The organism is Salmonella sp. 3C, from assembly GCF_025426275.1.
Classification (GTDB): Bacteria; Pseudomonadota; Gammaproteobacteria; order Enterobacterales; family Enterobacteriaceae; genus Salmonella; species Salmonella enterica.
In genome coordinates, this window is record NZ_CP104858.1 from 345650 (window position 1) to 460992 (window position 115343).

Below are 115343 nucleotides of genomic sequence, written 5' to 3' on the forward strand. Positions count from 1 at the left end.
GCCAGGTATAGGTCACTTTGATATCAAACTGCGCGAGAAACTGACCGTAGAAACCGTTCACTGAGAACAGCGAGGCCAGCGTTAACCCCGCTACCGCTGTCGGCAGCGCAAATGGCAGATCCATCAGCGCATCCAGCAACGTGCGCCCAGGAAAACGGTAGCGGGTTAAAATCCACGCCATCAGCAGGCCAAACACGCCGTTAAAAATCGACGCCACAAATGCCGCCAGCAGCGTCACTTTATAAGCAGCCACCACCTGAGGGTTGGTCACGACATCCCAGTATTGCGACCAGCTCATCTGTGAGAGCTGCATCACCAGCGCGCTCAACGGCAACAGCAGGATCAGGCAGACAAACAGCAAACTGGTGCCGAGGCTTAACGTAAAGCCGGGCAGCACGCGTCGGGAAGAAACGGCAAGCATTACTTACGCCCCGCCGCCAACAGTTTGTCCAGCTCGCCGCCACTGGCAAAGTGCGTTTTCATCACTTCCGGCCAGGAACCAAACTTGTCTTCCACGCGGAACAGTTCGGTCTGCGGGAATTTATCTGCTTGCTTGCCCATGATTTCCGGGTTATTCACGCGGTAGTAGTAATGGGTAATGATGGTCTGCGCCTGCGGGCTATACAGCCAGTTCAGGTAAGCTTTGGCGGCTTTTTCTGTGCCGTTGGCCTGCACGTTTTTATCTACCCAGGCAACCGGGAATTCAGCAAGAATGTTCGTTTTCGGGATCACCACTTCAAATCCCTGGGCTTCATATTGTTTGCGGATGTTGTTCACTTCCGATTCAAAACTAATCAGCACATCGCCCAGACCACGCTCGGCAAAGGTAGTCGTAGCGCCGCGGCCGCCGGTATCAAACACTTCGACGTTTTTCAGGAACTGGGTCATAAACTGTTCGGTTTTGGCTTTATCGCTGCCGTCCGCGTTATCCGCCGCGCCCCATGCCGCCAGATACGTGTAACGGGCGTTGCCGGAGGTTTTCGGGTTAGGGAAAATCAGCTTCACGTCGGAACGTACAAGATCGCTCCAGTCGTGAATATTTTTGGGGTTCCCCTTGCGCACCAGGAAGCCCATCGTGGAATAGAATGGCGAACTGTTGTTCGGCAGACGGCTTTGCCAGTCGGCAGGGATCAGTTTGCCTTTATCATGGAGAATCTGTACGTCGGTCACCTGATTGTAGGTCACGACGTCTGCCTTCAGTCCCTGCAAAATCGCCAGCGCCTGTTTTGATGACCCGGCATGAGACTGCTTAATCGTCAGCTTATCGCCGCCGTTATCCTTCGCCCATTGTTGCTCAAACGGCGGGTTAAGGGCGGCAAACAGCTCGCGGGAGACATCGTATGAGCTGTTCAGCAGCTCCGTTGCCTGCGCCTGCCCTGCCAGTAATAGCATTGCTGCCAGCGTCAGGGGTCTCTTTTTCAGTAAGTTAACGGCCATTGCGCACCCTTATAAATTTAATGACTTTCTTATGGTCATCATATTTATAACCAGCGCTAAAGGAGTAACGGTTTTATATACCGTTTGATGATTTGAAAGTTGAAAAGGGAATAAGAGAATCCCTCCCCACGCGGCGTGAGGAGGAGACCGGCATCAATCAGACGCCTACGCTTACGCTTTCAGGCAGGGTACTGCCGCCATCAATGACGTTTTGCGTTCCGGTAAGATAGCTGGACTCATCGGAAGCCAGAAATGCCGCCAGTTCCCCTACTTCCAGTGGATCGGCAAGGCGGCGTAGCGGAATGGCTTTTGCCATTTCCGTTAATACCGACTCCGGATCGTCAGGATTAGACTGACGGGCAATGCTTTCCGCCATCGGCGTTCTTACATAACCGGGGCAAATGGCATTCACGCGAATACCGGACTGCGCATACTCTACCGCCAGCGATTTGGTTAAACCGACAATGGCGGCTTTTGACAGCGCATAGGCCGTTTCACCCGGGTCCGCCACCATATCTCCCGTGACGGAAGACATCATCACAATGCGGCCATCTTTACGTTTAATCATCTCCGGCAGGACGGCTTTGGTGACGTTCCAGACACCTTTAATATTAATATCAATGTGGAAATCGCGATCTTCTTCACTCATATCGAGGAAGTTGCCCAGACGGCACACGCCAGCGTTATTCACCAAAATATCAATTCTACCTTCAGTCTCTTTGGCGCGCGCAACCGCCGCCTGCACCGAAGCAAAATCTCTGACGTCAGCCTTAACGGCAGTACAGCGATGCCCGCGCCCGCCCAGCTCATCCGCCAGTTTTTCAATCTCATCGGAGATATCCAGCAAGATTAAGTTCGCGCCGTGGCGTGCGAATACGCGAGCGATCCCTTCGCCAATGCCCTGCGATGCGCCCGTAATCAATGCTGTCTTGCCCGTGAGTTTACCCATTTTCAATGTCTCCTTTTGAATATGGAGTCTTACACTCCATTAACACTGAAAATACAGTAATAACAAATAAGTGCTGAGGAATAGCTCACTAATTCAGGTAAATATTAGGTAAAAAAATCCCCGCGGAGGCGGGGATGGGCATTTTTATGCTGTTCTGCCTGATGACGCTGCGCTTATCAGGCCTACCAATCGTAGGTCGAATAAAGCGTTTGCGCTGCCATCCGACAGGGTTTTACCTTATAGCGCTAACAGGCGATCCAGCGACGGCGCAAAATAGTAGCCGCCAGTCACCGGTTTGGTGAAGCGCAGCATTGCGTCGCGTTTACCGTCGGTATCGCCGAACATACTCAGAAGCTGCTGTTCGATATTGTGCAGGCGTGCGCAGTAAGCGCAGAAATAGAGACCATGAGTACCGCTGGCGGTGCCGTATGGCAGGCTCTGACGCACAATCTTCAGCCCTTTGCCATCTTCTTTCAGATCGACGCGGCTCAGGTGAGATGTTGCCGGACGCGCATCGCCGTCAATCTCTTCATTGGCTTCTTTGGTACGCCCGATCATCATCTCCTGATCGTGAATACTCATCCGGTTAAGTTGCTTGAGATTGTGTTCCCAACGCTGCACGAACACATAACTGCCGCCGGCATCCACGCCATCTTTGATCACCGCCACTTCACGACGCGTCTCTTCGCCTGCCGGGTTCTCTGTCCCGTCGACAAAGCCGCTCAGATCGCGTTCTTCCACCCAACGGAAGCCGTGAACTTCTTCTTTCACGTCGATACAGTCGCCGAAGGCTTCCATCGCCGCCTGAGCAACAGAAAAATTCACATCGTGGCGCAGGGAAAGGATATGGATCAGCACGTCATACTGCGTGGCCGGCGCCAGCCCTTTACCATAAGGAATAAAATCTTTCAGTTCTTCCGCCCCGACGCCGCCACTCAGGGCACGCCAGGTATTGTTGCCAAACGCCACAACGGCCCCAAGATGGGCGTCCGGAAATTTGACTTCGAAGGTCGCCAGTTTATCGGCAAATGTTCTGCTGGCCGCGCGCAGGGCGTCCAGGTCGCCTTTTACATTGGCTTCAATCCAAATTGCCGCACGGCAATGTTCCGGCAAAATGCCACTTTGAACCTGAGACATGATTCCTCCTGAAAATGAGAATGCCACGCAGTCGTGGCATTAATGGAGGCTATTTTACCTTGTTTTTAAGCGAAGCGGTTTGTTCAGGCGCAAATTAACGACGCCAGATAATTTTGCGCACGTCCCAGTTTTTTAAGACGTCATCAGGAGGCATTAAGCCTTCCGGTCCGCTCCACTCGCCGGAGAAAACATAGCTAATATGCTGACTTCCCTCGGCTTTACATTCGACGCTGGTATGGCTATCGCTGGAAACCGGCTCGCAGTGACCAAAAGCTTTGCTGTAAAGGTCGCTAAACGGCGTACCGATTTTGCCCCCCGCGGCGGTTGGGATATCGCTGTCCAGCACATCAATACGGCTCACGGTTCCCTGCTCGCCGTTGATCACCATCGCGACATTGTCGCCCTTCATCGCTTCGAAAAAGCGCACCACGTTGCCGTTATCGGTTTTCATACCGCTACGCAGGCGATAATCGCCATCTAATGCCTCTGCAATAGCCGGCTCTTCCAGCGGCGTGGCGGCGGTCAGCGCTCCCACGCCTTGCTCAGTGACTTCTGTCGAGGAACCAAACCAGTTCCATGGATTTGCGGCAGACCAGTTGACCGAGGAGAGCGTCGAGCAGCCGGTCAGCGCCAGCGGCAGTGCGAGTAAAGTCAAACGCAGCGATTTCATCTCACTTCCTTTCTTTTATTAATTAACGTTGATTGGAGTGCGGGTTCGCCAAAAAGTGCCGTTATTCTTTCTCAAGGGAAAAACAGGCACGCAAACGTTGATTGGTTAACAGCCAGATCAGCGCGACGATGTCCGCCAGCAGCAGCGCCAGCCCGACGCCGTTGACCGGGTCGCCACCCAGCCACATCACCGGCAGCCAGCACAACGACACCAGTTGAGCAAGGATCAGGAGTCCGCGCAGCCAGCGCCACACACCAGGAAACGCTTCACGCCGCCCGCTGAGTAAAAACGCCACTACCGCCGGAACGCCGGGCAACAGCCCCAGCCAAAAATTATCATGGTCGGGATAAAAAAAGTTTAACAAAGTATTACCCTGTCCACGGGATGAACCGGCAATGACAAAGAGTACCCAGGCGCGCGCCTGAAGTAGCAGTACGCACCAGAACAGAAACGGCAGGCGTAAACGTCCGTGTACATCATAATCGGCTGGATGAAACTCAGTACTCTTCATCTTCAATCAGGCGTTTACCCAAACTTAGGGCGTCAGAATGCTCATACCCCAGACGTTCATACATGCCCAGCACAACGTCGTTATCATCGCGCACCATAATTTGGATTTTCGGACACCCGCGGGCGATGAGTTTTTTTTCCAGCCGGTTAAGCAGCGCATTCGCAATGCCGCGCCCGCGGAACTCCGGGTGAACGCCCAGGTAATACGCCGAGCCGCGATGCCCGTCATAACCGCCCATTACCGTACCGACGACTTCGCCGCTAACTTCCGCAACGAGGAACAAGCTGACATCGTGATTCACCTTGCGTTCAATATCCATTTCAGGATCGTTCCATGGACGCAGCAGGTCGCAACGCTCCCAGAGGGTAATCACCTCTTCGAAATCTTCCTGGCGAAAAACGCGTATTTCCATGGTATTCGTTGCCTTTTCGGGTGGAAAAAACAAGATTATGGCGCAAACATCTGATTCAGCCAATATCTGACGCGATGTAGCGGAAAAAATGGCATAATGGCGATGTGTCACGTATTGAAATGAAAAGTAAAACAATTCTCATCACCAACCGTCGTAACGGATTACGCGATACGATATAACATCTTGAACTTAATTTTCACAACTCAGGCCGTATGAGCACTTTTAAACTCCTAAAAACTCTCACATCGCGCCGCCAGGTACTCAAAACAGGTCTGGCGGCCCTGACGCTGTCAGGTATGTCGCACGCAGTAGCCAAAGAAGAAACGCTAAAAACCAGTAATGGTCACAGCAAACCCAAAACCAAAAAAACCGGCAGTAAACGGTTGGTGATGCTCGACCCCGGACACGGCGGCATCGATACCGGCGCGATTGGCCGCAACGGTTCTCAGGAAAAACACGTCGTGCTGGCAATTGCCAAAAACGTACGCGCTATTTTGCGAAATCACGGAATCGATGCGCGTTTAACCCGGACAGGGGATACCTTTATTCCGCTGTACGATCGGGTGGAAATCGCCCATAAGCACGGCGCGGATCTGTTTATGTCTATTCATGCCGATGGTTTTACCAACCCGAAAGCAGCGGGCGCTTCCGTTTTTGCGCTTTCCAACCGCGGGGCCAGTAGCGCCATGGCGAAGTATCTCTCCGAGCGTGAAAACCGCGCGGACGAAGTGGCGGGTAAAAAAGCCACTGACCGGGATCATCTATTACAACAAGTTTTGTTTGATCTGGTGCAAACCGATACGATTAAAAACAGTCTGACGCTGGGTTCGCATATTCTCAAGAAAATCAAACCTATACATAAATTACACAGCCGCACTACCGAACAAGCGGCTTTCGTGGTGCTAAAATCACCGTCAATTCCGTCGGTACTGGTCGAAACCTCGTTTATTACCAATCCGGAAGAAGAACGCCTGCTGGGCACGACGGCGTTTCGCCAGAAAATCGCTACGGCGATCGCCAACGGCATCATCAGTTATTTTCACTGGTTTGATAATCAGAAAGCACACACGAAGAAACGGTAATCATGAAACCCGATGCACATCACGTAAAACAGTTTCTGCTACGCCTGCAGGATGATATTTGCCAAAAGTTATCCGCTGTGGATGGCGCAAACTTTGTCGAAGATAGCTGGCGACGCGAAGCGGGCGGCGGCGGACGCAGCCGGGTATTACGCAACGGCGGGATTTTCGAACAGGCGGGCGTTAATTTCTCTCACGTTCACGGCGATGCAATGCCCGCATCCGCCACCGCGCATCGGCCAGAACTGGCCGGGCGTAGCTTTGAAGCGATGGGCGTATCGCTGGTGGTGCATCCGCACAATCCGTATATTCCCACCAGCCATGCTAACGTGCGCTTTTTTATTGCCGAAAAACCGGGCGCCGATCCGGTGTGGTGGTTTGGCGGCGGGTTCGATTTAACGCCCTACTACGGCTTTGAAGAGGATGCCGTTCACTGGCACCGCACCGCCCGCGACCTGTGCCAGCCGTTTGGCGACGATGTGTATCCGCGCTATAAAAAGTGGTGCGATGACTACTTTTTCCTCAAGCATCGTAACGAGCAGCGCGGTATCGGCGGCCTGTTTTTTGACGATTTGAATACGCCGGATTTCGACCACTGTTTTGCTTTTATGCAGGCGGTCGGTAACGGCTACACCGAGGCGTATTTACCGATTGTCGAACGACGCAAAGCGATGGTCTGGGGAGAGCGGGAGCGTAATTTTCAACTTTATCGCCGCGGGCGCTACGTGGAGTTCAATCTGGTGTGGGACAGAGGCACCCTGTTTGGTCTGCAAACCGGCGGGCGCACTGAATCTATCCTGATGTCGATGCCGCCGCTGGTGCGCTGGGAGTACGACTGGCAGCCAGAAGCGGGTAGCCCGGAAGCGGCGCTGAGCGAGTTTATTCAGGTACGCGACTGGATTTAACTTATTTATAAAGTAAAACAATGCAAACAAATACACGGAAAGTAGTAACCAGTGACGCCAAATGGCATCCCCATCTGGGTATAAGTTTTATTGGCTGCCTGCTTGCTATTACGCTAGAAATATATTTTGAAGAAAGAATATTCATCCCTCATAGCGGAGGGGTGAGCTTCGGTCTGATCGTGCTTCTGGTTATCAATATGGTGACCATCCCTGTGGTCATGGCCCTGATAGCATTACTCTGCTTTATTATTCATATTCCGCGTAAAAGCGTTAACTGTATCTTGCTATGCATACTGGCATGTATTCTGACGATAGCCGGTTTGTTTATCGCCTATCCGGTTGGTCGTTGAGTAAAAGCAGGCTCGTAGAAATAAACGAGTTCATTGTAGATAAAGAATTCGGATAACCGCCCGCTGCCGTTATCATTAGTAAAACAGTACAGTAAGCACTCGTAGAATTTGCAGTGGAGCACTACCGCATGGACGAGCGTATTCCTTGTAAAAACCCGCAATGCTCACATTTCATCCTGCCAGCAACGGCTGCCCGCACGGAGGGCTATTGTATGCCCTGCGTCCAGGCGCGCTATCGGCAAAAGCAGGAAGAATATATCCGGAAAAACAGAAAAACGATCGACGCGTTCAGTGGCATTACCAACCCTGTTGAAATGCTTAAGCTCGTTCATGAACCCCGGGAACACGATCCGTTAATCGAGTGGATTCCCTGCCCCATTCCGACCGATGAGCTTTACAAAAAGCTCTCCGATGATGAAAGCCGCGATATGGTCGATTATGCAGAAAAATTATTTGATTCCGGATGGCAGGAGGAAGCTCAGGAAATTGCGCTGTGCCTGGCGGCATTTACCCGGGCCAATCTGGATAATTTCCTGCGCCAGGTAATAAATGAAGAAGAACTGGAGCTCTCTTCACCCCTACCTTTTCACCGTGCGCCGCCTGACGTACGCGACGCGCTTTTGCAGAAGGTGGAAACCGATGACGAAAACCGTGACGCATTCTTTGTGCCCTGGCCTGGATTGGCGATGAGGTTGTCGTTGAGCATTTTAACCGCTGGCGCCAGGAACCACCTGCGTGGAGTGCTTCACTTCATATCCTCCCTCATCGCTATGCTCACCAGGCGGGATGGGAACTCACTGAAAATGGCCGCAGGCGCGATCTTTACTTTACGCAATGTACCCATCTGGTAAAACAGGCACCTGAACAGCCGGCCGTTTTTCGCGCCGTCGCAGAATATGGTGAAAACTGCCCACACTGTTCCCTGCCGCTAATCAATCTGTTTGAGGTTGCGCCGAGCGCCGTCGGCCTAAGCACGCAGGGTTGGCCCGGTCAAATTCGTATTCTGACCTGTCAGTGTTGTACGGCATATAACACCGTTTTCGCCACCGTCGATCCGCAAGGCCAGCCGCGATGGTACGAAAAAAATGCGCTCTCGACGCTGGCGGTGGAGAATTCCTCTGACTGGATAACGCTACCGCTTGATGTTCTGCACCCCGGGGAATCCCGTTTGCCGCTATTCGCTGCTGAAATATTTTTACCCACCACCTTCTCACAGCTCGGCGGCCATCCCGCATGGGTTCAGGATACAGACTATCCCACGTGCCCAACGTGCGCGCAAACGATGATGTTTCTTGCGCAGCTAAGCTATGAAGATATCGAGGAAGAGGAATATGCGGAAGGAATGCTTTACGGGTTTATCTGCCCCTCCTGCCAAACAACGGCAACGTCTTATCAGCAAACATAAACGCTCATCCTCATGACCTGATGACAAAACTGTTTTGCACGTTGTGCGCGCGCTTCCCCGGAGGCGGCGCTGGCGCGCCTTGTCCGGGCTACCAACCACAGACGGCAGCGAATCCGTAGACCCGGTAAGGCGCCAGCCGCCACCGGGCAATTCCCGACACGCGCACGTTATCAGCAACCGGAGAGCCTACCCATCATTATCAAGCCCATTGCCGCATCCGTTGATGCAACGTCAACGACGGTTTTTCGGCAAATAATTGCTGATAATCGGTGGCAAATTGCCCCAGATGCCAGAATCCCCACTGCATCGCGGCATCTTTGACCGTGGCGCTCTGCGACCACGGGCTAATCAGTTCCCGGCGTACTGCGTTTAAGCGAATACGTTTCAGCCACGCATTGGGGCCAATGCCCAAAATGACGTGAAACGCATTTTGCAGCGTGCGACGGCTTACGTGTAGCTGGTTACATAAGTCGAGCACCGTCAGCGGCTCCGACATATTTTCCAGCACATATTCCCGCGCCCGCGACAGTAGCCTACGATATCCCTGATGGCTGATGCTTTCGGCGCTATGAATCGGCTTCGCCTCTTCCAGCATCGTGCCCATCGCCAGCAACAAATTATCACTCAAGACCTTACGCACCGCAGGTTGATGCAGGGTTTCAGGACTCTCGCTGAAGGTGGCCAGCGCCTGCTGCACAAAGCCCCACAGCGCCGCTTTATGCTGCTCTTTTACCTCCAGCGCTAACTGGTTACGCAGCATATGCAGCACCCTTTCCGGGTTATGCAAAAAAGTGGCCTGACGGGAAATAACATCTTCCGAGATAACGACACCCAGAATGGTGTAATCATCCGGCGTGCTCAGTTCAAACTCGGTGCCTCCCGGTCGGGTGGCAATCTCGGCGCTGCCGAGCCCCTGCGCGCCGATAAATCCCTGTTCGCCGCGCGTCGCCGGAATACCAAACCAGAAAGAGTTTGGCCAAACCAGACACGACTGACGCAGCGCCAGGCCGGTGTATTCACGGAACACCTGAATCTCATCAAGCAGGATTTCCGTGAACTCGCCATGAAATTTACCCGGGTGTAACTGATCGTAGATCTGCTGCCAGGCGGTGATAGTCAGAGCATGTTCATAGACATCCGTCGTCCGTCGCTGATGAACATTGTCCACCTCGACTCTGGGCGTAAGTTTAACGTCTTCGGGTAACGCTTCATGATAAAGATGGTGCAAATTCGCTGTACGGGTCTTTTTCATGATCTTCTATGCCGGACGCCCGCCAGGACGCCCGGCCCTCCGACAGATTAATTTTTGATGCGATAGCGACTACTGCGTTTACGCAACGCTCCGTCAGAAAAGAGTTGTTCCAGCACGTTTCTGGCCTGCTCCAGCGGCCAGCCAAAATGCGCGGCAACCTCTCCCGCCGTCATTCCCTGGCGTACTGATGCCAGCAGCGCCAATAACGCCTCAGCGAACTCAGGCGTTGCGGGTACCTGGGGCGCTTTCTCAGTCGGCGTTGTCGCACGCGCAAACCCGCCAATCAGCCACTGGGTGTCCTCTTCCGGACGACCAATTTCTTTGCGACTAATCACACGGCCTGTGCGCTGCGCGGCAGCGCTTCCGGCATCCAGCGCCGCACGACACGCCGCCAGATCGCCCTCCACCACCAGCGTGAGCCTGCCAGGGTCGAGCACTTGATGACTGAGCAAACGCACGTTGGCCGCTTTCAGCATGGCATCCGCCGCATCGACGGCGGCGACCATTCCGTCCACTTCCAGTAATCCCAGGGCATTGATCATTGGCAACCTCCGTTACGCACGCTGGACAGGGTTACGAGCAATATCCAGCACGGCGTCGGTAAAGGCGTTGCAGGCGGCTTTACACGCGGCCTGGCTTCCCGTTAAGAACGCAGCCGAATAGTTGGTTTCCGACGGCGGCGGCACGTAAGTCACCAGTTGAACGTCAGCGGATTTCATCGCCGCGTCAATGCCGAATGTCGCTTCCAGCGGCGGCGCCACCAGGTAGGCCATTGGATCGCCCAGCGCGATACCTGCGGTAGACGAGAGGTACGAGCCGGTACGCGAAACCACATGCGCCAGGAACGCGGTATTTTCCGCATCGTTCGCCCACTGGAACGCCGCGCCGTTTTCAATGCTGGCGACCATTGCATCCAGACCGGCGCGCACTTCCGCCGGGTTCGGTCCGCCCAGCATAATCAACACCTCACCGGCGGTAGGCGACGGCCCGTGAGCCGCCCCGGCATAGAGGGAGCGGCCATAGACCACTTCCACCATCGCCTGTTTTGTCGCTTCATCAGCGGCAATATAGGTCACATCATCAGAATCTGCCGTGATGAGTCCGAGACTACGTATATGTGGCGGTAATTTAAGTTCCCGCGCAAAGCCGTCATTCACGGAGGCAATCACGCGCATGGCAGTCACTGAAGGTCGAATTAAATCTAATGCAGGCATGATGTCTCCTTAACGGGTCATGTTGATGCCGGACGCTTTCTGCTCCAGCATCCGTTTGGCCAAATCCACAATCACGGCGGCGGCTTCTACTGGCGGCGTCCCCCCCTGATGAATGTTTGAAATACAGGTTCTGTCGGCCTCGACGGTGGTCGCCACGCGCGGGGAATAGACCGCGTAGCAGGAAAGGCTTTCCGACTGCCCCAGCCCCGGACGTTCGCCCACCAGCAGGATGACGACCTTCGCGCCGAGAATTTCGCCAATCTGATCTTCAATCTTCACGCGGCCATAGCGCACAAAGAACGGCGTGCCGACGTTCAGCCCGGCCTGCTTCAGACCGGCAAGCAGCGGCGGCAGGATCTCTTCATAGTTGGCGGTGATCGCATCCGTAGAGAGGCCATCGGAGACCACTACCTGCACATCCGGGTTCATCACGCACTGTGACTTCAGCGCGTCAATGGCTTCCGGGCTCAGGCGACGCCCCATATCCGGGCGCGTCAGGTACAGGTTTTTGTCGCTGATCTCCGAACGCACTTCCAGCAGCCCTTGCGCTTTTACCCACTCTTCCGGCACCTCTTTGAGCACGGTATCTTTCGAACGGGAGTGATCCGCCAGGAAGCGCAACAGCGCCTGGGTGCGCGGACGCGGCCCGGCACGACCCGTACAGACGCGTGCCGCAGTACTGCGACGCAGTTCGGTCAGCACGTCCGCACGATGCGGATTCTCGACGCCAATCCAGGCTTTTGCCTCTGCGGAACCTAAATCCAGCGCGCAGCTTTCGGTCACCGTCGGCGCGGCGCACTGCGGCTTTGCGCCTTCCTGCGTTGACGGCGCGACGGGCTGCGGTACGTCCTGTCCCATTGACGCCATCACGCTACGTACAATTTCTTCAATCTGTTTTTGATCCATGGTGTTATCCCCGCGTCATCAGAAGAACAGTGACGGATCGCCCGCCCGTTTGGTCAGACGACCGTTTGCCATAATGCCCATCGTTTCCAGCCAGCGTTCAAACTCCGGCGATGGCCGTAAATTCAGCAACTGACGGACGGTGGCGGTATCGTGGAAAGCGGTGGTCTGGTAGTTGAGCATGATGTCGTCGCCGAGCGGCATCCCCATGATGTAGTTACAGCCGGCAGTGGCGAGCAGAATCATCAGGTTTTCGTTAAGGTTCTGGTCGGCGTCGGCATGGTTGGTATAGCAGCAGTCGCAGCCCATCGAGATGCCGCTCAGCTTGCCCATAAAGTGATCTTCGAGACCGGCGCGGATAATCTGCCTGTCGTTGTAGAGATACTCCGGCCCGATAAAGCCCACCACGGTGTTCACCAGGAACGGATCGTAGTGGCGCGCCAGCCCGTAGTTACGCGCTTCCATCGTCACCTGGTCGGCACCAAAGTTCGCGCCTGCGGAGAGCGCAGACCCTTGCCCGGTTTCAAAGTACAGGCAGTTTTCCCCGGCGATGCGGTTGAACTCCGCCCCCACAGCCCGCGCTTCGTCGAGCATGGCCAGCTCGACGCCGAACTCTTTTAAGCCCTTCTCGCTGCCGCAAATGCTCTGGAAAATCAGTCCGCCCGGCGCGCCGCGACGAATCGCTTCGATCTGGGTGGTGACGTGCGCCAGCACGCAGCCCTGGGTCGGAATATTGAATTTATCGATAACGCCGTAAACGGTGTCGAGCACGCGGGTCAGGTTCTCCACGTCATCGGTCACCGGGTTAACGCCGATCACCGCATCGCCTGCGCCGAAAGAAAGCCCTTCGTAGATTTGCGCGGCGATACTCTGTACATCGTCACGGGTATCGTTCGGCTGCAAACGGCAGCTAAAGGTGCCCGGAATACCGATAGTGGTATTGGCTTTTTTGATCACCGGCATTTTCTTGCCGCCGTAGATCAGGTCAGCGTTGGAGCAGATTTTCGCTACTGCCGCCACCACTTCGGAGGTCAGCCCTTTGCGGATAAACGCGATGTCGTCCACGGAGGTTTCATCGCTCAGTACGTATTCGCGCAGTTCGCTGATGCTCCAGTTTTTAATCCGGTTATAGGCCGTTTCGTTGACGTCGTCCTGAATCAGGCGCGTCACGCAGTCCTCTTCATAGGCAATCACCGGATTGTTGCGGATATCCGCCACCGTCATTTCCGACAGTACCTGTTTTGCCGCTACGCGCTCCTGCGAACTTGCCGCGGCAACCCCGGCCAGCACGTCCCCCGAACGCAGTTCGTTGGCTTTAGCCAGTACCTCTTTTACATCCTTAAACTGATAAACATTGCCGAACAATGTGGTCTTTAGTTTCATAAGTCGTTCCCTCAGGAAGGAAATGCGAGTGATTTCACCGTCACCGGCACAACCGATCCGCCAAAAAGAGGCGTACCAATGTCGATATAGTCTCCCGCCCGCACGACCACCTCATCGATGACCGCCAGCGGAAGTTGCGGTAACTGTGGGCGCAATAACATGCCCAGCGCTTTACCAAAATCCTGCTCGGCCACCACCAGCAGGGGATGTGGATTGGGATAACGCGCGACAAAAGCCGTCAGCGCGTTGATGACCGTGAGTAATGCGGCGTAACGCACCGGGAGCGTGGCGGGAAGCGCCAGCACGTAAGCGTCGGTTTGCGGGTCGAGATCAAGCTGGAGAAGCGCCTGCCGCCAGGCGTTCACCAGATCGGCATCATCCTGCGGGATCGCCACCGGCAGGTTGCGCAGCGGCAGTTGGACGTCTTCCAGCCAGATAGTACTGCCGGAAAGCGAGAGCGTATGGGCCCCCGCGCCAATCACCGTGGCACGCACGGTTTGCGCCGGGAACTGCACGTTCATCTCGCGCAGGCGCGGATGTTCATGCAACGCCGTGGCGAGCAGCGGTCCAATGTCGGAAAAACAGAACGGATCGGCAGGTTGGTTGCGGTAGCATTCACCTACCCCACCGGAAAGGGTGATCACCTCTGGCGTAATATCGGCGGGCAGCAGCCCGGTTTGCATCAGCGATTGCGCCAGCGGCGAGAGCGCGCCGGTGATAACCTCGACGATGAGATCCGCCATCCGCCGCGCCACCTGCCCCAACTGTGCGGCAGCTAAGGCGCGAGCATCAGTACCCGAACCGAACACCTCATCGATAATCATCTGCCCCGGCTGATGGGCATAAACCACGCGCCCCTGAGCGTCGGTTTCCAGCAGGCGACCACCGACGTTAAGGCAGGCGGTGCCGCTGACTTTTCCCGCGTCAAACAGCGCGTAGTTAGACGTGCCGCCGCCGATATCAATATTCAGCACCCGGCACATCCGCTGCTCAGACAAGCTTTGCGCTCCGGCGCCGTGACCGGCAATGACTGATTCCAGATGCGGCCCGGCGCTGGCGACCACAAAGTCGCCCAGCGACTGCGAGAGCGCCATGACCGCCGGACGGGCGTTACGGGTTTTGGCGCTTTCGCCGGTGATAATGATAGCCCCTGAGTCCACCGATTCAGGCGCGATGCCTGCGGCCTGATACTGAGCCAGAATCAGCGCTTTAAGTTCGGCCTCTTTCAGACCGCCCTGCTTATCCACGGGCGTAAAGAAGACCGGGCTTTGCCAGCTAATGTCGCGTTTGATGAATTCGTAGCGCGGCACCTGCGACACCGCCGCACGGTTAACCAACTCCAGGCGCGAGAAGATCACCTGCGTGGTGGTGGTGCCGATATCGATACCGACGCTCAGTAGCTGGCGAGTGTTCACGATTGCGCCTCCGCTTCGGTTTTCACCTGGGCGGCGTCATCTTTCGGCACCAGCATCATCGCCACGCCAATCGCCGTCACGCCGCCGATCAGCTTGCCGACAATCATCGGGAAGATCATGGCGTTCATGTTGGCGGCGGCGAAGCCTAAATGGTCGCCCAGCGCGAACGCCGCAGAGACGGCAAATGCGCAGTTAATCACTTTGCCGCGGGTATCCATCTGCTTCATCATGCCGAACATGGGGATATTGTTCGCCAGGGTCGCTACCATGCCTGCCGCCGCAATATTATTTACGTTCAGCAGTTTACCGACATTCATCAACGGTTTTTCAAACCAGCGGGTCAGTAACAGCACCATCGGATACGCGCCAAGCAGCACGCAGGAGATAGAGCCGATCACTTCAATGGCGCGCATCACTTCGCCGGGTTTGTCGCCTGGCGCCATAAAGATCGGGTCGAGTCCCGGAATCAACTCCCAACCCAACAGGAATTTAACCACCGCAGCCGCCAGACCGATGGTGATCAGCGCCACCAGAAATTTGGCGAAAATCTGGAAACCGTTGATCATTTTTTCCGGGATGAACTTCAGCCCCAGCGCTACCAGCACCGCGACGATCAATACCGGGATCATGTTCATCAGGATCAGCGCGAAGGTAAACTCCACTGGCTGACCATTGATCTGCACGCCTGAGTACATGGCGATCAGTCCCCCCGCAATGCAGCCAATGGGAATGGTGACGATACCCGCCAGTACGCCAAGCGCCAGGTAGCGGCGGTCAGACGGTTCGATAATGCCGAGCGCCACCGGAATGGAGAACACAATGGTCGGCCCCATCATCGACCCAAGTATTAACCCTGAGTATAGCCACGCCGCGACATCACCGCCGGCCAACTCTTTGGCGAGGAAGAATCCGCCCATATCACAGGCCAGTAGCGTACCCGCGAACATGGATGGGTTCGCGCCCAGAATTTCGTATACCGGGATAATAACCGGCCCCAGTACATGCGCCAGCACCGGCGCCAGCGCGGTCATACCGACCATCGCCAGTCCCAGCGCGCCCATCGCCATAAAGCCCTCTTCAAACTGGCCGCCAGACCCCTCGATACTCTTGCCGAATTTACCGAGGAAGCGCGCCGACCCGCCGAACTGCGACAGGATTCTGTCCACGGCGGCAATCAGCATAAAGAACATCATGATGTACATGATGATTTCGTTAATTCCCATAGCCCTTACTCCCTGCCATTTATGATTTGTAGGCCGGATAAGACGTTTACGTCGCCTCCGGCATTAACGCCGTGTTATTGCCGGATGGCGGTGCGAGCACCTTATCCGGCCTACAGGCATTACCCGGCAGCCGCGTACAGGTCGATAATCTGTGCCTGTGTGGCGGTGCGTGGGTTACTGCGCAGACAAATATCCTCCAGCGCGGCTTGCGCCCATGCGCTGTAGTGTTCGGGTTTAGCGCCAGCGTCAGCCAGCCGTTTGCTCTGCCCCACTTCGGCAATCAGCTCGCTCACCGCCGCAATCGCATCGCGATCGTCCGATTTCTTATTGGTTAACGCCCGACCGATTTGACTGAAGCGCTCGCGGCAAACCATCCGGTTAAAGCCCATGACTGTTGGCAGCAGCATGGCGTTGGCCTGGCCGTGCGGAATATGCAGCGCCGCTCCTGGCTGGTGCGCCATCGCATGACACAGCCCCAAACCGGCGCTGGAAAAGGCCATTCCCGCCATACAGGAGGCCAGCAACATATTTTCACGCGCCGCCAGATCGTGGCCGTACCCCACGGCTTTCGGCAGCGATTTGCCAATCATCGCTATCGCGCCAATCGCCAGGCTGTCGGTAAACGGCGTGGCGTTGAGCGCGCTGTAGGCCTCAATCGCATGCGTCAACGCATCGATACCGGTCATCGCCGTCACGTTTGGCGGAACGCCTTCGGTCACGGCAGCATCAAGAATCGCCACGTCCGGCATTAGTGACGCGTGTGCCAGTACCTGCTTGCGCCCGCTGACCGCGTCGATAATCACCGTCACGTTGGTGGTTTCAGAACCGGTTCCGGCGGTGGTCGGCACCGCAATCAGCGGCAGACGCGGGCGTAATGTACTGTGCTCGGTCATGGCGCTCAGCGTCTGGTCAGGGTTAGTCACCAGCAGGGCGACCGCTTTCGCCGCGTCCAGCACCGAACCGCCGCCAAAGGCCACTACGCCGTCGCACGCCGCCTCACGCAGTTGCGCCACCGCCGCGCAGACATCGGTAATGCACGGCTCGCCTGGCGGACACGGCCAGACCGTCATCGCCACACCTTTCATCGCCAGGCTGCGTGCCAGCGGCGCGGTCATTCCCGCCTGATGCAGGAAGCTGTCGACCATCACAAACAGATGGCTTACGCCCCGCGCTTGCGCTTCCTGGCCGCAGGCGCCGAGCGCCCCAAGCCCGCACAGCGTGACCGGCGGTACGCTGAACGTTTTCACCCGTTGCAGATTCAGGGTGTCGAATGCCTGAAACAGCGCCGTCTGTAGTTCAGCTTGCATAGAGTCCCTCCGCTTTTGCTCTCCCGCTGTTAGCTATCGCCAGCGGGGTCATAAACAGGCTGTGCTGTGGTAAATGCACCTGTAACTCCGGGAAACGCTGGCGAAATAACGCCTCCACGCCCGGCTGCATACAGGAACCGCCCGCCAGCCATAAATCAGCAATTCCTTGCCCTTCAATGTGGCGAGCAACGATCTCCGCCATCTTTTCGTACACCGGCTTCACTACCGGCCAAATCTCCTGCGCATTGCTGCGCTTGTACTGTTCCGCCTCTTCCAGGGGAATACGGCGGTTGCCCGCCAGCGTCAGGGAGATATGGTGCCCGCCAGTGGCTTCATCGGCGGAGTAAGTCACCTTGCCCTGTTTGACGATGGCAATGCCGGTAGTGCCGCCGCCAATATCCACCACGCCTGCATTATCAAGCGCCAGCAGATCCGCCACCGCCGTCGGTTCATCCAGTACGTGGCTGACTTCTAACCCGGCAGACTCCAGCACGTTGATCGAAATACGCGGGTCGGTGCCCGGCGGGAACGAGGTCGCCGCGTGGGTAAAGCGGCAGCCGAGCTGCTGTTCAAGGGTGTCGAGATGGCGGCGCACGAGGGTGACGGCGCCGAAGAAATCCCAGACGATGCCGTCACGCACAACGTCGGCCCAGTCAAGGCATACCGCCACCGGCTGGGCGTTGCCGTCGACCACCATCGACACCACGTCGCAGGTGCCCAAATCGACGCCCAGCCACAGCGGTGTATCGCTGGCGGCGGGCGTCTGGTTACACAGGACCGCCGCTTTTTGCAGTCTTGGGGTGAGCCAGAGTTGTTCGTCGTGCGCCATGAGTCATCCCTTATACAATGCGAAACGCATCCACCAGCACGCATCGACGCAGCCGCACAAAGGTACGCGCGCTGGTCACCCCTTCGCCGGTTGGCGTGGTGATGGTCATGGTGGTCCAGCCTTCTCCGCCCAATCCAAGCCCGGCAATGCACGGCCCGTTTTTGACGAAAATGCTGGTGTCGATGGCGTTCGCCATCTGGTTCATGTTGTCGATATTGCGCGAGTGCATCGCCGCCGTATGGTGGCAACCGCCTTCAAGCTGAACCGCCAGGGCGATGGCTTCTTCGACGTTGGCGACCCGTACCACCGGCAGTACCGGCATCATCATTTCAGTGACGGCAAACGGATGGTTAGCGGGCGTTTCCACAAACAGCAGGCGCGTTTGATCCGGGACGTTCAGGCCAATGGCTGCGGCAATCTTGCCCGCGTCACGACCGACCCAGTCACGGCTGACGGTGCCTTTGCCGCGCTCATCAATATTCTTCAGCAGCACCGGCTGGAGCTGTTCGGCCTGAGCGGCGGTCAGTTTCACCGCGTGCTGGCCTTCCATCAGACGCATCAGCTCGTCGGCGACGCTATCCACCACAATCAGCACTTTTTCGTCGGCACAGATGATGTTGTTATCAAAAGACGCGCCTTTGACGATGGATTGTGCAGCGCGCGGCAGGTCGGCGGTCTCATCCACCACCACCGGGGGATTGCCGGCACCGGCGGCAATCAGGCGTTTATTAGTATGTTTGCGCGCCGCGTCCACCACCGCTTCGCCGCCGGTCACCACCAGCAGACCAATACCGGGGTACTTGAACAACCGCTGGGCGGTTTCGATATCCGGGTTCGCCACGGTGACCAGCAGATTTTCCGGGCCGCCGGCGGCGACCACCGCCTGATTGAGGAGGGTGATTGCCCGCTGAGAGACCTTTTTCGCCGCCGGATGCGGGGCAAACACGACGCTGTTGCCTGCGGCAATCAGGCTGATGGCGTTATTAATCACCGTCGCCGCCGGATTGGTGGACGGCGTGACCGAGGCCACCACGCCCCACGGCGCATTTTCAATCAGCGTCAGGCCGTTATCGCCGGTCAGCACCTGCGGAGATAAACACTCGACGCCCGGCGTGCCGCGCGCCTGCGCCACGTTTTTGGCAAATTTATCGTCAACGCGTCCCATGCCGGTTTCGCTGACGGCAAGTTCCGCTAATTCTCGGGCGTGTTTTTCGCCCGCTTCGCGAATGGCATGAATGGCAAGCTGGCGCATCGCCACGCTCTTCAGCCCCTGCTGGGCCCGTTTTGCTGCCGCCACTGCGTCATCCAGGGAGGCAAAAACGCCCATCTCATGAACAGTGCTGGCCGGCTGGCTGCTGTCTTTCATTTTCAGCAGTACCGCTTTCACCACCTGTTCAATATCCTGTTGATTCATGATGTTCAGTCCTATTTATGGAAAACCACTTTCCCGCCAGCCACCACTTCATCGACGATGCCAATGACGCACAGATCGACCGGTGATAATTCGCTGCGATGCGCCTGGCGCGCGGAACTGCCGCTGACCAGCAGTACCCACTCTCCGGTTCCCGCCCCGATACTGTCGATAGCGACGGCACACTGCCCGTCGGGGTTGCCCTGGGCATCGATCATTTCCACCATCAGCAATTTGTCATGCGCCAGTCCCTGATGGCGGACGGTACATACGATTTGTCCTGTGACGACTGCCAGTTTCATATCCGCCTCCATGGATTGCCCGTTGGGTCGTAGGCCTTGAATCTGCGCACCATCAGGCAATGGCGCGCATTCATGCCGGATGGCGACGCTGCGCGTCTTATCCGGCCTACCATCAAATGTTGCTGTCGCCTTTGAAGCTGATCGGGAACACTTCTTCCAGATCGCCGTGCGGGCGTGGAATCACGTGTACGGAGACCAGCTCGCCAATGCGCTGCGCCGCAGCGGCGCCAGCATCGGTTGCGGCTTTGCACGCCGCCACGTCGCCACGCACCATGGCCGTACACAGGCCACCGCCAATCTGCTTCACGCCGACCAGCTTCACGCGCGCGGCTTTTACCATCGCATCGGAGGCCTCAATCAGCGCAACCAGGCCCCGGGTTTCAATCATTCCTAATGCTTCCATCGTGTTTTCCTCTCATTAAAGGGGTCCAGAACGGGACCGTTCATTCAACCAGTGTGTGTAAGCTGCGTTCGCGGCTCACGTCAGCCTGGCGCGGCACGGCTGCCACCAACGCCAGTTCGATAATTTCCTGCACGCTACAGCCTCGGGAGAGGTCGTGAAGCGGCGCGGCAAGCCCCTGAATTAGCGGCCCAACAGCGCGATAGCCTCCCAGACGCTGAGCGATTTTGTAGCCAATATTGCCCGCCTCCAGCGACGGGAAAATCATCACGTTGGCGCGGCCTTGCAGCGGGCTGTCAGGCGCTTTTTGCGCGGCGACCTCCGGGACGAAAGCGGCGTCAAACTGCAATTCACCGTCCACAAGCAGTTGCGGCGCACGTTCGCGAACGAGCTCTGTCGCCTGCTGCACGTTGGCGACATTGGGGTGACGGGCGCTGCCGTTGCTTGAAAATGACAGCATCGCCACGCGCGGCTCTTCGCCGGTAATGGCCCGCCAGGTGTCGGCGCTGGCGATAGCGATATCCGCCAGCTGCGCCGCCGTCGGCTGCGGTACTACGCTGCAATCGGCGAACCCTAATGCCGGACCGGCATACTGCGGCAGCATCAGGAAAATAGACGACAATGTTTTGCACCCAGGTTGCAGGCCAATCACCCGCAGCCCTACGCGCAGCACATTCGCCGTTGACGACAGGTTGCCTGCGATACACACATCAGCCTCACCGGCGCTCACCATGGCGGCAGCGAACATCAGCGGGTCGCTAAGCTTTTCCACTGCGTCCGGCGGCATTTTTTCTCCGGCGCGGGCAAGCCAGCGTTGCGCAAAACGCTGGCGCATACTCAGGTTGCTGTGTGGGTCGATGACCTGAATGCCATCCATCGGCATACGATGACTCAGGGCAAACTGACGCAGCGCAAACGGGCTGGCGACCAGAACGGGGCGAGCCAGACCGTACTGTTGCAGGTAATGCGCCGCTTTCAGCACGCGTTCGTCCAGCGCATCAGGAAAGACGACTCTGGCGGGGGCGCGTACCGCCAGTTCGCGGGCGCGTTCAATGATCATGGCTTCTCTCCCAACCGTTGTTGAATTTGGGCGACCGTCAGCGGATGTTTCGCCACGCTCAAAATCATCATCACGTAAACCGTGCTGGAGAGACGGTTCAGCGCCTGTAAAATGTCCGGGCGCAAGACCTCAAAACTACGGGTAATAAACACTTGTGCGGCGAGGGTTTCCGTTTCGCGGACTTTGGTTCGCAGCAGATTAAGCAGCGCCGCATCGCGACCGTGGCTGGCCTCCGGCACCAGGTGATCGTGGTCGAGGTAGCGCAGCGGCTGGTGGGAAAGCCGATGCAGCTCATCCTCGTTGAGCCCGACGATCGCCTGCGCCGCCAGCGGTTCATCTATAGCGTCGGCGCGCATAATGTTGCCCAGCCGCGAGCGGATATCGAAAAGCCACGGCTGCCAGGGTTCCGCCAGTTCGATTTGTAGCCACACGGTCAGCGCGATGGCGCTGTCGAGCGCGGCGCGAAAGCCGAGGCGCGGGTCGCTTTTGGCGACCATTTTGTCCGCCGTCAGATGGGTCAGCGTATCGGGCTTTTTCACCACCGGCTGGCGGCACAGTTCACAGCAGGCCTGTGGGTGCGTATCGCTACTGGTTAAGCCATGTACCGGCTGCGGCTGCTGTTCGTCATCATCGACAAACAGCCTGCCTTGCGGATCCAGAAACTTAATGCGCAGGCGGCGACTTTCCAGCAGTTCCCGGGCCGAGGGCGTCAGTCGTGCATCAGCGGGCAGATGGATCTCCGATCCTTCGCTGAGCGTATGATTCGCTCTGAGCCACGTTTCGGTGATGAAATCGTTCATACGGATTGCCAGTTCGCAGGCCAGGCGACGTACAGAAAGCGCACGGACGTTGGCGTGCCAAATTCAATGCTGGAGCCTTTAGGGATGAACATGACATCTCCGGCTTTGGCAATCATGGTTTCGCCTTCATGGCGTACGTGCAGTTCGCCCTCCAGCACCATGTCGATTTCGTCGTAGTTCAGCGTCCACGGAAAAAAGGCGTTGTCCCACTGCATAAACCCGGCGGCCATGCTGCTGCCGTCCTGCTCTGTAACCAGATCGGTTAAGCCGACGCAGTGCGGTTCGGCGCCGTCGAAGCGGCCAAATTTCACGCTGCTGCCGTCAATGACTTTCACGCCGCCTTTACCCGTGACGGAGGTAAAGCTCGGCTGCATCGTCCCCAGTTCCAACGACTGCTTTTCCTTCAGCACTTTTTCCATCAACTGCGCCACCAGGCTTTCAGTAAACTGCCCTTCCGGGAGCTGCGCGATGATGGCTTCCCGAATGCGCTGGCTTTCGTTTTTACACGCCTGCGCCGATGTGGATGCCGGAACGGACTCGTCGCATTCGGTAATCGTGAAGCCCAGTAGTTCCGCCACTTCGCGAGCCTCCGGGGTAATAATGCTGGCGCGCAGCACTACCGACATCGCCTGTTCGCCGCGGGCGTGGGCCGCACGAATATCGTTAGCTGTGATAAGTTTTTTCACCTGCCTCTTCCTCCTGTTCACTGAGAGCCGCCAGATAATCCACCAACTGCCGCACGCTTTGCGGGTCGTGGCCGTTGAGCTCGAAAATCGGCTCCCGGAATCCAATCTCGCAAAGCAACTGCCGCGTAGCGGCGACGTCGGCATCCGGCATGTCCGTTTTGCTGATAACGGCGATATGTCGTTTACGGGTTCCAACATCCAATAACCCGGCAGGTAAGCGACTTTCTTTATCGTTTGCCGCGTGGACATAAATCAGCGTGTCCACATCCTGCAACGTGGTAATTAAGGCGTGATACCAACGGGGATGGCTAAAATATTCACCCGGCGTATCGATATCGCCATGATCATTAAATTCCACGGCCTGCGTTTTTCTGGCGAGGGAATAATTTCCCCGTAACGCGTTAAAAAGCGTTGTTTTTCCGGCACCGACCGCGCCGACAAAAGCAATACGTTTCATTACCGCCACCAATTAACTTTTTGTTAACTCACACAGGGTAAAGTTTAATAATCGCCCCAGCCCGCTGACCGTCTGTAATAGCGCTTCTTCTACTGCGCCGACGGTGCCATAAATCACCAGCGCGCCGCTAAATCTGTCGAGAAAACCGATGTGTACATCCGCAGCCTTCATCGCTAAATCGCCAGCGATCATCGCCGTTTCCCCCGGCGTTAAGGTCATAATGCCAATCGCGCCAGCATCGGGAACGCCGATCTTTTTCGCCAGTTCTTCACCAGGGTGCGCAATGAGATGCGCCAGAGTGACCTGTTTGCCCGGCACAAATTCCTGAATAATGCGTTCTTTATTCATTGCTCACCGTCTCCACTGAAACTGCCGTCATCGTGGCAATTTTTTGTCGGAGTAAATAACAAAATTCGGCAAGGTGATGTAAAAGGTGAGGTAGATCACTAAGAGAAAGAAAATAAAAGGGACTTCTGTCGAAGGTGTTAACGATAAATATCGTGGTGCATCACATTTTCAGGCGTCATTCTGAATTTAAGCCTGTTCCGCAATAAATACCCACCGACTATTCTTTATATTACTATTATTGATAAAAATAATGCGTATCACTCGATTTGTGCATAGTACAGATTCAGTGAAATAAGTAGGGGTAACGCAATAGGTTCCAGAATATCCCCACTCGAGCCTTTCATGCCATGGCGAAGCCCAGCGGCGCATAAAAAAAGCGCAGGAGAACCTGCGCCAGAAGAGAGAGTAATACGTTATTAAAGCGGCGTGGTTTGCGCTTCAACTACCGCTAACGCCACCATATTCACGATACGGCGTACAGAGGCGATCGGCGTTAATACATGTACCGGTTTAGACACGCCCATCAGGACCGGGCCGACCGTGACGCCTTCGGAACTGGAGACGCGTAGTAAGTTGTAACTAATGCGGGCGGCTTCCATATTCGGCATCACCAGAATATTGGCGGCTCCCTTCAGCGGGCTATCCGGCATCCGGTCATTACGAATACTTTCCACCAACGCCGCATCACCGTGCATCTCACCGTCAATCATCAGATCGGGCGCTCGTTCGCGTACCCGCTCAAGGGTTTCGCGCATTTTGCTGGCGGACAGCGAATTTGAGGAACCAAAGTTAGAGTGCGACAACAGCGCGACTTTCGGCTCAATACCAAAGCGGCGAACGGTTTCCGCCGCCATTACGGCGATCTCCGCCAACTGTTCCGGCGTGGGATCTTCGTTAACATAAGTATCGGCGATAAAAGTGTTGCCGCTTGGCAGCAGTAAGGCGTTCATCGCCCCTGCCGTATGCACGCCGTCACGGTAGCCAAAGACGGCTTTCACGACGCTGAAATGCTCATGGTAGTCGCCGATGGTGCCGCAGATCATCGCATCCGCTTCCCCACGCTGCACCATGATCGCGCCAATGGCCGTATGGTTGCCGATCATCGCACGCTGCGCCTGTTCCTGAGTTACCCCGCGACGCTTCATGATCTGGTAATACTCGCTCCAGTACTCTTTGAAGCGCGGATCGGATTCATTATTCACGATCTCGAAATCAACGCCCGCTTTGATCTGTAGCCCCAGTTTCTGGATACGCATTTCGATCACGCTCGGACGTCCGATCAGGATGGGCTTCGCCAGTCCCAGGGTTATCAACTCCTGGGTTGCGTGCAGCACGCGCGCCTCTTCCCCTTCCGGCAGCACTACGCGCTTCGGATCTTTGCGTGCCTGCGAGAAGATCGGCTTCATGAACAGGTTGGTTTTGTAGACAAACTCGGTCAGTTTATCGATATAGGCATCAAAGTCAGCAATCGGGCGCGTCGCCACGCCGGAATCCATTGCCGCTTTCGCGACCGCCGGAGCGATTTTGACAATCAGACGCGGGTCAAACGGTTTCGGAATAATGTATTCCGGCCCAAAGCTCAGGTCCTGATCGCCATAGGCCGAGGCCACCACTTCGCTCTGTTCGGCGTGCGCCAGCTCGGCAATCGCACGGACCGCCGCCAGTTTCATCTCTTCGTTGATCGCCGTCGCGCCGACGTCCAGTGCGCCGCGGAAGATAAACGGGAAGCACAATACGTTGTTCACCTGGTTCGGATAGTCGGAACGACCGGTACAGATGATGGCGTCCGGACGCACTTCTTTCGCCAGCGGCGGCAGAATTTCCGGTTCCGGGTTAGCCAGCGCCAGAATCATTGGCGCGCGGGCCATTTTCTTCACCATCTCCTGAGTCAGCACTTTCGGGCCTGAACAGCCGAGGAAAATATCCGCGCCGTCAATGACCTCATCCAGCGTGCGCTTGCCGCTATCGTCTACCGCATAGGCCGCTTTGGTCTCCGCCATATTCGGCTCACGGCCTTTGTAAATAACGCCCTTAGAGTCGCACACCACGATGTTGTGCTTTTGCATCCCCAACGCGACCAGCAGGTTCATACAAGCAATTGCCGCCGCCCCTGCGCCGGAGACGACCATCCGTACGTCGGAAATATTTTTCTCTACGACTCGCAGACCATTAAGAATGGCGGCCGTACTGATGATCGCCGTTCCGTGCTGATCGTCATGGAAAACCGGGATGTTCATGCGCTCGCGCAGTTTCTGTTCAATATAGAAACATTCCGGCGCTTTAATGTCTTCGAGGTTAATGCCGCCAAAGGTCGGCTCCAGCGCTGCGACCACATTGATAAATTTGTCCGGATCAAGCTCATCGACTTCAATGTCAAACACATCGATGCCGGCGAATTTTTTAAACAGAACGCCTTTGCCTTCCATGACCGGCTTGCCGGCCAGCGCGCCAATGTTGCCTAACCCCAGCACCGCTGTACCGTTGGAAATGACCGCGACAAGGTTGCCGCGCGCGGTGTATTTGTAGGCTGCCAGCGGATCTTTTTCGATTTCCAGGCAAGGCGCCGCCACGCCTGGCGAGTAAGCCAACGCCAGATCGCGTTGGGTGGCAAGGGGCTTAGTCGGAGAAACCTGAATTTTACCGGGTACCGGAAATTCGTGGAAATCAAGGGCGCTTTGTTTTAACTGCTCATCCATCTTGTTGTTCCTTTCACGTATCGTTCAAAAAGTGACGCGGCCTGGTGCGCCGCACATTATCACCGTACTGCGCAACACAAACTTTGAAGGTCTGCAAACTATCACGACACGGCGCAAGAGTTTGTTATCAACTTATAACGGCCATGTTACCTGCTTATACCAGCAATACCATGCCTGTCTGCTATGCTTTTTGGTTATGTAGTGTATCAATCTTTCAGAAGTGTGAATCAACACACTCATCTAACACTTTACTTTTCAAGGAGTATTTCCTATGAACCAGCTAGACGGCATCAAACAATTCACTACCGTCGTCGCCGATAGCGGCGACATCGAGTCCATCCGCCACTACCAGCCGCAGGATGCCACGACAAATCCCTCTTTACTGTTAAAAGCCGCCGGGCTTGAGCAGTATGGTCATTTGATTGAGGATGCGATTGCCTGGGGGAAAAAACACGGCGGTACGCAGGAACAGCAGGTTGCGGCAGCCAGCGATAAACTGGCGGTCAATTTTGGCGCGGAAATACTGAAAAGTATTCCCGGTCGCGTCTCCACTGAAGTCGACGCGCGGTTATCGTTCGATAAAGAAAAAAGTATCGAGAAAGCGCGCCATCTGGTGGATCTCTACCAGCAGCAGGGTGTTGATAAATCACGCATTCTGATCAAGCTCGCCGCGACCTGGGAAGGTATCCGCGCCGCCGGGCAGCTCGAAAAAGAGGGTATTAATTGCAACCTGACGTTGTTGTTCTCTTTTGCCCAGGCGCGCGCCTGCGCCGAAGCGGGCGTCTATTTGATCTCTCCGTTCGTGGGCCGAATTTACGACTGGTATCAGGCGCGTAGTCCGCTGGAGCCGTATGTCGTGGAGGAAGATCCCGGCGTGAAATCGGTACGCAATATCTACGATTACTTTAAACAGCATCGCTATGAAACCATCGTGATGGGGGCAAGTTTCCGCCGTACTGAGCAAATCCTCGCGCTAACCGGCTGCGATCGACTGACTATCTCCCCTAACCTGCTTAAAGAGCTGAAAGAAAAAGAAGAACCGGTGATCCGTAAACTGGTGCCTTCCTCGCAGATGTTCCACCGTCCTACGCCAATGACGGAAGCGGAGTTCCGCTGGGAACATAATCAGGACGCGATGGCCGTAGAGAAGCTGTCGGAAGGTATCCGTCTTTTTGCCGTTGACCAGCGCAAACTGGAAGACCTGCTTGCCGCCAAACTATAAACCTTGCATGGAGTGATTTATGTCCCGTAAAGACCTTGCCAATGCGATTCGTGCGCTGAGCATGGATGCCGTTCAAAAAGCCAATTCCGGGCACCCCGGCGCGCCGATGGGGATGGCGGATATCGCTGAAGTGCTATGGAACGATTTTCTTAAACATAACCCCACCGATCCGACCTGGTATGACCGTGATCGTTTTATCCTTTCCAACGGTCACGCCTCCATGCTGCTCTATAGTCTGCTGCATTTAACCGGTTATGACCTGCCGCTGGAGGAGTTAAAAAACTTCCGTCAACTGCACTCTAAAACGCCAGGTCACCCGGAGATTGGCTATACGCCCGGCGTTGAAACCACCACCGGACCGCTGGGCCAGGGGCTGGCGAATGCCGTCGGGCTGGCGATTGCCGAGCGTACGTTAGGCGCACAGTTCAACCGGCCGGACCATGAGATTGTCGACCACTACACCTATGTCTTTATGGGCGACGGCTGTCTGATGGAGGGGATCTCGCATGAGGTGTGTTCGCTGGCTGGTACGCTGGGACTGGGCAAACTGATCGGCTTTTACGATCACAACGGCATCTCCATTGATGGCGAAACCGAAGGCTGGTTTACCGACGATACCGCCAAACGTTTTGAAGCCTACCACTGGCATGTCGTGCATGACATTGACGGGCACGATCCGGAAGCGGTGAAAAAAGCCATTCTCGAAGCCCAGAGCGTAAAAGATAAACCTTCGCTAATTATCTGTCGGACGGTGATAGGTTTTGGCTCGCCGAATAAAGCCGGGAAGGAGGAGTCGCACGGCGCGGCGCTGGGCGAAGAAGAGGTGGCGCTGACCCGCCAGAAGCTGGGATGGCATCATCCGGCGTTTGAGATCCCAAAAGAGATTTACCGCGCGTGGGATGGCCGTGAAAAAGGCGAGAAAGCGCAGCAGCAGTGGCAGGAAAAGTTTGCTGCTTATGAGAAGGCTTATCCTGAGCTGGCCGCGGAGTTTACCCGCCGGATGAGCGGCGGACTGCCGGAGGCATGGGAATCCGCCACGCAAAAATTTATTAACGACTTGCAGGCTAATCCGGCCAAAATCGCCACCCGTAAAGCATCGCAAAATACGCTCAATGCCTACGGTCCCCTGTTGCCGGAACTGTTGGGCGGATCGGCGGATCTGGCGCCGAGCAACCTGACTATCTGGAAAGGTTCGACCTCGTTGAAAGAGGATCCGGCAGGTAATTATATCCACTATGGCGTGCGCGAATTCGGCATGACCGCCATTGCCAACGGCATCGCCCACCACGGCGGCTTTGTACCGTATACCGCCACGTTTCTGATGTTTGTCGAATATGCGCGTAACGCGGCGCGTATGGCGGCCTTAATGAAAGCCCGGCAGATTATGGTCTATACCCACGACTCCATCGGTTTAGGCGAAGATGGCCCGACGCACCAGGCCGTGGAACAACTGGCGAGCCTGCGCTTAACGCCAAACTTCAGCACCTGGCGTCCCTGCGATCAGGTTGAGGCGGCGGTCGGCTGGAAGCTGGCCATTGAACGTCAGCACGGGCCGACGGCGTTGATTCTCTCGCGGCAAAATCTGGCGCAGGTGGAACGCACGCCGGAACAGGTGAAAGCGATTGCCCGCGGCGGTTATATTCTGAAAGATAGCGGCGGCAAGCCGGATATCATTCTGATCGCTACCGGATCGGAAATGGAAATTACCCTCCAGGCGGCGGAAAAATTGACTGGCGAGGGGCATAACGTTCGCGTGGTGTCGTTGCCTTCAACGGATATTTTCGATGCGCAGGACGAGGCATATCGCGAATCTGTGCTACCGGCGCACGTGACCGCCCGCGTCGCGGTGGAAGCCGGTATAGCCGACTACTGGTATAAATATGTTGGCCTAAAAGGCGCAATTATCGGCATGACGGGATACGGTGAATCCGCCCCGGCTGACAAACTGTTCCCGTATTTTGGCTTTACCGTGGAAAATATTGTAGAAAAAGCCCGCCGGGTGCTGAACATCAAAGGCTAAGGCGAGCGTTAGCAACACAGACTTTGCACAGTCTGCAGACCTGTTCTGTAGGCTGTGCAAAATTACTTCGTAGACTCAGGCGCATCTGACTGCCCGATGACGACCTCATCAATGGATTTATGGCACATCAGGCAAAAGGCCTTTTTTTTATGCGCCTGCAATGTTGAATCCCACGCCGCTGATCCGCCTTCTTTATTCACTTTTTCTCTTATCGCCGCCAGCCGATCTATTTCATAATAAGCGCTCAGGCAGCCACAATGGGGGCATAATACGGGGCCATTATTTATTTTCATACTATTTCCTGCTGTGGTGAGGCTATCGGGTAAAGTAACAATCCTACCGTAACGTAGCAATCTCTATACCATAAATGAAACCTCAATAGGTGTATCCCTATTCTGAAAAGGGGATAACAACCAGGATTCAACGCGTGATCCACAGCGTAGGCCAGGCATCCGGCCCGTGCCAGCTATCGCAGCTCGGTTCTTCGGCATAACGCACCAGACGAAAACGATCGCCATCATAACGCCAGCGCGTCTGGATACCGCAGTCGGTTAACCCCCGCCCTTTCGCCAACGTCACCAGTTCACGCGTTTTCTCGTCAAAGAAGGCGTTCATCAACTCCATGTCATTACTTTCGACGCCGCGATTAAACGGCAGCCGCAAACGTACGGCGCGCGAGACGAGCGTTTTTTTGCGTGAAACTACCCAGGCGAGATCAATAGTGTTATAGGCGCCGGCTTCGCAGTTAACAATCAATAACGCTTTATCATCCGTCAACGCGCTGACCTGCGTCTCGCGACGCAGCGGGTCAAGCGAACAACGAATGCCGTTTACCCGCCATGCTGCGTAGTCCAGCAGATCGTCGCGTTCTTCCTCACTCAGCGGTACGGGCGTTGGATTAATCACGGCGATCCCCTTTAATGCCGGCGCCGGGGGCACGCTGAGCGGCGGTTCGTTTCCTTTTTCAATCCAGGCGGTTTCGCTGCCCACACGTTTTTGTTGCGCGTCGATAAACAGTAATGCCGCTTTTAATCCCGCCAGCGAAAGCGTCTGAACGCCGTTTTTTAAGGTGATGGCCTGCGCATCCTGAATCGTCTGTAAAAATGTGGTGATGGTGGCAGGATCGCCGGTCATGAGATGCCAGGGCGACACGCGCCAGTGTGGACTGTTGAACGAAAGCGGTTTGCCATCCAGCAATAAGCGAGGCGCAATTGCGGCTTCTTTAGCGTCGGGCGGCGCCAAACCGCCGCGATCGATGCGCAGTACCGCATCGGTACGCGCCCCGGCGCTGCGGCTTAATGTCATCACCAGCCCATGATGTTCGCCAGTATTGCGCGCTACGCAAAAATTTTGGTTATTGCAGGTGACCTGCCAGTCGGAAAAAGTCCGTTGCGCTGGCGCAGCCCACAGTAGCTGGACCGGCAACAGGCCAAACAGACAAAAAAGAATAACGCGGTAGCGCATGAACGGAACAACCCCAGATTCAGAACAACACAGCTAAGACGGTATCTTCCTTGCGCGCCTCAGGGTTCTCAATCAGATTTATCGGATTGGTCTTTTTTGTGTAAAGAAATATATTTCTTTTTTTTCAGTCCATTAGATGAGACGTCTGTAAATAGTTAAGCAATAACACGGTCTTACCGTCCCGAATCTCGCCTGAGCGCACCATTTCCAGCGCCCGGGAAAACGGCAGTTCAAGCACCTCAATCTCTTCGTCCTCCACGCCGCCGCCGATGCTGGCACGCTCGCTATCATGATATTCGGCAATGAAGAAATGAATCAGCTCCGTGACGCCGCCTGGCGACATATACAGCTCAAATATCTTGCGTACCTCACCAACGTCATACCCTGTCTCTTCAATGGCCTCTTTACGGATACAGACCTCCGGCTCGTCGTTATCAAGCAGGCCAGCGCAGGTTTCAATTAACATACCGTCTTGATTACCATTGACCCATGTCGCCACGCGAAACTGGCGAACCAGAACCACGGTTTTTTTAGTTGAGTTGTAAAGCAGAATGGTTGCGCCATTCCCGCGATCGTAAACCTCACGCTTGTGACGGATAACCTCGCCATTACGACGGGTCAGGTCATAGGTAATGTTGCGCAGAGTAAAATAATTATCAGAAAGAATTTTATCCTTAATAAGCGTAATGGTTTGCGACATGCTGGCTCCAGGGTGTAAAAAGAGCATTAATATTACGCCGTGAGGTCGGTTTTGTCTGCTGAAGGGTTAATCCTTAATGCCGACTGAACGGATGTACAGCCATATTTTTCTGTCACTGCCATGACCATATTCTGCTTCTCCGGGCCGCAGAGTCCATGCTCGCGATATGATTTGACGGCCGGAGTGAGACTGAGGGAATCATCATGAAATTTACTCTCGTTGCGACGGTTCTACTGACGTTTTCCCTTTCAGCTTTTGCCGTTGAGTATCCGGTATTGACCACCGCGAGCCCTGATCAGGTGGGGTTTGATAGCCAAAAACTTCACCGACTTGATGGCTGGATTCAAAATCAAATTGATGCCGGATATCCCAGCATCAATCTTCTGGTGATAAAAGATAATCATATTGTTCTACAAAAAGCCTGGGGCTATGCCAAAAAATATGACGGTTCCACGCTGTTAGCCCATCCCATTCGGGCGACCACTAACACGATGTATGACCTGGCTTCAAACACAAAAATGTATGCCACTAATTTCGCATTGCAAAAACTAGTGTATGAAGGAAAAATAGATGTCAATGATTTGGTATCAAAATATATCCCCGGCTTTAAGGATATGCCTGGGGATAAAATAAAAGGCAAAGATAAACTCCGCATTATTGATATTCTTCATCACGTCGCGGGCTTTCCTGCCGACCCACAATATCCTAATAAAAACGTCGCCGGTAAATTATTCTCACAGAGTAAAAGCACTACTCTGGAGATGATTAAAAAGACACCGCTGGAATATCAACCTGGGTCGAAGCATATCTACAGCGACGTGGATTATATGATTCTTGGTTTTATCATTGAATCGATAACGGCAATGCCATTAGATCGCTACGTCGAAACCACCATTTATAAACCGCTCGGATTAAAACATACCGTCTTTAACCCGCTGATGAAAGGCTTCACGCCGCCGCAAATCGCCGCAACGGAACTACATGGCAACACGCGTGACGGCGTGATTCATTTCCCCAATATTCGCACCAATACACTATGGGGCCAAGTGCATGATGAAAAAGCCTGGTACTCAATGGGCGGCGTTTCAGGACACGCCGGACTGTTTTCTGACACCCATGATATGGCTGTGTTAATGCAAGTCATGCTCAATGGGGGCGGCTACGGTAACGTGAAGCTATTCGACGACAAAACGGTTGCGCAGTTTACTCGCCGCTCGCCAGAAGACGCTACCTTTGGTCTGGGGTGGCGCGTTAACGGCAACGCCTCAATGACCCCCACGTTCGGGGTATTAGCCAGTCCGCAAACGTATGGACATACCGGATGGACCGGAACACTGACGTCTATCGATCCGGTTAATCATATGGCGATTGTGATTTTAGGTAACAGGCCGCACTCGCCGGTAGCAAATCCTAAAGTGAATCCAAATGTTTTTGTCAGTGGATTATTACCTGCGGCGACGTATGGCTGGATTGTTGACCAGATATATGGTTCCTTAAAATAAAAATTAAGAGCCTATCCCACCAGGCGTTATTGGCGCAGCCAGTTTGGACACGGACAGCGCGCAAAAACCGGAGCGTACACGTAGTACGTGAGGTTTGACTCGCTACGCTCGCCCTTCGGGCCGCCGCTAGCGGCGTTCAAAACGCTAACGCGTTTTGGCGAGCACTGCCCAGGTCCAAAATGGCAAGTAAAATAGCCCTAATGGGATAGGCTCTAAGAAGGGATTCTGATAGCGTCCCTTCCTTCAATTTACACTCTATTTTCAATACTAAGATTGACCTTATCAGGCCCGTTAAACGTCGACCCGACGGGAAAATGTTTATCGCAGGGCGTTCAGCCCTGCGAGCGTCAACATTTCTGCAAACGGAGTAAGGTTAGCCAATAAGTTTAAGATTTTTTATCACTCAATCATTTAACCGTTCCAGGCCTTAACCGGCCTACAAATACGCTTATTTAGCTAACCAGTCGAGTATCCCCTGCGCAGCATGTCGGCCTTCTGCCATCGCCGTCACCACCAGATCGGCGCCGCGCACCGCATCGCCGCCGGCGAAAATTTTCGGGTTGGACGTCTGGTAACGAAACTCGCTCTCGACGCTGGCGGCAATACGTCCCCAGTTATCCACCTTCACGCCATGCGATTCCAGCCACGACATACCATGCGGATGAAAACCAAACGCCATAATGACCGCATCCGCCGGCATCACGAACTCGCTGTCCGGTACAGGTACCGGGCGGCGTCGCCCCTGACCATCCGGTTCGCCAAGCCGCGTACGCAAAAAGCGAATACCGCTGGCGCGCCCGTGCGTATCCAGCACCAACTCAACTGGCTGAACGTTAAATTCAAAGTTCGCGCCCTCTTCCCGCGCGTTTTTCACCTCTTTTTTCGACCCCGGCATATTGGCCTCATCGCGGCGATAAGCGCAGGTGACGTTAGCAGCGCCATGACGCAGCGCCGTACGTACGCAGTCCATTGCGGTGTCACCGCCGCCCAGCACAACCACGTTAAGGCCCGCAGTATCAATAAACGGCTCGTCAGGCAACGCCGGAAGCCCCATCACCTGTTTGGTATTGGCGATGAGGAATGGCAACGCATCATATACCCCCGGCGCATCTTCATTCGGTAAATCAGCCTTCATGGAACGATAGGTTCCAACCCCAACAAAGACGGCGTCATAACTCTCCAGCAGCGTCTCCAGAGAAATATCTTTCCCTACTTCGCAGTTAAGCTCGAAACGAATCCCCATCACGCTGAAGATTTCCCGACGGCGCGCCAGCAGAGATTTATCCAGTTTGAAAGCCGGAATACCAAAGGTGAGTAAACCGCCGATTTCCGGATAGCGATCGTAGACGGTGGCGCTTACGCCATGGCGCGCCAGCACGTCAGCGCAGGCAAGACCTGCCGGCCCCGCGCCGATAATCGCCACGCGCTTATCGCTCTTCTGTACGTCCGACAGGTCGGGACGCCAGCCTTTGCTCAGAGCGCGATCGGAGATATAGCGCTCAATGTTGCCGATGGTAACCGCGCTATACTCATCGCGGAGTGTACACGCGCCTTCGCATAGCCGATCCTGCGGACAGACGCGCCCGGTAATTTCCGGCAGACAGTTGGTCTGGTGGGAAAGCTCTACCGCCGCATCAATATCGCCGGCTTTCACCAGTTCGATCCACTGGGGAATATGGTTATGCAGCGGACAGGTCCATTCGCAGATACTGTGTTCCCCGCATGTGAGGCAGCGGGACGCTTCACGCTCCGCCTGCGCGGCGCGAAACGGCAGATAAATTTCCTCAAAGGTGGTTTTACGCGCTTCAATCGCCAGTTTATCCGGTTCGCCGCGCGGCGGCGTCGCCTGCATACGCTCGACTTTGCTGCTTGCTGTCCCACTGTGTTGTGTATCCACGGTATGCCAGGGGCGAATCTCCTGCCGGGCGGTACGCAGCCGTCGCGTTTTAGCCAGACGGGTCAACGAGTCTTCGGTGACCAGTTGCAGCGCATCCGCCGGGCAATTTTCCACACAGGCCGGGCCCTGTTCACGTCCCTGACACAGATCGCATTTATGCGCGCTGGCTTTGAACTGGTTTGGCGCGACGGGCGTCAATACCATCTGCATGGTGCCGAATGGGCAGGCGACGACGCAGGATTTACAGCCGATGCACTTCTGCGCATTGACCTGCACGCTGTCGTTAATATGCGCGATCACGCCGTTCGGACAGCTACGGGCGCAGGGCGCATCTTCGCAATGGTGACATGTGACCGCGCTGCGCTGGCGCTGATGTTTGATGACAGTAATTCGGGGCTGATAGCGCTGTGGCGTCAGGACATGTCGCTCATCATTGTGAGCCATTACGCAGGCGACCTCGCAGGCATGGCATCCCAGACACTGCTGGCTATTGGCCATAATAAAACGATTCATGGCGTCCTTCTGTTTTGGTTGCAAAAACCTTATTCTTTATATGAGCATTGTTATTAACTGACGAAGGCGGGGTCGGCAATGTTCATCTGCCCAGGAAGCACAACTATCTGTCCAGAACCTGTGGCAGATCAATTTATTTCAAAGCAAATGAAATTGCGGTTCAGCTAAATGCGGGGAGTGCCAGCGTGACGGTTAAACGCCCGGTCTCGGCCAGTCTGGCTAAGGCTTTTTTCTATATTGTGCTGTTGTCTATTCTGTCCACCGGCAGCGCATTACTGACGCTGACCAGCAGTTTACGGGATGCCGAAGCGATCAATATCGCCGGTTCGCTACGAATGCAGAGCTATCGGCTGGGTTACGATCTGCAAAGCCGTAGCCCGCAGATTAATGCGCATCGTCAACTTTTCCAGCACGCGCTCAACTCGCCGGTACTGCAAAATCTCAACGCCTGGTATGTGCCGCAGGCGGTGAAAACTCGCTACGCGCGCCTGCACGCCAACTGGCTGGAGATGAATAGCCGCCTACAGGACGGCGACATTGCCTGGTATCAGACCAATATCAACAATTACGTCGATCAAATTGATCTCTTCGTTCTGGCATTACAGCATTACGCCGAGCGTAAAGTCATGCTGGTCGTCGCCATATCGCTGGCGGGCGGTATCGGCATATTTACGCTGGTCTTTTTTACCCTACGACGTATTCGCCAGCAGGTCGTTCGCCCGCTGAATCAACTGGTCACCGCCAGTCAGCGAATTGAACATGGTCAGTTCGCCCCGCTGCCGCTGGATACCAGCTTACCCAATGAGCTGGGATTGTTGGCGAAAACGTTTAGTCAGATGTCGAGCGAGCTGCATAAACTTTATCGTTCGCTGGAAGCCTCGGTGGAAGAAAAAACGCACGATCTGCACGAAGCGCACCGCCGCCTGGAGGTGTTATACCAGTGCTCCCAGGCGCTGAATACCAGCCAAATCGACGTCCACTGTTTTCGCCATATTTTGCAAATTGTCCGTGAACATGACGCCGCCTGGTATCTGGAGTTAACCGTGGGCGATAACTGGCGGATTAGCGAAGGCATGCAAAGCCCCGACCTGCCGATGCAAATGCTGCCAGTGACGATGCAGGACACGGTCTATGGCGAACTCCACTGGCAAAGCCCCAACGTTAATGCCTCTACGCCGCTGCTGAACAGCGTCTCCACGATGCTGGGGCGTGGTTTGTACTTTAATCAGGCGCAAAAACACTTCCAGCAACTTTTGTTAATGGAAGAGCGCGCGACGATTGCCCGTGAGCTACACGATTCGCTGGCGCAGGTACTTTCTTATTTACGTATTCAGTTAACGCTTTTGAAGCGCGCCATTCCAGAAGATAACGCCGGCGCGCAAAGCATCATGGCGGATTTTTCCAGAGCGCTGAACGACGCCTACCGTCAGCTTCGCGAGCTACTCACCACGTTCCGTCTGACGTTACAGCAGGCCGATTTACCCTCCGCATTGCATGAGATGCTGGAAGATTTACAGAGTCAGACCCCGGCCAAACTCACGTTGGATTGCCGTTTACCCACGCTGGCGCTGGATGCGCAAATGCAGGTGCATTTGTTGCAAATTGTGCGTGAAGCGGTCCTGAACGCCATTAAACACGCCAACGCGAGCGAAATCGCCGTGAGCTGCGTCACCGCGCCTGACGGCGATCATACCGTTTATATTCGCGATAATGGCATTGGTATCGGCGAACCGCATGAGCCTGCCGGACACTATGGTCTGAATATAATGCGTGAGCGCGCGGAGCGCCTTGGCGGCACGCTGAATTTTTCGCAACCCTCCGGCGGCGGCACGCTGGTCAGTATCAGTTTTCGCTCCTCCAACAAGGAAGAGAGTCAGTTAACGTAAAGAACGGCAAATCGCCGGAAGGCCAGATGTCAGGCTTTCCGGCGTTGGCACAAAAAGTATGCTGTAAAAGCGCATGATAATTTACATTATCTCCTTTATTTCTCCACGCTTGGCTCGTAGCTTGCCGCTACAGTGAAGCAGTTCAAATCTATAACGATATGTAGAAACACGAGGTTTCCCTTTAATGGCGAATTTTTTTATCGATCGCCCCATTTTTGCCTGGGTGCTGGCTATCCTGTTGTGTCTGACAGGGGCGTTAGCCATTTTCTCTTTACCTGTTGAACAATATCCCGATCTGGCGCCGCCCAACGTACGTATTACCGCGAATTATCCGGGAGCGTCGGCGCAAACGCTGGAAAATACCGTAACCCAGGTTATTGAGCAGAATATGACGGGCCTCGATAATCTGATGTACATGTCATCACAAAGCAGCGGAACCGGACAGGCGACCATCACCCTGAGCTTTATTGCGGGAACCGATCCTGATGAGGCGGTTCAGCAGGTGCAAAACCAGTTACAGTCCGCGATGCGTAAACTGCCGCAGGCGGTACAGGATCAAGGCGTCACGGTACGCAAAACGGGCGATACCAATATTTTGACCATCGCTTTCGTCTCTACCGACGGTTCTATGGACAAGCAGGATATCGCCGACTACGTCGCCAGTAATATTCAGGACCCGCTCAGCCGCGTCAACGGCGTCGGCGATATTGACGCTTATGGTTCACAGTACTCTATGCGTATCTGGCTCGATCCGGCCAAATTGAATAGTTTTCAGATGACCACGAAAGACGTGACCGATGCGATTGAGTCGCAGAATGCGCAAATCGCCGTCGGGCAGCTTGGCGGTACGCCTTCGGTCGACAAGCAGGCGCTGAACGCCACCATTAATGCGCAGTCATTGCTGCAAACGCCGCAACAATTTCGCGATATCACCCTGCGCGTTAATCAGGACGGTTCCGAGGTCAAACTGGGCGATGTCGCCACCGTGGAGCTGGGGGCGGAAAAGTATGACTACCTCAGCCGTTTTAACGGCAATCCGGCTTCCGGTCTTGGCGTTAAGCTGGCTTCCGGCGCGAACGAAATGGCGACCGCGAAGCTGGTGCTGGATCGCCTCAACGAGCTGGCGCAGTACTTTCCCCACGGCCTGGAATACAAGATCGCGTATGAAACCACCTCCTTTGTCAAAGCCTCGATTATCGATGTGGTCAAAACGTTGCTGGAAGCTATCGCGCTGGTTTTCCTGGTGATGTATCTGTTCCTGCAAAACTTTCGCGCCACGCTCATTCCGACGATCGCCGTGCCGGTAGTATTAATGGGCACCTTCTCCGTGCTTTACGCGTTTGGCTACAGTATTAACACATTAACCATGTTCGCGATGGTGCTGGCGATCGGGCTCCTGGTCGACGATGCCATCGTGGTGGTGGAAAACGTCGAACGTATCATGAGCGAAGAAGGGCTCACGCCGCGTGAAGCGACGCGCAAATCCATGGGACAAATCCAGGGGGCGCTGGTCGGTATCGCGATGGTGCTGTCTGCGGTATTCGTGCCGATGGCGTTCTTTGGCGGTACCACCGGGGCGATTTATCGTCAGTTTTCTATTACCATTGTCTCGGCAATGGTGCTGTCGGTGCTGGTCGCCATGATCCTGACGCCGGCGCTGTGCGCAACGTTATTAAAACCGCTGCACAAAGGCGAACAACACGGGCAACGCGGATTTTTCGGCTGGTTTAACCGTACCTTCAATCGTAATGCCGAACGTTATGAGAAAGGCGTAGCGAAAATTTTGCATCGCAGCCTGCGCTGGATTCTGATTTATGTTCTGTTGCTTGGCGGCATGGTGTTCCTGTTTTTGCGTCTCCCCACCTCCTTTCTGCCGCAAGAAGATCGGGGCATGTTCACTACGTCTATCCAGCTACCGAGCGGTTCTACGCAACAGCAGCCCCTGAAAGTCGTTGAAAAGGTTGAAAACTATTACTTCACCCATGAGAAAGACAACATTGTGTCGGTCTTCTCGACGGTCGGTTCCGGCCCTGGAGGGAATGGGCAAAACGTCGCACGCATGTTTGTTCGCTTGAAAGACTGGGACGCGCGCGATCCCACCACCGGCTCCTCGTTCGCCATTATTGAGCGGGCGACAAAAGCGTTTAACCAGATTAAAGAAGCTCGCGTCTTCGCCAGCAGCCCGCCGGCAATTAGCGGTCTGGGCAGCTCCGCCGGTTTTGATATGGAATTACAGGATCACGCCGGAGCAGGCCATGACGCGCTGATGGCCGCACGAGATCAACTCATTGAGCTGGCCGGGAAAAACAGTTCCTTGACCCGCGTGCGCCACAACGGCCTGGACGACAGCCCGCAACTGCAAATTGATATTGACCAACGGAAAGCGCAGGCGCTGGGCGTATCGATTGACGATATCAACGACACCCTGCAAACAGCCTGGGGATCGAGCTACGTCAACGACTTCATGGACCGGGGCCGCGTGAAGAAGGTCTATGTTCAGGCCGCAGCGAAATATCGTATGTTGCCGGATGATATTAATCTTTGGTATGTCCGTAACAAAGAGGGCGGCATGGTCCCCTTCTCCGCCTTCGCCACCTCGCGCTGGGAAACCGGCTCGCCGCGTCTGGAACGCTATAACGGATATTCGGCGGTAGAAATTGTCGGAGAGGCCGCGCCGGGAGTCAGTACCGGGACGGCGATGGATGTCATGGAGTCGTTGGTGCATCAGCTACCGGGCGGTTTTGGCCTGGAATGGACAGCCATGTCTTACCAGGAACGGCTCTCCGGCGCGCAGGCGCCCGCGCTGTACGCTATTTCGCTATTAGTCGTCTTCCTGTGTCTGGCGGCATTGTATGAAAGCTGGTCGGTGCCCTTCTCGGTGATGCTGGTTGTGCCGCTCGGCGTCATTGGCGCGCTACTCGCTACCTGGATGCGCGGGCTGGAAAACGATGTTTACTTCCAGGTGGGGCTGTTGACCGTTATCGGCCTCTCGGCGAAAAACGCGATTCTGATTGTGGAATTCGCCAACGAAATGAATCAGAAGGGACACGCGCTGTTAGACGCCACGCTGTACGCCAGCCGCCAGCGCCTGCGACCGATACTGATGACTTCGCTGGCGTTTATCTTTGGCGTATTGCCGATGGCCACCAGCACCGGGGCAGGCTCGGGTAGCCAACATGCTGTCGGAACCGGCGTGATGGGGGGAATGATCTCAGCAACCATTCTGGCTATCTTCTTTGTACCCCTGTTTTTCGTGCTGATACGTCGCCGCTTCCCGCTGAAGCCGCGCCCGGAATAAGCTCCCGGCCAGCCTGATACGAGGTGTCGGGCACAAAAAAGGCGACTTTCGTTGAGTCGCCTTTTCTTATCCCCTATGGGAGCGCGGTGCCTTCCAGGCATTTATTTACGAAGCATGACTTCGATAAAATCTTTCCAGTTCCCCAGTTCACGTTCAATCATAATAGCCTCTCTTATTATTATGGGTATTCTACGTAGTTAGCGGTATAGAGAGAAGTTCATTTAACCGATTGTTGCGATATCCTCTGGTTATGCTGTCTATGATATTACTATGGCGCTGTAGCCGTAAATTTTATGTGACTTACTGCAATATTTAGCAACATTAATACCTTTTCTACTACTTTATCAAATCGGGTTAAAAAACAATCAATTGCATGTGCGCAAAATAGGATTTTCCTCGCGAATTATAAACAAGCCACATCTGGAACGTTTTGGAATCATTATTCACATTCACTCAACAATGTTATATTGATTGCCGATCAGCGCTGGATAAATAACCATAAACAGCCACACTTATTATCCCGCAGACGATACTATTGATTATTTATTCGAATTTCGCGTTAAAGGATTCAATATGATTACCCTCTATGGCATTAAGAATTGCGACACGATCAAAAAAGCGCGCCGTTGGCTGGAGGAGCATGGCATTGATTATCGTTTTCACGATTACCGTGTGGATGGCATAGACCTCCCTCTTCTTAATACCTTTATTGCCGAACTCGGCTGGCAGCCTTTACTGAATACGCGCGGCACAACATGGCGCAAACTGGATGAAGGCCACCGCAGCGGGATTACCGATGCCGACTCCGCCGCTGCTCTCATGGTTGAACAGCCGGCAATCATCAAACGCCCATTGCTCTGCGCGCCCGGGAAGCCTATGCTGCTTGGTTTCAGTGAATCCCGTTATCAGCAGTTTTTTGATGAGGTGTAGTCTATGTCGTGCCCGGTTATTGAGCTGACACAGCAACTTATTCGTCGCCCCTCCCTGAGTCCGGATGACGCAGGCTGTCAGGCATTAATGATTGAACGCCTTCGTAAAATCGGTTTTACCATTGAGCATATGGATTTTGGCGACACGCAAAATTTTTGGGCATGGCGTGGGCGTGGCGAAACGCTGGCGTTCGCCGGGCATACTGACGTCGTACCGGCTGGCGATGTCGATCGCTGGATCAATCCGCCGTTTGAGCCTACGATTCGCGACGGAATGTTGTTCGGTCGCGGCGCGGCGGATATGAAAGGTTCACTGGCGGCCATGGTGGTGGCTGCTGAACGTTTTGTTGCGCAGCATCCTCATCACCGGGGCCGCCTCGCATTTTTGATTACCTCTGATGAGGAAGCCAGCGCAAAAAATGGCACCGTAAAGGTGGTTGAAGCGCTGATGGCCCGTAACGAGCGGCTGGATTACTGTCTGGTCGGCGAACCTTCCAGTACTGAAATTGTGGGCGATGTCGTCAAAAACGGGCGTCGCGGTTCTCTCACCTGTAACCTCACTATCCATGGCGTTCAGGGGCACGTTGCCTATCCGCATCTGGCGGATAACCCTGTTCATCGCGCCGCGCCTTTTCTTAATGAACTGGTCGCTATCGAGTGGGATCGGGGCAATGACTTTTTCCCGGCCACCAGTATGCAGGTAGCCAATATCCAGGCAGGCACCGGCAGCAATAATGTCATTCCCGGCGAACTGTTCGTGCAGTTTAACTTCCGTTTCAGCACGGAACTGACCGATGAGATGATCAAAGAGCGGGTACATGCGCTGCTTGAAAAGCATCAGCTACGCTATACCGTAGACTGGTGGCTTTCCGGCCAGCCGTTCCTGACCGCACGCGGCAAGCTGGTGGACGCGGTGGTAAATGCCATTGAGCACTATAATGAAATTAAACCGCAATTACTGACGACGGGCGGTACGTCCGACGGACGTTTTATCGCCCGTATGGGAGCGCAGGTGGTAGAACTGGGGCCGGTGAACGCCACCATTCATAAAATTAATGAATGTGTGAATGCCGCCGATCTCCAGCTACTGGCCCGTATGTATCAACGCATTATGGAACAGCTCGTCGCCTGATGAGCGTTCCGGTAAGAGGAAATAAGCATGGACTGGCTGGCAAAATATTGGTGGATTCTGGTATTGGTGTTTCTGGTAGGCGTACTGCTGAATGTGATCAAAGATCTCAAACGCATCGACCATAAGAAATTCCTTGCCAATAAACCTGAGCTGCCCCCGCATCGCGATTTTAACGATAAGTGGGACGATGAAGAAGACTGGCCGAAGAAAGATCAGCCGAAAAAGTAACCGGATATAATGCCGGACAGGTATCGCTATCCGGCATGCTCCCCACCGCCGGGCATTACGTCGCGTAAACGCTGCGTTCGTCCGGCATCCAACGCAATCAGCGCCTGCGCCGCCTGCGCACGCTGCAACGCCAGCAGAGCTTTACGGCCTGAAATGCGTAGCCGGGCGCACAGTTCGGCATCGCTGGCTTTTTCCTCCAGCCGCCCTCTCAGCGCCGGTAATGGCAATGCGCTGTATTGCAGTAAACGATGCAGGCAACCTAACGATGTCAGTAGCGGGCGGTGCGCGAACGCAAAACCGGCCAGCTCACGCCAGTCTTCATCATTAAGCGCCTGTTCATCTAACGCCGCCAGCGGTATCGCCTCGCCGTTCCACTGCGTCAGGATATCCGCATCGCGGCGCAAACGTCGGTGTTCCTGCTGCGCCAGCCGTTTTCCCGCGTCGCTCAGCGGCAATAACGCCATCGCCGTATAGCAACCGCTGCTCGCCTCCCGATGGTTGCCCATCCGTACCAGTACAAAGCCGCAGCGTTGCCAGAAACGCCACAGCTCCGGCGTATAGCCGAAGCTGACGGAAAGATAATCACACTGCGCCGCCTGCTCGCACGCGCAGGCAATCAACTGCTGACCGATGCCTTCGCGCTGGCGGGCGGGGTGCACCGCGATACGGCTTACGCGACGCCCGACCAGCGTCGCGGCTAAAGGGTCGCTACCGTGCGCCGCCAGCGACTGCGCCACCAGATTTCCACGCGGCCGCCGGAAACCGCCCCATACAGCGTGACTGAGTTCTGCGGATAACCCACCCTCTTCGACCAGCCAGAGGGCGCCCGCCACACGGTTATTCGCCGTGGCCTGCAAGAAATGCTGTCCTGGCGCATCCATCATTCGGCGCAGATCCAGCGGCGAAGTACGATAGTGCGCCCCCGACAGTAACTGATACACAGCCCTCGGCAACGCGGGCGTCTTTCCCCAGGCCTGTTGGTAAAACGCCGAGATTGCTATTGCGCCATATGGCGCCTGCGCAAACGCTTCATCGTCGAATATCAGCACCTCGCTGACGATATTTTCCAGCGGGCATTCTGGCGCCCAGCGGACAGGCTGACGAAGCGTGAAGCGGTGAAGCTGCGGAAAACGGGCGCAAAACTTAAGTAAAAAACCGCGTCCGGTGCCTTCGTAGCCCTGAACGGTGGTGGTGAGTAGTATGCGGGGAAAGCGCGAAACCAGTTGCAGCAGCAGCGGCGCGGGGATTGCCGCCGCCTCGTCAACCACCAGCCAGTCGGCTCTTGCCCCGCTCGCCAGCAACGCATCCGGCGCCATAAAGCAGAACCGCTCACCGGCAAACGCTGCCAGGATATCCGTTGCCGTTTTCGCCGGTGCGGTCACGATAGCCGTGCCCGCCATCCGGGAGATGAATTGCCCGGCCAGCGCCGATTTGCCGCGCCCACGGGGGGCAATCACCGTCGCCACGCCGGGCGGCATTTCACGTAAACGCGATAAGATAGCCGCCTGCTCCGGCTGCGGCTCGCCGGTGGCGGGTCGCCAGCGTCCACGGAAAGGATAAGATGGCCAGCAAAACGGCTGGTGCTGTCGCCAAAGCAGCGTTTGCGGATCGCGGGAGAGAGTCCGTTTAAGATGCTGTGCAAACTGCGGTGTGGGGATAGGCTGCGCGCAGTCGCTCCAGCGCAGTGAATCGGTATCAGGCCGGCTTTCCCACGTCTCGTACGGCGGCATCAGCAGAAGCAGCCAGCTTCCGGCCTGCAAGGTCCCGCTCAGGGCGGCAAACGCTGCGGCGTCAAAGCCCTGCCAGGCATCAAATATCGCATGACGGAATTCACGGCCCAGCAGCGTTTGTAACGCCTGTGGCGTACAGCACGGCTGGGCGGGCGCGTCAGGCGCGACCCACAGCCAGTCACCGGGCAATGCAGCGCGTATCGCCTCGGCCCGCTCCCGGCACCACGCCGCATCGCCGCTGATGACCAGTAAACGGCGAATGCCTTCCTGTGTCATTTGCGACGTTAACGCCTGTAGCGCATCGATATCAGACATCCCTGCCCCGGTTTATCAAAAGTTTTTGCCAAACGTATTACATTGCGCCGGGTCACCGCTGTCAAATCCACGCTTAAACCAGCTGTAGCGCTGTTCTGAGGTGCCGTGGGTAAAACTATCCGGCACGACGCGCCCCTGCCCCTGTTGCTGTAAGCGATCGTCGCCGATAGCCCGTGCGGCATTGAGCGCCTCTTCCAGATCGCCCGCCTCCAGTACACCTTGCTGCTGCATACTGTGTCCCCACACGCCGGCAAAGCAATCCGCCTGTAGCTCCATGCGCACCGAAAGGCGATTCACCTCCGTTTGCGACGCGTTTTGCTGTAACTGGCGTACTTTAGGCTCAATACCTAACAGTTTTTGTACGTGGTGGCCGACTTCGTGGGCGATGACATAACCCTGAGCAAAATCACCGTCCGCGCCCAGCTTATTTTTCATATCATCGTAAAATGAGAGATCGATATAGACGGTGCCGTCCGCCGGGCAGTAAAACGGCCCCATCACGGACTGACCCGCACCACAGCCGGTGCGCGTCATACCACGGTACATCACCAGTTTTGGCTGCTGATAGCCGCGCCCCACTTTTTGAAAGAGTTGCCCCCAGGTATCTTCGGTCGTCGCCAGAATCACCGAGGTAAATTTTGCCGCTTCATCATCATTGGGGCTTATCGAACGCGTCGACTGCTGCTGCGAAACCGGCTGACCGGTCAACAGACCGGTTAAATCCACCCCATAGTACCCTGCGACCAACACCACCACCAACAGAATGATGCCGCCTTTTCCGCGCGGAAGACGAAAGCCAGGACCACCCAGCGAGGGGCCGCCTGGCCGATTACGTCTGTCCTCTACATTGTTACTTTCACGACGCCCTTGCCAGCGCATAATCACCTCATTCTCTCTTTGTTATACAGATGATCGTAGGCGGTCAGGCGCAGGATTACCACAGGTAAACGCTATCAGAATGAGGAAAGGATGATACCGGAGAGCGGTTGCCCCCCGGTCAGAAGCGGAATTAATCTAATTTCACGCCCAGGCGATGCGCGACGGCTTCATAGGCTTCAATCAGACCGCCCAGACTCTGGCGGAAGCGGTCTTTGTCCATTTTGTCCAGCGTCTCTTTATCCCACAGGCGGCTGCCGTCCGGCGAAAACTCATCGCCCAGCACCACTTCGCCTTTATACAGGCCAAACTCCAGTTTGAAATCCACCAGGATAAGACCCGCGTCATCAAACAGTTTTTTCAGTACGTCGTTGGCTTTGTAGGTTAGCTCTTTCATACGCGCCAGATTTTCCTGACTTACCCAACCGAACGTTTCACAGTAGGAACTATTCACCATCGGGTCGTGCAGCGCGTCGTTTTTCAGGAACAGATCGAAGATCGGCGGGTTAAGCTCCATGCCTTCCTCCACGCCCAGACGCTTGACCAGCGACCCTGCCGCACGGTTGCGCACCACACATTCAACCGGCACCATCTCCAGCTTCTTCACCAGACACTCGGTATCAGACAGCAAACGTTCCATCTGGGTCGGGATGCCCGCCTCGGCCAGTTTGGTCATAATGAAATGGTTGAATTTGTTATTTACCATGCCCTTGCGATCAAACTGTTCAATGCGCGCGCCATCCCCTGCTGACGTATCATTGCGGAATTCGAGCACCAACAGGTCCGGGTTTTCCGTGCTGTATACGGTTTTCGCTTTACCACGATACAACTCAGCTTGCTTTTGCATCTTTAACACTCCTGGGTGTGAATTAACGATAAGTATTCATTTCCTGCTACGCCTGCCGGAGACGTCGGCCTGTAATTGTGGTGCGAAATAGCGGTTAAATCGCGTTTTTGTACCGACGCACACGTTTGCGTATCTTATCAGAAAAAAGGGCCGGATTACTCCAGCCCTGTTAAATTACTTGTTGAACGCTGCCTGGAAGACGGCAACCAGCGCGTCGTTCTGGCTTTGCGTCAGAGTATGCCCCTTAGGATCGATAAACTGCAAGCTGCTGCGGTTATCTAAATCGCCGACCTGCAACTTATAGTCTCCGGATGCCAGGCCCGGGTCGCTAGCGCCCAGATCCCGCCAGTCGCTGTCAGACAACGGTTTGTACGTTACCGCCATGCTGCCCTGAGAGCGAGTGCTGTCGGTGACTTTCATGCCCACTTTTTCCAGCGCGGCCGGGAGGCGTTGCCACACGAGGTTGAACGGACCGCGAACGACCAGCATAGGTAAACCGGTATCATCAGCGGCGCTCTGCACATCCATCGTTGCGGCGGAACGGTTCTGCGCGGCATTTGCCGCATCCGTAGCGGTCTTATCCAGACCGGCGGAAATGACGTTCATCATTTCCGTGCTATAGCGCTGCAGCGACGCCGCGTCAGCGACCGGCTTGCCAGCCTGTTCCAGATTAACCAGTTTTACCGTTACCGCCTGCTGATAGCCCTGCGGCTTCACCGAGATTTGATAACGTCCACGATACTGTTCGTCTTCATCCAGGCGGTTCCAGCTCACCCAATCGGTCGTCAGGGTCTGGCTGGCATCGTCACGTTTTTCAATCGGATAATTTTTCGCCTGAAGCACGCTGACGACTTGCGGCCACAGCGTGCTGCTACGACCATTTTCCACCAATAGCGTAGCGGTATCGCCAGAGAACTGGGTACGCGCGCCGCTCACTAACGCTAACGGCTGCGCTGGCGGACGGATATCCAACGCCTTACCAACCGCGCCGCTCCCCTTCGTGACCGGAATAACGTAGTCGCCGGTCGTTATCGGCAGGATCATTCCTGCCGGGGCGTGAAGTTCAGCAAGCGGCGCGGCATCCAGATAGGATTCATCGCCGCTTACCTGGCGCTTGTAGCGCGAATCGGAACTACAGGCAGCGAGCAGCAAAACAAGCGAAACACCCGCAACCTTCGCCAGGCGCGACTTTTGTACTGAGTAAGCCATCAAATCTCCCTAAACTTTACAGCAGGCCAGCATGCTGAAGCGCTGCTTTGACGATGTCACGACCATGGTCTGTGATAGGCGTCATTGGCAGGCGCAGCGTGTCGGTCGCCACAAGACCCAATGCCTTACATGCCCATTTCACCGGGATAGGATTGGGTTCGACAAATAGTTTGTTGTGTAACGGCATCAGACGCTGGTTGATAGCGCGCGCCTCGGCAAATTGCCCTTCCGCCGCCAGTTTGCACATGTCAGCCATATCGCGCGCCGCTACGTTAGCCGTAACGGAAATCACGCCATGACCACCCAGTTGCATAAAGTCCAGCGCAGACGCGTCATCACCGCTAAGCAGAATAAAATCGTCTGAAACCAGCTCTTTGATCTGGTGAACGCGGGTTAAGTTCCCTGTCGCCTCTTTGATAGCGATAATATTTTTTATTTCCGCCAGACGACCCACGGTTTCCGGCAACATGTCGCAACCGGTACGGGACGGCACATTATACAGAATTTGCGGCAAGTCAGTGTGTTCCGCGATGGCTTTGAAATGCTGGAACAAACCTTCCTGCGTGGGGCGATTGTAGTACGGCGTTACCGTCAGGCAGCCAACAATGCCGCTATCGTTAAAACGCTGCGTCAGGCTAATCGCTTCCGCGGTCGCGTTTGCGCCCGTGCCGGCGATAACCGGAATACGTCCGTCAGCCAGTTCCAGCGTCATCATCACGACATCGCCATGTTCATCATGGCTTAGCGTGGCAGACTCGCCAGTAGTGCCAACCGAAACAATCGCCGAGGTACCGTTGGCGACATGATAATCAATGAGTTTTTTCAGGCAAGACCTACTGACGTTACCTTTCTCATCCATCGGCGTAACAAGCGCGACAATACTTCCCGTGAACATGGGCCATCCTCTGTGCAAACAAGTCCCTCAATGGTACGTTTGGTATGGCAATAAAAGCAAGCGACCAAAGCCGTTCTGATTGTTGTATGCAGGTTTTTTTTATGGTTTCCTTAAGATTACCTCACCGCTCAAAGGAATAACTGGTTTGACACCGTCATCACAACACTATTTGGTTATCACTGCGCTGGGCGCCGACAGGCCCGGTATTGTGAATACCATTACTCGCCATGTCAGCAGTTGCGGCTGTAATATCGAAGACAGCCGACTGGCGATGCTGGGCGATGAATTCACGTTTATTATGCTGTTGTCCGGCACGTGGAACGCGATTACCTTGATTGAATCGACATTGCCGTTAAAAGGCGCGGAGCTGGATCTGCTGATTGTGATGAAACGGACGTCCGACCGCCCCCGCCCGGCAATGCCCGCGACGGTATGGGTTCAGGTTGAGGTCGCCGACTCCCCGCATTTAATTGAGCGATTCACCGCGCTGTTTAATAGTCATGAAATGAATATTGCGGAGCTGGTCTCCCGCACGCAGCCGGCTGAAGGTGATAAAGCTGCGCAATTATTTATTCAAATCACCGCACATAGCCCGGCGTCGCAAAATTCCGCAAATATTGAGCAAGCCTTTAAAGCACTATGTACAGAACTCAATGCGCAAGGCAGTATAAACGTCGTCAATTACTCACAACATGATGAACAGGATGGAGTTAAGTAATGAATCCACTGAAAGCCGGTGATATCGCACCGAAATTTAGCTTGCCGGATCAAGACGGGGAACAAGTAAATTTGACCGACTTCCAGGGACAGCGCGTTCTGGTTTATTTCTACCCAAAAGCCATGACACCCGGCTGTACCGTGCAGGCCTGCGGCTTACGCGATAACATGGACGAGCTCAAAAAAGCAGGCGTGGACGTGCTGGGCATCAGCACCGATAAACCTGAAAAACTCTCCCGTTTCGCTGAAAAAGAGCTGCTGAACTTTACCCTTTTGTCCGATGAAAACCATCAGGTGTGTGAACAGTTCGGCGTCTGGGGCGAAAAGTCGTTTATGGGCAAAACGTATGACGGCATTCACCGCATCAGCTTTTTGATTGACGCTGATGGTAAGATTGAACACGTCTTTAATGATTTTAAAACCAGCAATCACCATGATGTGGTGCTGAACTGGCTGAAAGAAAACGCGTAAAAGCCTCAGGCCGCGCTGATGTGCGGCCTGGAAAGGGAATGCGCCGTCAGGCTTGCCGCGCCAGACGCCATATCGCCGCCACATTGCGCGCCGACAGGCTCAGGTTATATTCCGCCTCGTGTAAGGCTTCCGGCAGCGTAACGATATGCGACAAAATCGACAGCGCTGCATCGATACCCTGTTGATACACAACGTGATGATCGTGTTGCAGCCCACCGGCGAGCGCGATAACCGGTTTATGATACCGCTTCGCCACTCTGGCGACGCCAATCGGCGTCTTGCCGCAAATACTTTGGCTGTCCAGCCGCCCTTCTCCGGTAATCACCAGATCGGCATCTTTAACCGCCTGCTCAAGCTGTAGCGTTTCCACGACAATCTCTACGCCGGCGCGTAATTCCGCATTGAGCAATCCTAAAAGCGCGGCGCCCATTCCACCTGCCGCGCCCGCGCCGGGAGCATTAATCACCTCACGCCCCGTAGCCTGATAAATATGTCTGCCCCAGTTTTCCAGCGCCGCGTCCAGGGTGTTCACCATTTCCGCTGTCGCCCCTTTTTGTGGGCCAAAAATGGCCGATGCGCCCTGGGGACCACACAGCGGATTGTTGACATCGCACGCCACGGTTATCGATACCTTACGCAGCAATGGGTGACAACCGGACAGATCGATAGAGGCCAGCGCCGCCAGCGCCTCGCCGCCCGGAAAAAGCGAGCGCCCCTGTTTATCGCGCAATATAACGCCAAGCGCCTGCATCATCCCCGCGCCGCCGTCATTCGTCGCGCTGCCGCCAATTCCCAGAATAATACGCTTTACGCCACGCTCCAGCGCCGCGACGATTAACTCGCCGGTGCCGTAGCTGGTGGTATTAAGCGGGTTGCGCAATTCAGGCGAAACGTGATGCAGCCCGGATGCCGCCGCCATTTCAATCACGGCGGTATCGCTATCGCCCAGCATTCCCCAGCGCGCGGCCACCGGTTGCCCTAGCGGGCCTTGTACCCACTGGTCAATATAACGCCCGCCGCTGGCCTCCACCATTGATTGTACGGTTCCTTCCCCGCCATCCGCCATGGGCACTTTAACGTAGTCGGCGTCAGGATAAATTTCGCGGAACCCCTTTTCTATCGCCTCAGCGACCGCCATTGCGGACAAACTTTCTTTAAATGAATCAGGAGCAATAACAATTTTCATAGGGATTATCCTGCAAAACCAAAGAAACCGAACATCAGAGTAGAAATAAAGGTAATGGCTAACCCCACCAGCGTTTCATACGGCATTAGCTTTAAACGTTCATGAATTTGCATATTGACGCTGCCGCCCGTCGCGTGGAAAAAGCTGCCGTGCGGCAGATGGTCCAGCACCGTGGCGCCCGCATGGATCATAGCGGCTCCCGCCAGGGCGGAAACGCCAAGTTCAAGTAACGTGGGAGAGAAAACGCCGGACGCCACCGCCGTTCCCGCCGTGGTTGAGGCCGTCGCCATTGACATCATGGCGCCAGACACGGGCGCCAGCAGCCAGGATGGCAATCCCGAAGCGGTGAGGCCATGAATCAGGACATCTTTAAGTTCGGAATTAGCGATAATGCCGGCCAGCGTACCGGTTCCCAGCAACATAATAGCGACAGGCGCCATACGCATCAGACCAGCGACCATGTACTGGTTACAGTGGCGCGCGCGTCCCATCAACAGCAGACCGACCAATCCCCCTACGGGCAGGGCAATTAACGGGTCAATGGAAATGCCGGCAAACGGACGGAGAGAAAGCAGGAAAATAGCGACCAGCGGCGCGCTAATCGCCACCAGAAAACCGGGTCTGGCGACGGAGTCATCATGGTGAGTCACTTCATGATCGGCGACGCCCGCGCCTTTATTATTCAGCCGTTTCGCTAACAGATAGGCGATAATAAGCCCAACGATGCCCGGAACCACGCCCGCCAGCATAATAGAGGTAAGAGGAACATGAAACGCATCGGAGGCGGCAATAGCGTTCGGGTTGGGTGACATCACGTTACCCGCTTTGCCGCCGCCGACCATCGCCAGCAGAATAGCGCTTTTTGACAGGCCTGCATTACGCGCAATCGACAGCGCAATCGGCGCGACGGTAATCACCGCCACATCAATAAATACGCCGACGGCGGTCAGACATAGTGTGGCAATGGCTAATGCCAATAACGCCCGGGTTTCCCCCACTTTGCGGACAATCGTCTCAGCAATCGTATTCGCCGCCCCGGACTCAATTAATACGCCCGCCAGTACGCCTGCGGCCAGAATACGCAATACGGCATTAACGATGCCCTGCGCGCCTGACACCATCAGCGACACGGTTTGCAGAAGATCGGCGCCGCCAATCAAACCGCCGACCAGCGCGCCCGCCATCATGCCGTAGGCTGGCGACACTTTTCTTAAAATTAATACGATGGCCACAACCAATGCGGCAATGGCTCCCAGGGTGGATATCGACGTCATATACTGCGCCTCCTTTAACATGGAGCGCGCAGTATGGAAAAAACCGCCTAAAAATCCGCTGGAGCTTTCAACAAATTTCGATTCGACCAGGCAGCGGTAACTTGTCGGACGGTACAGATTCGGCCTGAAGCTCCATACCGATATAAAGCCAAAGCGTACTTTTTAACTCGTTGATTTTTATGTGCGTAATATCCTCACAGCGCTGTAAGCGATAGCGCAATGTATTCACATGAATATGCAATGCTTTGGCCGTTTGCGTCAGGTCACAATTATGTTCAAACCAAGTCCGCAGCGTCTGTTGCAATACGCCTTTCGCGTCATGTTGCGCCAGTTGCAGCCACAGACGCGATAACTCCTGCACTTGCCAACTTTCAGACAGCCCGCTTAGCAGCGCGGGAAGCGCGTGGTCATGATAAAAAATGTACTGGCTGCGCAGCTTTTGTCTTTTCGCCATCGCCTGCGTGGCTCTCGCTGTGAGCAAAGATCGGTGCAATCCCGTCTCGCCGGCAAAATAGCCCCCAACCAAAATACGGCTAAAGCCCGATGATGCAGCCCATGATTTAAAAATCTGCAATTCGCCCATTTCCTGGCGGGTATTCCACTTTCCCTCTTTTAACGTGATAGGCTTAATAATGATTAATTCATTAAATTCGGTAAACGTCACCAAATGGTTACGCGCGTGATTCTCGAAATAATCCATTACATTGCGCAGCGCTTCGCGATCCGGCTGGGAAAGTTCAATAATCAGCACCACTCTGGGAACCGCCAGATCAATACCCAGATAGGCCGCCATGGAGCGCAACGACTCTGTTGAATTTTCTCGCAAAATCAATTGGTTGATCAGCTCTTCGCGATAGCGTTTATCCCATTGTCGCTGTTCGATCAGCACCATATGCTCGATCACCAGCTCCGCCGCCATTTTAACCAGCTCGGCATACGCGCGAACCTCCTCCGGCTCGCCGGTAATGCCGACCACGCCGATAAGCTGTTCATGAAAAGAGATGGGAAGATTAATGCCGGATCGCACGCCTTTAAGCTGATTGGCGGTAGCGGAATCAATTTCTACAAAACGGTTTTCCTTCAGCGCCAGAATGGCCCCTTCGTGACGCTGGCGAAGCCGCGAAGGTTCGCCAGACGCGATAATGACGCCATGCTCATCCATGACGTTTACCGAGTAAGGAATAATTTTCATGGCTCGCTGTACAATTTGCCGCGCGGTATACCCTTTCAAGTAATGTTTTCTCAACACACTCATTCCCTGTTTCGTTATCGCTTCACATTAAAAAAACAATCTCGCATCAATGATGTCACTTATTAACGAATTTCTCAGAAGAATGCTTAGGCTAAGTCACCAAATTTTGGCGGCTTTACAGCGAGAATTTTGTAGGTTCCGACAATAAAAATGCCGCAACACGGTGCGGCATTAAAAAAAAGAGCGGCTTTCTAAGCGCTTGTCCCTCATCAGGCGTGCGCAAAATGGCGGCAGGGCACTATGATGTCGTTCACGCTTTACAACTTTTGTACTGACCGCTCAGGATGAGGCATCCGTCACCTGACCATCCGGCCAGGCATGGACAACGGCTTTAATCAGCGTCGCCAATGGAATGGCGAAAAACACCCCCCAGAATCCCCACAGACCGCCGAAAATCACCACTGACAGAATAATCACCAGCGGATGCAAATTCACCGCTTCGGAGAAAAGTACCGGTACCAGCAAATTGCCATCCAGCGCCTGAATAATCAGATAAACGGCAAAACAGCTCCAGAATTCCGTCCCCAGGCCAAACTGAAACAGCGCGACGCCCACCACCGGAATTGTCACCACAAAGGCGCCGATATAGGGGATCAGGACCGAAAAGCCCACCAGTACCGCCAACAGTAGCGAATAGTTGAGGCCAAACAGCAAAAAGCCCAGCCAGGTCGCCACGCCCACCACTACCATCTCCAGCACTTTTCCGCGGATATAGTTGGTGATCTGCTGATTCATCTCATTCCACACCTGCCCCGCCAGCCCGCGATTACGCGGCAGCACGCGGCGCACGGCATTCAGCATCTGCTCTTTATCTTTTACCAGGAAAAAGACCATCAGCGGCACCAGCACCAGATATACCGCCAGCGTCAGTAGCCCGACTAACGACGCCAGCGAATACTTCACCACCGAATCGCCCATGTTAAGCATCCGGGTACGCATGTTTTCCGCCATCGCATCAATAATGCCCGCATCCATCAGCGCCGGATAGCGTCGCGGCAAGGTCGCGGCGAAATCGGACAGTTTATTCAGCATACCGGGCATATCACGAATCAGGTAAATACCCTGCTGCCAGGCAATCGGCATCACCACAAACGCCATTAATAACAGAATGCCGACAAAGAGGATAAGGACAATGGAGGCAGCCCAGCGCCGGGAACAGCCAATCGCCTGCAGGCGCGCCGTCGGCCACTCCAGCAGGTAGGCCAGTACGATTGCGACCAGCAGCGGCGCTAACAGGCCGCTAAAGAAAAAGAGGATGCTAAAACCAGCCACCAGAATGACCAGCAAGGCAATCGCCTCCGGGTCGCTGAAGCGACGGCGATACCATTGCATTAACATTTCGAGCATAAAACCCTTCCCAGAACTCAACTGCGGGATTGTGATGCCGAATTGTATCGAAATGTCACAAAAAAGACTTCGCTTTTTATCGTTGATTCAGGAAACTAAAATAGTGAGTCTGTGCTCATCACAGTTACACTTATGAAGTGTCGGAGCGTGGAACGATATTTCACGACGTTGGTCAAAGGGCTATCTCAAAACAACAGGATAGAGGTTATGTTCAGGCAGTTGAAAAAAAACCTGGTGGCAACCCTCATTGCAGCATTGGCTCTCGGTCAGGTCGCGCCCGCATTTGCCGACCCTGCCGACACGCTGCCCGATATGGGAACCTCGGCAGGAAGCACGCTTTCTATCGGACAAGAGATGCAAATGGGCGACTTTTATGTGCGCCAGCTACGCGGCAGCGCGCCGTTAATCAACGATCCGCTGCTGGTGCAATACATTAACGCGCTGGGTATGCGTCTGGTCTCGCACGCCGACTCCGTCAAAACGCCCTTCCATTTTTTCTTGATCAATAATGACGAAATCAACGCCTTCGCGTTCTTTGGCGGCAATGTGGTGCTGCACTCGGCGCTTTTTCGCTACGCGGATAACGAAAGCCAGCTAGCTTCAGTCATGGCGCATGAAATCTCCCACGTGACGCAGCGCCACCTGGCGCGCGCGATGGAAGATCAAAAGCGCAGCGCGCCGCTTACCTGGGTGGGCGCGCTGGGTTCCATTTTGCTGGCCATGGCCAGCCCACAGGCCGGTATGGCGGCGCTAACCGGTACTCTGGCGGGAACGCGCCAGGGAATGATAAGTTTCACCCAGCAAAATGAGCAAGAAGCCGACCGTATTGGTATTCAGGTACTGCAACGCGCCGGATTTGACCCACAGGCGATGCCCTCTTTCCTCGAAAAACTGCTCGACCAGGCGCGTTACTCCACGCGTCCGCCTGAAATTTTGCTCACTCACCCCTTACCGGAAAGCCGCCTTGCGGATGCCCGCAACCGTGCCAACCAGATGCGCCCGGTCGTGGTGCAATCTTCCGCCGACTTTTATTTCGCCAAAGCGCGCGCCCTGGGAATGTACAATTCCGGACGTAACCAGCTCACCAGCGACCTGCTGGATCAGTGGTCTAAAGGCAACGTGCGTCAGCAACATGCGGCGCAATATGGCCGGGCGTTGCAGGCGATGGAAGCGAGCAAGTACGATGAAGCGCGCAAAACGTTGCAGCCGCTGTTAAGCGCAGAACCGAACAATGCCTGGTATCTTGACCTCGCCACCGATATTGACCTCGGGCAGAAAAGAGCCAACGACGCGATTAATCGCCTGAAAAATGCCCGCGATCTGCGCGTTAATCCTGTGCTGCAGTTAAACCTCGCCAATGCGTACCTCCAGGGAGGCCAGCCAAAAGCGGCGGAAACCATTCTGAATCGCTACACCTTTAGCCATAAAGATGACGGTAACGGCTGGGATCTGCTTGCTCAGGCCGAAGCCGCGCTGAACAACCGCGATCAGGAGCTGGCGGCGCGCGCTGAAAGTTATGCGCTGGCGGGACGACTGGATCAGGCAATTTCACTGCTCAGTAGCGCCAGCGCCCAGGCAAAACTGGGTAGCCAGCAACAGGCGCGTTACGATGCGCGTATCGACCAGCTGCGCCAGTTACAGGAACGCTTCAAGCCATACACGAAAATGTAATCGCCGTTTATTAGCCGGATGGCGTCACAAGGAGAACTCATGACCGACACGATTAAAATCTACCATAACCCGCGCTGCTCGAAGAGCCGCGACACGCTGAACCTACTGAAATCTAACGGCGTGGAACCGGAAGTGGTGCTTTATCTGGATACGCCCGCCGACGCCGCCACCGTGCGGGAACTGCTGCGTATGTTGGGCATGTCCAGCGCGCGCGAACTGATGCGCCAGAAAGAAGATCTCTATAAAACGCTTCACCTGGCGGATAGCCAGCTGAGTGAAGAGGCGTTAATCCAGGCGCTGGTTGAACACCCTAAACTGATGGAGCGCCCCATTGTGGTGGCAAATGGTCAGGCGCGCATTGGCCGACCGCCTGAGCAGGTGCTGGACATCCTCGGTTAACCGTTGAACGCCGCCGTCGCGGCGTATTACAGTTTCAGAATCTCTTTGACAAACGGGATCGTCAGTTTTCGCTGGGCAGTGATCGACGCATGATCGAGCTGATCCAGCGTCATAAACAGCGTGCGCATTTCGCGATCAAGACGTTTGAGTAAAAACCGCCCAACATCTTCCGGCAGTTCAAACCCCCGTAACCGGGCACGCAACTGTAGCGCCTGAAGTTTGTCTTCATCGGAAAGAGGCTGGAGTTTATAGATTTGCCCCCAATCCAGACGGGAAGCGAGATCGGGCAAGCCCAGATTTAACTGTCTTGGCGGACGATCGCCGGTGATCAATAACCGCGTCTTACCGGACTCCAGAATGCGGTTATAGAGATCAAAGATCGCCATCTCCCACAGTTCATCGCCAGCGACACACTCAATGTTATCAATACACACCAGCGAGAGGTGTTCCATACCGTCGAGCACTTCCGGCACGAACCAGGTACGTTTATCGAGCGGGACGTAGCCTACCGCATCTCCACGCTGCGACAATTCAGCGCAGGCGGCGTGCAGCAAATGGCTGCGGCCCGCGCCTTCACGCGCCCAAAGGTAGATATATCCACTATGTTCCTGGCGCAACACGTTTTGTAACGCGGCCAGTAGAGAGGCGTTATCCCCCGGCCAGAAACTTGCGAAAGTTTCGTCGTCAGGAAGATAAAGTGGCAAAGAGAGCTGTGCCGGTGTGTTCAGAGATACCTCAACCCAGGATGACATAAAATCGCGCTGAGTTTACCACATAATTCCCGTGAGATAGAACCGGGCAGCATCGCTGCCCGGCAACCCGTTACTGATGCGGAGGCTCCGCATCATTTGCCTCCAGTACCACTTCTTCCGGACGCAACAGGCTAATCAGTTTAAAAATCAGGCTCAGGCCAATCCCGACGATGGTCGCCAGCGCCATCCCTTTCAATTCTGCCGCGCCGATATGCACTTTCGCGCCGCTCACGCCGATGATCAAAATCACCGAGGTGAGGATCAGGTTTTGCGCTTTGTTGTAGTCGACTTTCGATTCGATCAAGACGCGAATCCCCGACGCGCCGATAACGCCGTACAACAGCAGCGAGACGCCGCCCATCACGGGTAACGGGATAATCTGAATCGCCGCCGCCAGTTTGCCAACGCAGGAAAGCAGAATGGCGAAAATCGCCGCGCCGCCGATAACCCAGGTACTGTAAACGCGGGTGATCGCCATGACGCCAATATTTTCCCCATAGGTGGTATTCGGCGTGGAGCCGAAGAAACCGGAAATGATCGTCGACAATCCGTTAGCGAACATCGAGCGGTGCAAACCGGGATCGCGCACTAAATCTTTTTTGACGATATTCGCCGTCACCACCAGATGACCGACATGCTCGGCAATCACGACCAACGCCGCGGGCAGAATCGTCAGGATAGCGAACCATTCAAAACGCGGCGTATAGAAGGTCGGCAGCGCAAACCAGTGCGCCTGGGCAATCGGCGTGGTATCGACCACCCCCAGCGCGAATGACAGCGCATAGCCCGCCAGCACGCCGATCAAAATCGGAATGATCGCCAGGAAACCGCGAAACAGTACGGAGCCGAACACCGTCACCGCCAGCGTGACCATGGAGATAATAATTGTTTTCGTGTCCGGCGACTGCCCTTGCGCAGGCAGCAATCCGGCCATCCCCGCCGCGACGCCAGCCAGCTCCAGACCGATGACGGCAACGATTGCGCCCATTGCCGCAGGCGGGAACATCACATCCAGCCAGCCGGTGCCCGCTTTTTTAACGATGAAAGAGACCAGACAGAACAACACGCCGCACATAATAAAACCGCCCAGCGCCACTTCATAACCCAGCGGCAACAACAGTAGTACCGGGGAAATAAAGGCAAAGCTCGATCCGAGGTAGGCAGGAATTTTACCTTTGCAGATAAAGAGATACAGCAACGTTCCGATACCGTTAAACAGCAGCACCGTCGCGGGATTGATATGAAACAGAACTGGCACCAGCACGGTCGCGCCAAACATGGCGAAAAGGTGCTGTAAACTAAGCGGGATTGTCTGTAAAAGCGGCGATCTTTCACTCACCCCGATAGCACGGCGCGTCATAGTGTTTTCCTCTAAGTGTGTTTGTTATGAGTGGTTTTATTCAAAAAAAAGCCGACTCTTAAAGTCGGCTTTTAATTATTTATTCACTTATTTGGTACCAAAAATCTTATCGCCGGCATCGCCAAGCCCCGGAATAATGTATCCGTGCTCGTTAAGCCCCTGATCGATAGAGGCGGTGTACAGTTCAACGTCCGGGTGCGCTTTTTCCAGCGCCGCAATGCCTTCCGGCGCGGCGACCAGCACCAGCACCTTAATGCTGCTACAGCCTGCTTTTTTCAGCAGGTCGATGGTCGCGATGACAGAACCGCCGGTCGCCAGCATCGGGTCGACGATCAGCGCCATGCGCTCATCAATGTTCGATACCAGTTTCTGGAAATAAGGTACTGGCTCAAGCGTCTCTTCGTTACGGTACATCCCGACTACGCTGATACGCGCGCTCGGTACATTTTCCAGAACGCCTTCCATCATGCCCAGACCCGCGCGCAGAATCGGCACAACGGTAATTTTTTTACCTTTGATCTGGTCGATTTCCACCGGGCCATTCCAGCCTTCGATGGTGACTTTTTCCGTTTCCAGGTCGGCTGTCGCTTCATACGTCAGCAGGCTGCCTACTTCTGAGGCGAGTTCACGAAAGCGTTTAGTGCTAATGTCGTTTTCACGCATCAGACCCAGCTTGTGTTTGACGAGTGGGTGTTTGACTTCCACGATCTTCATACTCTTCTCCTATCCTCAGATGACTGGCAACCACAAAAAAAAATCGCCGGATTATACCGCTTTTCCTCTCTGACGCAACACAATGTATGCTTGACCTAGATCAACCAAAAGCGCTGATAGCGGAAAAGTGAGTATAAATCACTCACGTTGAAACAGGCGATAAAGGCTAACAACCGTTTGAATATTAGCAATTTTAAGGGTGAATGACCTGTCCCGACCGCCTGTCGTAAACCAAGTGCTGGATATCCTTTTCTTTTTTACCAACAGGGAAATTTTCAAGCAGCGACCGAAACCATGCAAAAAAAATCGCCCGGATAATCAGGGCGCAGACCACGCTCGCAAACGTTTGCTTTCCCTGTTAGAATTGCGCCGAATTTAACTTTTACCGCAAAAAAAACGTGGGGAACCAGGCAGTGACCGATAAGACCTCTCTTAGCTATAAAGATGCCGGCGTCGATATTGATGCGGGTAACGCTCTGGTTGATCGAATCAAAGGCGTAGTGAAGAAAACTCGCCGCCCGGAGGTTATGGGCGGTCTGGGCGGTTTCGGTGCGCTGTGCGCGTTGCCGCAAAAATATCGTGAACCGGTACTGGTTTCCGGCACTGACGGCGTAGGCACCAAACTTCGCCTGGCGATGGACTTAAAGCGCCACGACGCTATCGGTATTGATCTGGTGGCAATGTGCGTAAACGATCTGGTCGTTCAGGGCGCGGAACCGCTGTTTTTCCTCGATTACTATGCCACGGGTAAACTGGATGTCGATACCGCCGCCAGCGTGATCAACGGTATTGCCGAAGGCTGCCTGCAATCCGGCTGCGCGCTGGTCGGCGGCGAGACGGCGGAAATGCCGGGCATGTATCACGGCGAAGATTACGATGTGGCGGGTTTCTGCGTCGGCGTAGTCGAAAAATCAGAAATCATCGACGGCTCCCGGGTTGCCGAAGGCGACGTGCTGATTGCGCTCGGCTCCAGCGGCCCGCACTCGAATGGATATTCGCTGGTGCGGAAAATTATTGACGTTAGCGGCTGCGACCCACAAACCACTCTGCTGGAAGGGAAGCCGCTGGCCGATCATCTGCTTGAACCGACCCGTATCTACGTAAAATCGGTTCTGGAACTGATTGAAAACGTCGATGTGCACGCTATCGCCCACCTCACCGGCGGCGGCTTTTGGGAAAATATTCCGCGCGTTCTGCCGGAGAATACCCAGGCGGTAATTAATGAGTCGTCATGGCAGTGGCCCGCCATCTTTACCTGGCTGCAAACCGCCGGTAATGTCAGCCGACATGAAATGTACCGTACCTTTAACTGCGGCGTCGGCATGGTGATTGCGCTCTCCGCTCCGGAAGCGGACAAAGCGCTTGCTCTGCTAAACGAGAAAGGTGAAAACGCATGGAAAATCGGTATCATCAAAGCCTCTGATTCCGAACAGCGTGTGGTTATTGAATAATGAATATTGTGGTGCTGATTTCCGGCAATGGAAGCAATTTACAGGCGATTATCGATGCCTGCGAAGCGAAGAAAATTAAAGGCACCCTCAGGGCAGTATTCAGCAATAAGGCCGACGCGTTCGGCCTTGAACGCGCCAGAGAAGCCGGCATTCCGGCGCAAGCGCTGACTGCCGATCGGTTTGACAGCCGCGACGCCTTCGATCGCGAGTTGATTCGCAAGATAGACGCGTATGCGCCCGATGTGGTCGTGCTGGCCGGTTTTATGCGTATTCTGAGTCCGATGTTTGTCGCGCATTACTACGGGCGTCTGCTGAACATTCACCCTTCCCTGCTGCCAAAATATCCGGGGTTGCATACCCATCGCCAGGCGCTGGAAAACGGCGATGAGGAGCACGGTACCTCGGTACATTTCGTGACAGACGAACTCGACGGCGGCCCGGTCATTCTCCAGGCGAAGGTGCCGGTTTTTGCCGGCGACAGCGAAGATGATATCACCGCACGCGTACAGACTCAGGAACATGCGATTTATCCGCTGGTGATTAGCTGGTTTGCGCAGGGGCGTCTAAAGATGCGCGATAACGCCGCCTGGCTGGACGGGCGTCGTCTGCCGCCGCAAGGTTATGCGTCTGACGAATAATACGTCATCGAACAGGACTGCGTCTGCTTGCCGGATGGCGGCATAAATGCCTATCCGGCCTACTCTTTTCCCTTCCTTTATGCTATCAGTTTATTGTCATATTTTTCTGGCGCAGTTGGACATTAACGCGTAATGCTCGCCATAATCATCAGGCAGTGTCCCGTGAATAAAACGGAGTATAGGTAGTAATGGGTCAGGAAAAGCTATATATCGAGAAAGAACTAAGCTGGTTAGCATTTAACGAACGCGTGTTACAGGAAGCGGCGGACAAATCCAACCCGTTGATTGAGCGGATGCGGTTCCTGGGAATCTATTCTAATAACCTCGACGAGTTCTACAAAGTGCGTTTCGCTGAACTGAAACGACGCATTATTATCAGCGAAGAACAGGGTTCAAATTCTCATTCACGCCATTTGTTAGGCAAAATTCAGTCCCGCGTGTTGAAAGCAGACCAGGAGTTCGACGGCCTGTACAACGAATTACTGCTGGAAATGGCGCGTAATCAAATCTTTCTGATCAACGAGCGTCAGCTCTCGGTGAACCAACAAAGCTGGTTGCGCCACTATTTTAAGCACTATTTGCGCCAGCATATTACCCCGATTCTTATTAACCGGGAGACGGATCTTGTTCAGTTTTTAAAAGATGATTACACCTATCTGGCGGTGGAGATTATCCGCGGCGACACCATCAACTATGCGCTGCTGGAGATACCGTCCGACAAAGTCCCACGCTTCGTTAATCTGCCGCCGGAGACACCGCGCAGACGCAAGCCGATGATCCTGCTGGATAATATTCTGCGCTACTGCCTGGATGACATTTTTAAAGGGTTCTTCGACTATGACGCGCTTAATGCCTATTCGATGAAAATGACCCGCGATGCCGAATATGACCTGGTGCATGAGATGGAATCCAGTCTGATGGAGCTGATGTCTTCCAGCCTGAAGCAGCGCCTGACCGCTGAGCCTGTGCGCTTTGTCTATCAACGCGATATGCCCGCCGCGCTGGTCGACGTACTGCGGGAAAAACTGACGATCTCCCGGTATGACTCAATCGTACCCGGCGGGCGCTACCACAATTTTAAAGACTTTATTAATTTTCCGAATGTCGGTAAAGCCAACCTGGTCAATAAACCGTTACCGCGGTTACGCCATCTTTGGTTTGATAAAGAGAAGTTTCGTAACGGTTTCGACGCGATTCGTGAACGTGATGTGCTGCTCTATTATCCTTATCACACCTTTGAACATGTGCTGGAACTGCTGCGTCAGGCGTCGTTTGACCCAAGCGTGCTGGCGATCAAAATCAATATTTATCGCGTAGCGAAAGACTCGCGCATTATTGACTCGATGATCCATGCCGCCCATAACGGCAAAAAAGTTACCGTGGTGGTGGAGTTGCAGGCGCGCTTCGATGAAGAGGCGAATATTCACTGGGCCAAGCGGTTAACCGAAGCGGGCGTCCATGTTATTTTCTCTGCGCCCGGGCTGAAAATTCACGCCAAACTCTTTCTCATCTCACGAAAAGAGGGTGATGACGTGGTGCGTTATGCGCATATCGGCACCGGTAACTTCAACGAAAAAACAGCGCGGCTGTATACCGATTATTCGCTGCTGACCGCCGATGCGCGCATTACCAATGAAGTGCGTCGGGTCTTTAATTTTATTGAAAACCCCTATCGCCCGGTCACTTTCGATTATTTGATGGTTTCTCCACAAAACTCACGGCGTCTGCTGTATGAGATGATCGATCGTGAAATCGCCAATGCCCAGCAAGGCTTACCGTCAGGGATTACCTTAAAGCTTAACAACCTGGTTGATAAAGGGTTGGTCGACAGGCTATACGCCGCGTCGGGTTCGGGCGTCCAGGTCAATCTGCTGGTACGCGGTATGTGTTCTCTTATTCCGCAACTGGAAGGCATTAGCGATAATATTCGCGCGATTAGCATCGTGGATCGCTATCTGGAACACGATCGAGTTTATATTTTCGAAAACGGCGGTGATAAGCAAGTTTGGCTCTCTTCAGCTGACTGGATGACGCGTAATATTGACTACCGTATCGAAGTCGCTACGCCTATCCTCGACCCGCGGCTTAAACAGCGCGTCCTGGATATCATTGACATTCTGTTTAGCGACACGGTAAAAGCGCGTTTTATCGATAAAGAACTCAGCAACCGCTACGTACTGCGCGGCAATCGCCGTAAAGTCCAGGCGCAGCTGGCAATTTATGACTACATCAAATCACTCGAGCAACCAGACTAACGCTATGCCAATTTACGATAAATCCCCTCGTCCGCAGGAGTTCGCTGCGGTCGATCTCGGCTCAAACAGCTTTCATATGGTCATTGCCCGCGTGGTTGACGGCGCAATGCAGATTATCGGGCGTTTAAAACAGCGCGTCCATCTGGCGGACGGGCTGGGCGCAGATAATAAACTCAGCGAAGAAGCCATGGAACGGGGGCTTAGCTGTCTGTCGCTGTTTGCTGAACGCTTACAAGGTTTCTCCCCTTCCAGCGTCTGTATCGTAGGCACCCATACGTTACGTCAGGCGCAAAATGCCGCTGATTTTCTCAAACGCGCGGAAAAGGTTATTCCCTACCCGATAGAGATTATTTCCGGTAACGAAGAAGCGCGCCTGATTTTTATGGGCGTAGAACATACGCAGCCGGAAAAAGGCCGCAAGCTGGTGATCGATATCGGCGGCGGGTCAACAGAGCTGGTCATTGGCGAAAACTTCGAACCCAGGCTGGTTGAAAGCCGTCGTATGGGCTGCGTGAGCTTCGCGCAGCTCTACTTTCCCGGCGGCGTTATCAATAAAGAAAACTTCCAGCGCGCCCGAATGGCGGCGGCGCAAAAACTGGAAACCTTAACCTGGCAGTATCGTATTCAGGGTTGGAACGTAGCGATGGGCGCTTCCGGTACGATTAAGGCCGCTCATGAAGTTCTCCTGGCGCTGGGTGAGAAAGATGGCTTCATTACGCCGGAGCGCCTCGATAAACTGAAGTCAGAAGTGTTGAAGCACCGCTCCTTTAATGCGCTCAGCCTGCCGGGTCTGTCTGAAGAACGAAAAGCGGTCTTTGTGCCGGGCCTGGCGATTCTGTGCGGCGTTTTTGATGCTCTGGCTATCCGCGAGCTTCGCCTTTCCGACGGCGCGTTGCGCGAAGGCGTGCTGTATGAAATGGAAGGCCGCTTCCGCCATCAGGATGTTCGCAGCCGTACCGCAAAAAGTCTGGCCAATCAATACAACATTGACAGAGAACAGGCCAGACGCGTGCTGGAAACCACCATGCAGATGTACGAGCAGTGGCAGGCCCAGCAGCCAAAACTGGCGCATCCGCAGCTTGAAGCGTTGCTCCGCTGGGCGGCAATGCTGCATGAGGTTGGACTGAATATTAATCACAGCGGTTTACATCGCCATTCGGCTTATATTCTGCAACACAGCGATTTGCCCGGCTTTAATCAGGAGCAGCAAATGATGATGGCGACGCTGGTGCGTTACCATCGTAAAGCCATAAAACTGGATGATATGCCCCGCTTTACGCTGTTTAAGAAAAAACAGTATCTGCCGTTAATTCAGCTACTTCGGCTGGGCGTATTACTGAACAACCAGCGGCAGGCGACCACTACGCCGCCAACGCTGCGACTAACGACCGATGACAGCCACTGGACGTTATGTTTTCCGCATGACTGGTTCAGCCAGAATGCGCTGGTACTGCTTGATCTGGAAAAAGAACAGCAGTACTGGGAAGCTGTAACTGGCTGGCGTCTCAATATTGAGGAAGAAAGCTCGCCGGAGATCGCCGCGTAAATTGTGAGCCAGACGCCGCGCCGCGGCGTCTGTCTTTACTGAATCTCAGATAATAGCTGCGGCTCGCCAATTAAATATCCCTGAAGATAGTCGATCCCCAACGAGAGCACGACGCTTCGTATTTCTTCGCTCTCGACATACTCCGCGACGACCTGCATATTTTTCATTCGCGCTAAATGACAAATAGAAGCCACAATCTGATAATCGAGACTGTTTGACACTATATTGCGAATAAAACTGCCATCAATTTTAAGAATATCGGCGTCAACGTTTTTCAGCCGCGCATAGCTGGCGTAGCCAGTACCGAAATCATCAATCGCTATCTGACAGCCAAACTGCTGTAGCTGTCCCAGCGTCAACTGCGCCTGCTCAGCATTGGTGAGAGAGTTGCTTTCCGTTACCTCAAAAACCAGTTGCCAGGGTTCAACCTGATATTGCGTAAGCAACTGCTTAACTTCTGCAGGGAAACGAGCGCGGCATACCGATGTTGGCGACAGATTAATGGCAAAACGATGCGCGGGCATATATTCCCGGCTGGCCGCCATAAACCGCAGCGTGTTTTCAATCACCCAGAGATCGATAGCGGAAGACAAACCAAACTCATGCGCCACGGGTAAAAAATTGTCCGGGTTGATAACGTCGCCGTTGTCATCCCTGAGTCGCAGTAAAATTTCATGGTAAACGTCCCCACGAACACCGAAAATAGGCTGCGCCATCAGGAAAAAATGATCGTGCTCCAACGCCTGTTGCAGGCGATTCATCATCGCAATTCTGCCCTTCAAATCGCGCTGCAGGTGCATTGCGCCGCGCCGCTGTAAATCCTCCGGCGCGTTAGTCGTCAACGAAAGATCGGAACTGGTGCTTAATTCGCCCAGCAGAAGATAAAGGTGGCTAACCGGAGAACGCACGCAGCAGTAGCTCACGCCGACAGGCGGCTGTAGCGGCAGTCCATCCCAGATAAACCGAAACTGCTTAATATGTTTATCCAGCGCTTCAATACGCTGCTGATGCGCCTCTGTATTAAGACGCAGCACCAGGTCGTGCCCTGACATCTGGTAGACGCACTCATTTGAGGCCAGCATCGGCGTAATCCAGTGAGAGAGCTTTTGCTTATACTGGATGCGTAGCATGACGCCATAATTTTTACCCAATAGCTCCAGGCCCGGCACGTGTAAAAAACAGATCGTAGACCAGGGCGCATTTTGGAGCGCGCGGTTTAACGCACGTAAATTGGGAAGATGTACAACCGGGTCAAGATAGGCCAGCCGCCGTGCGCGACCACTCACTACGCGCTGACGCGTGGCCAGTACAGACATATAATTAACAATAAAAGAAAAAACCAGATAGCTCGAAGAGGTAATCGCTAATTGCGTATCATAACCTGAATACCAGGGCATATAACGCTGATAATAATGAATCGACGTAATTAGCACGACGGCCCAGATAATTGAAATAAACTTATAGCCATAGCGCATCGCACCCCACAGCATGACCGGCAATAATAACGAAAGCGTATAGTTGGTACTAAATATTGAACTATTATCAGTCAATGGCATACACAGTATAAACATTAGTGTAGTCAATACGGCCAGCCAAATAACGATCTCTTTTTTAGTGGCCTTGCTATCAATCTGTAGCTTTAATTGCTGATAATACCCCCGCAGGTGCAGCGGATTGCGGAGAGTACGAATAATAAAATAGCACAATGGCACGCCGACAAGGTTACCGACCAGTAACGCCTGGTAATTAATCAGCGTGTTGATATTAAAGGGCATTACCCCCATCAGGCTGGCTTTGCTTTCGTACATGCCAACAAAAGCGGCAAACTGGTAGATGACCAGAAATAATGTTGCAGAACAAAATACCTGCCAGAATATTCGTTGAAACAACAGGTGGGCGTCGCCGTGGGAAACATTGTTTCGCCGGGGGGAAAAGACACGATAGCCGCCCCAGCTTAGCACGATAGTAATGATAAAGTGCATCGTCACAGAAAGGGTTTCATACAGCCCTGTCTGCGGGTATCTGCGCCAGAAGATAGCAAGCACAATGCCCGGCAGTGCTGCCCAGCCGAAAAAGAGCATCAGGCTAAGCATAAAAGCTAACGGCAGGTAAAAAAGAACCACATTTCCAGTGCTGGTAAGCGCATAAGTATTTGCGCTACTTAAAACAGGTAGTAAAATCGAAGGAAGGATGAGCGGTAGTCCCCACCATTTATCTCTGATATTTATATAAGTTTTATTTAGTTTCATAGATGCTCAGCAGCCCCCCCCAATCCCAAAGGGGCGTTAACAGACAGGCATCCCACCTGACTTTAAATTGATGATGCGATATACATCACACGATAGTCATCGATTGTAATTATTAAACAAAAGTAACATTTGATTTAAGTCAATTATTACCTTTCTCCTGCAGCCTTTATTCGCCTTTTTATTCTTTGTTATCATTAATTTATTATTAATGTAAATACTAAAATTATCTTCCATAACAATATAAGATAAATCAACTGACGCAATTTTACATTAAGAGGAATTGACCATCGGTTCGCAGTATGCCTTAATGTAGAGTGAACGCAGGCTTGTTACGTTCTTCGCCTTGATAATACCCTTGAAGAACCCAGCCTGATCCCGCCCATACCGCTGGGCCAACGTTAAGGAACCCTTTGTGAGTCAGGCCAACAGTATGCGAAAACGACATCGATTTAACACTCGCATGACCCGTATCGTACTGCTTATCAGTTTTCTCTTCTTCTTTGGACGTTTCGTCTACTCTTCTATCGGCGCCTGGCAGCACCATCAGGATAAAAAAGAAGCGCAACAATCATCGCTTTCTGTCACCACGCCGGGACAACGTTAAGCTGTTATCCGTTAAAAAGCCCGCGCAAGAAAAAGAAGCTTTAGCGTTAACGCAAAAAGACAATCCCACTCAATGGGTTCAGGCCATGATCAGACGCTTAAAGAGCAACCGCGGGATATCCTGCCTGGGTGATAAGATCACATGCGCGGTTACTAAGATTCCCTCGACCGAATACAAAACCCGATAGCCTTCAGCGTGGTTAAACTCCCGGTAGCTGGCACAAGTTCAGGGCAAATCTGGAATCCCAGCGGGCACTGACGTACGGTACTCTCAAACTGTGTGAGTATCTCTGCGATAACCGGATGCGGCTCAACCTCAACGCACTTCAGGAAACCCGCTATTGTGTCGATGCAGTGCTTTACCGTAAACGTATACTCAAAGGTCACCTGCGGCTCCGACCTATCCGCCAGAGTCAATGCGAAATCAGGAAGATAACCATCGTGGGAGGAGAATAAGGTGACCAGTCCTATACGTCAGAATTTGTTTTGTAAAGAGCCACCTGGGATCAGATTACCAACGTTGACAGGCAAAACCATCAACTCATTACAGCTAAGCTCAACGAATAATTTAGGTCGTTTCGTTGGTCGTAATGTACCCTGGCTCGGTTGGGTTATGACATTCACTACGATTTATGATATCCAGCGTGAATTAAAAATACATTTAATCGTGTGGCGGTTCCTAAAGATCGCATTCAGTGGACGTACTTCTAATGAGAGATATTGAGAAAGAAATTATCGATTTTATCGATCAGGAATATAACACTAAAAAGTACTTTCTCTGTGGGCCAAAGCGAACCATCACGCTTGATATCAGTATTAGGGATGATCTAAAACTCGTTTTTGAAGATAGTGAAGAACTTCTACAAGAGTACTTCAAGCGTTGGAATGTAGATTCAGAAGGATTTGACATACTCAACTATCTGAATCCAGAGTACTTTGGAAGTAAAGAGCCTGATCCGCGTAAGCCACTAACAGTTGGTATGCTCGTTGAAAGTGCTAAAACTGGACGTTGGTTATATAGTTGAAGAATAAAGTTATTATATTTTAAATACCCCTTATTTGGGCTGAATCGCCACGGATAACCTGGACACTTCTGAGTCGTTGGTAGATCTTTTTCTTTATCCGCTCACGCTTCAGTAGCTGGAAAAAGCTTTCTGCAACCGCATTATGACAGTTGCCACGACGGCTCATACTGCCCTCCAGTCCGTGCGATTTCAGCCATTCATAGCGGGTGTACTGACTACCCTGATCAGACTGAACCAGCACCTGTTTTTGGGGATGACGTCGCCACACGGCCATCAGAAGCGCATTCAGAACAATGTCTTTTGTCATTCATGGTTGCATTGACCAACCGATAACTTTGCACGAGAACAAATCAACGACCACGGCAAGATACAACCAACCTTCGTGGGTTCGTAATTACGTCAAATTTGCCGTCAGGAGCTGTGCGCTACACAGAAAATGCATCTATGCACATAAATAAAAACCCTCTGCAAAAACAGAGGGTTAAATTCACTTTTACCTGTTCATGAAAACACAGGAAGGATTATCGGCTTATTCCCACTCAATGGTAGCCGGTGGTTTACCGCTGATGTCATACACCACACGGGAAATCCCGTTGACTTCATTGATGATGCGGTTGGAAACACGACCCAGGAAGTCATACGGCAGGTGCGCCCAGTGCGCGGTCATAAAGTCGATGGTTTCGACGGCACGCAGGGAGACCACCCAATCGTACTTACGACCATCGCCCATGACGCCAACGGAGCGTACTGGCAGGAAGACGGTGAACGCCTGGCTGACTTTGTCGTACAGATCCGCTTTGCGCAGCTCTTCAATGAAGATAGCGTCCGCGCGACGCAGCAGGTCGCAGTACTCTTTCTTCACTTCGCCCAGTACGCGTACGCCGAGGCCCGGCCCCGGGAACGGGTGACGGTACAGCATGTCATACGGCAGGCCCAGCTCCAGACCAATCTTACGCACTTCGTCTTTGAACAGCTCTTTCAGCGGTTCAACCAGCCCCATCTTCATCTCTTTCGGCAAGCCGCCGACATTGTGGTGAGATTTGATGACGTGCGCTTTACCGGTTGCAGACGCCGCAGATTCGATAACGTCAGGGTAAATGGTGCCCTGCGCCAGCCACTTCACGTCTTCCAGTTTGAGCGCTTCTTCGTCGAACACTTCAACGAAAACGCGGCCGATGATCTTACGCTTGGCTTCCGGATCGTTCTCACCAGCCAGCGCGGACAGGAAGCGATCTTCTGCCGGTACGTGAACAATGTTCAGACCAAAATGGTCGCCAAACATGTCCATCACCTGCTCGGCTTCGTTCAGGCGCAACAGGCCGTTGTCGACGAAAACACAGGTCAGATTTTTACCGATCGCGCGGTGCAGCAGCATGGCGGTGACGGAAGAATCCACGCCGCCGGAGAGACCGAGGATCACTTTATCGTCGCCTACCTGCTCGCGAATGCGCGCCACGGCGTCATCGATGATCTTCGCCGGCGTCCACAACGCTTCACACTGGCAGATATCGCGTACAAAACGCTCCAGCATGCGCATACCCTGGCGGGTGTGAGTCACTTCCGGGTGGAACTGTACGCCGTAGAAGCGTTTTTCTTCGTTGGCCATAATGGCGAACGGGCAGCTCTCGGTGCTGGCGACGGTCACGAAGTCGGACGGAATCGCCGTCACTTTATCGCCGTGGCTCATCCACACGTCCAGCAGCGGTTTGCCGTCTGCGGTCAGGGAATCTTCAATACCGCGAACCAGCGCGCTGTCGGTCAACACTTCGACCTGCGCATAACCAAATTCACGCTCATTAGAACCTTCTACATGACCGCCAAGCTGCATCGCCATGGTCTGCATACCATAGCAAACGCCAAATACCGGCACGCCTGCTTCAAAGACATACTGCGGCGCGCGCGGGCTGTTTTCTTCGGTGGTGCTTTCCGGGCCGCCGGAAAGAATAATGCCGCTTGGGTTGAAGTCACGAATTTGTGCTTCTGTCACATCCCACGCCCACAGTTCACAGTAAACACCCAGCTCACGCACGCGGCGCGCAACCAGTTGAGTGTACTGAGAACCGAAGTCCAGAATGAGGATGCGATGCTTATGAATGTTTTCCGTCATTGACGCTTATTCCGAGGCAAGTGAAACAGATTAAATAAATCGCCCGACGCGAAGGTCGGGCGAAGAAAATCAGGAGCCCAGACGGTAGTTCGGGGACTCTTTGGTGATGGTCACGTCGTGAACGTGGCTTTCCTGGATACCCGCACCGCTGATACGCACAAACTCCGCTTTAGTACGCAGTTCGTCGATGGTAGCACAACCGGTCAGCCCCATACAGGAGCGCAGGCCGCCCATCTGCTGGTGAATGATCTCTTTCAGGCGACCTTTATAGGCTACGCGGCCTTCGATACCTTCCGGCACCAGTTTGTCGGCGGCGTTGTCGCTCTGGAAGTAACGGTCGGAGGAACCTTTGGACATCGCGCCCAGCGAGCCCATCCCGCGGTAAGATTTGTACGAACGGCCCTGGTAGAGTTCGATTTCGCCCGGGGATTCTTCGGTACCGGCCAGCATAGAGCCCACCATTACCGCGCTCGCGCCTGCGGCGATGGCTTTGGCGATGTCGCCGGAGAAACGGATACCGCCGTCAGCGATAACCGGAATCCCGGTGCCTTCCAGCGCTTCCACCGCGTCAGAAACAGCGGTGATCTGCGGAACGCCCACACCAGTCACGATACGAGTCGTACAGATGGAACCCGGGCCGATACCCACTTTCACCGCGCTGCAACCGGCTTCCGCCAGTGCGCGAGCGCCTGCGCCCGTCGCAACGTTGCCGCCGATGATTTGCAGGTCAGGATATTTAGCACGCGTCTCACGGATACGTTGCAACACGCCTTCAGAGTGACCGTGAGAGGAGTCGATCAGCAGTACGTCAACGCCTGCCGCCACCAGCGCGTCAACGCGCTCTTCGTTGCCCGCGCCTGCGCCGACCGCCGCGCCGACACGTAAACGGCCCTGCTCATCTTTACAGGAGTTTGGTTTACGTTCCGCTTTCTGGAAATCTTTTACGGTAATCATGCCAAGCAGATGGAAGTTATCATCAACGACCAGCGCTTTTTCTACGCGTTTTTCGTGCATTTTTGCCAGCACGACTTCACGGGCTTCGCCTTCACGAACGGTCACCAGACGCTCTTTCGGTGTCATGTAGACACTCACCGGCTGGTTCAGGTCAGTCACAAAACGCACGTCACGACCGGTGATGATACCCACCAGCTCGTTATCTTCAGTCACCACCGGATAGCCCGCAAAACCGTTACGCTCGGTCAGGGCTTTCACTTCATGCAACGTGGTGGTTGGCAGGACGGTCTGCGGGTCGGTCACTACGCCGGACTCGTGTTTCTTCACGCGGCGAACTTCTTCCGCCTGGCGCTCAATAGACATGTTTTTGTGGATAAAACCAATGCCGCCTTCCTGGGCCAGGGCAATTGCCAGGCGCGCTTCCGTCACGGTGTCCATCGCCGCAGAAAGCATAGGAATATTCAGACGAATAGTTTTCGTCAACTGCGTGCTGAGATCGGCAGTATTCGGCAAAACGGTGGAGTGAGCGGGAACAAGGAGGACGTCGTCAAACGTCAGAGCTTCTTTAGCGATACGTAGCATGGGCAATATCTCACCTGGGAGGTTAATAAATATTGCCGCGGCATTATACAGAACGTAATCGGTTGCATCTACATTTTTTTGCAAATAGTGCTTGCGATCCCCCGTGAGCAGGTTACTATCGATTGAATAACCTGCTGATTTAGAATTTGATCCCGCTCACATGTTATCCTCTCAAACTTCCTCAATTTTTACCGTAAGCCGCCTTAACCAGACGGTTCGTCTGCTGTTAGAACAGGAGATGGGACAGGTATGGATCAGCGGCGAGATTTCTAATTTCACGCAGCCTGCGTCGGGCCACTGGTACTTTACGCTCAAAGACGATACCGCTCAGGTGCGCTGTGCGATGTTCCGTAACAGCAATCGCCGGGTGACGTTCCGCCCGCAGCACGGGCAGCAGGTGCTGGTACGCGCCAACATTACGCTGTACGAGCCGCGCGGCGATTATCAAATCATCGCCGAAAGTATGCAGCCCGCGGGCGAAGGCTTGTTGCAGCAGAAATATGAGCAGCTAAAAGCCAAACTGCAGGCCGAAGGCTTGTTCGATCAGCAGCATAAACAGCCGTTGCCCTCCCCGGCCCACTGCGTTGGGGTGATCACTTCGAAAACCGGCGCGGCGCTGCACGATATTCTCCACGTGCTAAAGCGTCGTGACCCATCCCTGCCCGTTATTATCTATCCAACCGCAGTCCAGGGCGACGACGCGCCGGGGCAGATCGTTCGTGCTATCGAACTGGCGAACGCGCGCGGCGAATGTGATGTACTGATCGTCGGACGCGGCGGCGGTTCGCTGGAAGATTTGTGGAGTTTTAACGACGAACGCGTGGCGCGGGCGATTTTTGCCAGCCGCATTCCGGTGGTCAGCGCCGTCGGTCACGAAACGGACGTCACGATAGCTGATTTTGTCGCCGACCTGCGCGCGCCTACGCCATCAGCAGCGGCAGAAATTGTCAGCCGTAACCAGCAGGAGTTGTTGCGTCAGATCCAGTCCGCCCAGCAGCGTCTGGGCATGGCGATGGACTACTACCTCGCCAATCGCAGCCGCCGTTTCACGCAGATTTTTCACCGTCTGCAACAGCAACATCCGCAACTGCGTCTGGCCCGTCAGCAAACCGCGCTGGAACGTCTACGCCAACGGATGGGATTTGCGCTTGAGGCCAGGATTAAGCAGGCCAATCAACGCCAACAGCGCGTAAGTCAACGCCTGAGCCAGCAAAATCCGCAGCCGCGCATTCACCGCGCGCAGTCGCGCATCCAACAGCTGGAATATCGTCTGACGGAGAATATCCGCTCACGGTTAAGCGAACAGCGCGAGCGTTTTGGCAACGCGGTCACGCATCTGGAAGCGGTCAGCCCGTTAGCCACGCTGGCGCGCGGCTATACGGTTTCGACGACAACGGACGGCAAGGTGCTGAAAAAGATCAAACAGGTCAAAGCAGGCGATATCATGACCACGAGACTGGAGGACGGCTGGCTTGAAAGTGAAGTCAAATCCGTCACGCCGGGCACGTAATCCAACACTCCCCCACCCTTTGCAGCGCGATGTTGGGTTTCGACTTCGCCTCAGCCAACCTACGCGCCACGTCGGATAAGGTGTAGCCATAATCTGACGATCAACCGGTTTGTCATTCGCCTCAAAACCGGGCAGGGAACACCCGCCCGGTTTTGTCTAACTTACCAGTTATAGCGCAGATTGAGGCTACCGTTCAGATCGCCAAAGTCATTGCTGCCAGTCTGCCTGGCAACCTGAGCGCGAACGCTCCACTGCTTATCGATATCTGCCTGCAGACCCACTTTCAGCTCCGCACGGTTAGCCGGAAGATCCTGTTTCACCGTAGCATCATCAAACGATACCGACACATCATCGCTGGTGTGCAGCCAGTTAGCTTCAGCAAACGGCTGGATAACCGTACGGCTGCCTTTGTACAGCTTGCCGTCAACACGCAGACCCAGACGCGTTGTCCAACTGTCGCCATCCTGACCATCGATCCGGGTGCCGTAGTTATCCTTCACGCTATCCGCTGAGTAATTCTGCCAGACAACCTGCGCCTGCGGCGTCAGACTGACAGTATTACCGTTGCTAAGCGCAATATCGTAGCGATAACCAGTTTCCAGCGAGACGGCGTTAGCGGTTGAATCATAAGATTCAGATCCCGCATCACCGCTCTCTACGCTGTTGTTGTAGAAACCATATTGGTACCAGCTGTCGACATACGCGCCGCTATGCGTTTGGGCATCGGCAAACCAGGTGGCATAGACGCCAAGGTTATAGCCGTCTACGTTGCCGCTACTGGTGAACTGGCTACCGTCCGCGCCACGGTTACCGGTGCTGTCGGTATCGGCGTTGATGTAGCTCGCCATGACGCCAACGGTAACGCTCTGCTGGCCGTTGCCCCAGGCCAGAATGTCGCCGCCTAACTGGAACTGGGAGTAGTTGCTGTCCATATCGATATTGCCGCTGACAGCCTCTGATTCTGCTTTACCCGCTTTGAAGCGCGCCCATACGCTGCCATCGGCATTACGATACTGGCTGCCCTCGCGGTCATAGAGGGTCTGCATTTGCAGGTTGCGCGCCATCCACTGGTTGCCCATGTACGCGCCGATATCCGCACGGTACTGTGGTGCGACATCGCCGCCATCGCCGCCGTCGTCCGGAGGCGTGACATTACCGCCATCGTCACCGCCATCCGAAGGCGTGACATCACTGTCATCACCACCGCTGTCGTCATCATCAGACTGTGCTTTTGACGCCAGATACCAGTCGTTGTCACTTTCATTCCAGTACAGACGGTAGGTATACAGACTGGCGTTAACCTCATTTTTTAGCTCAAACGCATCGCTGGTCGATACGCCGCCAACATCCACCACTTCAATACCGTTAGTGGTCTGTGCTCCATCGCCGATGCCGTTGATGTACAGATCGGTGGTGCCGGAGGCATCGCCGGTAATCACCAGCTTATCGGTCGCCGAATCATCGTCGCCCAGGACGGTATTCAGATAAAGCGAGCCGCCGTTGCCGGTGTAATTGCCATCAACATAAAGCGTATTGCCCGGCGTGCTGGAGGTGCTGCCGCTGGCGATCGTCCCCATGTTGATCAGATCGCCATTGAGGGTGAAGATAGCGCCTGTCTCCTCGCTGTCGCCGAAGACCAGCGTCCCTTCGTTGGTCACCTTACCGTTAACGGTCGTACCATTGCTGCCGCCGAAGGTCGCCCCGGAGGCGACGTTCACCGCCTGCTGGCTGCCCATCTCGCCAATCGAGCCGTCTCCGGACAGCCATAGCGTGCCTTCCTGTACGTTAGTATCGCCGGTGTAGGTGTTCGCGCCGCTCAGCGTCAGTTTACCCGCGCCCAGTTTGGTCAGCGATTTACCGTCCCAGTCGCCGTTGCCGGTTTTATCGCCCAGTACGCTGGTGACTTCAAAACTGTCGCCTGCGCCCAAGGTAAACGTGCCGTGTGCTGGCGTCGCTGACGTGGCGGTCGCATTCCAGCTCAGCCCTTCGGTAAGCAAATATTCTGACGCATCTGCAGGATTGATTGTCCCGGTTACGGTCAGATAGTCCGGCTGGTCGGTGAGGTTCATCGTCAGGCTGGTAAAGTCGCCGCTGATATCGCTGTCCATATCCATCAGTTTAAAGGACTGGAACTCCGCGTCGGAGGCGCGCGCTTGCAGGCTGGCGTCGCTGACGACCAAATCGCCGCCAAGCGTGGCGCTGCCGCCGGTGATCAGCGGTTGCACTGAGTCACTATTCAGCTCAACGTTCAGCGTACTGCCATCTTGCTGAATTAACGCGCTGTCGCCGAGATCCAACGAGGTGCCGAGCGCCAGTTGGGTCGTCGCGCCGCTATGAGTGGTGATGCCGCCCGCCGCGCTGACTTCACCGTCTGCGTCCAGCACCAGCGTGGCGTTATTGTCTACCAGACCGGTGCCCAGCGCCGTCGTACTGGCGGCGACCAGCGTACCCTCATTGATGGTGGTGCCGCCGCTGTAGTCGTTGTCGCCGGAGAGGATCAGCGTGCCTGCGCCTTCTTTGGTCAGCGATTTACCGTCCCATCTGCTACCCGGATCCAGCGTGTCGTCAACGTCTGTCAGTGTAGCCGCAACGTTAAAGCTGCCGTCAGGGTCGCTCAGGGTAAAGGTGCCGTGGGCGTCGGTAGTGGCGTTGTCTCTGTCCGCATACCAGGAGAGGGAGGCCGTCAGATCATAGTGGGTGTTGTCTGCTTCATCGACTTTTCCGTCGATAGTCAGGAAGTCAACATCTTCGCGGTTCATCCCTGCAATGGTCAGATCGTCGAAATCGCTCGTAATGGCGCTGTCGCTGTCAATCAGCGTATAGGTGTATGCCTCAGGCGTCCAGCTGTCTGTAACGCTGCCGATGCCGGTAACATTCAGAGTGCCGCCCAGCGTGACGCTGTCGGCGGTAATCACGGCGTCGTCGGTGGCCGCGCCGAGGTCAATACTTAGCGTACTGCCGTCTTCCTGGGTGAGCTGGCCCGCGTCAAGGGTGCTGCCCGCCGCCAGCGCGGTCGTGGCGCCGGTATGGGTGGTAATGTTCGCAAGCTCAAATGTGCCGTTGGCGTCCAGCATCAGCGTACCGCTGTTGTCGATATTGCCGCTGCCCAGCGCGTTGACGTTGGCGGCAATCAGCGTGCCGTCAGTGATAGTGGTGGCGCCGGAATAGCTGTTGTCGCCGCTTAACGTCAGCTCGCCCGTACCGGTTTTCACCAGCGAACCGCTGCCGGAAAGCGTATTTTCCAGCTCGCCCTCGCCGACCTGAAGCACGCCGCTGTTAGCGATAGCGCCAGTGCCCAGCGAATCCGCATGGTCAGCCGTCAGCGTACCGTCGGCAATAGTGGTGCCGCCGGAGTAAGTGTTGTCGCCGCTTAACGTCAGCTCGCCTGTGCCGGTTTTCACCAGCGAACCGCTGCCGGAAAGCGTATTTTCCAGCTCGCCCTCGCCGACCTGAAGCACACCGCTGTTGGCAACAGCTCCGGTACCCAGCGAATCCGCATGGTCAGCCGTCAGCGTACCACCGATAATGGTGGTGCCGCCGGAGTAATCGTTGCCGCCGCTTAACGTCAGCTCGCCGGTACCGGTTTTCACCAGCGAACCGCTGCCGGAAAGCGTATTTTCCAGATCGCCTTCGCCCACCTTAAGCACGCCGCTGTTATCGATATCGCCGCTGCCCAGCGAATCCGCATGGTCAGCCGTCAGCGTACCGCCGGTAATGGTGGTGCCGCCGGAGTAAGTGTTATCGCCGGTTACGATCAGCTCATCGCTACCGCTTTTGACAATTTGGCCCCCGCCGGTCACGTTGTTATCCAGCGTGCCCTGGCTCAGCGCAAGCGTTGCGTTTTCTGCAATCGTCACATCGCCAGTGCCGAGCGAGGCGGCGTCTTTGGCGGCCAGAATGCCGCCGTCAATTTCAGTATCGCCGTAGTCGTTGCCGGTGTTGCTGAGGATCAGCGTGCCGTCGCCTTGTTTGGTTAGCTTGCTGCCGTTCCAGTTGGAGGTCGCCGTGGTTTCGTCCAGTTCGCTGGTGACGGTAAAGGTACTGCCTGCATCAACGGTAAAAGTGCCATGCGCAGCGCGCGCAGAATTTGCGCCCGCGTTGATCGTCAGATAATCCGGCATAGCGGAGGTGTCAGCATCCAGTGTTACGCTGTCAAAATCGGTAGTGATTGCGCTTTGTGAATCAATCAGCGTGATCGATCCAAAGTGTTCGTCGGTTTCGGGCGCGACAAAGGTGGCCGTTGAGCTAAGGTTCAGCGTCCCGTCCAGCGTGACGTTGGCGGCTTTGATAATTGGCGAGCTGTTGGCGGTATCCAGCGTCGCGTTTATCTGGCTGCCGTCCTGCAAGGTCAGGGTATTGTCCACCGTCAGCAGCGTACCTGTCGAACCGCTCGCGTTGCCCAGCGTAATATCGCCGTCGTTGGTCAGATTGCCGACGGTTGACGGGTCGGTCATGTTCCACTGGCTGGTGTCGTCGAGCGACAGCGTAGTAAACATCGCATCTACACTACCGGTTAACGTGGACCCCTGGCTTAAAGAGAGCGATGACGATGACATGTCACTCTGAACAACGTCACCGTTCAATGTCGTATTGTCGGCCTGAATGACCGCCTTGCTGCCCAGCTTGATCACTTCCGGCGCGTCAAATGTGCTATCGGTTAGCACGATAGGATCGTTAATCGTCGTGCCAGAGTCCACATGCAGCGCAATCGTCTCTGAATTAACCTGTGCTTTGTTAACCGTCAGCGCGTTGAGATCCTCATACCCGTCGAGTTTTCTTTTGCTGGTTATAAAGATACCGTCGCCGTCGGCGTTGATGGTGGCGCCGTCGATCCTGGCGTCCGACGCCAGAATATACACACCCGTACCGGCAGAGGTAATGTTGCCGCCTGTAATATCCAGGGTAGTGGCGTTATTGGCCTGTACCGCCGCGCCGCTGGCATTGGTATGTGTTATGGTCGCGTTGGTGAGATTAAGAGCGGCCTTATTGGTACCCTGGATGGTGCTCATCGTACCTGCAGAGCTGACCGAGCTATCAGGCAGGTTCAGGGTGGAACCCTCGTCTGTCGCGGTGTTTCCGGCAACAACGTTTATCTGGCCTTGCGCCAGGGTGATTGTGCTACCGTCCAGCACGTTCAGCGTACTGCCTTGTTGCACCTGCGCGCTGCTGCTGTTAGCTGCCTCAACGATGGTACCGTCCAGCGTTGCTTCTGAACCCGTATACAACGTCATTACGCCGAAATTGCCGTCAATCGTTAGCGTACTGTCTGTTAACGTCAGTTTGCTGCCATCCGCTGCGGAAATACCCTGGGTATAAATACCCGTAGTGGTTATCTTCGCGTCGGTAAGCTCAAGGATAGCGTAATGATCCAGCGAAATGGCGTTGGAAACATACTTACCGCCATCCGGATCATCAGCCCCGCCTCCGCTTGTTTCAATGACGAGCCCCGTCCCTGTGACCGTGGTGGGCTGCCAGCCGACGGTGGCGACACCCGAGACATATAGCGCCGCGCCTTCATCGGTGCCCGAATAGCTCATCGGCGGCGTTGACGCATCCAGAACATGGGTCTGCGCATCAGCATATGATACCTGATTGTCGGCCATGGCCAGCGGGCTGAAAAATCCGAGCGCTGCAGCCACGGCGCAAGCCAGCGCCGCGCGCGTTGCTTTTATTATTTGTCCATATTCGGACTTTTGGTTTGGAGAATGGATTTCACTCGCGCATACTTGCGCTTTAACTTTGCTGTGGCCTCGCGCCAGTTCTGAAGCCACGACATACATATTTCGCACGGCGCTCCAGACAATACTGTAAGTCCTGTTCAATTTTTAAATTTCCCTTTAATAACGTTCACGAAGCAAACTGGATTTTGATTGGGCTACAAATAGCCTTTAAATGCTACATTATCAATGAGTTAAATAATAAATAACAAAAATACAGCTCTATGAATGGTTGCAATCACCTGAAACAATATATTATCCAAGCCAAATTATTAACTAATTTCAAGGCTTATTTCAATGCCAGGTCAATTTCTGGTTGATTTATAATTGATATAAATAAATTCATCCATTTAATAAATATTTATGTCGTGAATAACATTTAATAACTTCATATATTAAAATAAATAAATGCGTGAAACAAAAAGGTGTGATTATCATGCGACACCTGGCGTTATTTTAAATATACTCGTCATACTTCAAGTTGCATGTGCTGCGGCTGCGTTCCCTCACCCCAGTCACTTACTTTAGTAAGCTCCTGGGGATTCGCTCGCTTGCCGCCTTCCTGCAACTCGAATTATTTAGAGTATATACGTAGCGCCAGATGCCGGGTTGCAGAAGGGAGACGGCGCTTTTACACACGCGCGGCAAACGGTGGTGGCGCCAATTAGCAGAACATATACTTTTCAATGAATGCTACTTTCACTTTTTCATGAAGCTCAATTGAACGTGAAAAGCAGATTATTTTCGTGCCAGACGCATAATACGTTACTCCACGCACGTCGCATAACCCGCTGAGCCTGCCGGCTTAATGGCGCAGTTTTGACTCTTGGTATTCTCATCTACGCCGCAATACATGCCGCCGCTTGAGGTTGATTTAGATAAATAGGGATAGCCCTGCGTCGGCCAGCCTAACGAGCTAATTGAATGATACAGCGTCAACAGGTCGTTATTATCCGGTGCTTTGCTAAGGCTACCGCACTGTTTGGCAATATCCCATTTCGTGTTGTCCACCGTATGCGCCATCGCCCAGTACTCGTTATTTGCATGCACTCCGTTGGTAAATACTGGCGTTACGCCTGACAGCATCTCAGCCTGAAGCCACGGACGATGCAGCGTTTTTCCGTTGACGGATGTCGTATCCGACATATTTCCCCAGAACAACGCTTTATCCGTATCCGGGCTGGTAAGTACCATAAAAATCACATCCAGCGATGCGTGAAGAGTCGTATTGTCCGTCACTTTCACCGTGAGTGGCGTTTTCAACCCCAGGCTTTTATCCTGATTAAGCGTAAACGTTGCCGTACCGTCGCTGCCGGTAGTGCCGGTAAAGACAATCCCGGTGGTGGTCATACTTTGGCTGGCGCTTGCGGGAGTCAGCTCTTTAAGCATGAGATCGTCTGCTCCGGCATCCGCTGCCACGTCGCCATCCGTTATCACCATACCTGCCCGATTTTTCGAATCGCCACGTGACAACGTAAAACCGACGTTGGCGACCGGGTTACCGCTGCTATCTTTTACCGTCACCGTTAACGGCATCGCGCTTCCCTTCACCACTACCGCCGCATTTTTCGCGCTGTCCATCGCCGTCGAGGTCAGCGTAATACTGGCAGGAGTAGAAGTACGCGGCTCGACCAGACACACCTGAGCGCCGGTGGCAGTCGATGAACTGGCGGTGCCCTTACCGCCGCTATTCAGGTTTATAAATTGGTAATATCCGGTATTCGGCGCACGATCCGCCGCCCACCAGGATTTGTTCCCCGCCACCGGCCAGCCGTAATTTGTACCGATTGCGCCGTTAGGATTGTCGCTATACAACGTTTGCAGATCGCCCGACAACGGCTGGTATTCCGCATCACAGCCGGTTGCGCCCGCTTTTTCAGTGTTCGCTGCGGTGACTAAGGGCCATGTTTCATTGTTAACCAGGTAAGTACCGCTATTCGACGTCATCTCCGCCGCCAGCAGCGGACGCCGGAACTTCACGCCCGCGCTGTTGGTCACGGTTTCCGGCATGTGTCCCCAGTATTTGGCTTTATCGCTGTCCGGGCTGGTAATGACGGTGAAAATGACGTCCATATCGCTAACTGTCAGCGGATCGTCGACAAGCATCGCCTGTAGCGGTGTTCTCAGGCCACGGGAATCATCCTGCGTCACTTCGAGTTGCGCTTTACCATCCTCATCCGTAATGCCATACCAATAACTTGTGCACGAAGATACCGTGCAGTTAAACGTCATTGAGCCCGTAGACGGCACAACCGATGTGAGTACCATGCCTCCGCCGGAACTGCCATCAACGACACCCGCCCGGTCTATCGAAAGCGTTCGTCCCAAACGGATAGCGGTATTGGGCTGCGGCGTGCCGGAACCATCCCTCACAGTGACGGTCAACGGCAGGCTCTCGCCCTTCTTCGCCACTGGAGCGCCTTTATCCGCATCCATGTCGCTGGAGGTGAGTTCTATCGACAAGTCCCGGCGCTTTGCCAGACAAAGCTGCGCCGTGGCGGTATTGGCTTTGGTTGTCAGCGTATTATTATCGCTGAGTCTGACATACTGAAACTGACTGTCTGAGTGCGTGGCATCCGGTACTGAGTTACCCGCCCCCCAATATTTTCCTGATGCCACCGGTAGGCCAAGCGTTGTCGTGAGTGCACCATTGGGATAATCGGTATATAGCGTCTGTAAATCATTTACCGTCGGCAACCCCAGCCGATCGCACGGGCTGGCGGTGTCCTGATACATATTCGGATAACGGCTCCAAGTATACCAGGTCTCGTTATTTTCCGTATAACCCGACGTGTCCGCCGTTGAAGAAAGTTCAGCGCGCAGCAGCGGTCGCTTAAATTCAACCCCCTTACTGTTGGTAAAGGTTTCCGGCATATGGCCCCAGTATTTGGCCTTATCGCTGTCCGGGCTGGTCACTACGGTAAAGATTGCGTCTTTGCTGTCTGTCAGGTTGCTGCCGTCCATCGTGGCGGCGCTGATAGTGGTTTTTAAACCGGCGGTACTGTCCTGCGCAAGGGTAAATGTCACCTGTCCCTGGGCATCAGTTTGCGCATACAGATATTTCGCCGAGGTATCCAGCAGGTATGTCGCCAGGCCGGACGGCATCACATTACGCAGCGTAATATCGTCTGTGACGCTTGAGGACGATGTGGCGCTGTTGGCGCGATTGTACGAAGATCCGCGGCTGATTTTCACCATCACGTTTTTCATCGGCTGACCTGCGGCGTCTTTCACGTCGATGGTGGCGGCCATCTGCTCGCCCTTCTTCGCCTTTGCGCTTCCGGTGGTTTCATCCTGGCCTGCCAGCGTCAGGCTGGCGGCGGCGCTGCGCGGCGAGGCAAGACAGGTCTGCATGTAGTACATCGAGGTGCTGGTCGTCGTTTTGACATCATTGCCGTCGTTAAACAGGTTGACCGCCGCGTAGAGCGACTGCGTGCCGTCTGACGATATCACGTAATCCCCCGCCCACCAGTAGCGGCTGACGTTGTTGTTGCCTGAACTGGTCATCGGCCAGCCGTTACGGCTGCGCATGGCGTTATCCGGGTATGTCCCGTACAGCGTCTGGAGGTTGGCTACGGTCGGCAGCGCGTTGCGCCCACAGCCGCCGCCGGTGCCGTTCCAGGCTTTATCGACGGTTATCATGCCCCAAGTTTCGCCTTTGTCGTAGTAGCCGTTGGCGATGGTCAGCGTTTTGCCGGGCGTAGCGCTAAACTCGCTGGCCAGCAGCGGACGCCTGTACGCCACGCCGCTGCTGTCGGTCAGCGTTTCCGCCATATGGCCCCAGTAGTTGGCCTTCGGCGTGTCCGGACTGGTGACCACGGTAAAGATGACTGGCAGCGGCGCGCTCGTTACGCCGTTGTGTTCTATCGCCGCCGTCAGCGGCGTTTTAAAGCCCGCGCCGCTGTCCTAGCTGATATTCAGCGTCAGCGTGCCGTCGGCGCCCGTGGCGGTGTAATAGTTAGCGCCGCTGCTACGCCCGTCGCTGTGGTTTATCTGTATATCCGCCGCCGCCGAGCTATTCACCTCCTGATTCGCGCGCCCGACGCTGTCGCCGCGCGTAAAGATAACCGGCGTGTCGGCGGCCGGGTTGCCCTGGGCATCCCGCGTGGTGATGATGACCGGGATGGTCTCGCCGACTTTCGCTTTGGCGAATCCGTCGCTGTCGTTATACACAGGCGAAGTGAGCGTTATCTGCGTCGCCGCCGGATGGGCGTTTTGCAGGCAGACAAAATAGAGTTGTTCATTCCACAATAGCGAACCGACGCCGCCGTCGCGCAGATTAATCGACTTAACGTAGCGGTTTTGCGTACTCCGGCTCAAATCGGCGGTGCTGTCCTGGTAGTTTTTACCATCCAGCGGCCAGCCCTGCTGGGTATTTATGGCGCCGCCGGGCCTGGCGTCGTACAGCGATTGCATATCGGCAAGGGTCGGCACGTATCCCGCGCCGCAGGCGTCGTTCGCCATTTCAAAATCGACGATTCCCCACGCTTCGTTGTTTTCCGTATTGTCGCCGTGGGTAACGCCGCTGGCGATTTCAGCCGATAACAGCGGGCGCTTAAACACCTCGCCGTTGGCCGCCGTCGTCGTTTCCGGCATATGGCCCCACATTTTGGCTTTGTCGCTGTCCGGGCTGGTGACCACGGTAAAAATAGTATCGATGCTGGCCGTCGCGCTGGCGTTATTGTACAGCGCCGCCGTAATCGCGACTTTCGTCCCGTGGGCATCCGGGCGGGTGACGTTGATGATTTTGCTGCCGTTTTCACCGGTCATACCGCCGATTTGGGTGGCGCTGTCGTTGAGCGAATCGCCGTCAATCACCACCGCCGAGACGATGCCGTCGCCGCTACCGGCGATATGTTTCTCCCCCTGGAGGGTGTAGCCATCGCCGCGGCTGAGCACAAATGGCGCTTGCGGCAGCGGATTGCCGCCGGCGTCTTTTACCGTGACTTTAAGCTGGAGCGTATCGCCCTTTTTCACCTTCACCGCGTGTTCGCTGTTTGCGTTATACCACAATGCCGCATCCACCGGCTCAATGGTGATAGACGCCGCCGTCGGATTTTTGCTGACCAGACAGCTCACGTAGTCCGACGCATCGCCGGAAGCGGTATAGCCGCCCGCAGCCAGTGATACCGCCTGCCATGTAGCGGCGCTGGCGAAGGTGGAAGACCAGTAGTCATACGTCGTCGGCCAGCCGGATACGGTGTGGATTTTATTGCCGTCGCTGGAGGCATACAGTGCGGCAAGCTGATCGGCGCGCGGCAGATGGCCGGCCTCGCAGCCCCCGGCGTTGGGGTTATTCAGCGCGTCGGCGTGGCTGACGCGCGCCCAGGTTTCGTTATCCTGCTCCTGGGTACGGGTGGCGGCAGTCGCTTCCGCCGCCAGCTTTGGCCGCTGGAATTCCATATCACTTACGGTGAGCGTGTCCGCCATATGGCCCCACATCTGCGCCTCCGGCGTATCGGGGCTGGTGGGAACGGTAAATTTCACGCTGCGGTTGACGGGCGTGGTAATCAGTGAGTTGACCGGCAGTACGCTCAACGGCGTCAGCAAGCCCACGCCCTGCGGCTGTTCAATCACCAGCGTGGCGTTGCCCTCGGCATCGGTCATGCCCTGGTACGTCATCGACGCCTGGGAAGAGCCGAAAGGCGTTCCGCCCATCACCAGCGTTCCGTCGCTGGGATCGGTAAAGCCCGTGGTGGCGTTGTCGCGATTTTTGCCGTGCGACATGGTGACGGTAAAGCTGGCGTTGGGCACACTTAACCCGTTCAGCGCATTAACGGAATGGACGTTCATCGTGATTTGTTCGCCGACTTTGGCTACCGCATTACGTAACGACTCATCGCCATTAAAGTAAACGTCCAGACTGGTCACCAACTCATTGCCGGAGCAGGAGAGATAGTTCGGTTCGGCGCCGCTGAACATGCTGTCCGCGCCGGTCGCCAGGTTGACGTGCGCGGTGGTGGAACCATCAGTATCCGCCGCGATATATCTGTGTTTCTGCGTCGGCCAGCCGTAGGTCGTTTCCATCGCGTTACCGGAATGGGCCTGATACAGCGTATCCAATAGCAGTTGCCCCGGCACCTGGCCGGTACCGCACTGGTTCGTCGCCGCCGTTACCGAGTTAAACGTCGCCCAGTATTCGTTATTCTCAAATTCGGAACCGGTATCCTGCGCGGCCTCTTCTGCCAGCAGCGGGCGTTTGTAGATATTGCCCGCTTCCACCACGCCCTGCATATGGCCCCACATGCGCGCCTGCGCCACGTCCGGGCTGGTGACGACGGTAAAAATCACGTTCTGCGTCGCTTCCGTGCCGTCGAACAGCACCACGCGCACCGGGGTTAATACGCCCGCACCCTTATCCTGAGTCAACACCAGCGAGAACTGACCGTTGGCGTCGGTGACGCCATGATAGTGGCCGTCGCTGCCTGCCAGATTGGTGATAATTACCGGATCATCCGTCCACTGATGCCCGCTATCAATATCGGCGTTCTTTTGATTCTGGCGATTTTGCTCGTCGCCCAGGTAGACGTTAAAGTAGCGATAAGGCAGCGGTTTATTGGTGGCGGTGACGGTGATCTTCATGTTGATCTCTTCGCCCACCTTCACTTTCGCCGCGTTGACCGTTGAATCAAAATTATCGGCGCTAATCACTAATTTCGGCGTGACCGCAGGCGGGGCTTTATCCACGCAGCTAACCAGCGATTGCGTGGCGTCCGGCATCTGCGTAAGGGCGCGGCTGCGCATATCAATGCTGATATGGTCAGTGGCAGTCGATCCCTGGGAGGAGGACCAGTACTCTTCATCACCGGATGTCAGCCCTACCGGCCAGCCGAGGGTGGTGGCCAGATCGCCGCGCGCAATTTTTAACCCTTCCAGTTGGCGTGCATCCGGCAGAATATCGCAGTGCGCGTCGGCGTGGCCCCAGTTGAACTGCGCCCAGGTTTCATTGTTGATGCTGGCGGTGCGGTCTTCACCGTCGGTTTCCGCCGCCAGTTTGGGGCGGTAAAAGGTGTAGCTTGCGCCGTCCACCGTGGCGGTGGACGTCTCTGCCATATGACCGTACATGTTGGCGCTGCTGCTGTCCGGGCTGGTGAGGGTGGTAAAAATCACGTCCACGCTGGCTTTCAGCGCTGGCGCGCTCGACGGGTGCGCTATCAGCGGCGTTTTAACGCCCGGGCCGTTCGCCTGGGTGACGACCACGGTCGCCACGCCCTCGGCGTTGGTCGTACCGTGATATTCCGTGGCGGTGGTGGTCAGTTCGGTGTTGCCGACGCGCACCGGCGCGGCATTGTTTACCACGCCCTGGCGGTTTTGCGCGTCGCCGCGGGTAATCACGAAATCAACGTTGCCCTCCGGTTCGCCGCCGCAGTCTTTGGTCGTTACCGTCAGCATGATGCTTTCGCCCGCTTTGACCTTCGCGGCGTTGAGCGACTCATCCAGATGATCGGCGGCGAGCGTTACCGGGTCGCCCACGGCGGGCGCGATATCCACGGCAAACTTTTGATCAAGCACTTCGACCGCCGTGTTATAAGGCACGCCGGTGCGGGTAAGCAACCACAGCGGCGGTATGGCGGTTGAGGTATCCAGTTGCGACCAGACCACCAGATGGCGGCCCGCCAGATTCTGCGCGCAGAAACTTATATTGCTGACGGGTTGTGGATCAAGCGGCGTGTCCGGCGTGGCGGCGTCGGCCCACACCAGCGTGACGGTGGGCGCGCGTTCAGCCTGCCAGACCAGCGGCGGCACGGCGAAGGTATCGCCTTCGGTGTCGTGCGGATTGGTTAAGGTCAGCGCGCTGCCAGCATCACTGGTGCTGAACTGGCTGGGCTTCGCGGAGTAATCAACGGGATTCGCCGCATCAGAGCGCAACTGCACGCTGCCCTGATATACCGGGATCGTTACACTGTCGGCCTGAGGCGGAGTGCCATTAATAGCCGCAGTTTGCTCAGTGAGTTCCTGCCATGCGCCGCTGCTTCGCACGGCCTGCGCGAAGAAAGGCGTTAAACTGAGGGCGCATAGCAGCAGCCAGGGTAAAAAACCGACACACTTTTTCGATTTCACTGACGTACCTGAGAAAAGTCCATTTCGTTGCAGTTCATTCCATGAATACAAAAACGTAAAAATACATCGCTACCGGAACAGCGCCAGCTACAAGGGATACCCAGGTTGGGCGCCGCAAAGCGTCACCCAACATTCAAACGCGCTCCCGGCCCCATTCCCCATTCACTACGGCACCCGGCACGAGCCTAAGCCCGAGGTCGTCGCTTTTTCACGAGTACAGGTTGTCTGGCCGGTCGTTTCGTTAAATGAACAGTAGTACTTATTGCTTTGACCTTCATCTTGCGACACATAGTCCCAGGATGATGTCGTCGGCCATTGCAACGTGCCGATAACGCTCTGCAACGCTTTCAGATCGTCCAACGAGGCTATATTTTCCTGCGATCCGCAAAGATGTGTCAGCGATGTTTCCACGTGTTCGGACTGATAATAATAGTTCGTCCCCCAGAATTCATTATTAAACGGCCAGGTATCCCGGGGCGCGGCAGAGAGCTCGGCTTTCAGGTACGGGCGGCGCAGCGTAACGCCGTTCACCTGCACGGTATCCGGCATATGACCCCAGTATGACGCATACGGCGTGTCCGGGCTGGTTTGTACCGTAAAGATTGCATCCACGCTCGCCGCCTCATCAAATTGATTCGCAAGCGCCGCCGTGACAGACGTTTTTAACCCCAGCGATTTATCCTGAGTTAACGTAAACCGCAACTTACCGTCATCGCCGGTGAAGCCAGACCATTTTGTGCTGAGGCCATTCTGGTTATTAAACGCCACTGCCGTACCCGCAGGTGCAACCGGCGTCAGCATCATATTCGCCGGCGAAGTTGTAAACGGAACCGGCTCGCCAATCACGCCTGGTTCAATGTATTGCTTATCCACCGCACCGCGCGAATAAGAGTATTCACGCGTCAACAGTACGGCCACCCCGGCCTGCGGCTGCCCGGCGTCGTTAGTCACCGTTACCGTCATCGGTATCGTTTCGCCTTTTTTCGCCACAGCCGCTGATTTATCGGCGTTCCATGCGTCGGAAGAGAGCGCGATATTCAGCCCGCTGCGCGATGTTGTCAGGCAGAGTTGTAAGTAGTAGTTACCCGGGTTTTCCGACATGCTGTAGTTTTTCCCCGTCTTGAGATCTTTATACTGCCAGTAAAGGGTTGAGCCTTCCAGCAGGCTATCCCCCGCCCACCACCGCTTCCCGACGGGCAATCCAATATCGGTCGCCACCTTGCCGCTTGGGTGATCGTTGTACAGCGCAGTGAAATCATCTATCGCAGCCATCTGGTTCATCGGACACCCGCCGTAATTGCCGGTATTAAAACTATTCACCATGATCCAGTTTTCATTGGTTTCGAAATAGGTATCCGTGTGCGCCTCCGATGAGGGCTCGCCTGCCACCAGCGGGCGCTTAAACTCCGCACCGTTGCTGGCGGTGAAGGTCTCCGGCATATGGCCGTACATGTTGGCCTTGTCGCTGTCCGGGCTGGTGAGGACGGTGAACACCACCGGCAGCGATGAGGTCGCCGTCGGCGTATCGTTCAGATTCGCGGTCAGCTGGTTTTTCAACCCTATGCCGCCGGGTTCGGCAAGCGTCAGGGCCAGCGTACCATCCGCGCCGGTGGCGCCGGTCAGAACCGATGTGGCATAGTAAAACTGTTGCTGCGCACCGGTGAGCGGCGTCACCGTCATGTTGGTGCCGTTAGTGGCTACAAATTTATTATAGTCGGTGTTGCGCGCCTTCCCGGCGTCGCGTTTAAGCGAAAAAGTCGCATAAGGCACCGGGTTGCCCATCGCATCGGTAGTGGTGATGAGTAGCGGGATCGACTCGCTGTTTTTCGCCTTTACCGCCTGAATAGCGTCATCCATCGCCTGCGGGGAGGTGAGGGTAATCTGCGTGGCCTGCGGCAGCGGCGTCGTGGCGCAAATTTGATACTGCCAGGCAGTGCTGGTCGCGCTGTTTTCTGACCGACGCGAACCATCAGCCAGATCGACTGCGTAATAGAAGTCAAGTTTTGCCCCGCTGGAAAATGACGTCGAGTTCGATCCGCTCCAGTAAGAATAGTAGACCGGCCAGCCCTGGGCGGTATTTATCGTTCGGCTCGGGTATTTGCTGTAGAGCGAATCCAGCGCCTCAACGGCAGGGTAATAGCCCCCGCGCAACGGGCCGGATTGGCCCCTTCACTGGCTGGCCCATGAAAAACCGCCCAGGTTTCGTTGGTTTCTTGCTTAGACGCAGTATTGTCCGTACTGGACAGCTCAGCGTACAGCAGCGGGCGCTGGTACACCGCGCCATCCGCCGCCGTCAGCGATGGCGCCATATGCCCCCACATGCGGGCGACGCTGACATCCGGGCTGGTGACGACGGTAAAGATAGTGTCGATGCTGGCACTCACGGCGGCATTTTCATACAGCGTCGCGTTAATCGCGGTGCGGGTGCCGTGGGTGTCCGGGCGGGTGACGCTGATGATACGGGTGCCGTCAGTGCCGGTCTGCGACCCCATTTTGGTGGTGGTCCATGCCAGCGATTCGCCGTCGATCACCACGGGCGTCACGATGCCTTGCAGATCGTCACCGTCCTGAGCGGTATACTTTTCGCCCCGGCGATCGTAACCGTCGCCGCGGGTGAGCACAAACGGCGCTTCCGGGATCGGGTTGCCGCTGGCGTCCTTCACCGTCACCTTGAGCTGCATCGTCTCGCCCTTTTTCACTTTGACCGCGTGGACGTCGCTGCCGTCGTACCACTGCGACGGATTGACCGGTTCAATGGTGATGGACGCCGCCACCGGGTTATCGCTGGCCAGGCAGCTGGCGTAAATCGAGACGTTGCTGTTGGCAAATTCACTGCCGTTCGTCAGCGCGATCAGTTTCCAGGTGGTGGCGCTCTGGTAGGTGGACGACCAGTAGTTAAGATAGGTCGGCCAGCCCTGAATGCTGTGAATCTTGCCGCCGCTGTTGGCGTTATACAGCGCCTCAAGCTGGTCGATGCGCGGCAGGCGGTTCGCCGCGCAGCCGCCCGCATCCGGGTTGCCCACCGCGTCGCTATGGGCCACGCGCGCCCAGGTCTCATTGCTCTCGTCCTGGGTACGCAGCGGGTTGCTCACTTCACCCGCCAGTTTGGGCCGCTCAAAAGTCCAGTCGCCCACGGTAATCGTGTCGGCCATATGGCCCCACATTTTGGCCGCTGGCGTATCCGGGCTGGTGGCGACGGTAAACTTCACGCTGCGGGAAACCGGCGTGCTGATTAATGAATCGACGGGCGCAATATTTAACGGCGTCAGCAGCCCCACGCCCTTTTTCTGGGTGAGGATAATGGTCGCATCGCCGTTAGCGTCGGTGATCCCGTGATAAACCTGCCCGGCAACGTAGCCCACGTCGTCAAACTGCATCTCGCCGTTGCTGGTATCGGTAAAGCCGGTCGTCAGCCCGTCACGCCGCTTGCCGTTCGCCATGGTGATGGTGAAGTCGGTATTGCCGATCGCCATGCCGTTAAGGGCGTTGCGCGAATGGATGTTCATCTTAACCTGTTCACCCACTTTGGCGTCGGCGTTTTTGATCACCGGGTCGTCGTTGAAGTAGACGTCCAGCACCGCCACCATTTCATTGGCCGAGCAGGTCAGGTAGTTGGGCGTATCGGTAAATTTGCCGCTATCGCCGTTTTCGAGGTTGACGTGTACCGTCCCGGAGGCGTCGCTGTCGGCGGCGATGAAATAATCTTCAGTCGGCCAGCCGTGCTCGCTTTCCATCTGTCCGCCCGCATGTTCGCTGTACAAATGCGCCAGCGACGACTGATCCGGCACCTGGCCGACACCGCACTGCGCGGTGGCCGACGCCACGGAGTTAAACGTCGCCCACTCTTCGTTATTTTCGCTGAATTGGCCGTCTTTATGGCTGGCCTCCACCGCCAGCAGCGGACGTTTGTACAGGTTGCCCGCGTCCACCACGCCGCGCATATGGCCCCACATGTTGGCGCAGTCCACGTCCGGGCTGGTGACCACGGTGAAAATTACGCTAAAGGACAGCTCGACGTTGCCGCCTTCGTCGTCCGGCATCACGATGCGGATGGGCGTTTCGACGCCCAGGCCGCTGTTATGTTTTAACGTCAGGTGCGCCTGGCCGTTGACGTCAGTCACGCCGGTATAGTGCTCCGGCGACGAGGCGCTCATACCTTCGGAATCAACGGTGACCCGCAGGTTATCCCATGCGTCCTGATGTTCCCCTTTGCGGTTTTTCGCCGGGTCGATAAACAGCTCCATGTAGCGGTAAGGCAGCGGTTTTTGCGTGTCCCGGTCAACTACGGTCATCGTCAGATCAATCGACTCCCCCACCTGCGCTTTATACGGCCCTTGTGGGGAGAGAGTAATCTGCGGGTGCGCCGCAGGCTGGGCTTTATCCACACAACTGACCAGCAGCGTGTCGCTGTCGGCGGCCCTGACGACCGATGCGCTGTTCATATGTACGGCAGCGTGGTAGCCGCTCATCTGATCTTTGGTCGACGACCAGTATTCGGCATCGTCCGTCGCCGGCCAGCCGGTGTACGTTGCCAGCGTGCTGTGCTCATGTCGCATCTGCACCAGTTGTTCGGCGTCCGGCAGAATATTGCAATGGTTATCGGCGCCGTTCCAGTCGAACAGCGCCCAGGTTTCGTTGGTATCGACGACGCTTTTGTCAGCGCCGCTCGCTTCCGCCGCCAGCTTCGGGCGGGTGAAGGTGTAGGTTATACCGTTCAGCGTCGCGGTAGCGCTCTCTATCATGTGGCCGTACATACTGGCCTTATCGCTGTCTGGACTGGTGATGGTGGTGAAAATGACGTCGACATTGTCGGTCAGCGTGGGATAGTTTTGCGAAGAGACGATAAGTCGCGTTTTTACCCCCGGACCGTTCTCTTGCGTTACCACCACCGTGGCGTTGCCCTGCCCGTCCGTTACACCATGATATTCTGTTTGCGCAGTCGTTAACTCGGTATTGCCAACGCGCACCGGGTTAGCGTTATTGACCACACCCTGGCGATTTATTGCATCCTCGCGACGGATCACAAACGGCGCATTGATCGCAGGTTCGCCATCACACGCTTTGGTGGTGACAGTAAGAGTAATACTTTCTCCGACCTTAACTTTCGATGCTTCAAAACTGGCATCGACATGATCGCCGCTCACAGAAACAGGGTCGCTCACCGCTGGTTTGATATTCAGCGTCACTTTCGGGCTTAACAGCGGAATGGTCGCATAATTCGGCACCCCGGTATTCGTAAAGAGCCACAGCGCGGGAACGTTGGTTTCATCTTCCACCTGCGCCCAGGCCACCAGCTGTCGCCCGGCGAGGTTTTGGGCGCAAAAGGTCAGGTTCGGAACCGGCTGCGGCGAGAGCGGCGTGTCGGGCGTGGCGGCATCGGCCCATACCAGGCCCATGGCGGGCGGCTGGCGGTTTTCCCAGGCGATGGTGGGCGGATCGCTAAAGAGATCGCCTTCGGTATCGGTGGAATTGACCGCCCGCATCGAGGTTGAGGTAGCATCCGCGCTAAAATCGCGCGGCATGGCGCTGAATTCAATATCGTGGGTTTTGCTCGGGTCAAGCAGCGTACTTCCCTGGTAAAGGGGGATAATAGCGCCGTCGGCCAGCGGCGCGGTGCCGTTAACCGCACCGGTGACTGAGTTCAGCTCTTGCCAGGTTCCGCCCTTCAATAGCGCCTGCGCAGGTGCGATCGACACTGCAAACATGATCAGTAATGTCAGTAAGAAATGTACAACTTTATTCACTTGCCGATTCCTGTCCATGAGCGATAGCCACCCGTTTTCATTCTCTGTCGTAATTCAACCCACTTTGCTTAGCGCGCGGCTAAGCAAAGTGCGCGGAAAATACCACTCCCCGCGGGGAGTGGTATGTTGAGGACAACTTATTTGCGTTTGTAGTCGATGGACAGACCAAAGCCCTGGACACCGTCGCTACCCACGGTAACGCCGCCGTCTGCTCCCTCGAACGCCATTTTCGCTTCGGCGTTGGTGACAGGGATGACAAGGTCTTTATCGTTCCAGCTTTCGTTGACGATACCGCCGGTACCGGTACCTGCAATTTTACTGGTGCCGACGAATTTCCAGCGGTAGTCATACTGGTCGGTAACGTTTTCACCGGCATCATAGGTACCGTTGCCGTTCTTATCGCTCCACAGCAATACCTGATAGGTGGTATTCGTTTTGAGTGTCGTCCCTGAATTCTTCAACAGGTTGGTATTCGAATCTTTCTCATGAATAACCACATGGACGTTTTCATCCACCACCGGACCTTCCGGAATTTCGTCATCATCCGAACCACCGCCCGCATCGGTCGACAGGTCTTTCAACAGCAGTTCGGTTGCCACGGCAGGGTCACCGGTGGTAGTGGTTGGCGTGATTTTGATACCGATATAACGATCCGCATCAGCGGCCTGGATTTCATAACTGTCACCAGTACCAAGATCTTTGGGGTCGCTGCCATTCTGATCGCTAAAGCTCACCCATTTCACGGTGGCTTTAGTTGCCGTGTTGTCGGTGTCCAGGTCGCCTTCCGTATCGCCAATCGCCCAGTTCACCGTGACCTTATCGCCAACGTGGAACTGCTTATCGCCTTCGGTCACAATTTTACGATCGCCGCGATCGATAGTTACCGTTACGTGATCTTTGTCGGTATCCGCAGTTTTATCCGCCGCACGGGTAATCCACGGCACCGTACCCTGAATGGTGCCCGTCTGTTCAGAGACAATCTGCCACTGCCCCGATTTCAGATTACCGTTTGCCGCCACCGCTGGCGCGGCGCAATACCCGGCAACTACTAATGCTAAAGCGACCTTCGTCAGCCGCCGTTTTACTGTTGCTTGCATTCAGACTCTCCTTTTTCTCAAAATTCAGCGGCTGGCTGGTCAGCCACAACGCTGACGCTATTTCTGACTATACGTAACGCGTATGCCGTAACCCTGAACGCCATCTTCCACATTGGCGGCAAACTTCTGCGCCGCCTCTTTATTGGTTACTGGCAGGACAAGATCTTCATTCATGGTGTTGGCCAGCGCGCCGGTATGTCCGTTTGTACTCTGCCCGGTAAACTCCCACTGGTAGTCGTACAGCGCCATCTCTTCTTCCGTGAGCTGCTCGGACATCTGGAATACGCCGTCTTTATTTTTGTCGCGCCACAGCAGGAAACGGTAAGCATTATTGACCGTAGGGTGCTTATCTTCTTTGCCGATAAGGTTGACAGGGTTGGCGGCTTTGACCTGATAAATCACCGCATTCAGCGCGCTCAGGTTGTCGCCGATAAAAGTGACATCAACGTAGTTACTGTCGCCATAGGCGTCTGCTTTCGCCTTCCAGCGGAAAGTCCCCGGCAGGGTGCTGGAAAGCGTCACCGTCCCCGCTTCTTTGTCACGACTGGCAATAAACACGCAGGGGGTTTCCGTGGTGCAGGGCGTCTGGGCCAGGGTGACTTTTTTATCATTGCTGTCGTACAACACGGGCGTCATGGCATCGTCCACCAGTTCGTTACCATTGCGATCCGTGGAGTCGCCAAAGGAATCGGTGATCAGCAGATCCATCACCACGCCGTCTTCGCCATCGGCCAGCGCGCTGGCTTCATGGCTGTGATCGCTGCGATCGGTATCGGCAATGTTGTCGACGATCAGCTCAATTTTGCGATCCTGCTGGACGGTGATTTCCACCACGCCGGAGTTCTGCTTATTGCCCTTTTCATCTTCCAGCGTCATGCGTACTTTCCAGGTGTTCAGGGCGGTGCGCTGCTCTTCGGTATCGGCATTAACCCAGGCAGGAAGCACCAGATTCCAGCTGTTATTGTTGCCTTCGGTTAACGCATTAGCTTTTACCACCGGCATCACCAGCGTACGGGCGGCGTTGTTTTTCGCCTGCCAGGAGGCAGAAATAATTTTGTAATGGTGGTTAATCAGCGCGTTGACAGTCCATTTGCACTTTTCCAGACCAACAGCGGCCTCAGGCGTATCTTCAATCACGCATTCCGGGTGTTCATTGGTGGCGTCAGCCTTCAGCCACAACGTGACGTCCAGCGGATCTTTCTCACGATATTCGAGAATGATGAAATTGTTACGATCGACAAAATCGGTGCGGCTGCCCATTAAGGAGTGCTGAATTTTAACGTTTTCCGGATCGAGCTGCGCCGCCAGCGGCGTGCCTATCTGGTAGTTCACGGTCGCGTTAACGCTAAAGTCGTTACTATCGCCAGTACCGGCTTTGTAATCCGTACCAACCGTGACCAGCGGTACCGGCGTATATTCCAGCCCCAAAGTGACGGCATGAGGATCTTTTTGCAGATTATCGGTGCCAAACAGCGCTACTTCATCGCCGTAGTACTGTTCGTAAACTAATTTAGCGCCAAGCTGCGGATAAAACGGCAGCCAGCTTTCCATGCGGATATCCCAGCCGCGCGCGGGTCGTTCTTCATAAAAGTCGAAATCTTCGGAGTCTTTCCAGTCAGAAAGAGGATGGTAATAGTTGCCGGAGAATTTCAGGTAATCCGTCCAGGCTTCGGTTCCCAGACCTAATCGACGGTGACCGCGCGTAAAATCGTAGTCATAGAATGCGTTGCCGCCAAGCAGCCAGTTGCCGACGTTCTGGCGAACGCCAAGCCCAAAGTTACCAATGGTGCGGTCTTCCTTACGCTGAGCCGAAATCTGGCTAAAGAAAAGCGTGCTCTGGTTGTCATACCAGGGAATAAAATAATCCAGCGAACTGCCGTCCAGATCGCCGCCTTCGCCCACGGACAGGCTGGTACGGATCTTGCCATAAGGTGACATTACACCTTCAAGATATGACTGTGCTGAGGAAGTGATTTGGTTTTGCAAATAGCTACGCGCCTGGGATTCCAGCGCTTCCGGGGTGAGATTATCAAAGCCCTGGGTGGCGGAATTAATAAAGTAGTCAGCGCCCTGTTCTTTAAAGGACTTTCCTTTATTTTCCTGTTCTTCTTTTTTCGCGGATTCGCTGGCTAAATCAGGCAGGGAGGAGTGGCTTTCATCATTTGCAGATGCAGAGTTATCTGCGCCAGAAGCCGCAACTGAGACTCCAGCCACTAATAGCAAAACCAGAATGCGAATCCTTCGCACCATATGATATCCCTGTCGTTAAATAAACACGCCTCTATGAAAAGATATTATATGGATGATTCAGATGGAATCATAACTAACAGGCCTAAATATATTCCTAAAAAGAAAAGTTTAATATGAAACAGATTTATAATATTGATATAATAAATAAAAAGAAAGCTGTTATTTATTTCTAATATTAATTTTCGGGAATAATATTCCCTATAAATAGTTGAATCAATAAAAAGAATAAAATAACCGCCGGGCAGGATACTATGCTGATATTACGGGAGTATCGAATAACGCTTTTGCCCTTAGCCGGATAAGACGTCGGCGCCTCTGCTCTGCGGCGCAACGTCGACAGCGGTTTTATTGATCGGAAATGACGAAGTTAACCCGTTTTTTTGAAATTAAACCATGACCGTTCTGGCAAAAATAGTCCACTGCGCCGCAGGCTTTCAAAACCTGTAACGGCTGGCGGCAGTCAGGACACATTGCCTGTAACGAGAAATCTTTAGCGCATGTCTCGCAATGCGCTGTATCGCCATTGCGCTCCAGCGCGTGATGGCAAACGGGGCAGGTTATTTCCATAACATTCTCCTCAGGCGCGTGACTTACTTTTACTTGAAAGGCCTGATAGCGCAGCGCTTGTCAGGCCTGGAATATTACTGAAAAAGCATTACTTGCTTTTCTTGATATGTTTCATCAGACGCTTACGTTTGCGCATTTGCGTTGGCGTCAGTGTGTTACGCTTGTTCGCATACGGGTTCTCCCCTTCTTTAAACTGAATGCGAATCGGCGTCCCCATCACTTCCAACGACTTGCGGAAGTAGTTCATCAGATAGCGCTTATAGGAGTCTGGCAGATCTTTTACCTGGTTGCCGTGAATCACCACAATCGGCGGGTTATAGCCGCCAGCGTGGGCATATTTCAGTTTTACACGGCGACCACGCACCAGCGGCGGCTGATGATCTTCCACCGCCATCGTCATGATACGGGTCAGCATCGCAGTGCTCACCCGGCGAGTGGAACTGTCGTAAGCCTCGCGTACGGACTCAAACAGGTTGCCGACGCCGCTGCCGTGTAGCGCAGAGATAAAATGGACGCGGGCAAAATCAATAAAGCCCAGACGGAAATCCAGCGTCTCTTTCACCTGCTCTTTGACTTCCTGGCTCAGGCCATCCCATTTGTTGACTACGATAACGAGTGAGCGCCCACTATTGAGGATAAAGCCCAGCAGAGACAAATCCTGGTCGGAGATCCCCTCGCGCGCATCGATAACCAACAGTACGACGTTAGCGTCTTCAATCGCCTGCAACGTTTTAATCACCGAGAACTTTTCTACCGCATCGGTGATTTTTCCGCGCTTACGCACCCCCGCCGTGTCAATCAGCACATATTCCCGTTCGTCGCGTTCCATCGGGATATAAATGCTGTCGCGAGTGGTGCCCGGCATGTCGTATACCACCACGCGCTCTTCACCGAGAATACGGTTAGTGAGTGTGGACTTACCTACGTTCGGGCGACCGACAATCGCCAGCTTTATCGGCAGGCTTTGCGGGTCAAAATCATCTTCCGGCGCTTCTTCACCATTTTGTTCCGCCTCGAACTGCGCCCAGTATTCCGCGTCTTCATCCACCTCTTCCTGCGGCGCGACATCATCCATCCACGGCAGAAGCACATGTTCCAGCAGGCTCAATACGCCGCGACCATGTGAGGCGGCGATAGGGTAAATTTCGCCTAATCCCAGCGAGTAAAAATCGACAACCGCCTGATCGGGATCGAGACCATCCGTTTTATTCGCCACCAGGAAGGTCGGTTTTTCACGGGAACGCAGATGTTTGGCAATCGCTTCATCCGCCGGCATCAGGCCAGTGCGCGCATCTACCATGAATAACACTACATCCGCTTCTTCAATCGCCAGCAGCGACTGTTCCGCCATCCGCGTTTCGACGCCGTCTTCGGTGCCGTCAATACCGCCGGTGTCGATACAGATAAACTCGCGGCCTTCAACTTCCGCACGACCGTACTTACGGTCACGAGTCAGACCCGGGAAATCCGCAACCAGCGCATCTCGGGTGCGGGTCAGACGGTTAAATAGCGTGGATTTTCCGACGTTAGGGCGCCCGACAAGCGCGACCACAGGTACCATGTTTAAAGCCTCATTAAAAAAATCATCAGACAACGCGCGCATTTTGCGCCATTGTTAAAAACAGGAAAACGGCCCCTACACCAGGAGCCGTTTTTTAAAACGCACAACCGTGACGATTAACGCGTAATCGCGTAGACCGTACCGTCTTTGGCCTGGATGAGCAGTTTACCATCCGCCACCGTCGGTTCGGTCAGGAAACCGGAACTGTCTACTTTTTGTTGGGCCACAAAACGCCCGTCATCAACATTAATCCAGTGCAGATAACCTTCGCTATCGCCGACGACTAAATCACCATTATACAGCACCGGGGAGGTCAGCAAACGGTGCAGCAGATCGCTTTGCGTCCACAGCGTTACGCCGCCGCCAGTGGTCAGCGCCAGCACGCGATCGTTCTGATCGACCAGGTAGATACGGTCGCCGTCGACGATAAAGTCATTGACCGAACCCAGCTCGCGTTTCCACATAATCTGACCACTGCGCAGATCCAGCGCCGTTAAGTTACCATTATACGCCAACGCGTAAACAACGCCGTTTACCACAACCGGCGTGGTATCAACGTCGCTCAGACGGTCAATTTCCGTTGGGCCAGTGGCCTGGGAGATACGCTGTTGCCAAATCATCTGGCCTTGTTGCATCAACACGGCGCTGACGCGGCCATTATCACCACCAACAATAGCCGCGCCGAACGCGGTTGCCGGCGCAGATTCGCCGCGCAGCGACAACGAAGGCATATCCAGGTTCACCGTCCATTTAATGGCGCCATCCGCCTGATTTAGCGCCTGCAACTGATCGTTGCTGGTATGGATAAGGACGATTCCATCACTGACAACCGGGCGAGACAACGCTTCGCCTGCGACCTTCGTCTGCCATGCTGTGGTGCCGTCGCTGGTATTCAGCGCATAAACCTCGGCCTTTTCACTGCCGATATAGACGTGACCACCCGCGACAGTGACGCCGCCGGACAACAACGCGGACGAACGAGAGAACCAGCCGTCTTTCTCGCCCAGATTCACAGACCAGATCTCTTTGCCATCATCCGCATTGAGCGCTTTTACCACGCCCGCGCGATCGGCTGCATAGACCACGTTATCTGCCATTACCGGATGAAGGTTAGAATAAAATTCGCCAATTCCGTTACCGACAGAGGTGCTCCAGACAGTGGTCGGGGTAAACTGGTTTTCAACCTGCGGTAATGGAGACATCTTGACGACATCTTCTTCGCCGCTAAACAGTGAACAGCCGCTGAGCAGGGTAACGGAAAGCAACCCTGGCAGAAGTAATTTACGCAATTGCATCGGGTCCCTCTCAGATGGACAAATTATTGATTTTCATCTGCATCATTTCGCTCAACGCCGGAGAAGCATCGCTATTGACGCCCGCTTCCCATGCGCTGCGCGCGCCTTTTTTATCACCCTTACTCAGCAACGCTTCGCCGCGCAAATCAGCGACAATGGCTGTCCATCCTTCGCCTTTAACGGCATCCAGAGTTTTCAGCGCGGCGTCGGCTTGCTTAAGCTGCAACTGAACGCGAGCGAGACGCAGATTAATCACCGCTTTGAGATTTTCATCGCTGGTGGCCGCCAACCCCTGCTGCAACTGGGCTTCGGCTTTTTTAAGTTCATTCTTATCCACAAACTGCTGCGCCAGTTCCATAGACGCCAGCGCACCATAGGTGTTTTTATTCTCAGCCGCGAATTTTTCAGCGGCGGGAATGCTATCCGGCTTATCGGCGCTTACCGCCGTCACCGCATTTTGATACGCCAGAGAAGCAGCACGCGCGGACTCCGTCTGATGGCTGCTCCAGTAACGCCAGCCAACCAGCGCGCCAACCCCTAAAATCACTCCGACAGCCAGCGCTTTGCCGTTTTCGGCAAAGAAGCGTTTAATCGCATCCACCTGGTCGTGTTCGTTCTCGTAAATTTCCACGCTGTCCTTCTCCTTAGCCCAATAAAGTGCGCAAATGCGCGGCGACGCTGTCCTGCGCCACTGCCGTTTGCTCACCGGAGCGCAAATCCTTCACTACAACAGTCCCATCGGCGACTTCAGATTCGCCAAGAACCAGTGCAATACGGGCGCCCCACTTATCGGCGCGGGCAAACTGTTTCTTAAAGTTGCCGCCGCCGTGGTTTGTCATTAGCTTCACGCCTGGCATTTCATCGCGCAGCCGCTCCGCCAGCGTCATTGCCGCAGACTGCGTTTGTGCGCCGGCAGCTACCAGGTATATATCGACAACAGGAGAGGCAATAAATTCCGGATTAACTGCCTGAACTAACAAAACAAGTCGTTCCAGGCCCATCGCAAAGCCCACTGCCGGGGTAGCGCGACCGCCCAGTTGTTCCACCAGACCGTCATAACGACCACCCGCACAGACGGTGCCTTGTGACCCCAGACTGTTTGTTACCCATTCAAATACGGTGCGGTTGTAGTAATCCAGACCGCGTACCAGACGCTGGTTGACGGTGTAGGCAATCCCCGCCGCGTCCAGCAATTTACACAGGCCGGCAAAGTGCTCGCGTGAATCGTCATCGAGATAGTCGCCGAGAGCGGGCGCGTCGTTGAGCAGCGCCTGCACGTCCGGATTTTTTGAATCCAGCACGCGCAGCGGATTGGTATACATACGGCGTTTGCAGTCTTCGTCCAGCGTCTCTTGATGCTGTTCGAGGAACGCGACCAGCGCATCGCGATAGTTCGCACGCGCCTCTAAGGAACCAATAGAGTTCAGCTCCAGGCTAACGTGTTCAGAGATGCCCAGCGCGCGCCACCAGCGTGCGGTCAGCATAATCAGTTCCGCGTCGATATCCGGGCCTTGTAAGCCAAAGACTTCGGCACCTAGCTGGTGGAACTGACGGTAGCGGCCTTTTTGCGGACGCTCATGACGGAACATCGGCCCGATATACCACAAACGCTGTTCCTGATTGTACAGGAGACCATGTTCGATGCCGGCGCGTACACAGCCCGCCGTACCTTCAGGGCGCAATGTCAGGCTATCGCCGTTGCGATCCTCAAAGGTGTACATCTCTTTTTCAACCACGTCAGTAACTTCACCGATCGCACGTTTGAATAACGGGGTCTGCTCTACAATCGGCAAGCGGATTTCACTGTAACCGTAGCTGCCGAGCACGTTTTTGAGTGTGCCTTCAATGCGCTGCCAGATGGCGGTTTCGCCAGGCAGATAATCGTTCATGCCGCGAATGGCTTGAATGTTTTTTGCCACGTTTATTCTCTTTCTGAATATAAAAATGAACCCTCAGCGCTTCCCCGAACGAACCGGGAGCCATGCGGGTTCAATCATACACGGGAAGCGCGCCGCTTCCCATCACGTTCTTATTTTTCAACCTGCAGCACGTCAATCCGACGCGCTTCATCAAGTTGACTTGCTTTCGCGCGAATACGGGATTCAAGCTGCGCGATCATATCGTCGTTATCGAGTCTGTCCTTACGCACGCCGTCTTCATACAGGCCGCTTTTCTTATTGCCGCCCGTCACGCCCAGCGTCGATACCAGCGCTTCGCCCGGCCCGTTCACTACGCAACCGATGATCGAGACGTCCATCGGGGTGATGATATCTTCCAGACGCTGCTCCAGCGCGTTCACCGTGCCGATAACGTCGAACTCCTGGCGAGAACAGGTCGGGCAGGCGATGAAATTGATGCCGCGCGCGCGAATGCGCAGCGACTTCAGAATATCGAAACCGACTTTGATCTCTTCCACCGGGTCGGCCGCCAACGATACGCGCAGCGTGTCGCCGATACCTTCCGATAACAGCAGACCTAAACCGATCGCCGACTTGACCGCCCCGCTACGCACGCCGCCCGCTTCGGTGATCCCCAGATGCAGCGGCTGATCGATCTGTTTAGCCAACAAACGATAAGACTCAACGGCAAGGAATACATCGGACGCTTTTACGCTCACTTTGAACTGATCAAAGTTGAGACGATCGAGATGATCGACATGGCGCATGGCTGATTCCAGCAGCGCCTGCGGCGTCGGCTCACCGTATTTTTCCTGCAGATCTTTTTCCAGCGATCCGGCATTTACGCCTATACGAATAGGGATGTTTTTGTCGCGCGCGCAGTCCACCACCATGCGAATGCGTTCTTCGTTACCGATATTGCCGGGGTTGATACGCAAGCAGTCAACGCCGTATTCCGCTACTTTCAGCGCAATGCGGTAGTCGAAGTGAATATCGGCAACCAGCGGGACGTTAACCTGCTGTTTGATAAGCTTGAACGCTTCGGCGGCGTCCATGGTCGGTACAGAAACACGAACAATATCTGCGCCAACGCGTTCCAGCGCTTTGATCTGATTAACCGTCGCTTCCACGTCAGTGGTACGCGTGTTAGTCATCGACTGGACGGCGATGGGGGCGCCATCGCCAATCGGCACATTCCCAACGTAAATACGTGTCGATTTTCTACGTTGAATCGGAGCCTGGTTATGCATGAAAAATCTCCCGCGTTACCCGTCTGTTACTGCGCCGGTGTCGGTTCGGCATTAAGGGTCAGACGCGCAACCTGATTAGTTCTGATAAAGCGGCTCAGATCGACAGGTTTTCCTTGATACTGGATCTGCACCGCGGCCGGCGCGCCAATTTTAAGTTTATAAGGCGCCTGACCGGTTAGGTTTAAATTACCATCTTTACGCTGCATACCACTAAACAGCTTCTTACCCGTGGCGTCAGTGACTTCGAGCCAGCAGTCAGCGGTAAAATTCATCACCAGCGCGTTCGGATCGGCAGCAGGCGCCGCTACGCCAGCCTGACTGGTCGGCAGCGCGGACGGCGTCTCCGTTGCCGCTGGCGCGGCAGATGTCGCAGCCGTATCGACATTCGCCTGCGAAGGCGCGACTACCGTATTTTGCGTTGCCGCCGCCGTTGGCGCTGGCGTTTGCGTCGCCGCCGTCGAATCAACCGGCGTCGCAGGCGCCGGAGCCGTTTGCGCTGGCGTCGTATCCTGGCTTGTCACGGCACCGGTGTCCAGCGGTACGCTTTGGCCGCTGTCTTTATCTGCGTTCAGTTCAGCCGTGCTTTGATCGGCCATCGTCGTGATCTCTTCCTGCTGCGCCTTGTGGTTCTGCCACCACCAGGCGCCGGTCAGCCCTACGACCACAAACAGTACCAGCCAGGTAAAAGACATTAACCAGCCGTCGCGTTTTTTACGACGCTTTCCTAATGAGAAACTCTGCATCGGGGCGACTTTAGCGGCGCGCAGCGGAGCTTGTTTTTCCAGCCCCGGCAGCAGTTCCTCTTCTGGAACATGCACCAGACGCGCATATGAGCGGATATATCCGCGCAGGAAGGTTGAAGCAAGATCGGACGGCGCCTTATCTTCTTCAATATCGCGTACCGTAGAAACCTTCAGGCAAAGTCGCTCAGCGACAGCCTGCTGGCTGAGTCCGAGTTGTTCACGGGCATTGCGCAGACGAACGCCGGTGGTTTGTGCTTCATTTTGGTCGTGCGTGGCTTCAGTATTCATTCGCTACAGCTACAGGTACGTGTAAATTAGGATTCAGGCGCCGACGAGCCGTAATGCCCGCCCACACCGCGAAACATCAGGTTAGTTAACCTTAGTCAGACAGTATAAGCCTGTCAGGCCGCAGATGACAAAACCGCTAAGACACAAGGCTAAACTCTTGTTGCACCATTACATACTGCCTTAAAGTCGACAAAAACGCACCGTTATTATTGACCAGACAAGTACAACGCCAGACATTATTCAACTGACATTGCGCCACGGTATAATGAATGCCCCGTGGCACAACTGCTATCAAATAGCCTTGATGTCAATCACCTCTCCCTGCATACGCTTACGCAGGGTACGTTTAGTACGGTCAATCACATCGCCTGCCAACTGTCCGCATGCCGCATCAATGTCATCGCCACGCGTCTTGCGTACGATGGTCGTGAAACCATAACTCATCAAAACTTTAGAAAAGCGATCGATACGGCTGTTAGAGCTGCGGCCATACGGCGCGCCAGGGAACGGGTTCCACGGAATCAGATTAATCTTACAAGGCGTCTCTTTTAGTAGCTCCGCCAGTTGATGCGCGTGTTCAGTGCCGTCGTTGACGTGGTCAAGCATCACGTATTCAATCGTCACGCGCCCCTGATTGGCGTTGGATTTCTCCAGATAGCGGCGAACCGCGCCCAGGAACGTTTCGATATTGTATTTTTTGTTGATCGGGACGATTTCGTCGCGAATAGTGTCATTCGGCGCATGTAAGGAGATAGCCAGCGCGACATCTATCATATCGCCCAGTTTATCCAGCGCAGGCACCACGCCTGACGTTGAGAGCGTGACACGACGTTTGGACAGGCCGAAACCAAAGTCATCGAGCATAATTTCCATCGCCGGTACGACATTGGTCAGGTTAAGCAATGGCTCGCCCATCCCCATCATGACCACGTTGGTGATCGGACGCTGGCCGGTGACTTTGGCCGCGCCGACGATTTTCGCCGCACGCCAGACCTGACCGATAATTTCCGATACGCGCAGGTTGCGGTTAAAGCCCTGCTGCGCAGTTGAACAAAACTTGCACTCCAGCGCGCATCCTACCTGTGAAGAGACACACAGCGTAGCGCGGTCGTCTTCCGGGATATAGACCGTTTCAACGCGCTGATCGCCGACAGCAATCGCCCACTTAATGGTGCCGTCTGAGGAACGCTGCTCTTCAACGACCTCCGGCGCGCGGATTTCCGCGACCTCTTTTAATTTGCCGCGCAACACTTTGTTGATGTCGGTCATCTCATCAAAATTATCGCAGCAATAGTGATACATCCATTTCATCACCTGATCGGCGCGGAAAGGCTTTTCACCTAAGTTTTTAAAAAACTCGCGCATCTGCTGACGGTTGAGATCCAGCAGGTTGATTTTTGTTTCGTTGTTAAGAACTACCGGGGTACTGCTTTCAGGTGTGACAATTTGTTCAGACATATGCTATTCCGGCCTCGTTATTACACGTTATGGCCCCTGGAGGGTTGAAAAAAGAAACGCCCCGGTAAGCATACTGCTCGTCCGGGGGCGCTGCATTGTACAAATTCTGGCGTAAGGATGCCACGTCTGCACGCGGCATTAGCAAAAATAATATTTGAACCGATAATTTACCGCCAACGCATTTACAGCGTGAAAGACGAAGGAGATTAACGGGTGCGCGGACACACTTCGCCTTCACCGAAGAAAAAGGCGATTTCGCGCTGCGCGGATTCCAGCGAATCCGAACCGTGGGTGCCGTTTTCAGTTAAGCTATCAGCGTAGTCGGCGCGCAGCGTACCCGCCAACGCGTTCGCCGGATTGGTGGCGCCAAGCAGATCGCGGTGACGCTGTACCGCATTTTCACTTTCCAGCACGGAGACCACGATAGGGCCAGAGGTCATGAACTCCACCAGACCGTCAAAGAACGGTTTGCCGTCGTGCTCAGCATAGAAGCCGCGCGCCTGCTCAACGGTCAGGTGCAGCATTTTAGTGCCAACAATTTTGAACCCTGCAGCTTCAAAGCGCGCAAAGATGCTGCCAATAACGTTTTTTGCCACCGCGTTGGGTTTAATGATGGAAAAAGTCCGTTCAATAGCCATGTTTACCTCTGAAATATGTTCTGTTGTTATGTCAGGCGCGGATTATAAAGAGCATCCCATCAATTGCCTATGGATATAGGTAACATTTTTTTAAAATAAAATGAGCATTAGCAACAAAAGTTAAAGACGCACAGCAAACTCAGGGGACTGACACAGCACGCAGTGCGTGTGTTCAGGCGTGAGAGCATGGAAAGTACGTTTGCAGATGTCGCAGGTGAGCGTATGCGCCGCACTATGCCGCGTTGAGGCGGGTTCCACGTCAAACCGCAGCCGCAGCGCCTGATGCGGACATACCGCCGCACAGCCGCCGCATCCCGTACAACGCGCCGCCGCTATCGTCAGGGTATTGTCGTCAAACTGGATAACGTTCTCCGGGCAGCTTCGCCAGCAGGCGCCGCACATCCTGCACTCTTGCGGACTGATTTCGGGTACGCATTCGCTGAACGCGGAAAACGCCTGTCTGAGACGCCGTTTCCCCGGCTCGACGGCACACGGGGTAATGGCGTCGCGCGGAACATGAAACAGAGTGCGCCGCGAGGCGTTAATCTCCGCGCCGACAACGTGTTTGAAAGACCAGCCCGGCTCGCCGTAGCGGCGCAGCGCTAAATTTAGCCCCGCCAGCGCCATCAGCCACTGCGCCGATCGCTCCACCGCAATATCAATAAAGCGAATACCGTACTGGCTGTGCCAGAGAAGCAGTTCATCGACCGTTGGCGCCTGTAGCGAAAACGGCCCCACCAACGTATCCCCCTGCACAAAGCGTTTAACCGGTTTGATACCGGTAATGGCGTCAACAGGACAGACAAACAGACAGTCGCCACAGGCTATGCAGCGTGTCGTATCTATGCTGACCTGCCCCTGCGCCAGCGAAAACGCCTGCGCCGGACAAACATCGGCGCAAGCGCGGCAGGAAGAAAAACGAAAGCGACGACGGACGCAAGCCTGCGTCACGTCTACCGCCGGATCGATCGTCAGGTTAACCATCAGCCAATACTAAAGAAGACGTAGCGCAGCATAATCTCGCCGATAAGCAGCAATACGCTGCCCGCCACCAGAGTTCCTCTGGCGTTTCGCAGACCGCCTGCGGCAAAGCAGAGCATTCCCGCCGCTGAGACACACCAGCCGAGAAGATAGACGTCGCGCAACTGCGCCAGCGCCTGTAGCGGATGATGCGGGAAAGTGACGACCGTCGTATCCACTGCATTAATATCCGCCAGCCATAGCGGCTGCATGATCAGGCGAATCAGCACCATCAGTGCGACCACCACCACAGCGCAGCGCATTGCGGCGCCAGCGTTGCGCAGATAAGCCAGCGCAATGACTACCGAGCCGATAATGCCTGATGTGCCAAAGAACAGCGCCAGCGTGTTGCTATGCTGCCAGGTCGCCACCGAGGCATGGATATAAACCTGCGCCATGCAGAATACATCCACCAGCCCGAACGCTGCCGCCAACGCCAGCAGCGGCTGCCAGCCTGGCTTTCGGAAAAACAGCAGCACAACCCCCAGTCCCAGCGCCGCCAGATAAAGGCTGGCAAAGACGATTTCGCGACTCAGCCACGAACTGGCGACATGACGTAACGCATTTAGCGCATTCAGGGGATAGCCCATGTGCAGCGCTGAAGCAAGCAGCCCTACGCAGGCCAGTACAAACGCCCCCGCCATCGCGGGAAGCGCGCCGCGTGCAGGCACGCGTCCCTCTACGGCGTACTGGCGGCCCAACGCCAGCCACACTGTCACACCCACAGACCCTTGCAAACAGAGCGTAAAAATCAGCAGCGGTAACTCATGCATGGCGTTTACCCTCTTTTTCTGCGCCCTGATGCGCTTTGACAACCAGATTAGGTTTGGTTATGGATGAATCTGGCAGCCCGTTAACGTCGCATACGCTACCGTACTTCGCGCGCAGTTCATCAATCGGAGCAAACTTGATGGCCTCCAGCGGACAGGTCGCAACACAGACGGGCGGTTCACCTTTCGCCAGTAAATCAACGCACATGTCGCACTTGGACATTTGGCCGGTCTGCTCGTTAAGCTGCGGCGCGCCGTAAGGGCAGGACCAAGCGCAATAGCCACAGCCGACGCATTTGTCGGTATCAACGCGCACGATGCCGTCGCCCGGGCGTTTATGCATAGCGGTAGTCGGGCAATTCTTGGTGCAGACAGGGTCCGCACAGTGATTGCAGGAAATAGAAAGCGTATAAGCAAATACGTTATTGCTGACCCCGCCCTGCCCGGTCGGGATGAAACTTCCGCCCTTGACTTCATAGACGCGGCGGAAACGACGGCCTACTTCCAGATTGTTTTTGTCTTTGCAGGCCACCTGGCAGGCTTTACAACCGGAGCAGCGTGAGGAGTCGATGAAAAACCCCAGTTGTTTATCGCTCACCGGCGGGTAATGTGTAAACTGACTCATGCTTTAGCCACCTCCACCAGCATGGTTTGATGTGAATTTCCCTTCGCCAGCGCGGTAATACGGGCCGAGCTGAGGACGTTCGCACAGCCGCCTTTATCAACGCCGTTTTCATCCGGCTGCCACCAGGCGCCAGCCTGCATTGCGACAACGCCGGGAATAATGCGCGGCGTCACTTCCGCCGGGATTTCGCAAATCCCGCGTGAGTTATGAATACGCACCATGTCGCCATGCGTAATGCCGCGCTTTTGCGCATCCTGCGGGTTGATCCACAATGTCTGCTGCTGCACTTCAATCAGCCACGGGTTAGCGTATTGCGTTGAGTTGGCGCGGTTTTTTCCTTTCCACGTAATTAACTGGAGCGGAAAATCTTTCACCAGCGCATCCTCCGGGCCTTCATGCGCGGGAACGTAGTGCGACAACGCCGGGATTTCCGGATGCTGCATGTCGTACAGGCGCTTCGAGAAGATCTCTATTTTCCCTGACGGCGTCGGGAACGGATGATTGTCCGGATCGCGAATATTGTCTTCAAAGGCGATAAATGGCGCGCTTTTGAACAGATGCTGACGGGTCTTTTGCAGCGTGGCGAAATCCGGTAGATTTTCGTCCGGCATCGCCAGGCGCGTCTGTTCCCAGATGTGTTCAATCCACGCTTTCTCATCGCGCCCCTGGCTAAATTCGTTTTCAATGCCTAATTTCGCCGCCACCTCACGTAGCCAGTCGTAGTCGGAGCGCCGCTCAAATTCAGGCTCGATCAGTTTTTCAGAGAGTATCAGGTAGCTTGCCGTGCCCCAGGTTTCACCGATGTTCCAGCGTTCCATAAAGCTGGTTTCCGGCAGCAGTAGATCAGCGTATTTCGCGCTCGGCGTCATAAACAGATCGCTGGCGACAATAAACTGGATCTTTGATTCATCCTCCAGTACGCGTACCGCCTGGTGCAGATCGGGGTTCTGATTCGCCAGATAGTTCCCGGCCAGCGAGAACAGAATACGGATGTTACTGTCCAGCTTATCGGCATCTTTCAGCCCCATATCCGGCGTCACTTTGCTGGCGTCGTCTGCGGCCTGCACCCAGTTCATCACCGAAATTTTGGCTTTTACCGGGTTATCCGGCATCTCCGGACCCGCGGCAAATTTACGGTTAGCGCAGCCGCCATAACCCGCAGCCCAACCGCCTTTGATGCCGACATTACCGGTAATGGTCGCCAGTAGGGTCGAGCCGCGCGCGGTGCGCTCGCCGCAGTTGTGGCGCTGTGGTCCCCACCCCTGAATCAACGCGGCGGGTTTGGTATTCGCGTAATCACGCGCTAACTGGCGTATGGTTTGCGCCGGCACATGGGTGATCTTTTCCGCCCACTCGGGGGACTTAACGACACCGTCTTTGGCGCCGGTCAGATACGCCACCAGCGATTCGTTAGCCGGTACGCCTTCCGGCATTGAGTCTTCGTCAAAACCGATAGCGTAGCGCGCAATAAATGCGCGATCGTGCAGATTCTCGCTGATGATGACGTACATCATCGCGTCCATCAGCGCATTGTCGGTGGTGGGCAGCAGCGGGATCCACTGATCCGCCAGCGAGGAAACGGTGTCGGAATAGCGCGGATCGACCACGATAAACCGCGTACCGTTCTGCTTCATCTTCTGCAAGAAATAGTTGGTATGACCAAAAATGGTCTCCGTCGGGTTATGGCCCCACAGAATCACCAGTTTGGTGTCCAAAAGCGTATCCAGCGAACTGCCGCTGGCGGCAATGCCGTAAGTATAAGGCGTCGCGGCCGCCGTATTGCCCATACTCACAGAATGGTAGCTTTCGAGATAGCCGCCGGTCAGATTCAGCAGGCGACGCGCCATTTTATCGCCGGAAAAGGTGCCGCCGGAAACGGCGGTGCCAACATGAACATAGCGCGAAGCCGGGCCATATTTTTCAGTAATCGATTTTAAATTATCGGCGATTAAGGTTGTCGCTTCATCCCAGGAAATTCGCTCGAACTTTCCTTCACCGCGTTTTCCTACACGCTTCATGGGATATTTAAGTCTATCGGGGTGATAAACAAATTTACGGTATGCGCGTCCACGAACACAGGCACGCATCACCGGCATTTGCGCATCCAGCGCATTATCCGGTCGCGTTGAAATTCGCGTCACGATACCGTCACTAACATGCGCCCGAATATCGCATTTGCCCCCGCAGTCAAAAGTGCTGCATGTCTGAACGACTTTTTCCGCAGGCCTGTTTTCAGTGGCCGTCACAGCGCGCGCCTGAGCGGTAGCTGGCGAGGAGACAAACGGTAACGCAATAAGCGCGGAGCTGGCCTGGATAAAGTGGCGGCGAGAAATAGCGGGCTGTTCGCCATTTCCCTGGCTTTTTATATTTTTCATGATCCGACTCGTCAAATAAAAACCCATTCTCACGTTTTTAAGTGTTAGATCTCTTGATATTTATCAAGCTCCCTCATTAAGGGTAATTCCGGAAAAATTAATAATTCTCATTAACTTTAAATTAAATGAAATTCATAATTTATTCTGAAGAGTTGTTAACGTATTAATTCAAAATTAACCGCAGCAACCTGACCGGACTCATCCATTACGACAAGTTGATAACGTCCAGCGATATTGAGTAATAAAGAAAGGCGATTATTTTCGCCATTAACAGGTTCGCCATTTAAAAACCACCAGCGACGCCCTTTACCGCCGGTAGTCGAGACGGGCAGCGTAACGTTTTCCTGGCCTGGCAATTGCCTGATCACCGCGCCATCCCTCACTCCTGACAGCATTAACGGCGCGGCATCACTGCCCTGTAGCGGCGGACAGTGGTCGGACGCCGCGGGCAAGCGGGCGCTACGTCTTTCCGTAGGCGGCAGCCACGGCTCCAGCGGCCGCGGCCAGACGATAAACGTATGCGCACGCGCCTGCGGACAGTCGGCAGCGACACGCCGCCCCGTATCATCCAGCCAGACCGGGAAACGAATACCGTTGATGTCTTCCTGCTCAGGTAACAGCAGCGTGGGCGGCTGGCTGTCATCGAGCAGCCATGTCGCCAGTCGGCGGCGACAGTTGCTGTCTCCGGCAGGCAGAGTCTGTCCGCCCGGCCAGCAAATGACGCCGCGGCTTACCGTCTGCGGACGCGGATCTTCCGGCAGGCGTCCCGTATGCGCCAGTAACAGATTATTGACCTGGTTAAGCAATGGCACCGCGCTGGCAAAACCAAATTGCCCCACCACAGGTGTGCCGTCGGGTCTGCCTGTCCAGATGCCGATGATATAGCGCGCGTTAACGCCAATAGCCCACGCATCGCGATAGCCGTAGCTGGTGCCGGTTTTCCACGCCAACGGCACAATGCGCGGCAGCGCGTTATCCGGCAAGGGTTGCGCTTCATCCGCCATAATCCGCCGAATGATCCACGCCGCTCCCGGCGACATTAATGGTCTTTCCGACAGCGGATCGTCCGGCTGTAACCGTAGTTTCGCCGCTTTCCCATGACGAGCGAACGCGCTGTATGCCGCCGCCATCTCGTCAAGCCGCGCGCCCGCGCCGCCCAGAATCAGCGAAAGATTGGGCGCCGCGCCAGCAGGCAAATATAGCGGCAGGCCGACGTTACGCAGTTTTGCCGCAAATCGTTTCGGCCCATAGGCTTCAAGCACCTGAACGGCAGGCAGATTCAGCGAGCGTACCAGCGCGTCGCTCATGCTGACCGGGCCGTGAAATCCGCTGTCGAAGTTTCCCGGGCGGTAATCTCCGGTGCGGCGCGGAACGTCCTGTAATAATGATGCGGGATGGATCAAGCCGTCATCCAGCGCCAGACCGTACACAAAGGGTTTGAGTACCGATCCCGGCGATCGGATCGCCGTTACCATGTCGACATGACCAAAACGGCTGTCGTCATTAAGGTCTACCGATCCTACCCAGCCGCGCACGCTCATATCGGTATGATCGACGACGATCATCGCCAATGAACTGCGTGCAGGCAGCCGCCCTTTCCATGCCCGCGCCAGATCTTCCAGTTGCCGCTGCAACCCGGCGTCCAGCGTGGTCACAATTTTGTCGCTCCGGCTTTTACTCAACATCATTCGGGCAAAAAGCGGCGCCAGTTGCGGCATTTGACGCGGCGCCAGCCAGACCGGCTCTTCACGCGACTCGCGTACCGTTTCGGCAGGCCAGACGCCCTGCGCCGCCATCCGATCCAGCACTTTATTTCGTGCCGCTTCGGCTCTCGCAGGCCAGCGGTCGGGGCGTAACCGGCTCGGCGCCTGCGGCAATACGGCCAGCAGCGCCGCGTCAGCGTAGCTCAGGCGCGCGGGCGGCTTGCCGAAGTAGGCCCAGCTTGCAGCGCCAATACCCTGTAGCGTGCCGCCGAACGGCGCGCGGTTCAGGTACAGCGTCAGGATATCGCGCTTGGACAAATGCCATTCAAGCTGGAGGGCGCGCCAAAGCTGGCGGATTTTACCGCCGAACGTGCGCGAATGCGGGTCCAGCAGTCTCGCCACCTGCATAGTCAGCGTACTGCCGCCGGAAATAACGCGCCCGGCGGTAAGATCCTGCCATGCCGCGCGCGCGACGGAGAAAGGGTTAACGCCAGGGTGCCGCCAGAACCAGCGATCTTCGTAATTGATTAAGGCCTCCAGGTAGCGGGGAGAGACCTCTTCAATCGTCACCGGATAGCGCCAGATCCCCCCGGCGTCGGCAAAGCGCCACAGCGGCGTACCGTCATGGGCTACCACGACCCGCGCAGGATGGACCTCATTGAGCGGCAGCAGCCAGAGTTTATCCGCTGCCCATAACGCCAGGAAAATAAAAAGCGGCGCGCCCGCCAGCCACAGCCAGCGGCCACGTTTACCACGCCAACCGTTCATTTAAGGCGTCACAATCAGCAGCCCCTCGCTCGCGCCGGTTGCCCGCCACTGAGGCGCGTACATCGATTCCACCTGCGGTTGCGCAAGCTGGTACGTCCCCGGCGTTACCGCGCGCGCCAGGTAGACCAGCGTCACGGGCTGGCCCTCATTGACAACGACGGCAGCCACAAACCGATCGTCGCGGAATTCCATATACTGAATATCCGCCTGCTGCATCTGATTAAGCAGATTTTGCACTTCGCTACCGC

The 115343-nt window shown here is 55.0% G+C and carries 85 protein-coding genes and 8 pseudogenes (2 of these 93 running past the window's edge); 24 read left to right on the forward strand and 69 right to left on the reverse strand.

Annotated elements, in window-relative coordinates:
* The 7 genes from cysT to N7E69_RS01665 all read right to left on the reverse strand — a co-directional run.
* On the reverse strand, nt 1-421 hold the 5' portion of the coding sequence (cysT, locus tag N7E69_RS01635; RefSeq protein WP_000881746.1) for a sulfate/thiosulfate ABC transporter permease CysT. The gene continues 413 nt to the left of window position 1, outside the view; only the first 421 of its 834 coding nucleotides appear in the window; its start codon is at nt 419-421; its stop codon lies off the left edge, out of view.
* Nucleotides 421-1437, reverse strand: a complete 1017-nt coding sequence (cysP, locus tag N7E69_RS01640) for a thiosulfate/sulfate ABC transporter substrate-binding protein CysP (protein ID WP_000290281.1) — start codon at nt 1435-1437, stop codon at nt 421-423. Before cysP ends, cysT begins: the two co-directional genes overlap by 1 nt.
* Before the next feature lie 157 nt (nt 1438-1594).
* A complete protein-coding gene (gene ucpA, locus N7E69_RS01645) occupies nt 1595-2386 on the reverse strand; it encodes an SDR family oxidoreductase UcpA (protein WP_000517460.1) in 792 nt (263 codons plus the stop codon).
* A gap of 237 nt (nt 2387-2623) precedes the next feature.
* Nucleotides 2624-3523 (reverse strand): porphyrinogen peroxidase, encoded by a 900-nt coding sequence (gene yfeX / locus N7E69_RS01650; protein WP_000084583.1) that lies wholly within the window; start codon nt 3521-3523, stop codon nt 2624-2626.
* Between the two features lie 94 nt (nt 3524-3617).
* Complete coding sequence (locus N7E69_RS01655; RefSeq protein WP_000838968.1) at nt 3618-4193, reverse strand: RpoE-regulated lipoprotein; 576 nt, start codon at nt 4191-4193, stop codon at nt 3618-3620.
* A gap of 61 nt (nt 4194-4254) precedes the next feature.
* On the reverse strand, nt 4255-4704 hold the full coding sequence (locus N7E69_RS01660) for a DUF2919 domain-containing protein (protein ID WP_000842938.1): 450 nt from the start codon (nt 4702-4704) through the stop codon (nt 4255-4257).
* Nucleotides 4691-5116: a GNAT family acetyltransferase gene (locus tag N7E69_RS01665; protein WP_000406008.1), complete on the reverse strand. Its 426-nt coding sequence runs from the start codon at nt 5114-5116 to the stop codon at nt 4691-4693. The genes N7E69_RS01660 and N7E69_RS01665 overlap by 14 nt, the downstream gene beginning before the upstream one ends.
* Before the next feature lie 212 nt (nt 5117-5328).
* Here N7E69_RS01665 and amiA point away from each other — a divergent pair, with 212 nt between their 5' ends.
* From amiA to N7E69_RS01685, 4 genes and pseudogenes are all read left to right on the forward strand, one after another.
* The gene (gene amiA, locus N7E69_RS01670) at nt 5329-6198 is read left to right on the forward strand and encodes an N-acetylmuramoyl-L-alanine amidase AmiA (protein WP_000102881.1); all 870 of its coding nucleotides are present in this window, start codon (nt 5329-5331) and stop codon (nt 6196-6198) included.
* A 2-nt stretch (nt 6199-6200) separates the two neighbouring features.
* Nucleotides 6201-7100: an oxygen-dependent coproporphyrinogen oxidase gene (gene hemF, locus N7E69_RS01675; RefSeq protein WP_000801326.1), complete on the forward strand. Its 900-nt coding sequence runs from the start codon at nt 6201-6203 to the stop codon at nt 7098-7100.
* Between the two features lie 20 nt (nt 7101-7120).
* Nucleotides 7121-7450 carry a hypothetical protein gene (locus tag N7E69_RS01680; protein ID WP_001194342.1) on the forward strand — a complete coding sequence of 110 codons (330 nt, stop codon included), beginning with the start codon at nt 7121-7123 and terminating at the stop codon, nt 7448-7450.
* A 128-nt stretch (nt 7451-7578) separates the two neighbouring features.
* Nucleotides 7579-8855 (forward strand): annotated as a pseudogene (locus N7E69_RS01685) (DUF1963 domain-containing protein).
* A 199-nt stretch (nt 8856-9054) separates the two neighbouring features.
* Here the strand turns inward: N7E69_RS01685 and eutR are convergent.
* The 18 genes from eutR to maeB all read right to left on the reverse strand — a co-directional run bounded on the left by eutR (nt 9055) and on the right by maeB (nt 26541).
* Entirely contained in the window at nt 9055-10107 is a 1053-nt protein-coding gene (eutR, locus tag N7E69_RS01690) for an HTH-type transcriptional regulator EutR (protein WP_000753669.1), read from the reverse strand.
* Nucleotides 10108-10154: 47 nt separating this feature from the next.
* Nucleotides 10155-10649: an ethanolamine utilization microcompartment protein EutK gene (eutK, locus tag N7E69_RS01695; protein WP_000606266.1), complete on the reverse strand. Its 495-nt coding sequence runs from the start codon at nt 10647-10649 to the stop codon at nt 10155-10157.
* Between the two features lie 12 nt (nt 10650-10661).
* Nucleotides 10662-11321 carry an ethanolamine utilization microcompartment protein EutL gene (gene eutL, locus N7E69_RS01700; RefSeq protein ID WP_001111056.1) on the reverse strand — a complete coding sequence of 220 codons (660 nt, stop codon included), beginning with the start codon at nt 11319-11321 and terminating at the stop codon, nt 10662-10664.
* A gap of 9 nt (nt 11322-11330) precedes the next feature.
* Nucleotides 11331-12227, reverse strand: coding sequence for an ethanolamine ammonia-lyase subunit EutC (gene eutC, locus N7E69_RS01705; RefSeq protein ID WP_000372354.1), 897 nt, complete (start codon nt 12225-12227; stop codon nt 11331-11333).
* An 18-nt stretch (nt 12228-12245) separates the two neighbouring features.
* Nucleotides 12246-13607 carry an ethanolamine ammonia-lyase subunit alpha gene (eutB, locus tag N7E69_RS01710; protein ID WP_000769983.1) on the reverse strand — a complete coding sequence of 454 codons (1362 nt, stop codon included), beginning with the start codon at nt 13605-13607 and terminating at the stop codon, nt 12246-12248.
* A gap of 11 nt (nt 13608-13618) precedes the next feature.
* Nucleotides 13619-15022: an ethanolamine ammonia-lyase reactivating factor EutA gene (gene eutA / locus N7E69_RS01715; protein WP_001097518.1), complete on the reverse strand. Its 1404-nt coding sequence runs from the start codon at nt 15020-15022 to the stop codon at nt 13619-13621.
* Entirely contained in the window at nt 15019-16245 is a 1227-nt protein-coding gene (gene eutH / locus N7E69_RS01720) for an ethanolamine utilization protein EutH (RefSeq protein WP_000512354.1), read from the reverse strand. Before eutH ends, eutA begins: the two co-directional genes overlap by 4 nt.
* Nucleotides 16246-16364: 119 nt before the next feature.
* Entirely contained in the window at nt 16365-17552 is a 1188-nt protein-coding gene (gene eutG, locus N7E69_RS01725) for an ethanolamine utilization ethanol dehydrogenase EutG (RefSeq protein WP_001147501.1), read from the reverse strand.
* The gene (eutJ, locus tag N7E69_RS01730) at nt 17542-18381 is read right to left on the reverse strand and encodes an ethanolamine utilization protein EutJ (protein ID WP_001675775.1); all 840 of its coding nucleotides are present in this window, start codon (nt 18379-18381) and stop codon (nt 17542-17544) included. The genes eutG and eutJ overlap by 11 nt, the downstream gene beginning before the upstream one ends.
* Nucleotides 18382-18391: 10 nt before the next feature.
* Entirely contained in the window at nt 18392-19795 is a 1404-nt protein-coding gene (locus N7E69_RS01735) for an aldehyde dehydrogenase family protein (RefSeq protein ID WP_001075640.1), read from the reverse strand.
* A gap of 11 nt (nt 19796-19806) precedes the next feature.
* Entirely contained in the window at nt 19807-20094 is a 288-nt protein-coding gene (gene eutN, locus N7E69_RS01740; protein ID WP_001522340.1) for an ethanolamine utilization microcompartment protein EutN, read from the reverse strand.
* Nucleotides 20095-20206: 112 nt separating this feature from the next.
* Nucleotides 20207-20497, reverse strand: coding sequence for an ethanolamine utilization microcompartment protein EutM (gene eutM, locus N7E69_RS01745; protein WP_000387716.1), 291 nt, complete (start codon nt 20495-20497; stop codon nt 20207-20209).
* Nucleotides 20498-20537: 40 nt separating this feature from the next.
* Nucleotides 20538-21554, reverse strand: a complete 1017-nt coding sequence (gene pta / locus N7E69_RS01750; protein WP_000582938.1) for a phosphate acetyltransferase — start codon at nt 21552-21554, stop codon at nt 20538-20540.
* A complete protein-coding gene (gene eutT / locus N7E69_RS01755) occupies nt 21551-22354 on the reverse strand; it encodes an ethanolamine utilization cob(I)yrinic acid a,c-diamide adenosyltransferase EutT (protein WP_000997654.1) in 804 nt (267 codons plus the stop codon). Before eutT ends, pta begins: the two co-directional genes overlap by 4 nt.
* Complete coding sequence (eutQ, locus tag N7E69_RS01760; protein ID WP_000733864.1) at nt 22351-23040, reverse strand: ethanolamine utilization acetate kinase EutQ; 690 nt, start codon at nt 23038-23040, stop codon at nt 22351-22353. The genes eutT and eutQ overlap by 4 nt, the downstream gene beginning before the upstream one ends.
* Entirely contained in the window at nt 23018-23497 is a 480-nt protein-coding gene (gene eutP / locus N7E69_RS01765; RefSeq protein ID WP_000820751.1) for an ethanolamine utilization acetate kinase EutP, read from the reverse strand. Before eutP ends, eutQ begins: the two co-directional genes overlap by 23 nt.
* A 12-nt stretch (nt 23498-23509) precedes the next feature.
* A complete protein-coding gene (gene eutS, locus N7E69_RS01770) occupies nt 23510-23845 on the reverse strand; it encodes an ethanolamine utilization microcompartment protein EutS (protein WP_001031445.1) in 336 nt (111 codons plus the stop codon).
* 416 nt (nt 23846-24261) lie between these two features.
* On the reverse strand, nt 24262-26541 hold the full coding sequence (maeB, locus tag N7E69_RS01775) for an NADP-dependent oxaloacetate-decarboxylating malate dehydrogenase (RefSeq protein ID WP_000344299.1): 2280 nt from the start codon (nt 26539-26541) through the stop codon (nt 24262-24264).
* Nucleotides 26542-26812: 271 nt separating this feature from the next.
* On the opposite strand from maeB, the gene tal reads away from it, so the two are divergent.
* Nucleotides 26813-27763 carry a transaldolase gene (gene tal, locus N7E69_RS01780; protein WP_001072448.1) on the forward strand — a complete coding sequence of 317 codons (951 nt, stop codon included), beginning with the start codon at nt 26813-26815 and terminating at the stop codon, nt 27761-27763.
* Nucleotides 27764-27782: 19 nt separating this feature from the next.
* The gene (gene tkt, locus N7E69_RS01785) at nt 27783-29783 is read left to right on the forward strand and encodes a transketolase (RefSeq protein ID WP_000087326.1); all 2001 of its coding nucleotides are present in this window, start codon (nt 27783-27785) and stop codon (nt 29781-29783) included.
* Nucleotides 29784-29845: 62 nt separating this feature from the next.
* On the opposite strand, the gene N7E69_RS01790 is transcribed toward tkt, so the two are convergent.
* The 3 genes from N7E69_RS01790 to nudK all read right to left on the reverse strand — a co-directional run bounded on the left by N7E69_RS01790 (nt 29846) and on the right by nudK (nt 31947).
* Nucleotides 29846-30076 (reverse strand): hypothetical protein, encoded by a 231-nt coding sequence (locus N7E69_RS01790; protein WP_000700635.1) that lies wholly within the window; start codon nt 30074-30076, stop codon nt 29846-29848.
* A 127-nt stretch (nt 30077-30203) separates the two neighbouring features.
* Complete coding sequence (locus tag N7E69_RS01795) at nt 30204-31247, reverse strand: DUF1176 domain-containing protein (protein WP_001270679.1); 1044 nt, start codon at nt 31245-31247, stop codon at nt 30204-30206.
* A 124-nt stretch (nt 31248-31371) separates the two neighbouring features.
* Nucleotides 31372-31947, reverse strand: coding sequence for a GDP-mannose pyrophosphatase NudK (nudK, locus tag N7E69_RS01800; RefSeq protein WP_000084037.1), 576 nt, complete (start codon nt 31945-31947; stop codon nt 31372-31374).
* A gap of 203 nt (nt 31948-32150) precedes the next feature.
* Here nudK and pbp4b point away from each other — a divergent pair, with 203 nt between their 5' ends.
* Complete coding sequence (gene pbp4b / locus N7E69_RS01805) at nt 32151-33449, forward strand: penicillin binding protein PBP4B (RefSeq protein WP_000673293.1); 1299 nt, start codon at nt 32151-32153, stop codon at nt 33447-33449.
* 448 nt (nt 33450-33897) lie between these two features.
* Here pbp4b and aegA read toward each other — a convergent pair whose 3' ends face one another.
* Complete coding sequence (gene aegA, locus N7E69_RS01810; RefSeq protein WP_001078931.1) at nt 33898-35859, reverse strand: formate-dependent uric acid utilization protein AegA; 1962 nt, start codon at nt 35857-35859, stop codon at nt 33898-33900.
* Between the two features lie 185 nt (nt 35860-36044).
* On the opposite strand from aegA, the gene narQ reads away from it, so the two are divergent.
* Entirely contained in the window at nt 36045-37745 is a 1701-nt protein-coding gene (gene narQ, locus N7E69_RS01815; protein WP_000216812.1) for a nitrate/nitrite two-component system sensor histidine kinase NarQ, read from the forward strand.
* 184 nt (nt 37746-37929) lie between these two features.
* Complete coding sequence (gene acrD, locus N7E69_RS01820; RefSeq protein ID WP_001263070.1) at nt 37930-41043, forward strand: multidrug efflux RND transporter permease AcrD; 3114 nt, start codon at nt 37930-37932, stop codon at nt 41041-41043.
* 101 nt (nt 41044-41144) lie between these two features.
* Here the strand turns inward: acrD and ypfM are convergent, their stop codons facing one another.
* A complete protein-coding gene (ypfM, locus tag N7E69_RS01825; protein ID WP_001386977.1) occupies nt 41145-41204 on the reverse strand; it encodes a protein YpfM in 60 nt (19 codons plus the stop codon).
* Between the two features lie 412 nt (nt 41205-41616).
* Here ypfM and N7E69_RS01830 point away from each other — a divergent pair, with 412 nt between their 5' ends.
* From N7E69_RS01830 to N7E69_RS01840, 3 genes are read left to right on the forward strand one after another with little or no spacing between them, the layout of a single operon-like run.
* Complete coding sequence (locus tag N7E69_RS01830) at nt 41617-41973, forward strand: ArsC family reductase (protein ID WP_000631925.1); 357 nt, start codon at nt 41617-41619, stop codon at nt 41971-41973.
* A 3-nt stretch (nt 41974-41976) separates the two neighbouring features.
* The gene (gene dapE / locus N7E69_RS01835; protein WP_001277825.1) at nt 41977-43104 is read left to right on the forward strand and encodes a succinyl-diaminopimelate desuccinylase; all 1128 of its coding nucleotides are present in this window, start codon (nt 41977-41979) and stop codon (nt 43102-43104) included.
* A gap of 27 nt (nt 43105-43131) precedes the next feature.
* Nucleotides 43132-43332, forward strand: a complete 201-nt coding sequence (locus N7E69_RS01840; RefSeq protein ID WP_000383842.1) for a YpfN family protein — start codon at nt 43132-43134, stop codon at nt 43330-43332.
* A 26-nt stretch (nt 43333-43358) separates the two neighbouring features.
* Here the strand turns inward: N7E69_RS01840 and tmcA are convergent, their stop codons facing one another.
* The 5 genes from tmcA to dapA form a co-directional block, all read right to left on the reverse strand.
* Complete coding sequence (tmcA, locus tag N7E69_RS01845) at nt 43359-45377, reverse strand: tRNA cytosine(34) acetyltransferase TmcA (protein WP_001751240.1); 2019 nt, start codon at nt 45375-45377, stop codon at nt 43359-43361.
* A gap of 15 nt (nt 45378-45392) precedes the next feature.
* A complete protein-coding gene (locus N7E69_RS01850) occupies nt 45393-46256 on the reverse strand; it encodes a neutral zinc metallopeptidase (protein ID WP_001267525.1) in 864 nt (287 codons plus the stop codon).
* A 130-nt stretch (nt 46257-46386) separates the two neighbouring features.
* Nucleotides 46387-47100 carry a phosphoribosylaminoimidazolesuccinocarboxamide synthase gene (purC, locus tag N7E69_RS01855; RefSeq protein WP_001171630.1) on the reverse strand — a complete coding sequence of 238 codons (714 nt, stop codon included), beginning with the start codon at nt 47098-47100 and terminating at the stop codon, nt 46387-46389.
* Nucleotides 47101-47274: 174 nt separating this feature from the next.
* Nucleotides 47275-48309, reverse strand: a complete 1035-nt coding sequence (gene bamC / locus N7E69_RS01860) for an outer membrane protein assembly factor BamC (protein ID WP_000331882.1) — start codon at nt 48307-48309, stop codon at nt 47275-47277.
* Nucleotides 48310-48325: 16 nt separating this feature from the next.
* Nucleotides 48326-49204, reverse strand: coding sequence for a 4-hydroxy-tetrahydrodipicolinate synthase (gene dapA / locus N7E69_RS01865; RefSeq protein WP_000494019.1), 879 nt, complete (start codon nt 49202-49204; stop codon nt 48326-48328).
* A 145-nt stretch (nt 49205-49349) separates the two neighbouring features.
* Here dapA and N7E69_RS01870 point away from each other — a divergent pair, with 145 nt between their 5' ends.
* The gene (locus tag N7E69_RS01870) at nt 49350-49922 is read left to right on the forward strand and encodes a glycine cleavage system transcriptional repressor (RefSeq protein ID WP_000189061.1); all 573 of its coding nucleotides are present in this window, start codon (nt 49350-49352) and stop codon (nt 49920-49922) included.
* Nucleotides 49922-50392 (forward strand): thioredoxin-dependent thiol peroxidase, encoded by a 471-nt coding sequence (bcp, locus tag N7E69_RS01875; protein ID WP_001068686.1) that lies wholly within the window; start codon nt 49922-49924, stop codon nt 50390-50392. The genes N7E69_RS01870 and bcp overlap by 1 nt, the downstream gene beginning before the upstream one ends.
* A gap of 46 nt (nt 50393-50438) precedes the next feature.
* Here bcp and N7E69_RS01880 read toward each other — a convergent pair whose 3' ends face one another.
* The 4 genes from N7E69_RS01880 to N7E69_RS01895 all read right to left on the reverse strand — a co-directional run bounded on the left by N7E69_RS01880 (nt 50439) and on the right by N7E69_RS01895 (nt 55451).
* Nucleotides 50439-51578, reverse strand: coding sequence for a glycerate kinase (locus N7E69_RS01880; RefSeq protein WP_001751241.1), 1140 nt, complete (start codon nt 51576-51578; stop codon nt 50439-50441).
* A 5-nt stretch (nt 51579-51583) separates the two neighbouring features.
* Entirely contained in the window at nt 51584-52852 is a 1269-nt protein-coding gene (locus N7E69_RS01885; protein ID WP_000200859.1) for a GntP family permease, read from the reverse strand.
* Nucleotides 52853-52919: 67 nt separating this feature from the next.
* Nucleotides 52920-54107 (reverse strand): sugar diacid recognition domain-containing protein, encoded by a 1188-nt coding sequence (locus N7E69_RS01890; RefSeq protein WP_001574769.1) that lies wholly within the window; start codon nt 54105-54107, stop codon nt 52920-52922.
* A gap of 276 nt (nt 54108-54383) precedes the next feature.
* Nucleotides 54384-55451: an AI-2E family transporter gene (locus tag N7E69_RS01895; protein ID WP_000892056.1), complete on the reverse strand. Its 1068-nt coding sequence runs from the start codon at nt 55449-55451 to the stop codon at nt 54384-54386.
* Nucleotides 55452-55658: 207 nt separating this feature from the next.
* Between N7E69_RS01895 and bepA the strand changes: the two genes are divergently transcribed.
* On the forward strand, nt 55659-57122 hold the full coding sequence (bepA, locus tag N7E69_RS01900; RefSeq protein WP_000489630.1) for a beta-barrel assembly-enhancing protease: 1464 nt from the start codon (nt 55659-55661) through the stop codon (nt 57120-57122).
* A 39-nt stretch (nt 57123-57161) separates the two neighbouring features.
* Nucleotides 57162-57521, forward strand: a complete 360-nt coding sequence (gene arsC / locus N7E69_RS01905; protein ID WP_000132650.1) for an arsenate reductase (glutaredoxin) — start codon at nt 57162-57164, stop codon at nt 57519-57521.
* Nucleotides 57522-57547: 26 nt separating this feature from the next.
* Here arsC and N7E69_RS01910 read toward each other — a convergent pair whose 3' ends face one another.
* The 3 genes from N7E69_RS01910 to upp all read right to left on the reverse strand — a co-directional run bounded on the left by N7E69_RS01910 (nt 57548) and on the right by upp (nt 60347).
* Nucleotides 57548-58249, reverse strand: coding sequence for a DnaA inactivator Hda (locus N7E69_RS01910; protein WP_061835882.1), 702 nt, complete (start codon nt 58247-58249; stop codon nt 57548-57550).
* Nucleotides 58250-58343: 94 nt separating this feature from the next.
* Complete coding sequence (gene uraA / locus N7E69_RS01915) at nt 58344-59633, reverse strand: uracil permease (RefSeq protein WP_000198351.1); 1290 nt, start codon at nt 59631-59633, stop codon at nt 58344-58346.
* 87 nt (nt 59634-59720) lie between these two features.
* Nucleotides 59721-60347 carry a uracil phosphoribosyltransferase gene (upp, locus tag N7E69_RS01920; protein WP_000706208.1) on the reverse strand — a complete coding sequence of 209 codons (627 nt, stop codon included), beginning with the start codon at nt 60345-60347 and terminating at the stop codon, nt 59721-59723.
* A gap of 413 nt (nt 60348-60760) precedes the next feature.
* Between upp and purM the strand changes: the two genes are divergently transcribed.
* From purM to ppx, 4 genes are all read left to right on the forward strand, one after another.
* A complete protein-coding gene (gene purM / locus N7E69_RS01925; RefSeq protein WP_000130477.1) occupies nt 60761-61798 on the forward strand; it encodes a phosphoribosylformylglycinamidine cyclo-ligase in 1038 nt (345 codons plus the stop codon).
* Nucleotides 61798-62436 (forward strand): phosphoribosylglycinamide formyltransferase, encoded by a 639-nt coding sequence (gene purN / locus N7E69_RS01930; protein ID WP_001028590.1) that lies wholly within the window; start codon nt 61798-61800, stop codon nt 62434-62436. The genes purM and purN overlap by 1 nt, the downstream gene beginning before the upstream one ends.
* Before the next feature lie 188 nt (nt 62437-62624).
* A complete protein-coding gene (gene ppk1 / locus N7E69_RS01935; RefSeq protein ID WP_000529554.1) occupies nt 62625-64691 on the forward strand; it encodes a polyphosphate kinase 1 in 2067 nt (688 codons plus the stop codon).
* A 4-nt stretch (nt 64692-64695) separates the two neighbouring features.
* A complete protein-coding gene (gene ppx / locus N7E69_RS01940) occupies nt 64696-66237 on the forward strand; it encodes an exopolyphosphatase (RefSeq protein WP_001123330.1) in 1542 nt (513 codons plus the stop codon).
* 35 nt (nt 66238-66272) lie between these two features.
* On the opposite strand, the gene N7E69_RS01945 is transcribed toward ppx, so the two are convergent.
* A complete protein-coding gene (locus N7E69_RS01945; protein WP_000773647.1) occupies nt 66273-68486 on the reverse strand; it encodes a sensor domain-containing phosphodiesterase in 2214 nt (737 codons plus the stop codon).
* 96 nt (nt 68487-68582) lie between these two features.
* Nucleotides 68583-68720, reverse strand: coding sequence for a hypothetical protein (locus N7E69_RS01950; protein WP_001540598.1), 138 nt, complete (start codon nt 68718-68720; stop codon nt 68583-68585).
* Between the two features lie 178 nt (nt 68721-68898).
* On the opposite strand from N7E69_RS01950, the gene N7E69_RS01955 reads away from it, so the two are divergent.
* Nucleotides 68899-69090, forward strand: a complete 192-nt coding sequence (locus N7E69_RS01955) for a YfgG family protein (RefSeq protein WP_000075924.1) — start codon at nt 68899-68901, stop codon at nt 69088-69090.
* 78 nt (nt 69091-69168) lie between these two features.
* On the opposite strand, the pseudogene N7E69_RS01960 reads toward N7E69_RS01955, so the two are convergent.
* Nucleotides 69169-69312 (reverse strand): annotated as a pseudogene (locus N7E69_RS01960) (hypothetical protein); the annotation flags it as partial.
* Nucleotides 69313-69579: 267 nt separating this feature from the next.
* Here N7E69_RS01960 and N7E69_RS24520 point away from each other — a divergent pair.
* A pseudogene (locus N7E69_RS24520) lies at nt 69580-69800 on the forward strand (hypothetical protein); the annotation flags it as partial.
* A complete protein-coding gene (locus N7E69_RS01965) occupies nt 69785-70114 on the forward strand; it encodes a DUF1493 family protein (RefSeq protein WP_001576299.1) in 330 nt (109 codons plus the stop codon). The pseudogene N7E69_RS24520 and the gene N7E69_RS01965, both read left to right, overlap by 16 nt.
* 79 nt (nt 70115-70193) lie before the next feature.
* Here N7E69_RS01965 and N7E69_RS01970 read toward each other — a convergent pair.
* The 3 genes and pseudogenes from N7E69_RS01970 to guaB all read right to left on the reverse strand — a co-directional run.
* Nucleotides 70194-70508 (reverse strand): annotated as a pseudogene (locus N7E69_RS01970) (DDE-type integrase/transposase/recombinase); the annotation flags it as partial.
* 135 nt (nt 70509-70643) lie between these two features.
* The gene (gene guaA / locus N7E69_RS01975; protein WP_000138293.1) at nt 70644-72221 is read right to left on the reverse strand and encodes a glutamine-hydrolyzing GMP synthase; all 1578 of its coding nucleotides are present in this window, start codon (nt 72219-72221) and stop codon (nt 70644-70646) included.
* A gap of 69 nt (nt 72222-72290) precedes the next feature.
* Nucleotides 72291-73757 carry an IMP dehydrogenase gene (gene guaB, locus N7E69_RS01980; RefSeq protein WP_000944174.1) on the reverse strand — a complete coding sequence of 489 codons (1467 nt, stop codon included), beginning with the start codon at nt 73755-73757 and terminating at the stop codon, nt 72291-72293.
* Nucleotides 73758-73917: 160 nt separating this feature from the next.
* Here guaB and xseA point away from each other — a divergent pair, with 160 nt between their 5' ends.
* Nucleotides 73918-75267, forward strand: coding sequence for an exodeoxyribonuclease VII large subunit (gene xseA / locus N7E69_RS01985; protein ID WP_000953167.1), 1350 nt, complete (start codon nt 73918-73920; stop codon nt 75265-75267).
* Nucleotides 75268-75428: 161 nt separating this feature from the next.
* Here the strand turns inward: xseA and shdA are convergent, their stop codons facing one another.
* The 21 genes and pseudogenes from shdA to N7E69_RS02090 form a co-directional block, all read right to left on the reverse strand.
* Nucleotides 75429-81089, reverse strand: a complete 5661-nt coding sequence (shdA, locus tag N7E69_RS01990; protein WP_071591179.1) for a fibronectin-binding autotransporter adhesin ShdA — start codon at nt 81087-81089, stop codon at nt 75429-75431.
* Between the two features lie 559 nt (nt 81090-81648).
* A pseudogene (locus tag N7E69_RS01995) lies at nt 81649-81735 on the reverse strand (IS1 family transposase); the annotation flags it as partial.
* Nucleotides 81736-81749: 14 nt separating this feature from the next.
* Nucleotides 81750-89045, reverse strand: a pseudogene (gene ratB / locus N7E69_RS02000) (DUF823/DUF824 repeat adhesin RatB).
* 165 nt (nt 89046-89210) lie between these two features.
* Nucleotides 89211-94807: pseudogene (gene ratA, locus N7E69_RS02005) on the reverse strand (DUF823/DUF824 repeat adhesin RatA).
* 119 nt (nt 94808-94926) lie between these two features.
* Nucleotides 94927-95886 (reverse strand): SinI family autotransporter-associated protein, encoded by a 960-nt coding sequence (locus N7E69_RS02010; protein ID WP_001149065.1) that lies wholly within the window; start codon nt 95884-95886, stop codon nt 94927-94929.
* Nucleotides 95887-95943: 57 nt separating this feature from the next.
* Nucleotides 95944-98136: an intimin-like inverse autotransporter SinH gene (sinH, locus tag N7E69_RS02015; RefSeq protein WP_000252216.1), complete on the reverse strand. Its 2193-nt coding sequence runs from the start codon at nt 98134-98136 to the stop codon at nt 95944-95946.
* A 345-nt stretch (nt 98137-98481) separates the two neighbouring features.
* Nucleotides 98482-98703 (reverse strand): zinc ribbon domain-containing protein, encoded by a 222-nt coding sequence (locus N7E69_RS02020; RefSeq protein WP_000406469.1) that lies wholly within the window; start codon nt 98701-98703, stop codon nt 98482-98484.
* Nucleotides 98704-98791: 88 nt separating this feature from the next.
* Nucleotides 98792-100264 (reverse strand): ribosome biogenesis GTPase Der, encoded by a 1473-nt coding sequence (gene der, locus N7E69_RS02025; protein ID WP_024139182.1) that lies wholly within the window; start codon nt 100262-100264, stop codon nt 98792-98794.
* A 116-nt stretch (nt 100265-100380) separates the two neighbouring features.
* Nucleotides 100381-101559, reverse strand: a complete 1179-nt coding sequence (gene bamB / locus N7E69_RS02030) for an outer membrane protein assembly factor BamB (RefSeq protein ID WP_001177069.1) — start codon at nt 101557-101559, stop codon at nt 100381-100383.
* 10 nt (nt 101560-101569) lie between these two features.
* Nucleotides 101570-102190: a YfgM family protein gene (locus N7E69_RS02035; RefSeq protein WP_000409190.1), complete on the reverse strand. Its 621-nt coding sequence runs from the start codon at nt 102188-102190 to the stop codon at nt 101570-101572.
* A gap of 13 nt (nt 102191-102203) precedes the next feature.
* Nucleotides 102204-103478: a histidine--tRNA ligase gene (gene hisS, locus N7E69_RS02040; protein WP_001107146.1), complete on the reverse strand. Its 1275-nt coding sequence runs from the start codon at nt 103476-103478 to the stop codon at nt 102204-102206.
* A gap of 110 nt (nt 103479-103588) precedes the next feature.
* The gene (ispG, locus tag N7E69_RS02045) at nt 103589-104707 is read right to left on the reverse strand and encodes a flavodoxin-dependent (E)-4-hydroxy-3-methylbut-2-enyl-diphosphate synthase (RefSeq protein WP_261743188.1); all 1119 of its coding nucleotides are present in this window, start codon (nt 104705-104707) and stop codon (nt 103589-103591) included.
* 26 nt (nt 104708-104733) lie between these two features.
* Nucleotides 104734-105738, reverse strand: a complete 1005-nt coding sequence (gene rodZ, locus N7E69_RS02050; protein WP_001090894.1) for a cytoskeleton protein RodZ — start codon at nt 105736-105738, stop codon at nt 104734-104736.
* A 291-nt stretch (nt 105739-106029) separates the two neighbouring features.
* Nucleotides 106030-107196, reverse strand: coding sequence for a bifunctional tRNA (adenosine(37)-C2)-methyltransferase TrmG/ribosomal RNA large subunit methyltransferase RlmN (locus tag N7E69_RS02055; protein WP_000003206.1), 1167 nt, complete (start codon nt 107194-107196; stop codon nt 106030-106032).
* 206 nt (nt 107197-107402) lie between these two features.
* Entirely contained in the window at nt 107403-107834 is a 432-nt protein-coding gene (gene ndk / locus N7E69_RS02060; RefSeq protein ID WP_000963846.1) for a nucleoside-diphosphate kinase, read from the reverse strand.
* Between the two features lie 120 nt (nt 107835-107954).
* On the reverse strand, nt 107955-108818 hold the full coding sequence (locus N7E69_RS02065) for a 4Fe-4S binding protein (RefSeq protein ID WP_000247780.1): 864 nt from the start codon (nt 108816-108818) through the stop codon (nt 107955-107957).
* Nucleotides 108818-109627 carry a dimethyl sulfoxide reductase anchor subunit family protein gene (locus N7E69_RS02070; protein ID WP_000544895.1) on the reverse strand — a complete coding sequence of 270 codons (810 nt, stop codon included), beginning with the start codon at nt 109625-109627 and terminating at the stop codon, nt 108818-108820. The genes N7E69_RS02065 and N7E69_RS02070 overlap by 1 nt, the downstream gene beginning before the upstream one ends.
* Nucleotides 109620-110249: a DMSO/selenate family reductase complex B subunit gene (locus tag N7E69_RS02075; RefSeq protein WP_000077435.1), complete on the reverse strand. Its 630-nt coding sequence runs from the start codon at nt 110247-110249 to the stop codon at nt 109620-109622. Before N7E69_RS02075 ends, N7E69_RS02070 begins: the two co-directional genes overlap by 8 nt.
* A complete protein-coding gene (locus tag N7E69_RS02080; protein WP_001531907.1) occupies nt 110246-112624 on the reverse strand; it encodes a DMSO/selenate family reductase complex A subunit in 2379 nt (792 codons plus the stop codon). Before N7E69_RS02080 ends, N7E69_RS02075 begins: the two co-directional genes overlap by 4 nt.
* 155 nt (nt 112625-112779) lie before the next feature.
* The gene (pbpC, locus tag N7E69_RS02085) at nt 112780-115095 is read right to left on the reverse strand and encodes a peptidoglycan glycosyltransferase PbpC (protein WP_079945264.1); all 2316 of its coding nucleotides are present in this window, start codon (nt 115093-115095) and stop codon (nt 112780-112782) included.
* Nucleotides 115096-115343: pseudogene (locus N7E69_RS02090) on the reverse strand (alpha-2-macroglobulin family protein); it runs 4687 nt beyond the window's last position.

What these genes read in the sequence shown, in the direction of transcription:
- cysP (WP_000290281.1), bottom strand. Translation starts at nt 1,437, where the DNA reads ATGGCCGTTAACTTACTGAAAAAGAGACCCCTGACGCTGGCAGCAATG.
- ucpA (WP_000517460.1), bottom strand. Translation starts at nt 2,386, where the DNA reads ATGGGTAAACTCACGGGCAAGACAGCATTGATTACGGGCGCATCGCAG.
- yfeX (WP_000084583.1), bottom strand. Translation starts at nt 3,523, where the DNA reads ATGTCTCAGGTTCAAAGTGGCATTTTGCCGGAACATTGCCGTGCGGCA.
- N7E69_RS01655 (WP_000838968.1), bottom strand. Translation starts at nt 4,193, where the DNA reads ATGAAATCGCTGCGTTTGACTTTACTCGCACTGCCGCTGGCGCTGACC.
- N7E69_RS01660 (WP_000842938.1), bottom strand. Translation starts at nt 4,704, where the DNA reads ATGAAGAGTACTGAGTTTCATCCAGCCGATTATGATGTACACGGACGT.
- N7E69_RS01665 (WP_000406008.1), bottom strand. Translation starts at nt 5,116, where the DNA reads ATGGAAATACGCGTTTTTCGCCAGGAAGATTTCGAAGAGGTGATTACC.
- amiA (WP_000102881.1), top strand. Translation starts at nt 5,329, where the DNA reads ATGAGCACTTTTAAACTCCTAAAAACTCTCACATCGCGCCGCCAGGTA.
- hemF (WP_000801326.1), top strand. Translation starts at nt 6,201, where the DNA reads ATGAAACCCGATGCACATCACGTAAAACAGTTTCTGCTACGCCTGCAG.
- N7E69_RS01680 (WP_001194342.1), top strand. Translation starts at nt 7,121, where the DNA reads ATGCAAACAAATACACGGAAAGTAGTAACCAGTGACGCCAAATGGCAT.
- eutR (WP_000753669.1), bottom strand. Translation starts at nt 10,107, where the DNA reads ATGAAAAAGACCCGTACAGCGAATTTGCACCATCTTTATCATGAAGCG.
- eutK (WP_000606266.1), bottom strand. Translation starts at nt 10,649, where the DNA reads ATGATCAATGCCCTGGGATTACTGGAAGTGGACGGAATGGTCGCCGCC.
- eutL (WP_001111056.1), bottom strand. Translation starts at nt 11,321, where the DNA reads ATGCCTGCATTAGATTTAATTCGACCTTCAGTGACTGCCATGCGCGTG.
- eutC (WP_000372354.1), bottom strand. Translation starts at nt 12,227, where the DNA reads ATGGATCAAAAACAGATTGAAGAAATTGTACGTAGCGTGATGGCGTCA.
- eutB (WP_000769983.1), bottom strand. Translation starts at nt 13,607, where the DNA reads ATGAAACTAAAGACCACATTGTTCGGCAATGTTTATCAGTTTAAGGAT.
- eutH (WP_000512354.1), bottom strand. Translation starts at nt 16,245, where the DNA reads ATGGGAATTAACGAAATCATCATGTACATCATGATGTTCTTTATGCTG.
- eutG (WP_001147501.1), bottom strand. Translation starts at nt 17,552, where the DNA reads ATGCAAGCTGAACTACAGACGGCGCTGTTTCAGGCATTCGACACCCTG.
- eutJ (WP_001675775.1), bottom strand. Translation starts at nt 18,381, where the DNA reads ATGGCGCACGACGAACAACTCTGGCTCACCCCAAGACTGCAAAAAGCG.
- N7E69_RS01735 (WP_001075640.1), bottom strand. Translation starts at nt 19,795, where the DNA reads ATGAATCAACAGGATATTGAACAGGTGGTGAAAGCGGTACTGCTGAAA.
- eutN (WP_001522340.1), bottom strand. Translation starts at nt 20,094, where the DNA reads ATGAAACTGGCAGTCGTCACAGGACAAATCGTATGTACCGTCCGCCAT.
- eutM (WP_000387716.1), bottom strand. Translation starts at nt 20,497, where the DNA reads ATGGAAGCATTAGGAATGATTGAAACCCGGGGCCTGGTTGCGCTGATT.
- pta (WP_000582938.1), bottom strand. Translation starts at nt 21,554, where the DNA reads ATGATCATTGAACGCGCCCGCGAACTGGCGGTACGCGCCCCCGCCAGA.
- eutT (WP_000997654.1), bottom strand. Translation starts at nt 22,354, where the DNA reads ATGAACGATTTCATCACCGAAACGTGGCTCAGAGCGAATCATACGCTC.
- eutP (WP_000820751.1), bottom strand. Translation starts at nt 23,497, where the DNA reads ATGAAACGTATTGCTTTTGTCGGCGCGGTCGGTGCCGGAAAAACAACG.
- eutS (WP_001031445.1), bottom strand. Translation starts at nt 23,845, where the DNA reads ATGAATAAAGAACGCATTATTCAGGAATTTGTGCCGGGCAAACAGGTC.
- maeB (WP_000344299.1), bottom strand. Translation starts at nt 26,541, where the DNA reads ATGGATGAGCAGTTAAAACAAAGCGCCCTTGATTTCCACGAATTTCCG.
- tal (WP_001072448.1), top strand. Translation starts at nt 26,813, where the DNA reads ATGAACCAGCTAGACGGCATCAAACAATTCACTACCGTCGTCGCCGAT.
- tkt (WP_000087326.1), top strand. Translation starts at nt 27,783, where the DNA reads ATGTCCCGTAAAGACCTTGCCAATGCGATTCGTGCGCTGAGCATGGAT.
- N7E69_RS01790 (WP_000700635.1), bottom strand. Translation starts at nt 30,076, where the DNA reads ATGAAAATAAATAATGGCCCCGTATTATGCCCCCATTGTGGCTGCCTG.
- N7E69_RS01795 (WP_001270679.1), bottom strand. Translation starts at nt 31,247, where the DNA reads ATGCGCTACCGCGTTATTCTTTTTTGTCTGTTTGGCCTGTTGCCGGTC.
- nudK (WP_000084037.1), bottom strand. Translation starts at nt 31,947, where the DNA reads ATGTCGCAAACCATTACGCTTATTAAGGATAAAATTCTTTCTGATAAT.
- pbp4b (WP_000673293.1), top strand. Translation starts at nt 32,151, where the DNA reads ATGAAATTTACTCTCGTTGCGACGGTTCTACTGACGTTTTCCCTTTCA.
- aegA (WP_001078931.1), bottom strand. Translation starts at nt 35,859, where the DNA reads ATGAATCGTTTTATTATGGCCAATAGCCAGCAGTGTCTGGGATGCCAT.
- acrD (WP_001263070.1), top strand. Translation starts at nt 37,930, where the DNA reads ATGGCGAATTTTTTTATCGATCGCCCCATTTTTGCCTGGGTGCTGGCT.
- N7E69_RS01830 (WP_000631925.1), top strand. Translation starts at nt 41,617, where the DNA reads ATGATTACCCTCTATGGCATTAAGAATTGCGACACGATCAAAAAAGCG.
- dapE (WP_001277825.1), top strand. Translation starts at nt 41,977, where the DNA reads ATGTCGTGCCCGGTTATTGAGCTGACACAGCAACTTATTCGTCGCCCC.
- N7E69_RS01840 (WP_000383842.1), top strand. Translation starts at nt 43,132, where the DNA reads ATGGACTGGCTGGCAAAATATTGGTGGATTCTGGTATTGGTGTTTCTG.
- tmcA (WP_001751240.1), bottom strand. Translation starts at nt 45,377, where the DNA reads ATGTCTGATATCGATGCGCTACAGGCGTTAACGTCGCAAATGACACAG.
- N7E69_RS01850 (WP_001267525.1), bottom strand. Translation starts at nt 46,256, where the DNA reads ATGCGCTGGCAAGGGCGTCGTGAAAGTAACAATGTAGAGGACAGACGT.
- purC (WP_001171630.1), bottom strand. Translation starts at nt 47,100, where the DNA reads ATGCAAAAGCAAGCTGAGTTGTATCGTGGTAAAGCGAAAACCGTATAC.
- bamC (WP_000331882.1), bottom strand. Translation starts at nt 48,309, where the DNA reads ATGGCTTACTCAGTACAAAAGTCGCGCCTGGCGAAGGTTGCGGGTGTT.
- dapA (WP_000494019.1), bottom strand. Translation starts at nt 49,204, where the DNA reads ATGTTCACGGGAAGTATTGTCGCGCTTGTTACGCCGATGGATGAGAAA.
- bcp (WP_001068686.1), top strand. Translation starts at nt 49,922, where the DNA reads ATGAATCCACTGAAAGCCGGTGATATCGCACCGAAATTTAGCTTGCCG.
- N7E69_RS01880 (WP_001751241.1), bottom strand. Translation starts at nt 51,578, where the DNA reads ATGAAAATTGTTATTGCTCCTGATTCATTTAAAGAAAGTTTGTCCGCA.
- N7E69_RS01885 (WP_000200859.1), bottom strand. Translation starts at nt 52,852, where the DNA reads ATGACGTCGATATCCACCCTGGGAGCCATTGCCGCATTGGTTGTGGCC.
- N7E69_RS01890 (WP_001574769.1), bottom strand. Translation starts at nt 54,107, where the DNA reads ATGAGTGTGTTGAGAAAACATTACTTGAAAGGGTATACCGCGCGGCAA.
- N7E69_RS01895 (WP_000892056.1), bottom strand. Translation starts at nt 55,451, where the DNA reads ATGCTCGAAATGTTAATGCAATGGTATCGCCGTCGCTTCAGCGACCCG.
- bepA (WP_000489630.1), top strand. Translation starts at nt 55,659, where the DNA reads ATGTTCAGGCAGTTGAAAAAAAACCTGGTGGCAACCCTCATTGCAGCA.
- arsC (WP_000132650.1), top strand. Translation starts at nt 57,162, where the DNA reads ATGACCGACACGATTAAAATCTACCATAACCCGCGCTGCTCGAAGAGC.
- uraA (WP_000198351.1), bottom strand. Translation starts at nt 59,633, where the DNA reads ATGACGCGCCGTGCTATCGGGGTGAGTGAAAGATCGCCGCTTTTACAG.
- upp (WP_000706208.1), bottom strand. Translation starts at nt 60,347, where the DNA reads ATGAAGATCGTGGAAGTCAAACACCCACTCGTCAAACACAAGCTGGGT.
- purN (WP_001028590.1), top strand. Translation starts at nt 61,798, where the DNA reads ATGAATATTGTGGTGCTGATTTCCGGCAATGGAAGCAATTTACAGGCG.
- ppk1 (WP_000529554.1), top strand. Translation starts at nt 62,625, where the DNA reads ATGGGTCAGGAAAAGCTATATATCGAGAAAGAACTAAGCTGGTTAGCA.
- ppx (WP_001123330.1), top strand. Translation starts at nt 64,696, where the DNA reads ATGCCAATTTACGATAAATCCCCTCGTCCGCAGGAGTTCGCTGCGGTC.
- N7E69_RS01945 (WP_000773647.1), bottom strand. Translation starts at nt 68,486, where the DNA reads ATGAAACTAAATAAAACTTATATAAATATCAGAGATAAATGGTGGGGA.
- N7E69_RS01950 (WP_001540598.1), bottom strand. Translation starts at nt 68,720, where the DNA reads ATGGAAGATAATTTTAGTATTTACATTAATAATAAATTAATGATAACA.
- guaA (WP_000138293.1), bottom strand. Translation starts at nt 72,221, where the DNA reads ATGACGGAAAACATTCATAAGCATCGCATCCTCATTCTGGACTTCGGT.
- guaB (WP_000944174.1), bottom strand. Translation starts at nt 73,757, where the DNA reads ATGCTACGTATCGCTAAAGAAGCTCTGACGTTTGACGACGTCCTCCTT.
- xseA (WP_000953167.1), top strand. Translation starts at nt 73,918, where the DNA reads ATGTTATCCTCTCAAACTTCCTCAATTTTTACCGTAAGCCGCCTTAAC.
- N7E69_RS02010 (WP_001149065.1), bottom strand. Translation starts at nt 95,886, where the DNA reads ATGCAAGCAACAGTAAAACGGCGGCTGACGAAGGTCGCTTTAGCATTA.
- sinH (WP_000252216.1), bottom strand. Translation starts at nt 98,136, where the DNA reads ATGGTGCGAAGGATTCGCATTCTGGTTTTGCTATTAGTGGCTGGAGTC.
- N7E69_RS02020 (WP_000406469.1), bottom strand. Translation starts at nt 98,703, where the DNA reads ATGGAAATAACCTGCCCCGTTTGCCATCACGCGCTGGAGCGCAATGGC.
- der (WP_024139182.1), bottom strand. Translation starts at nt 100,264, where the DNA reads ATGGTACCTGTGGTCGCGCTTGTCGGGCGCCCTAACGTCGGAAAATCC.
- bamB (WP_001177069.1), bottom strand. Translation starts at nt 101,559, where the DNA reads ATGCAATTGCGTAAATTACTTCTGCCAGGGTTGCTTTCCGTTACCCTG.
- ispG (WP_261743188.1), bottom strand. Translation starts at nt 104,707, where the DNA reads ATGCATAACCAGGCTCCGATTCAACGTAGAAAATCGACACGTATTTAC.
- rodZ (WP_001090894.1), bottom strand. Translation starts at nt 105,738, where the DNA reads ATGAATACTGAAGCCACGCACGACCAAAATGAAGCACAAACCACCGGC.
- N7E69_RS02055 (WP_000003206.1), bottom strand. Translation starts at nt 107,196, where the DNA reads ATGTCTGAACAAATTGTCACACCTGAAAGCAGTACCCCGGTAGTTCTT.
- ndk (WP_000963846.1), bottom strand. Translation starts at nt 107,834, where the DNA reads ATGGCTATTGAACGGACTTTTTCCATCATTAAACCCAACGCGGTGGCA.
- N7E69_RS02065 (WP_000247780.1), bottom strand. Translation starts at nt 108,818, where the DNA reads ATGGTTAACCTGACGATCGATCCGGCGGTAGACGTGACGCAGGCTTGC.
- N7E69_RS02070 (WP_000544895.1), bottom strand. Translation starts at nt 109,627, where the DNA reads ATGCATGAGTTACCGCTGCTGATTTTTACGCTCTGTTTGCAAGGGTCT.
- N7E69_RS02075 (WP_000077435.1), bottom strand. Translation starts at nt 110,249, where the DNA reads ATGAGTCAGTTTACACATTACCCGCCGGTGAGCGATAAACAACTGGGG.
- N7E69_RS02080 (WP_001531907.1), bottom strand. Translation starts at nt 112,624, where the DNA reads ATGAAAAATATAAAAAGCCAGGGAAATGGCGAACAGCCCGCTATTTCT.
- pbpC (WP_079945264.1), bottom strand. Translation starts at nt 115,095, where the DNA reads ATGAACGGTTGGCGTGGTAAACGTGGCCGCTGGCTGTGGCTGGCGGGC.